100 protein-coding genes and 3 pseudogenes (1 of these 103 running past the window's edge) are annotated in these 115,343 nt (G+C 41.8%); 24 read left to right on the top strand and 79 right to left on the bottom strand.

Annotated features, from left to right (window positions below; translation table 11 throughout):
• Window positions 1–84: 84 nt before the first annotated feature.
• The 4 genes from IGJ42_RS02925 to IGJ42_RS02910 form a co-directional block, all read right to left on the bottom strand.
• Window positions 85–420 carry a hypothetical protein gene (locus IGJ42_RS02925; RefSeq protein WP_430615919.1) on the bottom strand — a complete coding sequence of 112 codons (336 nt, stop codon included), beginning with the start codon at window positions 418–420 and terminating at the stop codon, window positions 85–87.
• Between the two features lie 68 nt (window positions 421–488).
• A complete protein-coding gene (locus tag IGJ42_RS02920; protein WP_008378065.1) occupies window positions 489–1,856 on the bottom strand; it encodes an RsmB/NOP family class I SAM-dependent RNA methyltransferase in 1,368 nt (455 codons plus the stop codon).
• Between the two features lie 139 nt (window positions 1,857–1,995).
• Window positions 1,996–2,631, bottom strand: a complete 636-nt coding sequence (locus IGJ42_RS02915) for a YczE/YyaS/YitT family protein (RefSeq protein ID WP_008378064.1) — start codon at window positions 2,629–2,631, stop codon at window positions 1,996–1,998.
• 204 nt (window positions 2,632–2,835) lie between these two features.
• Window positions 2,836–3,639 carry a MerR family transcriptional regulator gene (locus tag IGJ42_RS02910; protein WP_016619937.1) on the bottom strand — a complete coding sequence of 268 codons (804 nt, stop codon included), beginning with the start codon at window positions 3,637–3,639 and terminating at the stop codon, window positions 2,836–2,838.
• A 106-nt stretch (window positions 3,640–3,745) separates the two neighbouring features.
• Here IGJ42_RS02910 and IGJ42_RS02905 point away from each other — a divergent pair, with 106 nt between their 5' ends.
• From IGJ42_RS02905 to IGJ42_RS02895, 3 genes are all read left to right on the top strand, one after another.
• A complete protein-coding gene (locus IGJ42_RS02905; protein WP_061053783.1) occupies window positions 3,746–5,479 on the top strand; it encodes an ABC transporter ATP-binding protein in 1,734 nt (577 codons plus the stop codon).
• Window positions 5,472–7,256: an ABC transporter ATP-binding protein gene (locus IGJ42_RS02900; protein ID WP_139960444.1), complete on the top strand. Its 1,785-nt coding sequence runs from the start codon at window positions 5,472–5,474 to the stop codon at window positions 7,254–7,256. Before IGJ42_RS02905 ends, IGJ42_RS02900 begins: the two co-directional genes overlap by 8 nt.
• A gap of 206 nt (window positions 7,257–7,462) precedes the next feature.
• Window positions 7,463–9,010 carry a helix-turn-helix domain-containing protein gene (locus IGJ42_RS02895; RefSeq protein WP_139960443.1) on the top strand — a complete coding sequence of 516 codons (1,548 nt, stop codon included), beginning with the start codon at window positions 7,463–7,465 and terminating at the stop codon, window positions 9,008–9,010.
• Here IGJ42_RS02895 and IGJ42_RS02890 read toward each other — a convergent pair.
• Entirely contained in the window at window positions 8,990–10,315 is a 1,326-nt protein-coding gene (locus IGJ42_RS02890) for a WxL domain-containing protein (protein WP_422705400.1), read from the bottom strand. The genes IGJ42_RS02895 and IGJ42_RS02890 overlap by 21 nt on opposite strands.
• A gap of 79 nt (window positions 10,316–10,394) precedes the next feature.
• Here IGJ42_RS02890 and IGJ42_RS02885 point away from each other — a divergent pair.
• Window positions 10,395–11,294, top strand: a pseudogene (locus IGJ42_RS02885) (helix-turn-helix domain-containing protein); the annotation flags it as partial.
• Between the two features lie 127 nt (window positions 11,295–11,421).
• Here the strand turns inward: IGJ42_RS02885 and IGJ42_RS02880 are convergent.
• From IGJ42_RS02880 to IGJ42_RS02820, 13 genes are all read right to left on the bottom strand, one after another.
• Window positions 11,422–11,784, bottom strand: a complete 363-nt coding sequence (locus tag IGJ42_RS02880; protein WP_008377996.1) for a DUF7006 family protein — start codon at window positions 11,782–11,784, stop codon at window positions 11,422–11,424.
• 53 nt (window positions 11,785–11,837) lie between these two features.
• Window positions 11,838–13,298: a helix-turn-helix domain-containing protein gene (locus IGJ42_RS02875; RefSeq protein WP_008377994.1), complete on the bottom strand. Its 1,461-nt coding sequence runs from the start codon at window positions 13,296–13,298 to the stop codon at window positions 11,838–11,840.
• A 14-nt stretch (window positions 13,299–13,312) separates the two neighbouring features.
• Complete coding sequence (wecB, locus tag IGJ42_RS02870; RefSeq protein WP_061053768.1) at window positions 13,313–14,410, bottom strand: non-hydrolyzing UDP-N-acetylglucosamine 2-epimerase; 1,098 nt, start codon at window positions 14,408–14,410, stop codon at window positions 13,313–13,315.
• Window positions 14,411–14,442: 32 nt separating this feature from the next.
• A complete protein-coding gene (locus IGJ42_RS02865; protein WP_008377990.1) occupies window positions 14,443–15,474 on the bottom strand; it encodes a glycosyltransferase family 4 protein in 1,032 nt (343 codons plus the stop codon).
• Window positions 15,471–16,886, bottom strand: a complete 1,416-nt coding sequence (locus IGJ42_RS02860; RefSeq protein WP_139960442.1) for a lipopolysaccharide biosynthesis protein — start codon at window positions 16,884–16,886, stop codon at window positions 15,471–15,473. The genes IGJ42_RS02865 and IGJ42_RS02860 overlap by 4 nt, the downstream gene beginning before the upstream one ends.
• An 8-nt stretch (window positions 16,887–16,894) precedes the next feature.
• Window positions 16,895–18,148 carry an O-antigen ligase family protein gene (locus IGJ42_RS02855; RefSeq protein WP_422705401.1) on the bottom strand — a complete coding sequence of 418 codons (1,254 nt, stop codon included), beginning with the start codon at window positions 18,146–18,148 and terminating at the stop codon, window positions 16,895–16,897.
• The gene (locus IGJ42_RS02850) at window positions 18,145–18,891 is read right to left on the bottom strand and encodes a WecB/TagA/CpsF family glycosyltransferase (protein WP_139960440.1); all 747 of its coding nucleotides are present in this window, start codon (window positions 18,889–18,891) and stop codon (window positions 18,145–18,147) included. Before IGJ42_RS02850 ends, IGJ42_RS02855 begins: the two co-directional genes overlap by 4 nt.
• Complete coding sequence (locus IGJ42_RS02845) at window positions 18,891–19,538, bottom strand: sugar transferase (protein WP_008377982.1); 648 nt, start codon at window positions 19,536–19,538, stop codon at window positions 18,891–18,893. Before IGJ42_RS02845 ends, IGJ42_RS02850 begins: the two co-directional genes overlap by 1 nt.
• 13 nt (window positions 19,539–19,551) lie before the next feature.
• Complete coding sequence (locus tag IGJ42_RS02840; protein ID WP_008377979.1) at window positions 19,552–20,193, bottom strand: CpsD/CapB family tyrosine-protein kinase; 642 nt, start codon at window positions 20,191–20,193, stop codon at window positions 19,552–19,554.
• Window positions 20,193–20,927 carry a YveK family protein gene (locus IGJ42_RS02835; protein ID WP_139960439.1) on the bottom strand — a complete coding sequence of 245 codons (735 nt, stop codon included), beginning with the start codon at window positions 20,925–20,927 and terminating at the stop codon, window positions 20,193–20,195. Before IGJ42_RS02835 ends, IGJ42_RS02840 begins: the two co-directional genes overlap by 1 nt.
• A 40-nt stretch (window positions 20,928–20,967) precedes the next feature.
• The gene (locus IGJ42_RS02830; RefSeq protein WP_139960438.1) at window positions 20,968–22,221 is read right to left on the bottom strand and encodes a nucleotide sugar dehydrogenase; all 1,254 of its coding nucleotides are present in this window, start codon (window positions 22,219–22,221) and stop codon (window positions 20,968–20,970) included.
• Window positions 22,218–22,712 carry a hypothetical protein gene (locus IGJ42_RS02825; RefSeq protein ID WP_008377972.1) on the bottom strand — a complete coding sequence of 165 codons (495 nt, stop codon included), beginning with the start codon at window positions 22,710–22,712 and terminating at the stop codon, window positions 22,218–22,220. Before IGJ42_RS02825 ends, IGJ42_RS02830 begins: the two co-directional genes overlap by 4 nt.
• A 76-nt stretch (window positions 22,713–22,788) precedes the next feature.
• Window positions 22,789–26,397 (bottom strand): immunoglobulin-like domain-containing protein, encoded by a 3,609-nt coding sequence (locus IGJ42_RS02820; protein ID WP_139960437.1) that lies wholly within the window; start codon window positions 26,395–26,397, stop codon window positions 22,789–22,791.
• Window positions 26,398–27,057: 660 nt separating this feature from the next.
• Between IGJ42_RS02820 and IGJ42_RS02815 the strand changes: the two genes are divergently transcribed.
• Complete coding sequence (locus IGJ42_RS02815; RefSeq protein WP_005232004.1) at window positions 27,058–27,261, top strand: hypothetical protein; 204 nt, start codon at window positions 27,058–27,060, stop codon at window positions 27,259–27,261.
• A gap of 196 nt (window positions 27,262–27,457) precedes the next feature.
• Here IGJ42_RS02815 and IGJ42_RS02810 read toward each other — a convergent pair whose 3' ends face one another.
• Window positions 27,458–28,948 (bottom strand): helix-turn-helix domain-containing protein, encoded by a 1,491-nt coding sequence (locus IGJ42_RS02810; protein WP_139960436.1) that lies wholly within the window; start codon window positions 28,946–28,948, stop codon window positions 27,458–27,460.
• Window positions 28,949–29,128: 180 nt separating this feature from the next.
• Here IGJ42_RS02810 and IGJ42_RS02805 point away from each other — a divergent pair, with 180 nt between their 5' ends.
• Window positions 29,129–29,704, top strand: a complete 576-nt coding sequence (locus IGJ42_RS02805; protein WP_139960435.1) for a recombinase family protein — start codon at window positions 29,129–29,131, stop codon at window positions 29,702–29,704.
• A gap of 209 nt (window positions 29,705–29,913) precedes the next feature.
• On the opposite strand, the gene IGJ42_RS02800 is transcribed toward IGJ42_RS02805, so the two are convergent.
• From IGJ42_RS02800 to IGJ42_RS02790, 3 genes are read right to left on the bottom strand one after another with little or no spacing between them, the layout of a single operon-like run.
• Complete coding sequence (locus tag IGJ42_RS02800) at window positions 29,914–30,978, bottom strand: PTS mannitol transporter subunit IIBC (RefSeq protein WP_430615915.1); 1,065 nt, start codon at window positions 30,976–30,978, stop codon at window positions 29,914–29,916.
• 3 nt (window positions 30,979–30,981) lie between these two features.
• On the bottom strand, window positions 30,982–31,329 hold the full coding sequence (locus tag IGJ42_RS02795) for a hypothetical protein (protein WP_430615913.1): 348 nt from the start codon (window positions 31,327–31,329) through the stop codon (window positions 30,982–30,984).
• Between the two features lie 17 nt (window positions 31,330–31,346).
• Window positions 31,347–32,972: a glycoside hydrolase family 43 protein gene (locus tag IGJ42_RS02790; protein WP_422705403.1), complete on the bottom strand. Its 1,626-nt coding sequence runs from the start codon at window positions 32,970–32,972 to the stop codon at window positions 31,347–31,349.
• A gap of 224 nt (window positions 32,973–33,196) precedes the next feature.
• On the opposite strand from IGJ42_RS02790, the pseudogene IGJ42_RS02785 reads away from it, so the two are divergent.
• A pseudogene (locus IGJ42_RS02785) lies at window positions 33,197–33,376 on the top strand (AraC family ligand binding domain-containing protein); the annotation flags it as partial.
• A gap of 36 nt (window positions 33,377–33,412) precedes the next feature.
• Window positions 33,413–33,931 (top strand): helix-turn-helix domain-containing protein, encoded by a 519-nt coding sequence (locus IGJ42_RS02780; protein WP_430616130.1) that lies wholly within the window; start codon window positions 33,413–33,415, stop codon window positions 33,929–33,931.
• A gap of 257 nt (window positions 33,932–34,188) precedes the next feature.
• Here IGJ42_RS02780 and IGJ42_RS02775 read toward each other — a convergent pair whose 3' ends face one another.
• A complete protein-coding gene (locus IGJ42_RS02775; RefSeq protein WP_258185873.1) occupies window positions 34,189–34,278 on the bottom strand; it encodes an LPXTG cell wall anchor domain-containing protein in 90 nt (29 codons plus the stop codon).
• Window positions 34,275–36,848, bottom strand: a complete 2,574-nt coding sequence (locus IGJ42_RS02770; protein WP_430615911.1) for a bacterial Ig-like domain-containing protein — start codon at window positions 36,846–36,848, stop codon at window positions 34,275–34,277. The genes IGJ42_RS02775 and IGJ42_RS02770 overlap by 4 nt, the downstream gene beginning before the upstream one ends.
• Before the next feature lie 297 nt (window positions 36,849–37,145).
• Between IGJ42_RS02770 and IGJ42_RS02765 the strand changes: the two genes are divergently transcribed.
• The 3 genes from IGJ42_RS02765 (at window position 37,146) to IGJ42_RS02755 (ending at window position 40,631) form a co-directional block, all read left to right on the top strand.
• Window positions 37,146–38,651, top strand: coding sequence for a helix-turn-helix domain-containing protein (locus IGJ42_RS02765; protein ID WP_016611300.1), 1,506 nt, complete (start codon window positions 37,146–37,148; stop codon window positions 38,649–38,651).
• Between the two features lie 458 nt (window positions 38,652–39,109).
• Window positions 39,110–39,976 (top strand): LysR family transcriptional regulator, encoded by an 867-nt coding sequence (locus IGJ42_RS02760; RefSeq protein WP_008377960.1) that lies wholly within the window; start codon window positions 39,110–39,112, stop codon window positions 39,974–39,976.
• A 502-nt stretch (window positions 39,977–40,478) separates the two neighbouring features.
• Complete coding sequence (locus IGJ42_RS02755; protein ID WP_008377957.1) at window positions 40,479–40,631, top strand: hypothetical protein; 153 nt, start codon at window positions 40,479–40,481, stop codon at window positions 40,629–40,631.
• A gap of 51 nt (window positions 40,632–40,682) precedes the next feature.
• Here IGJ42_RS02755 and IGJ42_RS02750 read toward each other — a convergent pair whose 3' ends face one another.
• The 4 genes from IGJ42_RS02750 to IGJ42_RS02735 form a co-directional block, all read right to left on the bottom strand.
• Window positions 40,683–41,216, bottom strand: a complete 534-nt coding sequence (locus tag IGJ42_RS02750; protein ID WP_034871891.1) for an IbrB-like domain-containing protein — start codon at window positions 41,214–41,216, stop codon at window positions 40,683–40,685.
• Window positions 41,143–41,634: a hypothetical protein gene (locus IGJ42_RS02745; protein ID WP_430615909.1), complete on the bottom strand. Its 492-nt coding sequence runs from the start codon at window positions 41,632–41,634 to the stop codon at window positions 41,143–41,145. Before IGJ42_RS02745 ends, IGJ42_RS02750 begins: the two co-directional genes overlap by 74 nt.
• 36 nt (window positions 41,635–41,670) lie before the next feature.
• On the bottom strand, window positions 41,671–42,978 hold the full coding sequence (locus IGJ42_RS02740) for a DUF3440 domain-containing protein (RefSeq protein ID WP_008377955.1): 1,308 nt from the start codon (window positions 42,976–42,978) through the stop codon (window positions 41,671–41,673).
• 231 nt (window positions 42,979–43,209) lie between these two features.
• Window positions 43,210–43,734, bottom strand: coding sequence for a hypothetical protein (locus IGJ42_RS02735; RefSeq protein ID WP_422705405.1), 525 nt, complete (start codon window positions 43,732–43,734; stop codon window positions 43,210–43,212).
• A gap of 954 nt (window positions 43,735–44,688) precedes the next feature.
• Between IGJ42_RS02735 and IGJ42_RS02730 the strand changes: the two genes are divergently transcribed.
• Window positions 44,689–44,877 (top strand): hypothetical protein, encoded by a 189-nt coding sequence (locus IGJ42_RS02730; protein WP_005227564.1) that lies wholly within the window; start codon window positions 44,689–44,691, stop codon window positions 44,875–44,877.
• Between the two features lie 413 nt (window positions 44,878–45,290).
• On the opposite strand, the gene IGJ42_RS02725 is transcribed toward IGJ42_RS02730, so the two are convergent.
• The 5 genes from IGJ42_RS02725 to IGJ42_RS02705 all read right to left on the bottom strand — a co-directional run bounded on the left by IGJ42_RS02725 (window position 45,291) and on the right by IGJ42_RS02705 (window position 51,140).
• On the bottom strand, window positions 45,291–46,217 hold the full coding sequence (locus IGJ42_RS02725) for a LacI family DNA-binding transcriptional regulator (RefSeq protein ID WP_008377949.1): 927 nt from the start codon (window positions 46,215–46,217) through the stop codon (window positions 45,291–45,293).
• Between the two features lie 231 nt (window positions 46,218–46,448).
• Window positions 46,449–48,812 carry an HAD-IC family P-type ATPase gene (locus IGJ42_RS02720; RefSeq protein ID WP_430615908.1) on the bottom strand — a complete coding sequence of 788 codons (2,364 nt, stop codon included), beginning with the start codon at window positions 48,810–48,812 and terminating at the stop codon, window positions 46,449–46,451.
• A 365-nt stretch (window positions 48,813–49,177) separates the two neighbouring features.
• Entirely contained in the window at window positions 49,178–49,909 is a 732-nt protein-coding gene (locus IGJ42_RS02715) for a class I SAM-dependent methyltransferase (protein ID WP_429961065.1), read from the bottom strand.
• A 274-nt stretch (window positions 49,910–50,183) separates the two neighbouring features.
• Complete coding sequence (locus tag IGJ42_RS02710) at window positions 50,184–50,696, bottom strand: ClbS/DfsB family four-helix bundle protein (RefSeq protein ID WP_061053753.1); 513 nt, start codon at window positions 50,694–50,696, stop codon at window positions 50,184–50,186.
• A gap of 27 nt (window positions 50,697–50,723) precedes the next feature.
• Entirely contained in the window at window positions 50,724–51,140 is a 417-nt protein-coding gene (locus tag IGJ42_RS02705; protein ID WP_061053752.1) for an effector binding domain-containing protein, read from the bottom strand.
• 93 nt (window positions 51,141–51,233) lie between these two features.
• Here IGJ42_RS02705 and IGJ42_RS02700 point away from each other — a divergent pair, with 93 nt between their 5' ends.
• The 3 genes from IGJ42_RS02700 to IGJ42_RS02690 all read left to right on the top strand — a co-directional run bounded on the left by IGJ42_RS02700 (window position 51,234) and on the right by IGJ42_RS02690 (window position 53,261).
• Complete coding sequence (locus tag IGJ42_RS02700) at window positions 51,234–52,130, top strand: helix-turn-helix transcriptional regulator (RefSeq protein WP_430615905.1); 897 nt, start codon at window positions 51,234–51,236, stop codon at window positions 52,128–52,130.
• 1 nt (window position 52,131) lies between these two features.
• Window positions 52,132–52,701, top strand: a complete 570-nt coding sequence (locus IGJ42_RS02695) for a helicase (protein WP_429961064.1) — start codon at window positions 52,132–52,134, stop codon at window positions 52,699–52,701.
• A gap of 98 nt (window positions 52,702–52,799) precedes the next feature.
• Complete coding sequence (locus tag IGJ42_RS02690) at window positions 52,800–53,261, top strand: GNAT family N-acetyltransferase (RefSeq protein ID WP_008377933.1); 462 nt, start codon at window positions 52,800–52,802, stop codon at window positions 53,259–53,261.
• Window positions 53,262–53,375: 114 nt separating this feature from the next.
• Here the strand turns inward: IGJ42_RS02690 and IGJ42_RS02685 are convergent, their stop codons facing one another.
• Both IGJ42_RS02685 and IGJ42_RS02680 read right to left on the bottom strand, forming a co-directional pair.
• Window positions 53,376–54,221, bottom strand: coding sequence for a class I SAM-dependent methyltransferase (locus tag IGJ42_RS02685; protein ID WP_139960426.1), 846 nt, complete (start codon window positions 54,219–54,221; stop codon window positions 53,376–53,378).
• Window positions 54,222–54,601: 380 nt separating this feature from the next.
• A complete protein-coding gene (locus IGJ42_RS02680) occupies window positions 54,602–54,877 on the bottom strand; it encodes a GyrI-like domain-containing protein (RefSeq protein WP_008377930.1) in 276 nt (91 codons plus the stop codon).
• Window positions 54,878–55,259: 382 nt separating this feature from the next.
• Between IGJ42_RS02680 and IGJ42_RS02675 the strand changes: the two genes are divergently transcribed.
• Complete coding sequence (locus IGJ42_RS02675) at window positions 55,260–55,751, top strand: PH domain-containing protein (protein WP_034878068.1); 492 nt, start codon at window positions 55,260–55,262, stop codon at window positions 55,749–55,751.
• Window positions 55,741–57,210, top strand: coding sequence for a PH domain-containing protein (locus IGJ42_RS02670; RefSeq protein ID WP_430615903.1), 1,470 nt, complete (start codon window positions 55,741–55,743; stop codon window positions 57,208–57,210). Before IGJ42_RS02675 ends, IGJ42_RS02670 begins: the two co-directional genes overlap by 11 nt.
• Window positions 57,211–57,322: 112 nt before the next feature.
• On the opposite strand, the gene IGJ42_RS02665 is transcribed toward IGJ42_RS02670, so the two are convergent.
• The 8 genes and pseudogenes from IGJ42_RS02665 to IGJ42_RS02630 all read right to left on the bottom strand — a co-directional run bounded on the left by IGJ42_RS02665 (window position 57,323) and on the right by IGJ42_RS02630 (window position 66,559).
• Window positions 57,323–58,285 (bottom strand): transketolase family protein, encoded by a 963-nt coding sequence (locus tag IGJ42_RS02665; protein WP_139960424.1) that lies wholly within the window; start codon window positions 58,283–58,285, stop codon window positions 57,323–57,325.
• 3 nt (window positions 58,286–58,288) lie between these two features.
• Complete coding sequence (locus IGJ42_RS02660) at window positions 58,289–59,146, bottom strand: transketolase (protein WP_008377922.1); 858 nt, start codon at window positions 59,144–59,146, stop codon at window positions 58,289–58,291.
• A 22-nt stretch (window positions 59,147–59,168) separates the two neighbouring features.
• Window positions 59,169–60,532 (bottom strand): annotated as a pseudogene (locus IGJ42_RS02655) (PTS ascorbate transporter subunit IIC).
• Window positions 60,533–60,548: 16 nt separating this feature from the next.
• On the bottom strand, window positions 60,549–60,830 hold the full coding sequence (locus tag IGJ42_RS02650) for a PTS sugar transporter subunit IIB (RefSeq protein ID WP_005227537.1): 282 nt from the start codon (window positions 60,828–60,830) through the stop codon (window positions 60,549–60,551).
• Complete coding sequence (locus IGJ42_RS02645) at window positions 60,827–62,866, bottom strand: BglG family transcription antiterminator (protein WP_429969042.1); 2,040 nt, start codon at window positions 62,864–62,866, stop codon at window positions 60,827–60,829. Before IGJ42_RS02645 ends, IGJ42_RS02650 begins: the two co-directional genes overlap by 4 nt.
• A 362-nt stretch (window positions 62,867–63,228) precedes the next feature.
• A complete protein-coding gene (locus tag IGJ42_RS02640; protein ID WP_016611331.1) occupies window positions 63,229–64,491 on the bottom strand; it encodes a PTS sugar transporter subunit IIC in 1,263 nt (420 codons plus the stop codon).
• A gap of 14 nt (window positions 64,492–64,505) precedes the next feature.
• Window positions 64,506–65,231 carry a glucosamine-6-phosphate deaminase gene (locus IGJ42_RS02635; protein WP_139960420.1) on the bottom strand — a complete coding sequence of 242 codons (726 nt, stop codon included), beginning with the start codon at window positions 65,229–65,231 and terminating at the stop codon, window positions 64,506–64,508.
• 2 nt (window positions 65,232–65,233) lie between these two features.
• A complete protein-coding gene (locus IGJ42_RS02630; RefSeq protein ID WP_139960419.1) occupies window positions 65,234–66,559 on the bottom strand; it encodes a 6-phospho-beta-glucosidase in 1,326 nt (441 codons plus the stop codon).
• A 145-nt stretch (window positions 66,560–66,704) separates the two neighbouring features.
• Here IGJ42_RS02630 and IGJ42_RS02625 point away from each other — a divergent pair, with 145 nt between their 5' ends.
• Window positions 66,705–67,457 (top strand): MurR/RpiR family transcriptional regulator, encoded by a 753-nt coding sequence (locus IGJ42_RS02625; protein WP_139960418.1) that lies wholly within the window; start codon window positions 66,705–66,707, stop codon window positions 67,455–67,457.
• A 191-nt stretch (window positions 67,458–67,648) separates the two neighbouring features.
• Here the strand turns inward: IGJ42_RS02625 and IGJ42_RS02620 are convergent, their stop codons facing one another.
• Together IGJ42_RS02620 and IGJ42_RS02615 are read right to left on the bottom strand one after the other, a co-directional pair.
• Window positions 67,649–68,977 carry a PTS sugar transporter subunit IIC gene (locus IGJ42_RS02620; RefSeq protein ID WP_005227522.1) on the bottom strand — a complete coding sequence of 443 codons (1,329 nt, stop codon included), beginning with the start codon at window positions 68,975–68,977 and terminating at the stop codon, window positions 67,649–67,651.
• A gap of 145 nt (window positions 68,978–69,122) precedes the next feature.
• Entirely contained in the window at window positions 69,123–69,836 is a 714-nt protein-coding gene (locus IGJ42_RS02615; RefSeq protein ID WP_008377910.1) for a GntR family transcriptional regulator, read from the bottom strand.
• A 167-nt stretch (window positions 69,837–70,003) separates the two neighbouring features.
• On the opposite strand from IGJ42_RS02615, the gene IGJ42_RS02610 reads away from it, so the two are divergent.
• The gene (locus IGJ42_RS02610) at window positions 70,004–71,428 is read left to right on the top strand and encodes a glycoside hydrolase family 1 protein (RefSeq protein ID WP_139960417.1); all 1,425 of its coding nucleotides are present in this window, start codon (window positions 70,004–70,006) and stop codon (window positions 71,426–71,428) included.
• A gap of 504 nt (window positions 71,429–71,932) precedes the next feature.
• On the opposite strand, the gene IGJ42_RS02605 is transcribed toward IGJ42_RS02610, so the two are convergent.
• Entirely contained in the window at window positions 71,933–72,049 is a 117-nt protein-coding gene (locus IGJ42_RS02605) for a putative holin-like toxin (protein WP_258185859.1), read from the bottom strand.
• A 367-nt stretch (window positions 72,050–72,416) separates the two neighbouring features.
• Between IGJ42_RS02605 and IGJ42_RS02600 the strand changes: the two genes are divergently transcribed.
• Window positions 72,417–73,250, top strand: a complete 834-nt coding sequence (locus tag IGJ42_RS02600) for a helix-turn-helix domain-containing protein (RefSeq protein ID WP_139960416.1) — start codon at window positions 72,417–72,419, stop codon at window positions 73,248–73,250.
• Entirely contained in the window at window positions 73,243–73,662 is a 420-nt protein-coding gene (locus tag IGJ42_RS02595; protein ID WP_139960415.1) for a DUF2000 domain-containing protein, read from the top strand. Before IGJ42_RS02600 ends, IGJ42_RS02595 begins: the two co-directional genes overlap by 8 nt.
• 194 nt (window positions 73,663–73,856) lie before the next feature.
• Here the strand turns inward: IGJ42_RS02595 and IGJ42_RS02590 are convergent, their stop codons facing one another.
• The 3 genes from IGJ42_RS02590 to IGJ42_RS02580 form a co-directional block, all read right to left on the bottom strand.
• Entirely contained in the window at window positions 73,857–74,399 is a 543-nt protein-coding gene (locus IGJ42_RS02590; RefSeq protein WP_429961061.1) for a DUF3267 domain-containing protein, read from the bottom strand.
• A 58-nt stretch (window positions 74,400–74,457) separates the two neighbouring features.
• Window positions 74,458–74,775: a hypothetical protein gene (locus IGJ42_RS02585; RefSeq protein WP_139960413.1), complete on the bottom strand. Its 318-nt coding sequence runs from the start codon at window positions 74,773–74,775 to the stop codon at window positions 74,458–74,460.
• A gap of 459 nt (window positions 74,776–75,234) precedes the next feature.
• Window positions 75,235–76,359: a GGDEF domain-containing protein gene (locus IGJ42_RS02580; RefSeq protein ID WP_430615898.1), complete on the bottom strand. Its 1,125-nt coding sequence runs from the start codon at window positions 76,357–76,359 to the stop codon at window positions 75,235–75,237.
• Between the two features lie 136 nt (window positions 76,360–76,495).
• Here IGJ42_RS02580 and IGJ42_RS02575 point away from each other — a divergent pair, with 136 nt between their 5' ends.
• Window positions 76,496–77,239 carry an EAL domain-containing protein gene (locus IGJ42_RS02575; protein ID WP_005232094.1) on the top strand — a complete coding sequence of 248 codons (744 nt, stop codon included), beginning with the start codon at window positions 76,496–76,498 and terminating at the stop codon, window positions 77,237–77,239.
• Window positions 77,240–77,611: 372 nt separating this feature from the next.
• Here the strand turns inward: IGJ42_RS02575 and IGJ42_RS02570 are convergent, their stop codons facing one another.
• From IGJ42_RS02570 to IGJ42_RS02495, 16 genes are all read right to left on the bottom strand, one after another.
• Entirely contained in the window at window positions 77,612–77,959 is a 348-nt protein-coding gene (locus tag IGJ42_RS02570; protein WP_016611346.1) for a DUF7006 family protein, read from the bottom strand.
• Between the two features lie 124 nt (window positions 77,960–78,083).
• Entirely contained in the window at window positions 78,084–78,479 is a 396-nt protein-coding gene (locus IGJ42_RS02565; RefSeq protein ID WP_429946594.1) for a hypothetical protein, read from the bottom strand.
• Window positions 78,480–78,652: 173 nt separating this feature from the next.
• Entirely contained in the window at window positions 78,653–78,982 is a 330-nt protein-coding gene (locus IGJ42_RS02560; protein WP_139960410.1) for an LPXTG cell wall anchor domain-containing protein, read from the bottom strand.
• 34 nt (window positions 78,983–79,016) lie between these two features.
• The gene (locus IGJ42_RS02555; RefSeq protein ID WP_086332078.1) at window positions 79,017–79,580 is read right to left on the bottom strand and encodes a hypothetical protein; all 564 of its coding nucleotides are present in this window, start codon (window positions 79,578–79,580) and stop codon (window positions 79,017–79,019) included.
• A gap of 25 nt (window positions 79,581–79,605) precedes the next feature.
• Window positions 79,606–80,124 carry a hypothetical protein gene (locus IGJ42_RS02550; protein ID WP_139960408.1) on the bottom strand — a complete coding sequence of 173 codons (519 nt, stop codon included), beginning with the start codon at window positions 80,122–80,124 and terminating at the stop codon, window positions 79,606–79,608.
• Between the two features lie 39 nt (window positions 80,125–80,163).
• Complete coding sequence (locus tag IGJ42_RS02545) at window positions 80,164–84,741, bottom strand: hypothetical protein (protein WP_429961060.1); 4,578 nt, start codon at window positions 84,739–84,741, stop codon at window positions 80,164–80,166.
• Window positions 84,742–85,114: 373 nt separating this feature from the next.
• A complete protein-coding gene (locus tag IGJ42_RS02540) occupies window positions 85,115–86,590 on the bottom strand; it encodes a helix-turn-helix domain-containing protein (protein ID WP_430615895.1) in 1,476 nt (491 codons plus the stop codon).
• 236 nt (window positions 86,591–86,826) lie between these two features.
• Window positions 86,827–89,064: an ATP-binding cassette domain-containing protein gene (locus IGJ42_RS02535; protein WP_429961059.1), complete on the bottom strand. Its 2,238-nt coding sequence runs from the start codon at window positions 89,062–89,064 to the stop codon at window positions 86,827–86,829.
• 361 nt (window positions 89,065–89,425) lie between these two features.
• On the bottom strand, window positions 89,426–90,007 hold the full coding sequence (locus tag IGJ42_RS02530) for a GNAT family N-acetyltransferase (RefSeq protein WP_429961058.1): 582 nt from the start codon (window positions 90,005–90,007) through the stop codon (window positions 89,426–89,428).
• 166 nt (window positions 90,008–90,173) lie between these two features.
• A complete protein-coding gene (locus IGJ42_RS02525; protein WP_430615892.1) occupies window positions 90,174–90,650 on the bottom strand; it encodes an SAM-dependent methyltransferase in 477 nt (158 codons plus the stop codon).
• Between the two features lie 86 nt (window positions 90,651–90,736).
• Window positions 90,737–91,555 (bottom strand): MerR family transcriptional regulator, encoded by an 819-nt coding sequence (locus IGJ42_RS02520; protein ID WP_429961056.1) that lies wholly within the window; start codon window positions 91,553–91,555, stop codon window positions 90,737–90,739.
• 178 nt (window positions 91,556–91,733) lie between these two features.
• Entirely contained in the window at window positions 91,734–92,633 is a 900-nt protein-coding gene (locus IGJ42_RS02515; RefSeq protein ID WP_429961055.1) for a haloacid dehalogenase-like hydrolase, read from the bottom strand.
• 1 nt (window position 92,634) lies between these two features.
• Window positions 92,635–93,915 carry a PTS cellobiose transporter subunit IIC gene (gene celB / locus IGJ42_RS02510; protein ID WP_429961054.1) on the bottom strand — a complete coding sequence of 427 codons (1,281 nt, stop codon included), beginning with the start codon at window positions 93,913–93,915 and terminating at the stop codon, window positions 92,635–92,637.
• Between the two features lie 707 nt (window positions 93,916–94,622).
• Window positions 94,623–95,366, bottom strand: coding sequence for a hypothetical protein (locus IGJ42_RS02505; protein ID WP_005227479.1), 744 nt, complete (start codon window positions 95,364–95,366; stop codon window positions 94,623–94,625).
• A 481-nt stretch (window positions 95,367–95,847) separates the two neighbouring features.
• Window positions 95,848–96,183 (bottom strand): nucleotide pyrophosphohydrolase, encoded by a 336-nt coding sequence (locus tag IGJ42_RS02500; protein ID WP_034857870.1) that lies wholly within the window; start codon window positions 96,181–96,183, stop codon window positions 95,848–95,850.
• Window positions 96,146–97,840 carry a DUF2075 domain-containing protein gene (locus IGJ42_RS02495; RefSeq protein WP_087664882.1) on the bottom strand — a complete coding sequence of 565 codons (1,695 nt, stop codon included), beginning with the start codon at window positions 97,838–97,840 and terminating at the stop codon, window positions 96,146–96,148. The genes IGJ42_RS02500 and IGJ42_RS02495 overlap by 38 nt, the downstream gene beginning before the upstream one ends.
• 888 nt (window positions 97,841–98,728) lie before the next feature.
• On the opposite strand from IGJ42_RS02495, the gene IGJ42_RS02490 reads away from it, so the two are divergent.
• Window positions 98,729–99,037 carry a hypothetical protein gene (locus IGJ42_RS02490; protein WP_429947032.1) on the top strand — a complete coding sequence of 103 codons (309 nt, stop codon included), beginning with the start codon at window positions 98,729–98,731 and terminating at the stop codon, window positions 99,035–99,037.
• Window positions 99,038–99,711: 674 nt separating this feature from the next.
• Here the strand turns inward: IGJ42_RS02490 and sufB are convergent.
• The 13 genes from sufB to IGJ42_RS02425 all read right to left on the bottom strand — a co-directional run bounded on the left by sufB (window position 99,712) and on the right by IGJ42_RS02425 (window position 112,989).
• Window positions 99,712–101,103 (bottom strand): Fe-S cluster assembly protein SufB, encoded by a 1,392-nt coding sequence (gene sufB / locus IGJ42_RS02485; protein ID WP_005232103.1) that lies wholly within the window; start codon window positions 101,101–101,103, stop codon window positions 99,712–99,714.
• Between the two features lie 29 nt (window positions 101,104–101,132).
• Window positions 101,133–101,627 carry a Fe-S cluster assembly sulfur transfer protein SufU gene (gene sufU, locus IGJ42_RS02480; protein WP_005232105.1) on the bottom strand — a complete coding sequence of 165 codons (495 nt, stop codon included), beginning with the start codon at window positions 101,625–101,627 and terminating at the stop codon, window positions 101,133–101,135.
• Window positions 101,605–102,849 (bottom strand): cysteine desulfurase, encoded by a 1,245-nt coding sequence (locus IGJ42_RS02475; protein ID WP_061053721.1) that lies wholly within the window; start codon window positions 102,847–102,849, stop codon window positions 101,605–101,607. Before IGJ42_RS02475 ends, sufU begins: the two co-directional genes overlap by 23 nt.
• Window positions 102,846–104,150: a Fe-S cluster assembly protein SufD gene (gene sufD, locus IGJ42_RS02470; protein ID WP_087664855.1), complete on the bottom strand. Its 1,305-nt coding sequence runs from the start codon at window positions 104,148–104,150 to the stop codon at window positions 102,846–102,848. Before sufD ends, IGJ42_RS02475 begins: the two co-directional genes overlap by 4 nt.
• Window positions 104,151–104,163: 13 nt before the next feature.
• The gene (gene sufC / locus IGJ42_RS02465) at window positions 104,164–104,937 is read right to left on the bottom strand and encodes a Fe-S cluster assembly ATPase SufC (RefSeq protein WP_005232112.1); all 774 of its coding nucleotides are present in this window, start codon (window positions 104,935–104,937) and stop codon (window positions 104,164–104,166) included.
• Window positions 104,938–105,164: 227 nt separating this feature from the next.
• Window positions 105,165–105,707 (bottom strand): GNAT family N-acetyltransferase, encoded by a 543-nt coding sequence (locus tag IGJ42_RS02460; protein WP_008376042.1) that lies wholly within the window; start codon window positions 105,705–105,707, stop codon window positions 105,165–105,167.
• Between the two features lie 60 nt (window positions 105,708–105,767).
• A complete protein-coding gene (locus tag IGJ42_RS02455; protein ID WP_429947027.1) occupies window positions 105,768–106,424 on the bottom strand; it encodes a DUF624 domain-containing protein in 657 nt (218 codons plus the stop codon).
• A gap of 11 nt (window positions 106,425–106,435) precedes the next feature.
• Window positions 106,436–107,308 (bottom strand): carbohydrate ABC transporter permease, encoded by an 873-nt coding sequence (locus tag IGJ42_RS02450; RefSeq protein WP_005232123.1) that lies wholly within the window; start codon window positions 107,306–107,308, stop codon window positions 106,436–106,438.
• 13 nt (window positions 107,309–107,321) lie between these two features.
• On the bottom strand, window positions 107,322–108,224 hold the full coding sequence (locus IGJ42_RS02445; RefSeq protein ID WP_005232126.1) for a carbohydrate ABC transporter permease: 903 nt from the start codon (window positions 108,222–108,224) through the stop codon (window positions 107,322–107,324).
• An 86-nt stretch (window positions 108,225–108,310) separates the two neighbouring features.
• On the bottom strand, window positions 108,311–109,582 hold the full coding sequence (locus IGJ42_RS02440) for an ABC transporter substrate-binding protein (RefSeq protein WP_429947026.1): 1,272 nt from the start codon (window positions 109,580–109,582) through the stop codon (window positions 108,311–108,313).
• A gap of 45 nt (window positions 109,583–109,627) precedes the next feature.
• Window positions 109,628–110,779, bottom strand: coding sequence for a glycoside hydrolase family 88 protein (locus tag IGJ42_RS02435; RefSeq protein ID WP_086316854.1), 1,152 nt, complete (start codon window positions 110,777–110,779; stop codon window positions 109,628–109,630).
• The gene (locus IGJ42_RS02430; protein ID WP_429947024.1) at window positions 110,763–112,604 is read right to left on the bottom strand and encodes a DUF2264 domain-containing protein; all 1,842 of its coding nucleotides are present in this window, start codon (window positions 112,602–112,604) and stop codon (window positions 110,763–110,765) included. Before IGJ42_RS02430 ends, IGJ42_RS02435 begins: the two co-directional genes overlap by 17 nt.
• Window positions 112,567–112,989 carry a hypothetical protein gene (locus tag IGJ42_RS02425; RefSeq protein WP_086332977.1) on the bottom strand — a complete coding sequence of 141 codons (423 nt, stop codon included), beginning with the start codon at window positions 112,987–112,989 and terminating at the stop codon, window positions 112,567–112,569. The genes IGJ42_RS02430 and IGJ42_RS02425 overlap by 38 nt, the downstream gene beginning before the upstream one ends.
• Before the next feature lie 178 nt (window positions 112,990–113,167).
• Between IGJ42_RS02425 and IGJ42_RS02420 the strand changes: the two genes are divergently transcribed.
• Window positions 113,168–114,211: a LacI family DNA-binding transcriptional regulator gene (locus tag IGJ42_RS02420; RefSeq protein WP_275626403.1), complete on the top strand. Its 1,044-nt coding sequence runs from the start codon at window positions 113,168–113,170 to the stop codon at window positions 114,209–114,211.
• Between the two features lie 59 nt (window positions 114,212–114,270).
• On the opposite strand, the gene IGJ42_RS02415 is transcribed toward IGJ42_RS02420, so the two are convergent.
• Window positions 114,271–115,343 carry the 3' portion of a heparinase II/III family protein gene (locus tag IGJ42_RS02415; RefSeq protein ID WP_275626404.1) on the bottom strand. The gene runs 595 nt beyond the window's last position, so the window shows 1,073 of its 1,668 coding nt (coding positions 596–1,668); the start codon falls outside the window, past its right edge; its stop codon occupies window positions 114,271–114,273.

Below are 115,343 nucleotides of genomic sequence, written 5' to 3'. Positions count from 1 at the left end.
GTTAGTATAACGAAAAACGCTTAGAAAGACGAGAAAAACTCGCAAAGACCGATGTCCCTGCGAGTTTCAAATGGAATGATTGGCTTAAAAGACGGAATTAACAAAGCTCGTCAACTTGTCTTTGACATGTTCTGTCGAATCTTTGATGTTGTCTCCGTAAACAGAGATTTTGTTGCGGCCCTCATTGACTTTTTTCATCACACCTAACAACGAATCCAATTCATTGTCAGACAAGCCGTCTACGACATCCAACAATTTTTCATTGCCGTTGAATTTGTCATCGACAAATTTCTTTACTTTGTGTCGGTTGCAAGCGAAGCGTACTTTATTGAATACTTTGTCTGATACAACGACGGCAGTAGTGATCCCAGCGATCGCTGCAATGCTTAATCCAATCGTTACTTTTGATGATGTTTTCATATCGATCAGCTCCCTTATTTTGCTACTTCCATCATAGCACGAGGACTGAAATAAAAACACTATTTCGTTTAAATCGCTTTGAATCTTAATCCTTTTGGAAAGAAGTTTTTCACAGTTCCTTGGACTTGTTTTCCAAAACCGACGGGGATCTCATCGACTGTCAAAATCACCCATCCAGCATTTCCTGGCACGCTCATGGTTTCACCTGCCACATACTGCTGCCATTGCGGCAAAGTGATCGGCACTGTCGGTGCCCCTTCTTCTGCATGGATCGCCAATGCCAACGCATAACTAGGTTCGATCCGATTCTTTTTAACGACGCCGACATGCAAACCTGGGCGCATAAACTTGATCCCTTTTAAAGAAGGCATTTCTTCAGGAACGAGCCAGAGGTTTTCTCCTAGCAGCTGAGGTGTCGCATTCAGTGCCTGTAAAAAAGGAAACTCCTTGCGAAAGGCTTGCCACAACTTTTGAGTCGTTGCATCCAATGGGCTCTTGGCTGTCGCTCCTTTGCCTTTTTTCTTCTTTTTCACTGGCGCTGCTTCTGCTTGGGAGGTCAATTTCGCAGCGAAATGACCTTCTCCTTGGTTTAAATGCGGCCATAAGCGGATGGTTTTCTCGATCCCAGATGCAGCTCCCCACTCGCTGCGCCCATGAGATACATTGGCCAAGTCGATCGCTTCGATTGTGAAGGGATACTCCTCCATTAACCAAGCCATCATCGCTTCGTTTTCTTCAGGGGCAAAGGTACAGGTGGAATAGATCAGCTGGCCCCCCGGTTTTAGCATCGCAACGGCTTGTGCCAAAATGTCTTTTTGCCTGATCGCACACTGATCAGGTGTTTCTGCCTGCCATTCTTCTAAGGCGACGGGATCTTTACGAAACATCCCTTCACCAGAACATGGGGCGTCCACCACGATCTTGTCAAAAAACTGAGGAAAATGGCGGCTCAATTCTTGTGGAGCCTGATTGGTGACGACTACATTCGGAAAGCCCCAACGCTCCACATTTTCTGATAGGATTTTGGCACGCTTCGGGAAAATCTCATTTGCTACAAGCAGCCCTTTTCCTTGTAATTGGCTTGCCAGCTGCGTTGTTTTGCCTCCCGGTGCCGCACATAAATCTAAGACCCGCTCCCCTGGTTGAGCGGCTGCGATCGTTGCCACGATCATCGCACTAGGTTCTTGGCTGTAGACATAGCCAGCTTGATGGAGCAACGAACGGCCTTTGACTTCGCCAATATAAGCCGCTTCTGCATAGGGGGCGGGTACAGCAGCTGGTCCATATTTTGCCAGCATCGCTTGTGCGTGCGGCTTAGCAACATTCAAGCGAAAGCCTTTGACTGGCTGATTATCGGTTAAAGCGGTAAAAAAAGCTGGTGCTTCTTCTCCTAGCAACCGTTGGTATTTTTCAATAAATGGTGTTGGTAATTGCATACTACCCCTCCTCGGCTTTTTTATTCTAGCGACTGAGAAGCAATTATGCAAGAATTCCTTGAGCAAATGGCAAAAAAACTGCAGCTGAGTGAAGTGGGCGATTAAATCGCTTCGACTTCTCTTTGCTGCAGACCTTTTTTTATTTAAAAATCGCTTTTTTGACACTGCTTTCGATGAATGGCTCAGAGACACGGTTGTCCCAGAATTTGATCAGTGGGCCCACTAAAAAGGCACTGATGAAGGTTCCGATCCCGATTGGCCCGCCTGTGAAGAGCCCAATCAAGGCAAAGGCAACGTCTTGAATCACCCGCACCACTCGATAGTTGGCTTTCGTCTGATCGACGATGGTTGGGGCGATCGCGTCGTAGGGGGCGCTACCCAAATTCGCTGACATATAAAACGAAGCACCGAAGGTAAAGAAGATGATCCCGATCAACAAGAACAAGCCTTGCTGCCACCAGTTATTTGGACCGACGGATAACCAATCAAAAACGTTGGTATAAAAGTCGATGAAAAATCCTGTCAGCACCATATTGATGACCGTCCCGATGCCGATATGACGACGGCCAAAGATAAAAATCAATACTAGGACAGCGATATTGATCATCAATTGATAGACCCCAAGGGATAACCCTAGCAGCTCGCCGACACCGATATTGGCTGCTGTGTATGGGTCTAGCCCTACTCCGCCGACCCGCAGCAATGCCGCCCCGAATCCTAAAATGGCGACACCAATCAACGCATAAAGCGAGCGTATTCCTGTTTCTTTTTTCATTAAAATTTCCCCTTTTTTCTCATCTGTTCTTTCAAGTATAACGAGAAAAAAGCAAAATGGGAATTTCAACGCTTCACAGGGCTTTTTGTATGGAAGGGATCTGGCTTAGTCATCTCCTTTGCTTCTATTGAAAAGCCAGCGGCAATAATCATTGCTATTGCGTATCTTAGTTTTCGTTTCTTACAGATACGCGTGCCTCGTCCATTACTCGGGCTTCACTGGAACCATCACTTCAAATATCTGCAATTCTTTTTGTGTGGTAAAGACTTCATCTTGCCATAACAATTCCCAAACATCGCCATCGATTTTCAACTGCTTCTCTTTTAGAAAGGCTTGGATGCGGTGGGTAAAAGCGGCAATTTGTTCTTCTCCCTCACTGACAAATCCAGAAACATACGTACCAGCGGGACGTGTGATGATCAGCTTTTCCGGATAGAGATGTAGCCGATCTTGGGGAATCAAGATCAATGCCCGATAAGGCGATGCGTGAAAAGTCTGATCCTCCAACGTCGTTCCTGCACTTAAAAAGCCGATGGGATAGCCACTGAAGGCATCTTTATAATCCACTAGCGGATAAAAACGGGCGTACACTTGATAAGCAGATTCTGGATCATCGCCAGCGATCTCTTCGGAAACGATAAACGCCTCTGCTTCGTGCTGCGCTATCGTAAAGGTCTCAAAATCGGCTTTCTGTACTTTTTCATAGCGCTGGATGTAGCGATCGAAGGTTCGTTCCAATTCTTGTAGCGCAGCGATTTTGTCACGGACTTCTCCTCGCCGTTCCACAAGTTCCTTTTGCGTGTATTCCGGGTTGCGGTTTTTCAAAAATTGGCGAATGTCTTGCAAGGGCATGTCTAAAGAACGCAACATCAAAATCACGTCTAACTCAAGGCATTGTTCAAAGCCGTAATAGCGATAGCTGTTTTCACCAATCGATTGCGGTTTGAACAAATCGATTTGATCATAATAAATCAATGTGCGCCGACTCACGCCAGCATAAGCGGACATCTCACTGATGGTCAATTGTTTTTTCAAAAAAATTTCACTCCTTGCTTGACTGTAACGTAACGTTACAGTTTATTCTACCATAGAACGACATTTTTGGAGGGAAATCATGAAACAATTACAGTTATTTTATAAAGAAGAACGACGCTTCTTTTTCAGTTTATTTCTTTTGATGCTAGTCCAATCCTTCGGCACACTCTTGTTGCCGTATTTTCTGGCAAAAATCATTGATGAAGGAATCTTAAAAGTCGACACGACGGCCATTTGGCACAATGGCTGGTGGATGTTTGCCATTGCCATCGGCACCGTGATTGTCTCGGTAGGCGGTAGTTATTTATCTGCCCACCTTTCAGGAAAATTCGGGCATTTTTTGCGGATGCGCTTTTTCAAAAAAACACAAGAACTCTCTGTATCCGCTGTTGATGGCTATGGTACACCCACTTTGCTGGCACGTACCACCAGCGACATCAACAACATCCAACAAATTTTGATGATGGCGCTGCAAATGATTTTGCCAGCCCCAATGATCGTCGCAGCTTCGATTTTTCTAACCGGCACCGTCTCTTTACGGATGATTTGGGTCCCAATCGTAGCGATCCTATGTTTTTCAATGATCGCTTATGGGGTGATTCGCAAAGCGATCCCATTATCACAAATCACGCAAAAACTAGTCGATAACATGATGCGGATCTTACGAGAAACCTTTACCGGCGCTCGGGTGATTCGGGCATTTGACAAAGCGGCTTACGAAAAAGAACGGACAGATCAAACCTTGACGGAATATGCGAAAACCATGATTAAAGTCAATCGCCTCTTTGCTGTCTTGAATCCGACCGTCAACTTAGTAATGGGACTCTCGATTTCGACCATCCTAGTCTACGGCGGCTATCAAAGTCTTCAGGGCCACCTAGCTATTGGTAGTATTACTGCCATTATCGAATACACGATTTTGAGCCTTTGGTTTTTGACCATGGCAGCGATGGTGATCGTGATGGTGCCTAAAGGCTTGACTTCCTTACAACGAATCGAAGAAGTCTTAGAAGAACCAATTGATTTGATTGACGGTGACCAAACCTTAAAAAAATCCGCCTTGTCAGAAACGATCGCCGCTTTCAATCACGTGCAATTTACGTATGAAGGCGCCGAAGAACCTGTCTTAGAAGATATCAGCTTCGAGATCCACCGAGGCAAAACGACAGCGATCGTTGGCGGAACCGGCTCTGGCAAAAGCACCATCGCCAAAGCGCTGTTGCGTTTCAAAGATGTGACTGCTGGTTCGATCACGCTTTTTGGCCGCAACATCAAAGAGATCTCACAAGCCGAATTACGGGACCAAATTAGTTATGTCCCGCAAAAAGCGCTCTTGCTTAGCGGCACGATTCAAGAAACCTTGCGTTTCGGCAATCGTCCAGCAACCCATGAGGCGATGGCAAAAGCCGCTGAAGTTGCTCAAGCCAAGTCATTTATTGAAGGCTTGCCTGAAGGTTATGAAAGTCCGGTTGCTCAAAAAGGCAGCAATTTCTCTGGCGGTCAAAAGCAACGATTGAGTATTGCCCGAGCGCTGACAAAGCCCGCAGAAATCTACTTCTTTGACGACAGCTTTTCTGCTTTGGATTATCAAACAGACGCCAACTTGCGGCGTGCATTGAAAGAATACACGAAAGATGCCGCCGTCATTATCGTGGCTCAACGGGTATCGACCGTCAAAAATGCCGATCAAATCATTGTCTTGGATAACGGCAAAATGGTCGGTAATGGAACCCACGAAGAATTATTACGCACTTGCCAAACTTATCAAGAGTTTGCCTCATCTCAAGGAATGGGAGGAATGAAGGATGAGTAAACAAACAATGGATACACCAAAAAACATGAAACATACAAGCCGGCGCCTACTTCGATTACTAATGGAACAAAAAGCCCGCTTTCTGCTGATCATCGTCTCTGCCTTGTTCTTTTCCTTACTAATGTCCATCGCCCCTTTGATCTTGGGACGTGGACTGGATAATCTGATCGCCTTGTTTCAACAAGAAGGCTGGCAAATCAATGATTTTTGGCAAAGTATTTTAGGCCCGGTCGTCCTATTAGCGGGAACATGGCTTTTGATCAGTCTCTTTTCCTTGCTACAAGAGTATACGATGGCCAGTGTCAGTGAAACCCTGACCTTGACTTTACGCAAACAAATCAGTGACAAATTCAATCGCCTGCCTATCAGTTTTTACGACAAACATCATACCGGCGATATTTTAAGCCGAGTGATTCTCGATTTAGATAAAGTGTCCGAAGTCTTACAAGTCGGTTTGATGCAGCTGATCACCGCAACCATCAGCATTACCTTCGGCTTGATCGCCATGCTTTATCTCAGCCCATTACTGACGATCGGTGTGGTCCTGATTTTGCTTTTGAGTGCTTTTGTGACCACCGTTCTCGCACGAAAAAACTTGAGCTACTTTACCAAAAACCAAGAAACATTAGGTGCAGTCAGCAGTCGTGCGGAAGAGTTTTATACCGCAAATCCGCTGATCAAATCCTATAACCAGCAAATTGCCGTTGAAGCGGAAATGGCGGAATTGAGCGAAGCTCAATTTAAAGCTTTTCGTAAAGCACAGTTCGTCAGTGCAGCGATCCATCCTTTCGTGCGCTTTATCAATCAAATCGGCTTTATCTTAAGCGCCGTCGTTGGTGGTCTGATGGTGTTGCAAGGGCAATTATCCATTGGTCTTGTACAAGCCTATCTGCAATACATCAACCAAGTGTCTGAACCGATCACGCAAGCTTCTTATATTATGAATACCTTGCAAAGTGCCTTAGCATCTCTCGAACGAATTTTTGAGATCCTTGATTATCCTGAAGAAGAAACAGCGACCCAGCAACTGCCGGTACCGCAAACCATCAAAGGAAAAATCGATTTCCAACACGTCTCCTTCGGCTACAACAAGGAAAAACTCCTGATGGAAAACGTCGAATTTTCCGTCAAACCAAAACAAACGGTTGCGATCGTCGGACCAACAGGCGCTGGAAAAACCACCATGATCAATCTTTTGATGCGCTTTTATCCTTTGAACGGTGGAAAGATTTTGCTGGACGATCAAGACATGATGTCCTTTTCGGCACCGGCAGTACGGAAAAAATTCGGTATGGTGCTGCAGGATACATGGCTGTTCCAAGGAACCATTGCTGAAAATATCGCATATGGCAATCCCGATGCCACTCGGGAAGACATCTTGGCTGCAGCCAAAGCCGCCCAATGCGACCACTTCGTGCGGACCCTGCCCAACGGTTACGATACCGTCATTAGCTCCGAAAGCGAACTGTCTCAAGGACAACAACAATTATTGACGATCGCCCGGGCGATTTTAGCGGACCCAACGATCCTGATCCTTGATGAAGCCACCTCCAGTGTCGACACTCGGACGGAACAAATGATCCAAACGGCAATGGATCGTTTGACCCAAGGAAGGACCAGTTTTATCATCGCCCATCGTCTTTCTACCATCAAAAATGCCGACTTGATTCTAGTGATGAAAGACGGCTCCGTCGTCGAAAAAGGCTCCCATACTCAATTGCTGGCACAAGATTCCCTTTACGCCCAACTATATAACAGCCAGTTTGCAACAGCTTGATGAAAAAGCCGAAAGGTCCAACGATGTCTATGACGAATCGTTGGACTTTTCGGTTATTTGCTTTTCATCCCTAAGTAGCACAAGTGTTCCTGTACAAGAAACACTTGTTACCTACCAAAAACCTTTCCCTTGCCTTGCCAGTATCCATATTCCATAATCAGACGTGAGAGACGATCCACCAAACAGACCATATGGGAGTGTTACGAATGAAAAATTTTCAGATGACGTTTATTACTTCTACTACCACCATTCGTTGGTTGAAACTATTGAATCTCTTGGAACGGCATAAGACCCTTTCGAATCGTGAATTATCAAAAGCTGTCCAGAGTTCGCGGCACACGATCATTTATGATATGGAGGGGCTACGGAGCTACTTTGGAAGTACGCTAATGATCGAATCCACGTCGAATGGCTATTCTCTTCACGAATTACTACCGAAGGAATATCTTGAACGAAAACGAGCGCTCCTTCAGAATGAACCGTTATTCGTTATTCTTGAGCATCTGTTTAAGGGAGAATATCGGACAGTTTCCGAATGGGCAGACTATTTTTATCTTTCTGAAAGTTCCCTTTTACGCTATTTAACGCTTTTTGAAAAAGCCCTGAGGCCCTTTCAGTTATCTGTTGATCATAAGAATTTCCGTCTGATCGGATCAGAAGCGGATATTCGCAAATTTTTTCATACCTTTTATTATGAGTCAGACGCTACGCCTCATACGGTACGTCCAACGATCGCTGTACAAAACATCGTCTTAGATTTTTTTCGAAATATACGCGGCAAAACCAATAATACGGCTTCATTTTGGTATATCAGTTATTGGTTGTATATTGTCCTTGAGCGTACTCAAGCAGGAGAAACTGTCATTGTCTCCGATCAATTAAAAAAGATCGTCTTGGCAGATGAGCTCTTCCAAGAAATCCAGCCCCTCAATCAACGACTCCAAACGGCTTTTTCCTTGTCTTTACCGTCAGAGGAGCTGGTCTACCTTTTCGCTCTACTAGCAAGTAACCGTGGGATAAACAACTATCTCAGGGAAATATCATTTGTTAACCGCTTTGACCATTGGCCTGAGCTAAAAGAACTGACTGCCAATTTTTGCCAGCTCCATCAGATTTCCGATCATGATCAGTCCCGAGAGTTTGTTTTTCTCCATTCTTTCTTTATAACAGAAAAAATAAAACAGCTGATTTCCCCTACCTATAATCTAAGTATGGAAGAAATTTCCAGTTATGCACAAACGCAATACCCTAAAGAGTATGAGGAAAATACAGAGTTTCTTTTTAGGCAGCCCCTCTTTGAAGCAACCGCTCTGTCAGCAATCAGTGCCCGCTTCACTTTATACTTTGAAGGATTAAAAGAAAAATACTGGGGCAACCCACGCCGAATCGCCTTTCTTTTAGAAGGGGATGCGCATATTTGTCTTCACATCAATGCTTTTGCCGTAAAATATTTTGGTCGATATCATATTTTGCAATTTCCTGATTCCAGTGAGTTTTCTTTGGATTATGTGGAACGAAACAAGATTGATCTAGTCGTGACGAATTACGCAGAGTATTTGGAAGAGTATATTTTAGATGTTGAATGCCTCCTGATAAAATCGATCCCAGATGCAGATGATTGGAACAATTTCTTGAAAATCATCAACCCAAAAATCATCCATAATTTTGCGTTGCGAAACATCGAAAAAAGCACCTTTTCCATTCGTTTCTTATTGCCGACTAGTATTCTTTCTTCACTCTGGCACACTACTTAACGACCATTCAATCGTTGCACGGTACCATCCCAACTTGGGATTTGCACCAGCAGGCACTTCCAAGGCGACACTGGTGGCTGCCGTCTCTTGATCACCAAAACGATAGACCCATGTTCCCGTACTCTGACTGTCGCCAGTTAGTAGAGGCTGCGCTTCACCTGGCGTCAAAGTTACACTATCATTCACCGTGGAAAGCTCTGGCATACTGGCATTGGAATTTGCTGAGGTCGTCATAAGCCGTTGATTGGCTAAGCTGATTTGAGCACCGATCAAGGGCTCATTGTCTTCATTTTGGAAGCCCTGCGAATCAAGAGTCGCCGATAAACGCCAACTCGTCTCTTCTGCATCGTTACGCTGATCCGTGATTTGCACATAATTCGGACGTTCCTTAGTTTCGGTTGCCCCTTCGGCAAGATTCATATGCTGAGGCAGTGCGTGATACGTTCCTTTGGCACTGCGGATCGGCACCTGACCAAATCGGAACTGGGAAACAAAATCAAGACTGAGCAACCCTTGGTTCTCAGGAATGACCGACGGATTTTCTGGATTCACTTCTACATCCGGTTCTAATGGATCAACCGGTGGCAGTGGTCCAGTCTGGGCGATTCGCAGGGTAGTTGCAGCGGGAAACACAGCGTCCCGAAAAACAACTTCTGAGGCTGGATTCTGATTGCCGTGTTCGCCATTCGTTGTCGGCGGATTGATCACTCCAGCTTCTTTTGCCGAACCAGCAGAATCTTTCAGAAAGACTTGGATCTCATCCCCCGCTTTTAACTGCCGATCACTTACATCAATCGTAAATGTTCCATCTTCATCGATAACCACCGCCTCTGTATCAAACCAGGCGCCATTATGTGCAGCACTTAGCTCAACCTCTTTGTCTTCCGTGTGGCCATGGATCTCAGTTGTTTCTTCAAGAAGTACGTAGGAAGCAAAAGCTGCGGGCGTTGGCGGCAAAATAGGGAAAACCTGCACAGACTCGGTCCGTATTTGATGTTGGGCACCTTCTGTCAGTTCGCCGCTGGTTAATTCGACAGCGATGACTCGGACGATGGTTCCTGCTTCCAAAGGAGCCTCAAGAGGAATCTCAAAAATCCCTCCTTGCGCCTCTTCTCCATAGATACTGATCCCCGGTGTTTCTTCTGTATGTCCGACGGTTTTTGCAGTGACTTCTTCCTTCTCACCATCTGCTGTTTCAATTTCAACGGTCACTTTCGCTTCATCATCCCAAGCAGGGCGAGTGCCATCAAAACCAACAGGCAAGCTGACTCGCCCATGAATTTTTTTGTCCGCATTCGTCGGCACCCGTAACTCATCGACGATCGCCAACGCGCATTGTTTGAACTTACGCGAGAGTACGCTGTCAGTCCCTGATTGCCAAATGTCTCCGTATTCAATCTTTTCCTATATTCTCTACATTACACTGGAACGCAGCAAGAAAGGGTTACAAGTCGAACTTTCACCTGAACTAAAGGACATCTTTTATGCTTATCATTCATTGATTGCTCCAGATACATTAAGAGAGATCCTTTATTCCTATTTTCATTACCATCTGCCAGAGGACGAAATCATTTATTTGTTACTTTGTCTCATCTGTCGCCGAAAAATCAATCATCCTTCGATCGAAGAATTTTGCCGAAAGTATAATCGCTGGCCTGAGATCCAACAAGTGACAAAAGATTTCTATGCCCTAAATCAAGGCAATTCCTATGATGAACAAAAAGATTTACACTGGTTAGAATCATTTTTTACGATTGTGAAAATACGCGATATGCTCTCGCCCATCATGAATGTCAATATTGACGATCTTACGCAATTCGTCAAAGAGAAGTTTTCCTACGAATATAAGAGAAACTATGCATTTTTGGCAAAACACAAGCTAGTCAAAAAGCTGTATTCATCCTCCTATCTTGACGATTTCTGTGCCAGCTTAACGATTCATATGGAAGCGATCAAAGAAGAAAATTGGGGATCACAACGGACGATCGCCGTGATTTTTGAAGGAAACGAATATGTTTGTGAATATGCCGAAAGTATCGTGCGAAAATATTTGGGTCGCTTCCATACATTGTATTATCCTAATGCCAGTGAACTCTCTCCAACCTATTTAAAAGAAAAGCAAATTGATCTATTAGTCACCAATTATTCGGAGTATACGACAGAATACTTACTGGAAGTAGAATGCGTTCTTCTAAAATCGTTTCCAGATGCGACAGATTGGAATCGATTACTTAATCAAATCAATCCACGGATCTTGCGTCTGGTTGTGTTGGACAATGCGTAAGTCAACTTGCTAGACACTATCTTGTGGAATCATTACGGTCACAAAGCATTTCGAAGTGTTATTTTATAAAAACCATTCTTACCCAACGAGTGGTTGACACTCTGATTTATCTCAGCGATCACAGTGTTCATTTCTCGCTGAGATAAATCAAGCCATGGGGCGCTTTCTGGTTTGTGCCGATCCCTGCCATTTGTCGGTAATAGACATTTTTGTCCTTTTTGATCATTTCGACGATCTCTTCTTCTGCTAATTCGATTTCTTTAAAAAAGTCGTGTCGGAAAAAATCTAAAAACATTTGCAGTTGGGCATCGATTTCTAGCAAATCCGCCATTTGTTGTAGCACATTATCGTACTCGGTATAGCAAATTTCTTTGAATCGTGTTTGCAACTCTGTACATACTTGTTTGATTAGGGGAAATTCCTGCAAGTAACAAAGTTCGCTGTAATTTTTTAAATAGGCTTCTGGTGTCATATGTCCTTTTTTCATCATGATTGCATCATTCCTATCTTTCATCTGAGAATTATTTTGCACCTGGACCATTGTTAAAGTTTAAAGTCGATCAATGACATGAGTCTGCGCCAATCGGTTGAGTTCGGGATTTTATTGAACAATAAATACACGCCAGAACAAGAAAAATTCGACATATGCTCATTATAATTTGTGACGACGATATCAAATTGGTTCGCCTCAAAATAGCCGGGATTGATATCTAATACATTCGGAAAAAAGAGTTTCTGATAACTGCCTAGATACTTACGAGCAGTGACCTGAATTCGTTGCGAGATAAATTGATTCCCTTCTAACAGGAACGCAATTTTTTTAGGCTTCCCCCAGTACAATTCTTTCACACAGTCCATGTGAATGGTAAACACTGCGCTGATATCTACGATCATGTCTAAAGACAGACACTTCAGTTGTTTGAATTGTTTTTGTAAGAACGCTGTGTTTTGTGCCATTTCCTCTGGAAAATGTTTTTTTACAAATGAGATCAAATCGGGAATCACTTTGTTCAAGACCGGTGAAAGTTTATTTTTTAGTAAGATCGTCGCAAAAAACGACTGGATCAAAACCGTACTATATTCCAGCGCATACGGCGGTACGCCTGCCTCCTTTAGATAACGTTGGGTTAGTTGCAGGATCTGCGAGTCTTTGCCTAACTTGTTGCAAAAGTCCCTTTCCATATCAATATCAAACACCGTCCGTTTTCCCATCGATAACGCATAAAAGTAGATGATTTCTTTTTCGGCGATCGTCGTTTGCAAATGGTTCGATAGCATCGTCTTTAATTTTTTCAGCTCAAGATAATACTCTTTACGAAACTGCTTGACGATGGCTGGATCGATCGTGACGTAATGGCCATGAGAGGTTCGCTCTAAAATGATATAAAGCATGTAACTGATTTCCTCAAAGGCAAGATTAGAGAAATTGCTATCGAATTCTTCTTTTTTCAAGTTTAAACCGATCTCATGAATGATCAACGGCGGAAATACGGTATGCGGCGTACTATCGGATTCATAATAAAAGTTCAGAAAAAAATGGCGAATATTGACTTCCTCACCAATAAGATCAACGGTGGTTTTATTTAATGTCAGTTGGTACTGTGCTAAAATTGGGTCGATCTTTCGAAAATACCGCATCAACGTGGCAGGGGAAATAAACAAAATGTCTGACCACTCATTGATGGTCAATATTTCCCCTAAGAAAATGCTCTCAAAGATGCGAAACAACGGCTCGTTACTGATCAAATTCCGTTTTTTTTCTAAGTAGCTTTCTGTGTCGATGACTTGTAGCTGATAGCCACTATTTGACGTTTCCATTTCGATAGCATCTTCGAAATACTCTTTAATGTTTTGTAAATCTTCAATGATGGTTCGGCTAGAGCTTTTGATCACTTTTGACAACCCACGGATCGGTGTATGAGAAGCGTGCTCCATATGTTCTAGCAAATGTAGCCACCTTAGCGTCGTTTTACTAATGACAAAAGATGATTGGAATTGTCTCATAGATTCGCCTTCCTCTACTCGAAATAACTTTTTAATTCAGCCACGATTCGCTCACTGGCTTGTCCATCTCCATAGGGATTTTTGGCTTGCGCCATCTGTTTGTATGCTGCCTCATCAGACAATAAATGAACGATTTCTGAATACACATGCTCCTCATGGGTACCAATAAGTTTCAAAGTCCCTGCTGCCACCCCTTCTGGGCGTTCCGTCGTTTCACGTACGATCAAGACAGGAATCCCCAAGGAGGGTGCTTCTTCTTGAATCCCTCCTGAATCGGTCAAAACAAGGTAGCTGCCTGCCAGTAACTGATAGAATGCAGGGGCATCCAATGGTTCGATCAGCTCAATATTTTGCTGCCCTTCTAAATAGCGCTTGGCTAGTGTACGGACACGAGGGTTTTTATGCATCGGAAAGACCATCGTCAGTGCGGGATAAGCAATAGCGATGCGTTTTAGTGCACGAAACACTTGTTCCATGGGTTGCCCAATATTTTCTCGCCGGTGCATCGTAACTAAAAGGATTTTTTTCTCACTGATTGGTTTTCGGTCTTTTTTTTGTGCCAAGGTGTGGTACAAAGCATCAATAGACGTATTGCCAGTAACGACGATGCGGTCTTGTGGATGATTTTCTTTTAGCAGATTTGCCTGGCTTTGATCTGTAGGGGCAAAGAGAAAATCTGCTAGTTGATCAATCAACCGGCGATTCATTTCTTCTGGAAACGGATCATTCTTGTTACCTGTTCGTAGCCCAGCCTCCACATGACCAATCAAGATCTGCTGATAAAAAGCGGCCAGCGCAGCTGCCACTGCCGTCGTCGTATCGCCATGGACCAACACTACGTCTGGTTCTTCTGATTGAAAAATACCTTCGAGTCCTTCTAAAATACGACTGGTGATACTAGACAAGGTTTGATTTTCTCGCATGATAGCCAAGTCGTAATCAGGGGTCAGCTCAAACGCCGCTAATGTTTGCTCAAGCATTTCTCGATGCTGCCCTGTCACGACGATCTTTGATAGAAAGCGTGGATCATTTGCTAGTTTTTTTATGACCGGTGCCATCTTGATGGCTTCTGGTCGTGTACCAAAAATAGATAATACCTTTATTTTTTGCATCGTACTTCTCCTTTTTTTCAGCAATTTGAGCATTAATCAAGTTGCTTTTTGTAAATCTTCTGCCAGCGCTTCATATACGACGTTAAGGCATACTGTTGCTCAATCGTTGCTCTGGCTTGTTGGCTGCTTTTGATTCGTTCTTCCTCGTTAGCTAACAGACCGCTCAACGTCTCGATCATTGCTTGAATATCACCGGCAGCTACTAGGTAGCCGTTTTCACCCGATTGGATCAACTCTGGGATTCCCCCAACCTTCGTCGTTACATTGGGGATACCTGCCGCCATGGTTTCTAAGATCGCCATCGGCAAGCCTTCGTGATAAGAAGGGAGAAAATGGATGGCTGCCTTACGAAAAACAGCTGGTAACGCATCGGTTGCTACCCACTCATTTAAGAACACATTGGTGAGAGCCTCTTCTTGGAGCTGTTGGGCAACCTGTTGATTTTCTTGATCGCCAAATAACATAAAGCGAATCTCGGGAAAGGAAACAGCCATTGCTTTTGCAACTGCCAACAGATCAAAACTGCCTTTTCTTTGCCCGATCCTGCCAAGAGTGATGATCCATTTTGCGGTGGGGTCATAAAAGGATTCCTCCGGCACCGCTACGGCATTTGGCAAGACCTCGATTGAGGTATCGGTAATCGTTTGGTAAAATGCTGACCAGCTACTACTTAGCACTACGAGCTGATCCACCCGAGCTAAGGTAAAACGGACCCACCACTTTGCCCATGAAGGACTGTTTTGATAAAACTGGTCAAATTGCGAAGCATGCATATGAAAAATCGTCTTGCAATGTTTTGGTGCTAGCAACAACAGCAAACTCTTGCGATAGAAACTGCCCTTTTGCGCAACGTGGAAATGAAGGATCTGGCACCTTTCTTTTTTGATGTGCCGACGAAACGTAAGAAACGCTTTGAGCTGCGTCCAATATTTTCCTTTTTCCGACCAAGTCTTATGGACGACGAAACGCACGTCCTCTGGCGCTTTTGCTTTTTGGAAATTATGAATGACCGTTGCGATCCCCCCTTTTGCTGCTGGATCTGGACCGATAAGTAAGATATTCATGCTTTGTTGATTTTCCTTTCTTGTACAAATCTAGTTACCTGCTTTAGTTCCTTGCGATAAAGAACAACGACGAAGAGCATCAGCAGCAAAACGAGGCTCTTTTCCAGCCAAAGAGTCCGATTGAATGCCGTAAACAGCGCAAAGCAATACAGCATGATCGAAAGGCTGATTTGGCGTTTGACTGAGAACCCCTGCCAATAGGTCATCGAAAAATATGTACGGGCAAAAAAGAAGACCAAGTACCCTAATGCCGTAGCACAAGCCGCTCCTGTGGCGCCAATTGTCGGTACGAGTAGGAGATGACCAAGGGATGCGGCTAAGACCGCCAGCAAAGAGGCAGCAATATTCAAATGACTTTTCTTATAAAAAACGATCCCGAGATTGGTCGTTTCACTGATCGTCATCATCAAGGGATAAAAACATAACAAGGGAAACAAGTACTGGGCCTCTAAGTATTCTTGCGACAATAAGATGACGATCGTTTCTTTGAAAAAGACCATCAGTAAAAAGAAAATCGACAAGACGAACATGATAAAGTGACTGACTCGTTCGTAATAAATCAATGGTTTGCCTTTTTTGAACCATTCATAGGAGGTGGGAATCCAAAAATTGGCAAAACTAACTTGTAGAATCATCAAGGCACTTGCCACTTTGAATGCAGCCGTGTAGATACCCAAAGCGGCAAAATCAGCAAAATAGCGCAGCATCATTTTGTCGATAATCATTAACAGGCTATAGAGGAACGTTCCCACCACCGTCGGCAAGCCAAAACGACTCAGCTTTTTGATCAGGTTGCGATCGATGTGGCGAATGAGCGGCACAAAAAGCACCAGGTTTGCCAGAATCAACAGACAATCACCGATAATCTGACCGAAGAGCATGCCATAGACCACCGTAATAAACGTCGGCGGACCAAAAAAGAGAAACAGCAACGTGATGAACAAGACCATGAATTTCACCAAAATACTGTAAACGGAGAACTGGATCGCTTTGTTTTGCATTCGAACCGTTAACAAAAGAAACCGTTCAAAAATCAGCAGTCCCGACGAAAGAGCAAATAAATAAATCGCACGGGTGTACTGTGGAGACTCAAATAAAAGCTGCGAGAAATCTGCCACAAAAACCACTAGGATCAGCTGAAAGAAAAATGAACCGAGCAACGGGACGAGCATCGCTTGTTGCAATAACTCGCGTTTGTTTTCGTGGTCATGGTATTCCCTCGTAAAGGCTTGGTCGAAGCCGAGATAGATCACGTATATCAAAAAGGTCTGTGCAAGGAAAAACATACTGGTCTTCCCATATTCTTCGGGTGTCAAAAAGCTGGTCGTTACGGGCAAAAGCACCAAGTTTAAGACCGCCGAACCTAACGAACCGAGGGAGAAAAAGCCCAGCCTCAAAAGTAATTTTTTCAATCAGTTGTTCACTCTTTCTCTGTTAAAATAATGCCTCCACAAATCAATCCTAAAAAGGTGGAAGACAATGCCGAATACAAAACATGCCCGGCAAAAAAACTATAAAAAAGCACCACGATCAAGGCAAAACTATAAACCGATCGTTTTCGTGGCTGAAAGGCCAAATAGACAAAATAGGCGAGCATTAGCAGCAATAACGCTATTCCCAGTAGGCCTTGCCCGAAAAGGGTGTCGAAGAAGTCCATTTCAATTAAGCCAAGACGACCAAAGTGTGCCAAACGGTATTCAAAGCCTTGGCCAAAGACCATGGTAAAGTGTCGGGCCTCATCATTTAAGAAGGCGTTCATCCCACCAATCAAAAAATCACTTCTTGAACTAGAAAATAGCCGGATCAAGTCCCCGTCGAAAAGATGATAAAAATACACCATGCGAAGATAGGTTCCTTCGACGGCTTGGATCAGCAATGGTAGTCCTTGAATAAGCAGCCAAGCAATCGTAATAAAACTCAGAAACCAGATAAACAATTGTTGCAGAAATGCTTTACGTTCAATGCCTAGCACCAATCGGATTAAAAGATAGAACAACACACCGACACCATAAAACACGCCGGTTTTCGTACCGACCAAGACCAAACAGACGAAATTTCCAGCGAATAAACTAGCCAAAAACAGTGAAAACTTATGGGTCTGTTCTTTGATCGAAACAATTAGTGCCTGGACTGTAAAGGTGATTGAAACAATAAAGGCAAAGCTCGTATCATTATTGGCAAAGAAATAGCCTTTATACCCAGCATCAGAATTGTCATAAGTTTGGTAGCCTAGCCCTAAAAAATAAGGAATCAGTAGCCCCAAGGTGAAGCAGACACTGATAACAATAAACAAGCTGTCGTAGTGCAGTTTGGAGAAGTCGTTTTTTCGTTGATAGACATAATAAGGAATCAGTACCCATAAGAGGTATTTGATATACACCGATAGATCCTCGATCACCCACTGCCAGCTGTACCCTAGAAAAAGTGCTTGTAACAGAAAAATCGTAAGCGTCACAGCGATAAACCCATACGTTAAATATGTATAGTAGCTATGGGGAATCTTTTCTGTCACGATCATAATCACTAAGAACAAAAAGAACAGCAAACGGTAGAACACGCCAATGGGAAAAGGAATGCCCAGACTTAGAAATAAGCCGTTTAAGACGTCGATTATCGGAAAAATGGCCACAATCCCCAGGAAGAAGCGGTGATGGCTTTGCTGTTTTGATTTCATGCGTTTCTTCTTTTTTCTCCCCACACATACTGTAAAAAGCGTAAATTTCCTATGATATAGCGATCAAACATCCTGACTGGCTCTTGCGCAAAGCGATAAAACCATTCCAAACCTGCCCGCTGCATCCACAAAGGCGCTCGTTTGGTTTTGCCTGCGACGATATCAAAGCTGCCGCCAACGCCCATCGCAAATGGCACTTGCAACACTTCGCTGAATGTATCGAGCCAAATCTCTTTTTGCGGGCTAGAAAAAGCGACAAACAGCAAGTCTGGTTGCGTCCGTGCAATCTCTTTTGCCACGTCCAATGATTCGACTTCGGAAAAATAGCCATGGTGAAAACCCGCTATGTTCAGGTCGGGATAGAGCTGTTGGTCATGTTTGACGACGGCTTCTACGACTTCGGCAGTTGCTCCTAAATAATAAGGACGCCAGCCTTTTTCTGCTGCCAATTTGACCAGCTCGCGAAAAAGATCGATGCCTGTTACCCTTTCTGGTACCGGGCACCCTAAATATTTCGCTGCCCAGACAATCGACTGCCCATCAGCCGTGATCAAAGTTGCCCGATTGACGATCGATCGCAACGAGGGATCTTTTCGCATCAAGTTTATTTTTCCCGCGTTAATTGAAACATGCTGTGCGGGCGTCCCCTGTTCGATCATTTTCTCGATCTTAGTAATGGTTTCCTGAAAGCTTAAGGAATCGAGATTGCTACCTAAAAGTGATACACGTACTTGTTGCTCCATTAGAATGCTCCTTTGGGTAAGAAAACAACGCCAATCGTTTTCATAATTATTTTCAAGTCCAATAACCAGCTCAGGTTATTGATGTAATAGAGATCCAATGCGACCATCTCTTGAAAACTCAATTCGTTTCGTCCACTGACTTGCCACAACCCTGTGCACCCGGGTGTGACACACAATCGTTGCTTGTCTTTTTCTGAATAACTGACGACTTCTCTTTCTAAAGGAGGACGGGGGCCGACCAGTGCCATCTCCCCTTTCAAGACATTGATCAATTGGGGCAGTTCATCAAGACTCGTTTTTCTTAAAAAACGGCCTAAGCGCGTCACTCGCGGATCTTTCTTCAGCTTGAACATGGCCCCTTCAATTTCGTTTTTATCAAGGTATCGCCCTAATAATTGATCGGCATCAGGCACCATCGTTCGAAATTTGTACATCACAAACGTGGCCTCATTTTTGCCAACACGAACTTGCTTAAAAATAATCGGTGCCTGCCAGTTAGAAAATTTGATCCCTATACAAATCAGCAGTAACAGCGGGCTAAGGACGACTAATAAGCCCAAGCTAAAGATAGTTTCTATCGTGCGTTTCCAACGTAAATAGCTAGTCGCTTGAACCCTTGACTGCTTGTCTAAAGCGGGTCTTTCCACAAAGTTCCCCTCCTTAATAATAGTAATTTTCACCCGTGTCCGTGCCATTCGCCACGACACCTAAGATGTTTGCGTTAACTAGGCGTAGCTTTTTGACGGCATTTTTTGCGGATTGTTTGTTCGTTTTATCCGCATGAACGACTAAAAGTACACCGTCGACTTTCTTGGCTAGGATCAAGGCATCCGAAACGACATTGACTGGTGGCGTATCAATAATGACCACATCGTATAGTTGTTTGACCTCTTGCAAGGCTGCGGTCATTTTCGAAGAAGCGAGCAGATCATTAGGGTTTGACATAATGGCTCCACTAGTGATGATTGAAAATTCGCAATCTTCTAAAATCACTTGTTGGACACAGCTTTCGATCGAGATGTCCCGTCGGATATAGTTGGACAAGCCCACGTGCATTTCTTGTGAAAACAAATAATGTTGGGTGGGTTTACGCAGATCCGCATCGATCAATAAGGTTCGGTTCCCTTTTTGGGCATAGGCGACCGCCAAATTTGCCGAGACCGTGGATTTTCCCGTACCGCTTTCTCCTGAAGTAATCAAAATCGTTTGAGCATCTTGTTGTTGGCATAAATAGTCGACATTTTCGCGAATCAACTTGACTTGTTCGCTGATGATGGAATAATTTTCTTTCATGCTACGCATCACACACGCTTCCTTCCTCTAAAGCTTCTCGACTGGATGGTTTTAAACGAAGCAACTCGTTTTTCTTTGCTTATCTCTCCGATGACCTTTACCCCTAAGACCTCTTCGATTTCCGTATTCGAAGCAAAACTGCCCTCAAAAACCAACAGGAGGAACACATACGTAAAAGCGAAAAGAAGACTTAAAAAAGTGGTCAAGCTGTACAACAAAAACTTGTTTGGACGAGCAGGCGTTTCTTGTGGCAAAACGGTTCCTTCTGCTAAGATCGTGACATTATCAATGTTCATGATCTTAGGGATCTCTTCACTAAAAACGCTGGCGGTCGTATTGGCGATTTCGGCTGCGATCTTCGGACTTTGATGGTAAGCGTTGATTTCGATGATCTGCGAGTTGGTGGCATTGGTAACACTCAAAATCTTCGACAATTCAGCCACATCGTAGCTTCCCTCTAGCGCCTCACTGACTTCATTTAAGATGCGAGGACTCATGATGATCGTGCTATAGGTACTGACGAGTTGAAGGTCTGCCTGAATCGTCTGGTTTTCCAGACGATTGCCAGCTATCGTTTCTGACTGACTAATCAGCAACTGTGCACTTTTTTGATAAATGGGTTCAGCAAACAGGGTTAGATAAAACAACATCGCTAGTAAGGGAATATTAATGATCATAAGGATCCAGCCTATTCGTTGCTGAAGGACTTGCTTCAATTTTTTCATATTTATTTCTTTATTCATTGGTTTTCCCTTTCAATAACAGAAATAGCAATCAAACCATTTACTGGGCGCTTGGTAATGACCCAAGAGAATAGGCAGCCTCGAACCTCGTTTTACCTGTCACAATATTTTTCGTGTCAAAAACGATTTTTTGTTTCATCGCTTGAATGGCTGCCGGCGCTATGTCTTTAAAGGCATCATGGTCACAGAGGATCAATGCCAGATCACTGTCTGTTAGTGCTGCTTCAATTTGTGCAACATCAGAAGTGGCGACATAAGGATCATAGGTAGTGACTTGCAGAGCTTTCTTTTGTTTCAATCTTTTGGCGATCTCAACAGCCGGACTTTCTCTGGCATCGTCAATGTTGCCCTTATACGCCAACCCTAGGACCGCGATTTTGTTTCCACCATGAATCGCTAAGATTTCTTCGACTTTTTTTATAATGAATTCAGGCATCTCTGTATTGATCATCCGCCCCAATTGAATTAACTTCGCGTCATCAGGTGCTGCCGCGACAACAAAATACGGATCGACTGCTAAGCAATGACCGCCGACACCAGGTCCCGGTTGATGGATATTGACCCGTGGATGCTGATTGGCTAACTCAATCACTTGGAGTGCATCAATGTTTAGGCGATCCCCAATTTGGACCAATTCATTGGCTAGTGCAATGTTCAAGTCGCGATAGGTGTTTTCCATCAATTTCGATAGCTCAGCGATACTTGCAGAAGTCTCCAGCACGTTTCCTTTGACGAAGGTCTGATAAATGCGTTTGCCTTGTTGGGTGCAAGCGCTCGTCATGCCACCAATGATTCGATTGTTCATCACCAGCTCTTCAAAGATTTTCCCTGGCAAAACTCGCTCTGGGCAATGCAACAAATAGAGATCTTCTCCAATGGTATAACCTGCTTTTTCAAAAAATGGTCCAACGATGTCTTCCATCGTGCGGGGTTGAATGGTCGATTCAACAATGACTGTGTTGCCTTTTTCAAGATAGGGTAAGATAGCAGCCATCGCCGCTTTCACGTAGGACAAGTCGCAACTACCAAATTGATCGGCGATATTTGGCGTTGGTACGGCAATAATAAAGACATCCGCTTTTTCTGGAACCAACTGTGCATTGAATGTCTTTTTCGCTAAAGCTTGTGCTAGATAGCGATCAATGTCGGGTTCTTCGATTGGTGCCTGACCTGCTTGAAGTGATTGAACGACTGTTTCTGACACATCAACCCCAACGACTTCAATCCCATGGTTTGCAAAAGTAAGTGCTGTGGGCAGCCCGATATACCCCAATCCAATAACGTTTACCTTCATTCGCTCTTAACATCCCATTCTGCTAATTGTTCTTCACCGGGTTTATAAATCAGTTTTTTCGCCACTTGTCCTTCTTCTAAAGCAAAGGAAACTTGTCCAGTAATGGTTTCACCTACAGCGATCTCATTGCCAAACATCGCCATGGTATGATCAAGTTCAAGAAATTCTCCCTCTTCAGTTTCTAAAAGAAAATCAATCGAACCTAATCCAGCGGCAACTGACCCCATATTTTCTGCTGTGATGGTAAATGTATGTAATACTTGTTCCCCATCTTCTGTTTTCTTTTGATTGATTTCTTGTTTGTCGATGATGATCTTTAATCCACCAATGATCGATTGCGGCTCGGCATTGCTTTGATCCGTGATTTGTTCGATTGGTTCGCTGCCTTGGGTAGTATCCGTCTTTGCTTGGTCATCCGTCGAGCAAGCCGCTAAAAAACTCCCCATGAGGGCAAGGCTAAAGAGGCTAACGATTTTTTTCTTCATGTTCATTTGCTTTCTCTCTTTCTATCAATGAAGAGCCCCTTGCAACAGGCAAGGTACAAGGGGCTCTCGTAGTTTCTGTTTCTTATTCTGTGATTGAAACGGTTGCTTGTGCAATCTCTCGTGTACTTAAGTCAGCAAAGCGATGCAATGCATAGATCGTCATCTGGCTGTCTTTTGTCACACTGTTGGCTTGTTCTTGGTTCAAGTAGGCGGTAAAGGTACCATCCGCAAAACCGCTCACCCACAGGATCATGCCATCAATTTCAAGTCGACCAAAGTTGATGTCATCTCCTGTATAGGTTCCCGTAACGATTCGATCACCTAATGTGTAAGGGTTTGGCGTAATTGTGCCAACAAATTCTTTGTCGATAGTGACTACACTGCGATCCAATTCGGTGTCTACCGGACGGCCACTAACAACCTCCCGATGGTAAGCAACCAATTCAACTGTTTCCGCATCGCGAATCAAGTCGCGGGTCGTTTGATTGACAAAGTAAGTAAACGTCTGGTTTGCGGTGTTAAAGGTGCCTCCCCATGAAATTGAACGTCCATCAACGATCAAGTTGGCGAAATTCACATCGCCTGTAAAGGTTCCAGTAATTTCACTCTCTGTCACTTTGAAGGCTGCTGGTTGAATCGTGCCTGCTGCTTTGACGATTTCTATCGGCTGCAACACCAGCTTATGATCAATCGTTTGTCCATCGACTGTTTCACGATGGTAGGTTTGCAATTCTACTTTCGTTGCCGTTCTGATCTGTTCTCTAAATTGTGCGTGAACAAAGAATTCAAAGCGGCCAGTTTCTTTATTGAATGTGCCACCCCAGTTCCCTACTGACTGTCCATCAATCACTAAGTTGGCAAAATTGATATCTCCCGTAAAGGTTCCCGTAATCATGGTATCGGTGTAACTGTATTGATCCGGTGTGATCGTCCCTTGAAGTTGATCAATCACTGTTACTTCTTTGGTTTCTAGCACTTCGATGGCTTCCGTGTTACCGTTAATTTGGCGGTTCAACGCTTGGATCTCAACTTTATCGCCCGCTTTGATTCCAAGATTCGCTACATAAAACGAGAAGGTGCCATCGGCATTGAAGGTACCACCCCATGCATTAGAAGGCGTGCCATTGATCACTAAACGTGCAAAATTGACATCACCCGTAAAGGTCCCTGTAATCATTGTTTCGCCAACACGGTATTGATCCGGTGTGATCGAACCAGCCAAATCTCTAGTTAATTCAACGGTTGTCCGATCAAGTACTTTGCCATATTGATCCAAGGCTTCGATTTCTACGACATCATCTACGGATTGGATGCGATTGCCGATAAAGAATTCAAACGAACCATCAGCAAAATTCCCACCACGAACGGATGATCCATTTACATACACACGGGCAGATACAACATCACCGGTATACGACCCTCTCAGGAACTGATCGGCCGAAGAAACATTGTAGCTTGCTGGTGTAATCGTGCCTTCAGTGTTTGCTGGATCAGTGACAACGATCGTTGAAGCAATATTTGATTGCAATCCATCGATGCTTGCTTGAGCAGTAATAATTGTTCCCGCTGCTTGTTGATCAATCTCTACTTCAAAATTGCCATCACTGTCAACAGTGGCATTTTTCGTTTCAGAATCGCCTATAGTAATTTCCACATGTGCATCTGGTTCAGCTGTTCCGCTAACGGTAGTGGATGTGGTTGTCACCTCATTCAATGTTGTTTCGGCGATCGTTGCTCGATCAACCATGGTTTCTGCAATATTTGATGAAATGCCATTTAAGGTTGCTTGGGCGGTAACTACCGTACCAGCTTGTTGTTTCTCAATCGTCAATGCATAGATGCCATCACTACCCACTCGTCCATTCGCAATGATCGTGTCACCGGCTTTGATCGTAATCTCAGCATTCGGCTCAGCCGTTCCCGTCACACTTGTGGAGTCAGTATTTAGCTCGGAAATCGTTGTTTCGGCAATCGTTTCTTTTTCACTATCCTCTACAACTGTTTCTGCAACCGATTGAATACCATTGGACGTTGCGGTAACAGTCACTTTTGTTCCAACTGCTAATGGTGCGTTCGGAATCGCAAATTGATAAGTTCCATCACTTGCAACGCGTCCCGTTAAACTTCCTTGTCCTTCAATAGTGACTGCTAAATCGGCATTTGGCTCAGCTCGCCCCGTAATGCGCGTTGAGCTTGTGGTTAAGTCGTCAATGGTCGTTTGTTGAATCGTTGCGGTATCCACAAAGTCACCAAAAGCGATTTTTCCGATTTGAGAACTATTGAATGTTGCGTTAAAGATTGAGTCATTAGATTCAATTCGCGAAGTAACTTGTTTGTTCGTATAAGTATTTAGTGAGAAAGAACCTTGTCTAAACTCTGGATAATTAAAGCTGGGCTCTCCTGAAAAATCAGCTGATCTTCTCCAAGTTTGCATTCCTGTCGATGAGTGGATCGTGTAGTTCGTTGTTCCTGGATAGGACCCAATTGCGGTTCCATTCGTATGATTGTTTTGGATTCGAACATTTGATCCTTCCTGGAAAGTGCTTGATTGTCCAACGTTTACCGTTGAATACGTGCTTCTTCCCACGACATCCAGTGTTCCCCCAGTTAATACGGTCAAAGCACCTCGCAACCCCAATGCTTCTTGTGTTTTTTGCGTATTTGGCGCACTTGTGATCTTAAACGTTGCGTTCGAATTAACTACTACGCTTGAGGCACTTCCTTCGATCAAGACTGCTTTTGCTGTATTTGAAGGATTGTTTTGAGTAACGTCTAATAAACTGCCTTCACCTAAATCAATTCGACCACCACTTGCAAGATAAATCGCACGAGCTGTTCCGTTGTTATTTGCAACTACAGAAGCACCACTGCCGATATTCATCCGGACATTCGAAGTAGCCCAAATCAAGGAACCTGCATTTAATCGGTTTTCGCCAAAGAAATTAGCTGAAGAATTGCTAGCGGCTAAATAGAGTAAGCGCCCCGTTGCATGACTATTTTCATGAGTAACGTTTGTGAAGGAAACACTGGACGTTCTATTTTGATAGATCGTATTTGTTGCATGAGCCACGATTCTCACATTTCTGATACTTAATCCTTGATTTACCGTATTTCCATACAACCGAACATTATTCCCGAAGGTTAACGTATGACCATTACCTTCAATCGTTTTGGTCGTCCCTGTCCATGTCACACTACTAGTCATCGTGATGTTATTGGCTAAGCTGATTTGTGTAACCGTCGCATTGGCTAACGCTGTCCGTAATTCAGCATCAGATGTTACTTGGACACTTGCCCTTGTTGAACGGGTTTCAGCAGCGTCTTCTGATGATTCGTTAGAATTACTTTCTGAGGTTTCTTCATTTGGTGCATCCGCTTGTTCATCATTTTCTGCGACTTCATTATTTTCTGAAGAGTTCTCAGTAGAAACTTCTGTTTGAGCTTCTTCACTTTCAGTAGGAGAACCCTCTGTTTCCTGAACTGCTTGCTCATTGGTTGCTGTATGGTCATTTTCTGTGCTTTGAGTTGCTTCACTATCTGATAATAAATTTGGAGCTTCTATTCTCTCTTGTGTCACTCCTGAAGAATTATCAGTTTTTTCTGTCGCCATTGCATTTATTGGCAACGCCGATAAAGTTAAATGACTAATCAACAATAAACCTGTGACTTTTTTACTAAATTTGTTATTCATAAGTAACTCCTTTTTCTCTATTCTTTCTCTTGTACTTTAAAGATTCATTTCACGTTTTTATCAGTCACCCTTTCTTACTCCCTCGAAAAAAATCAGTTATAGCTCTTATCGGAACAACCTATTCGATACAAACTCTCTAAAAACCTAAATTAGAGCTATAAAATAATGCTTTTTTGACGAAATTTTATCGTTTTTAACGAGATTAAATTTACCATGGTTGATCATCAATCGATAAATCAAGATTTGCAAACCTGTATGAATAAATTGATTTTCATTTTCTTTTTAAATAGGGCATTTTAAAAGTTTGTGCAAAAAAAAGTGTTATAAAAAAAGACGATTCCTTATCATTTAAAAAGGATCGTCCATTTTTGTTATTACCTGTAACCACTTGACTCAATACGATAGATACAAGGTTTCTGCCTACTAATTCTTAGTATTATCACAAACATTTTTAACAACAGTTCCTTTCAACAGAACGCTTCTTTTCTTCAAAAAAGGTCCCAAAAAAAGCAAAATAAAAGAAATTGTATGTAATTTTACACATCTTCTAAAAAAATTCATTTTTCTTTGGTATACTAAACATAGATCTGCATATCATTAGATTTACGTTGCCCGTTAGTGAAGTTTCAGGCAACGTTTCTTTATGGGGGATAGATAAAAATGGAAGAGAAAAAGATTTTTGAGAAGCGGTGGTTATTAGCTACCAGTGAACAACGAGAGAAATACCATGCCTTGATTGCCTCTTACCCTTCGATCGAATGGACATTCAAAGAAAAAAGCTACCTTTTATGGCTTTGTCAGTTAGATAGTGATACGTTCAAAACCTTTGAAGCAATTTTTGATAAACTAGTAAATGCCAACTAACTGTTTCAACGTAGGCTGTTCTTTCACCAAAATAACCCAATCTTTTGGTATTCAGGAACAGTGGGCCTATTTTCAGATAACTCCCTTTTTTATTAGATGAACGAATAAAAGCCGCAACCGTTGATCGCAACGGTTGCGGCTTTTCCTTTTAATTTATCCACACATGTCCTCGTCATGCTCTTTTTCAACACGTATATTAGGCTGTGGGAGCGTTTAACGCTTGCCCTAACTGAGGATCGATTTTTTCAATCACTCTTTGCCAATCTTGATGATCGGGGATTGCTTTGAGCAAAAGATAATCTGTCGATAAGATGAACTCTGATAAATATTCACTATAATTTGTAACCACAAGATCAATGGCATTTCCCTTCAAATAATCGGTCGTCAATTCATTGATTTTTGGAAAAAATACCAGATGATCATTGCCGACATAACGCAAAAAGCGCGCACGAATCGTGTGACAGGCATAGAGATCGCCTTCTATTATCAATGCGATCCGTCTGACTTTTTGAGCATAGAGCTCCCTGATTGCTTCACTGTAAAGGGTCAGTGCCGCACAAATATCTACCAGATACTCCTGCTTGATCCCAAGAATCGCTTGGTGCTGCTTCATAAATGCCAGATTCCTTTGATAAGCGGCAGAACGATGCTTCTGCGCTTCATTTTTTACTTCTGTTAGCAAGTGATTTAAAACGGGCGCCAGTTGCTCATTGATTTTCTTTGACAGGAAAAAGGCGTGGATCATCGTCTTGACCCGTTGGGGCTCTTGAAAGGAAATGCCCCATTCTTGAACGAAGCGCTGACTCAGTTCTTCGAGTTCAGGATACAGTCCAAACGATGCAACGAATTGCTGCTCTTTTTCAGGCTCGGTCAAAGTCCGTTTCATCACGGTCACTAAATAAAGCCACATAATTTCTTGTTGCGGCAGTCTTACTCGGTATAGCGCTTCGATTTTAGGTGCTAAGTCATTCATTACGGCAAATGCCTCATGGGTTTCGATGATTTTTGCCAACGATTGAGAAATCTGAACCGTCTTTCCCAATTGGTAACGCTTGATCGCAATATACAAGCTATAATAAAAATCACTCGGAGAAACGCCTGTATTCACCAGCTCTGCGGGAATTTCTGAGAAGACATCACTGACTAGTGCAATCAGTTCTTTGGGGGGCAAGAGCGTATGAGGGGTGACATCTGATTCATAATAAAAATCTTTAAAGAACTTGCGAATATTGGCTTCGGAGCCACTCAAATTAACCGGTTGCAAGATCCACTCCACATGATACTTTCGCAACGTCACAGAAGCAGTATTCAAATAACGACGCATCGTACTTTCTGATACATACAAGCGCTGCGCCCACTCTTCAACCGAACAGAATTCACCGTGGAAAATGGCTTCCAAGATTTGATACATTCCTTCTTCTGCAACAAGCTCCTTTTTTTGGGACAAGTATTTTTTCGGATTCGTTTCCCTAAAATGATAGCCATTGGCTACAAGCGAAAATTCGGCTGCCTCTTGTAGATAGGTTTTCAATTCTTTGATATCCGAGCTGATCGTCCGTTGGGTCACATCAAGTTTGTTTGCTAAACTTGCGATGGAACAAGTCCGTTCTCGCTCAAAAGTATTTAACATTTGAAGCCAGCGAACGGTCGTCTTATTTAGCATAAAATTTAACTGCAATTCTCTCATTTTCCCCTCCGTGTTTCTTCCTCACCGACTAGTGTCTTTACTATAGTACAATATTTAGGTGCATAAAAAAACCTTCCTATTTCCCAAATTCACATTAAGAAGCTTCTTGAATGTGTACTTAAGTGAACAAACAAGGTATTCTCTATGTAGACTTATTTTTGTGCAACTGGAGGAATTCGTATGACAAATATGGTTTATGGGTACGCACGTGTCTCCACAAGACAACAGGATCTCTCGCGTCAGTTAGATTTACTTGACCGGTATGAGTGCAATAAAATTTATACGGAAAAGATCAGTGGTGTTCGTGCGAATCGTCCTGAATTAAATAAATTAAAAAAACGAGTGAAAGAAAACGATAAAATCATCATTGAAAGTTTCTCGCGACTAGGAAGAAGTACCAAAGATCTCATTGATCTTGTCTACTTTTTTGAAAAAAAAGGAGTAAAGCTTATCAGTATCAAAGAAAATTTTGATACGCAAACCCCACAAGGGAAATTGATGATGACTGTTTTCCAAGCCTTTAGCCAATTCGAACGAGACATCATCGTCGAACGGACCAAAGAAGGCTTAGAATCCGCTCGTGCTAGAGGAAATATCGGTGGTCGCCCACGAATCGATCCTGGACTGATTCAACACGCATTGAACCTTTATCAAAAAGAAGGAAAAACCGTTGTGGATATCTGTGCCCAAACAGGGTTAAAACGATCAACTTTTTATCGTTATCTTAGTCTGGAAAAAGAAGAGATCGTTTCTTGAAGGAATAGGTTCTTCTAGATTTTTAGTTCAAAATCAGGGTAGATCAGAAAATTTATTTAAATATGGGTAGCAAAAAATCACAGGAAGAGAACTATCTCCTAACTCTTCCTGTGATTTTTTCGATTATTTATTGTTCTTTCCTTTATTTGGAATGAAAATTGTTAAATGATCGTACTCTTTATCGTTATGATCATAGGCTTTCACATTAGTTAGTCCAAAGATGATGATTGTCTTAAATCAGCGAGAATCTCATCGTATCGCTCGCTATTCAAAAACTCATCTACTGACTGAAAATGCGCAGACGGTGCAGCTTTTTTTGCTCTTTCTTGAAGCTCTTTTTGAGTAATCACTAATGACGTTTCATCTGCTGATAAATCACGAATAGCAACATTTGTAACCTCAATATCATAACCTAGTTCTTGAACTTTTTTTCTAACAATCGCTGCCCCCATTGCTGAAGAGCCCATTCCTGCATCACAAGCAAATATAATTTTTTTAATTGAAAAATCTTTGCTAATTTTCCCTTTTCGCTTCATTTCCTTGGTCTTTTCTTCTGCTAGGAGAAATTCTTCATTGTTCTTATCCGACGTTCGATTTGTTAATTTATGAACAAGGGAAGCACCAATAAATGTGACCGCAGTTGCAACAGTGATTGCCAATAAAATACCAAAGTGGCTCCCCCGAGGAGTCACAGCCATGAAGGCAAAGATAGAGCCGGGCGAAGCTGGGGAAATCATTCCTGCTCCAGTAATCATTAGTGTTGCAACGCCACTCATTCCTCCTAATATAGCTGGAATCAGCAATAACGGATTCATCAGTACATAAGGAAAGAAAATTTCTGCTATTCCTCCAAAAAAATGGATAACGATGGCCCCAGGAGCGGTTTTCTTAGCTGTTCCTTTTCCAAAAACCATATATGATAACAAAATACCTAGCCCAACACCTGGATTATCAATTGCAAACATCATGGAACGACCATTTTCAGCTACTTGCTCTAAACCGATTGGTGCAAAAACACCAAAGTTAATGGCATTGTTCAAAAACAAGACTTTTGCTGGCTCCATAAAGATGCTTACTAAGGGCAAAAGATGGTTTTCAACAAGTACATTGACTGCATCAGTCATCATATAGTTCAATGTATTGAATATTGGACCTACTAATACATAGCCAATAACTGTCAAAATAGCAGCATAAATGCCCCCACTAAAGTTTTTAACAAGCATTTCAAACCCAGTTTTTACCTTTTCTTCATAAATGGAATCGATTTTTTTCATCCCTCAGGCAGCACTCGGTCCTACTATCATTGCGCCTAAAAACATCGTAACATCAGCACCTACGATCAACCCCATAGTCACCATTGAAGCTACTACTGCCCCTCGAGTGCCATACACTTGTTTCCCACCTGTATACGCTACTAGCAATGGTAGCAAATAGTTTAGCGTAGGTGGCACGATTTCATTAAATTTTTCATTAGGAAGCCAACCTGTGGGAATAAACAATGCCGCTAATAGTCCCCAAGCTATAAAAGCTAGTATGTTCGGCATGATCATACCGCTTAAAAATGAGCCCATTTTTTGCAGTTTTACCCGGATCCCAGCACTTGACACCATATTTGTCCTATTCATCTTATTCTCCTCTATCCTTAATTTTTAGTGACTTCGTCTTCCGCTATATCTTGATAACTAAAATATTCAAAAGTAGCTTCTTGCCTCATCCCTGTTAAATCATTGCAGTGAACGCCTACAAAAGCACCCGTAAATGCACTTCCTGTAGGTCCCAAGAATGGTTTTGCAATGTAATCATCTGAAAGTTTGTAAGTATCAAACATGAAAGAAAGTTCTTTCCAATTCTTCCCATCCAATGAATAAAAAAACTGATAAAAACGAGCATTGACCTTAACTCTCAGATACACATTCCCTTCTTCAGTGAGAACGATTGGATCTCTCAAGGGCCAACTAAGTTTTGCTCCTTCACATTTTAAAATTGTCAAAACTTTCCCTAATTGCTCGTTAGCCGTAACCTGTAGCGAGGTCCAATTCTTACTGTTGTAGTAACAGACCAAACCAGCACTTTGTTGAAAATACGAAGGGGAAAAATCAACCGCTATTTCAGCTATAAAATTTACAGATTCAAATCTACGGGCAAGTAAGGATTGTTCGAAAACTGAATACAAGGATTCCTGTCCGTATAAAACCAATCCTTTCTTTGTTATCTGTCCCATTTTTTGGCTAAACGGAATTCTTAGGGTTTGAAACTCGGAAGGAATCCCCGAAGCGAAATAATTCTTTTTAGGTGTACTGGACCAAGGGTGCTCTAGTAGGTTTGGTGTGGGTACGTACTTTTGCGCAACTTTTCCACCAGTCACGATCGGCCAATCGTCTACTGTCCATTCAATTTTTGCTAATGCCGATTCACGCCCTAAGGTACAAAATCCTCTTTCTTCAAATAAGCCTTTTCCTTTTCGTTTAATTGGACGGCTTGCTAAGTATGCGATATACCATTCCTCACTATCCGTTTTAATTAATGACGCATGTCCCGTTTTTTGCAAATCATTTTCGGGAGAATACCAAGCGGTCAGGATAGGATTATCAGGGTGTACTTCATACGGTCCATACAATGATATCGAGCGGGCCACAGTAACTGAATGCCCCCACTGGGATCCTCCCTCCGCTGTGAAAAGATAATAATAACCATTGATAAAATAAATATGTGGCCCCTCTGTTTTCTCTAAATGGGTTCCTTTAAAAATAATTTCTGGTTTTCCTACCAATTGTTCTTTCCCCTCATCAAATTCCTGAATAGCGATTCCGTAATTCCAAGGATGATCATTTCTAAAATCATAGATCATATTCAATAGATACTTTTTCCCGTCATCATCGTGGAAAAGCGACGGATCAAAACCACTCGCATTTAGAAAGATTGGTTCACTCCATGGACCTTCTATATCATCAGCGGTTACTAAATAGTTGCGGACATCTTTAAAGGCACGGTGTTCACGCATAATTGAATACACCAACCAAAATTTTCCGTCTGCGTATGTCAAACAAGGAGCCCAGACGCCACCACTATCTGGAACACCAACCATATCCAGCTGACTTATTCTATTTAACGGACGAACAAGTAAACGCCAGTTCTTTAAATCTTTCGACTCGCATATCTGTACACCGGGAAACCACTCGAATGTCGATGTGGCAATATAATAAGTATCCCCCCTTTTACAAATTGATGGATCTGGGTTAAAGCCTTTTAATATTGGATTTTGAATCATAAAATCATCCCCTTTTTTTGAAAACGCTTTCATTCAGTTCCTATCTAAAGTATACTTTTATTAATAAATTTAGAAATGGTTTTTACCACGTTAAACTTACCAAAAACCACGGAGATCAAACTATGAAAAAGAGCTTATATAATCATCTAGCGTTTCTACCGAATTTAGATACTAGTGTCCGTTTCTTTTCGGCACATACATAAAAAGTTCCTTATGGCTGGACTAGCTACTTAGACTCTCATAATGCTTTTGAAATCCTACTTATTTTATCTGGGAAGCAGAAAACCACGATCAACCAAAAGGAGTATTTATTGGATGCAGGAGATATCTTGATTATCCCTCCGGGTATGCTCCACTTAAATGCCTGTTACTCAGAAAATGGCTTACGCTACTTTACCGCACATTTCGATATCGATGAACCCGTTTTACGCTATGTACTAATGAAGAATATTCCCTTGATCTTCGAAAAACACACAGCTGAGAACACTACACTCCAAGTAATCATCAATGAATGGATCGATCTCTATGATAAAGCACCTAGTTTTTCACTTTCTGATAAAATCTTAACCATTCAAATTTTAACAAAACTGATTTTTGAACTTATAAGATTCACTGAACTGGATCCTAAAAAAAATACCAACATTCAAACGCTTAGTATCGCTAGAAGTATTGCAGAAGTTATCAATCACAATTTTCATCACTTTTTTGAAAGAAAAAATACTGAAAAGATCGATATCTTGATTAAAAAAATTTACGGTATTTCACCAAAAAATTATTTGGACTCACTTAAATTAAAAGAAGCCAAACGACTGTTAACTATCCCTGATATTACGATAGAAAGTATCTCGGAAAGACTTGGCTATTCGCACCCCGCACACTTTAGTCGACAATTCAAAAATTGGGTAGGCGTTTCACCAAACAGCTATCGCAAAACGAATATTGCCAATTTTGTATCCTGAATCATTTGTTACTAACAAATAAGGAATAGCGTAACAGCACCTTTATCTGCTGTCACTCTATTCCTTTAATATGCTTTACTATCGAAGTTGTCATTCCTCTAAACTATTTACCCAAATGCGTGTTGAAAATACTTTTCAACAATCCCTTTATTAGAAAACTATCATAGCAGATAAATGAACAAGTTAAAATTCAGTAGCCATTTGGATTACACTTTTATCTAGTTCTAATTTAGCAAGTTGTTTTGTTGATCCAACTGCTATTTTTTCTGTGATTTTTTTCGATAAAAAAGGATCACCCCACCGATTAAGAATACAATCCCGGTAACGCTTAGGAAGACACTACTTATTTCTCCTGTTTTCGGCAGTTGCTTAGCTGTTGAGTACTTTCTTTCAGTGGTGGTTTGCGGCCGGTAGCTGAGAGTTCATTTGATTGTTCTGATGGACCATTTTCATTTTTTCCCACACCCGCTGTTTCTGATTCCCCGGTCTCAGGTCCCGACTGTATTGGCTCTTCAGTCGCTGAATTAGATTCTTCCGTCTCAGGTATTTCTGTCTCAGGACACTCCTCTTCTGGAAGATCCGTTTCTGGTGCTTCGGTTGGTGGTGTTTCGTTAGGCGCTTGGCTGACTTTTGCTTGTACAGTAATGACAGCACGGGCGGTCACTGCTCCGTATTGGTAGGAAACCATGTATTGACCAATTTTATCGGTGTTCACTTTGCCCTGAACTTCTACTTCTGAGTACGCTACTTCTTCGCCATCACGATCAGTGGCAGAATCAAAGTTTGTTTCTGGCTGCCATTCATCACCTTGATCCATCGTTGAATCGTGAACGTTCAGGGACGTTTGATCCGCCTTGACGGTAATAAGGGCTTTGCTTTCTATTCCGTGATAGCTGTAAGTGACCTCGTACTTGCCAGCTTTCGTTGTATCGACAGTTCCCGTGGCATTGATATCCTCAAAATCAACAGGTTTACCATCCCGATCTGTTGCGCTATCGAAGTTGTCTTTGCCTGTCCAGTTTCCCCCTGTGTACAACTCACTATCGTGGACTTTGACTGTAGTTTGATCGGCTTTGACGGTGATAAGGGCTTTACTTTCTACGCCTTGATAGCCGTAAATGACTTCATATTTGCCTGCTTTCGTTGTATCGACAATCCCTGTGACAGTGATATCCCCAAAATCAACAGATGAACCGTCTCTATCTGTTGCATTATCGAAATTATCCTTAGCTGTCCAGTTATCCCCTGTATACAACTCACTATCGTGGACTTTGACTGCCGTTTGGTTGGCTTTGACGGTGATAGTGGCTTTGCTTTCTACGCCGTGATAGCTGTAAGTGACCTCGTACTTGCCTGCTTGCGTTGTATCGACAGTTCCCGTGACAGTGATATCCCCAAAATCAACAGATGAACCGTCTCTATCTGTTGCATTATCGAAATTATCCTTAGCTGTCCAGTTATCCCCTGTGTACAACTCGCTGTCATGGGCAGTCACCTTGGTTTGGTCGGCTTTGACGGTGATCACAGCTTTTGATGCTACTCCATCATAACGATAAACTACCTCATAGGACCCCGATTTTTTAGTATCTACGCTTCCTTCAACGTTCACATCCGCAAACGAAACTGGGTTGTTATCCCGATCTACGGCTTGATCAAAGTTATCTTCTGCGGCCCAGTCATCGCCGACGTATATCGAAGAATCATGAACCTTAATCGCAGTGAATCGTGGTTTTACGAGTATCGTTGCTTCTTTACTCACATGATTCAATTGATAACTGATTTTATACGTAGCGGCTTTGTTAGTATCTACTTGTCCGGAAACACGACCACCCTCAGCAATAAATTCCTCATAAGTCAAAGTTTTGCCTTCTTTTGAAATAGCTTGCTCAAAATTATCCGCCGCTGTCCATGTATCTTGTTCATAAATCGTGGTATCTTTCACGGTCAGATCGGTATAGCCAGTCGGTGCTTTTTGATAGACGTACGTCACCGTTACTTCGCCACGAGGAAGAACACCTTTTGCATTCGTTGGCAGTTGACTGGTATCAAGGATGTACCCCGGAATTTGTGGAATAAACGCACTTGTAGAGACATCATAAGGCTCATTGGTACTATCATTGATCGTTTGGGAAGGATAGATTTCCATACCAGTCTCATCCACATATTTAATGGTCAGATGGCTATTTGTAAAGCGAATATTATATGTTGCTGTAAACAAAAGGTTACCGTTAGCGTCGGTATATTCTAAAACCGCTGTTAAACCGTAGTAGTTGATCGTAAAACCTGTGAAGCTTGTCCAAGATATATTTAATTGATTGGTACCAGTCACTTCACTTGTATGCCATAGTCCCACCAGCGTGTATACCTTATCCGTTTTGTAGACATAAAAATCTTCTGTCAGCTGCGGGTCTTGGTATAGTGTTTGGTGTGCGTATTTTTCCGGGATTGGCAAATCCAAAACCAGTGCTTTATACTTGATCGGATCATATTCTACAGTCAGATCGTAGTTGAAACTCTCGATACTCTTCGTTGATTCTGCAGCGAGAGGTTGACTATTCGTAGATTCTACATTGGTTTCAGCAGATGGGGCAGTAACTGAAATTTGAGTTTTTTCTGCAGCATCAGCTGCGTTAGATTGATTTGTTTCTGAGTTTGAAGTGGTGGTCACCACTTCACTTTCGGTTGTTTCAGAAGATATGACGTCAGCATTTCCTTCTTGGGTATCTGTCTTTTCTCCTGTGTTCATGCTTCCTGTTGAATCTGCCAGCAAGGGAACCGATGAGTCTATGAATGGTGTTTGCTGCTCTGTTTGTTGTCTTTCTGTTGCCTGAGCGATCGGCCATGTGCTTGGAAAGGTTGTCCCTAAAATCAGCATCCCTATTAAACCGCTCTTAATTATAACTACGCGTTTTTTCATTTTTACTTTTTCTCCTTTTTCTTTTTCCAAACTTTATTCACACTTACTTCCGTTCCAATCTGTCCAAATTTTGGTTGACTGCAACTGGCAGGGGTGTTTTCTATAAAATAACTCCCTTAAATGACTGTCCTTCGCAAAAATATGTGGGCGCCGCATCTTTAACATGAATTCCTTCAATTTTCAAGGGATAAGACTTCTTGAATGGCCCAGAGTATTATATAATTTGCTTAAAACGAATGGTTTTTATATTCGATCGCTGATCGCTCCCACAGGGTCTTGAAAGAGGTGGTGACATCAATGTTAGAAAATTTATCCATCAACTTACATCGAGATAAGGCATTTTCTCGTCAAGTAAAAATTCTGCAAGTGCTAAATGCAGCACCCGCAGGATATCACCCGCAAGAGTTGGCGACATTATTGGGACTTTCCTTGCCTACAGTCTCTAAAGAATTAAGTATTTTAAGCGACAGTTTGCCGAAAGATCTGGTCAAGATCAAACTTTCTGGATCCAACATCGTTTCGATTGAGTATGCACCAAATGCTTCAATCAATTCTGCCATTCAGCTTTTGGGCATGGAAACGTTGGAGTTTAAAATCATGTCTAGTATCATTGATAATAAAAAATACTCTATTCACCGAGCAACGATCGAATTTGGCTATTCCCGCAGTCATCTGTTGCGAACGATCAGTTATATGAACAAATCTTTACAAACCTATTCTGTGACCATCGCAACGAATCATCTTGATTTTATCGGTACCGAAGCCGATATTCGCTTTTGTCTGTTTGTCTTTTTCTCCGCTTATGGCGATAGCACGATCTTAGATAAAGACAGCCCTGCAGATGCGCGTCTTCTGGTCCAAAAAGCAAAAGAAGCCAACAAAAAAGATTTGCATTACAGTCATTATCGACTTGCCCTATGGCTAAGTATTGCCAAGCGTAGGTGGCGCTATTCTTACTTTTTGACATTGCCACCGTCTTTAGAACGCAATCTATTAGAGAAAGAACGCTTCGCTGTTTTCTCAAAAATATTAAACGAACATTATTTGAAAAAATACCGGATCATCCACTTGCCGCAACAAGAACTCCTTTGGATCTTCCTCAATGCTCTCCACTGCATTTCGTATAGTACGATGGATATTAATGGGGAAAGCGAAGCGGATTACATTTTTCATCATACAGAGAAACCAGAAATTCTCGCAGAAGTTGCTGCCTTTTTAAAGAAACCTGGAATAGCTATCCTTCCTGCAGCATCACACAAAATCATCGCATATCTCGTAAATCTCCGCTTGTTAACGATGATTTCTGCGAATTACGAATTTGCCGATCCCCAGATCAAAACCTTTGTTGAAGCGACATTCAAGACGGACTACCTTGCTTGGAATAAATGGTTGAAACAGTTTAATGAACAAAGTCGTTTCTTTTCGTTTACTCACTTAGAGCATGTCGCAGTTACGTTGACCTTGTTAAGCGAACTTTCTTCTAGCAATCAGTTGAAAAAACATCTCAAAGTGGCCTTTGCTTTTCAAGGTGGTGCTGGATTAGATGCCTTTTTAGCCGCATCAACAGAGCTATTCAAAAATGACCATACAGAAATCAGTTATTTTTTTGAAGTGGCTCCTGATGAACAAGAATTGATCCATCGAGAAATTGATTTGATCGTTAGCAATTTTGACTTGCATCTGAAAAGTAACCCCAAATTTCAGCAACTACGAATTTCCAATGTTCCTACCCTTTCGGACTGGACGATCATCCACAAAACGATTGAACAGCTGATTCAGCCAAGAATCACACCGATTCATTGACCTAAGGCAACTGTCGGCCTTCTTGAAGGAAGCGCCGTCAGTTTTTTCATTGCATGGTTTGCTATTTTAGTCCTTTCCTAAGTATCCATTTTTCTTTTCTCTTAGCGTGTCTATTTTTTTCACATCCGAAAAAAATCAGACCTTTTTTCAAGATTCCTCTCCTAACAAACGCTTTTCTTTTCAAGCGCAGCGTAAAAATTCATTGTCTTGTTTTCGTGTGCTGCTCGTAATACCTGAAAAGTTGGGATGTTTGGTGTATTTTTTATGATAGAAATTTTAGCAGCTACTCTTAGCCCCAAATGTGAAAAGCGTTATTTTAAAAGCAAAGAAACATACGATCAAAACAGACTGCATGTTTTAAATAACTTTTGTATCTATTTTTTTTATTTACTAGAAAAAAAAGAAATCTTCTCCCCGCTCCTTTTTTGTATAATAGGTAAAAAGAGAGGGGGACCAATGTGGATTTTATCAAAGAGCTGCACTCCTTTAAAACGATCGTTGAAGAAGGTACGTTTACGAAAGCTGCTGCTAAATTAAACTATGCCCAATCGACGGTTACGAACCATATCAAAAAGTTAGAAGAAGAGTTAGAAGTAGCGTTATTTTTGGAAGGAAAAAGCAATGTACTCACGTTGGAAGGTGAATTGTTGAAACAGGCGGTTCCTGGTCTGATCGCTCAGTGGGAGGAGGTCAAAGAACAGTTGCTCAATGCTTCGAACACAGTCGAATATTCTTTACGGATGGGCATCGTCCCCCCTTATGACATGTTGATTTTACCGGAGCTTCTCCATGTATTTTCCCACCAATACCCAAAAATAAAATTCGAGATCATGGTGGGATCCACGCTGGCATTAGCCGATGCATTAAAAGAAAATCGTATTGATTTTGCGTTATGCTCACTTCCTCACGAAGATTCCTTTGTCTATGAAGAACTTTTACAAGAAGAAATCTGCTGCATCACTTCGATCACGAACCCATTGATCATTAAGGAATTAGCCGACCTTACAGGAATCCATCTATACAGTTCCGGCGGTGACTGTCCTGCACTTAGAAATATCGAGGGCTACCTTGACCAGTGTGTACCTTCGCTCCAATGGGAATATGTCAGCAGCAGCACGACGATTCCTTATTTGATTGAACAAACAGGCTTCTGCGGTCTAGTCCCGCGTTCGATCATTGATCAAACATGCGCTCAAGTAAAAATTTTATCACTGCCTTTACCGAATCTCCGCATGACGATTGGCTTACTGTCAAAGCAACCATTGACACTTTTCCCGAATATTACAAAAAAGTTTGTCTTTGAGTTAAAAATGCGCTTACTGTAATTGTTATAAAATCAGTTTGATCACGATCGATTTTCATGCAGTTATTCTTCAAAAAAAAATGATAGTATTTATTCTAGCAGCAAAGAAGCAGCGTGAAAACAAATAGCCGCACAACCTCTTTCTGTTCTACAGACGTTGTGCAGCATAGCTTTTCATTTCGCTTATTATTATTCAATCAGATGATTACCTCTTGTTTCGCCACTCACTTTTTGTTATCATTTTACTTTTTTTATGCAAACTGGTACGATTATTCATGCTATCCGCAGGAGATAAAAAAGCCACTGTTGTTCTTTATATTTCAGAATTTTTTACCGATTATAAAAAATAGAAACGTTCTTTCATCCTTTCCAATGTATACTCTACTTTGGAAAAGAACAATCACCAAAAAAGGCTGGACTTGAAAACCGTTCGATCATGTTTTTAGTAGCAGGCAGTTATTGCTCAAGGAGCCTATTTTTGCAATTGTCAGAAAAAATAGACGATGAGAAAAGGAGGAAAAACTATGTTTATCATTGAAGCGATCTTCAGCTTTCTAAGAGACACATTAGGTGTGATCCTGGCCATTCTCTTAGGGACGCTTTGTTTGTCGATGGTGATCAATCTGATCGTTATCGTTGTAAAAAACACCTATTCAAAATTTAAAAAGAATTATTAACGAATCGCTGTCTTCTAATAGATAGCTTTTTTAGATAGTTTTTTCAACCTCTCAGGTCTCTTTTTTGCCTTTGTAATATCTTTTTTCAAACTCAATCCAAGATTTGCTGAATTCATGGTTGGAAAAGGCACTTTTTAAGCCTGAGCGCTGCTTAAAGCGAAAGACCTCTTCGCGGTCCATCCCCAATTCCTTGGCAATTCGTTCATCCGACCACTCGTTAGCGACCAACTGCTGCACGATGTTTCCCATCTTCTCGATGCCATGGGTACCACGTGCTCGATTGTGGCGAATCGTTGAAGCGATGCGATTCTCAAAAGGCTTATCGATCACTGTGACCGGAACGCTTGGCAACGCCAGGCGGTCTTTTGCTACGACATACCGATGAAACCCATCGATCAAAATATACTTGTCCTGCTCCTTATCGTGGTAACAAACCAGTGGCTGCGTAAAGCCATCTTCCCGAATCGACAGTTCCAGCAAATCCATCTCTGGAGCAGCCACGGTGTTGGGATTATACGTATTCGCGTGAATCTTGCTGACCGGGATCAGCTTCGCCGCTAACACTGGAAAATCGATATCGCTCATGAGGTACTACACTCCTTTTTAGAAATGAATAATTTTTTGTTTGTCGATAGACCGCAAACCCTTTTGACTCCAAAAGTGCAATTTCACTAGGCTGGTTACTAGAAGCGAGAATCTCTGCTTCTGGGTAGTTGCGGCTGATATCCACCAACATTTTCCGTAAAAGAAACTTTTTAAATTGAGCAGTTGGATCTTTTTCATAAAATTCCCCTAGCTCAACTTTATTGACGCCTTTTTCATAATAAGAAAAAGCGGTCACCCGTTTTTCGTCATCAAGAATCACATACCAGTAGCAGTTCTCATCATTGACTAAGTACGGAAATTGCTGCTGATACACCCGTTCCGCAAAAAAAGCCCCCATCAATTGATAGAATTGGCTTTTCTTATACGGTGGAAAAAATAAAACCAATCGTTCGTTCACAAAACCCTTCCTCTCTAGGGACACATTCGTCCATCGTCAGGTGATTTTTTTCGTTAAATACTCATATTTGGCATTCAATTTTTTTAACTGATACTTGGGTAAATGCTCGATTCCCAACGCCGCCCCAAAATCGACCGCCAACTCATACAATTCCGTCTCATCTTTTTTCGTCAGACTGTATTGTCGCGTGCTCAAAGAAAAATCATTTTTTTCTAACGCACGAGCGATCCCTTTCCAGTCATGCCAGAGCACTTCGTTTTTCAGCCACTCCTTACGTTTGGTCACATCGGGAATGTCTTCCACTTCGATTCCGTGCTTTTCTCGATAATGATCAATCAAGATCGTGATTTTGCGGTAATAATGGTCCTGTAATTTCTTTGAATAAAGTCCAATTGATTCCAGTAAAAAGACCGCATACTCTTGCCAAGTCATATGACTTGGCTTTCTCGTATTGTAATGCGCCAATAATCCCGTCTGGGCATACAATCGACCAAAATTGGCTCCTGACACGCGGTTGACGACCCGTTCCCACGTTTCCGGTTCCACCAGAGCATATTGATATAAGCCTTTTCGTTGCTGCATACCATAAGGCTGACAGATTCGCATTTGATGAATCGGAACGCCATGATCATATAATTTTTCATAAAAGCCATTGATCGGCCAGTCAAAATGGGCATAGGCGCCCCAGACATCTTCTGTCTTCCAATCATAGATGGGGTAAAAATTGACGACCATGGAATCTGCTACTTGCCGTTTGATCCAGCATTGCTTCCGAAAGTTATACTTTGGCGAAGTTATCGACCGATATCGGTATAGACTTTCCTGTGTTCGGATGCCAACGCCACAAGCAACGGGTTCACACTGATGATAGTTTGCGTACCAGTGAGCAAAGTTTCGTAAGAACTTATCTGGATTCATATTTGCACTCTGATAGATTTCCATCAATGATTCATCTAAATCAGCAAGTGAAATCGCATCTTTTGGCATCATCTGTACCCACTTCTCACGTTCTTGTTCATCCCACATCAGCCATTGTGGCTGAAATACGCTAGTGTTGTTGTCCTCATAAAAGGGCAAACAGAAGTGAAAGGTTTGATTGATAGTTGGTAACGCTTTGATTTTTTCCATGAACGTTCTCGTAGCATCATAATTTGCCTCGATATCTAAAATCAGCAGATCAAAAGTTTTCTTTTTTTGTCGGGCGACTTGGTCAGCCAACTGAATCATGGCACCGCTATCTTTTCCACCACTGAAAGAGAAATAAACATGGGGAAAGGTATCAAAAATATATTCCAGGCGCGTCATCGCCGCTTCCAGCACATTATCCTTACAATATTTCTTCATAAAAGCTCATGTCCTCATTTTATTTGTCCTTTTTTTGAATAAGTATTACATTCTAGTATAAAGTTTCACTTAGCTTCTTACAAGGACTTAAGGGAGATTTTGCATTCGATACATGCAAATAATTGTTAGCTATCATTGCAATGTGTTCCCCATTGCTCACTACTATTCCTAGTAATCAAGAAAAATAGTAGAAAAATTCCTTCTGAAACAAGTTTTATTGCTTTTCTTGATTCATTCAGCCAAAAGGGTTTGAAGGACTTTTTCAATACGCTTCACTTGTTTTTCATTGAAGTGGGACAGCCATTCTTGATCCGCAAGTAAACGCTGAATCTCTTGCTGAAGGTCTTTGTATCGACTGGCTTCCTGGATGTTTTCAGTCATCTTCAAGAAATTACTAATTTTTTCTCCTTTAGGCAGCAGTACATACTCTTGCTTGATCCCTTCAAACTTGTCTTCATGATCAATCACCAAAAGTTGACTGATCAAATCATGAGCGATCCACCGATGATAGGAGTTTTTATGGGTATGCAATGCCCAGATCCGTTCCCATTCATCATAAATCAGCTCAGGGTTTTTAACGGCTACTTCTTTAATGATCAAATAACTATTAAAATACTCATTGATATGATTTTGACCATCAACGACATTCTCCACTAGTCTATCTCTTACCTTTCGATCATCGATCGTCGTTTGCACAAACGGTTGGGGATCAAAGGATGTTGTCTGGAAATGACCTGCGATTTCTAGGTAGTCCATGCTTTCACCTTCTTTAAAAATTATAAGATTATTTTACAGGTTTGAACCTCTATGTTTATTTTAACAGAATCTATGTGCGAAAAAAGTGGCTTTTATATTCCCCTTCTTTTATCAATCATCCATTCTGATAACGTAGGTAGACTAACGCCACTTTGAATATCATACTTTTTGGAAAACCCAATTTAAAATTGAAAACAGCTGGAAAGAATCCTTTCGATCCTTTATCCACTAACACTGCTATCTATTGATTTCTTCCGTTCGTCTATTGAGCGCTAGGAAAAGTGCAAGCTTCCTTTTATATCTTTTTCTGAAAGGAGCCCTTCACAAGAGAACCTGCTGGCAACTACTTTCTCGTTAAATTCCCAATGTCACTGACACAAAAAAGGAAGTCCCGCGTTCGGGACTTCCTAACGTTCTTTTCTCTTCAAATACTATTTCACGCATAGCTGCGAGATGCTGGATCACGCGTCCTTTCTCCGAATACCTCGGTCGGTAGGCATTTTGATCCATTGTTCTGGTGGACGCTTTCTGATTTTTTTTGGTGCAAACATCAGTTGAATAGTTCTTTTGACAAAGTTATTTCGGTATACGTTTTCCATAACTTCCACGCCCTTTTCAATTGATTTAGGAAGCGGTGACGTCGATCCTTCTTCCTATTTTTATTATAAGCCCCAATCCGGTACAAAACAAACAATTCAGCTGCTGTTTTCTCCCATTCGTTTAGATGAAATCTGTGGTTGCTGCTAAAAAAAGAGGTACATATTCTTGAATAAAGTTCAATAAGCCACCGCATATTTATTGAAAAAAATAATGAAAAATTGCAGAAAAAGATCGAAACTACTCGAGACAAACGCCAAAGGGCTGTGTTTTTGAATGAAAAATCGTTTCACTTTACTTTTTCTTAAATTTTAATTATTATTCTTTTGAAATAAGAATAATGAAGGAGATAAAAACATGGAAAAATACCAAGTGTTCCCTGGTCAAAACTATCAGGCAAATGTTATTGGCTTTACCGGTTTACAAGAAGTTAGTGTGATTCATGTTTACGAAAATACTGCAACTGTTCTAATCAAAGAAACAGCTGAAACAGGTGTTGCTAAGCTATGTAATTTTCTAGTTGGTGCCACACAATTAGTTAGTTGATCCTCTTTTATTAACCAAAACATGAGGAGCCATTTGCCATCCAACATGTTGTAGGAAAACGATTTGAAAGTAGTCCTTTGTGAGCTTGCTCTTTTCCTATTCATCAATTACAGCAGTATTTTTATTTATCTACTCAATATCTCTCTACTTTATATATAAATAGTGTTAGAATGAACAAAAGGAAACGTATCAGGCTTCCCCCAAGAGAATCTTCCCCAAGTACTCTTGTCTGATACGTTTCCTATTTTTGTGGCGAAAAAGCCACAGACCAATGGTAGCCCTTTACTCTGTGAAAAGCAAGCATTCAAAATTGATTTTTTCTTTATTTTTTTATTTTATCTCCTCAAATTCCCTTTAAAAATCAGGCAAAAACACACCTCTCGTAATAAGGTGTGTTCTTTTTTTGACAATGATTATTCACGAATAATAAGTTCATAAGGCAGAATGATCTGTTCTTGTTTTCTTTCTTGAAACAAGCGAAAGGCTTCTTTGCCGCACTGATTCAGATGAAACTCAACGGAAGAAAAATGCAGCATTTGACTGATAAGCAGGTTTTCTTGTCCAATCACGATGGGTGCTGTCCCGTGGGAGTATTGATTCAAAATCATTGCTGCGATTTCGTCTCCATTTGTGATCACCCCATCGATTCCTCGTTCTTTAAAAAAGGCTGCTGCGGAAATCCCGTCTTGTGCTTTGATACAATCCCAATAAATATCGGCTTCCGAAAAAGCAGGAAACAGCTCCTTGGCTTTTGCGATGGTATTGACTGAATTGCAGCTAAGACGTTTGCTGCGCCCGAGCGTCAGTCCCAAACGTTTTACGCCTTGTTCTTTTAAATAATTGATACTAGCTGTCACAGAGCCGACCAAGTCGATCGCAACGAAAGGAACAGCAGTACCGGTCGAATTTTCACAAAAAACGATCGGTCCTTTTTCCATGTAGGGATAAAACGTCTCGATATGATTTGCACGGGTAATAACGATCAATCCGTCAAACCCTTTTGCAGCGAATTCTTCTAGATATTCTAGTTCCAATTTCCGATCAAAATTGGTCGGCAATAACGTCACTTTGTATTTTTTAGCAAAGGCTTCTTCCATAATGCCATTTAGAATCCCATCAAAAAAGGCGTGATTGACAAACGGCACGATGACCCCAATATTATAGGTTTTCCCCGAGCTGAGCTTTTGGGCGATCTTATTCGGTTTGTAATCCAGTTCTTCCATCACCGCCAAAATCGCTGCTCGCTTTTGCTCATCGACATAAGGATGGCCATTGATCACACGAGAGACTGTCGTGATCGAAAAACCAGTGATTTTTGCTATATCGCGTATCGTTGCCATTTCCTTCATTCCTATCTGTTTGTTTTACGATTGACCTAAGTCTACCATAGAAAATTTACTGATTCACTTTCGACAAATTTTCTGAAAAGGTCCCTTGGTTGATTGTACGGTATGAAACGAGTTTCATAGCAAGACTTAGACTCCTTGAAAATAAAAGAAATTTATTTATAAACAAAAACTGATTGCTTAGCAAGCTACAAGCGCTACTTAAGCAATCAGTTTTTCTACTGTTTACTGAATCATTTCTTTTGATAAGCTTTTACGTTTCTTCGTATACCTTCGCATCAGTAACTCGATTCCCTTATCCGCAAAGCGTTGCATATAGGCGGAAAAATTCAACAAGGCAATCAAGAGAATGAGGTTGAGATAGCTGGTATTGCCTAGGTTAAAGAGGTCACGACCGACGATCAAGGCAGCAAAGTACAAGATCTGGGTGCTGAAAAAAATCATCGTTCGATAGCTGTTGATAGCTGGATAGACTTTTTTCTGGATCAAGCGATAGTTCCAAGCGGTAAAAATAATGCTCATGATCGATAGAGCTTTGCTGCTACTGTTGAACCAATAGCCAAAGTTGATGATCAGCAGAGTTCCTACCGTAATCGTCAATGCTGTTGGAAAAGCATTTTTGAAAATCGTTGTCATAAAGTCCCCTTTGATCCGATTGAAGTCTGGTTCAAAGTTTAAAAAGAAGGTCGGAATGCCGACAAAGCAGGCATTGATGATCGTTAATTGGATCGGCTCAAAAGGATATGTCGTTCCTGATAACAACGTCCCCATAGTGATCATGATGGAGAATAAGACTTGCACTAACACCAATGAACCTGAGCGAGTAATGTTATTGATTACTCGGCGGCCTTCATCCATGACCGATGGCAAAGCATCGAATTGATTTTCCAAAAGCACCAAATTTGATACTTGGCGCGCAGCATCGACACCGGAAGCCATCGCGATGGAACAGTCTGCTTCTTTCAGCGCCAAAACATCGTTGACGCCATCGCCAGTCATCGCGACAGTATGCCCTTGTTCTTTCAAGTAGAGTACCATTTCTTTCTTTTGTTGCGGCGTCACTCGACCAAAAATCTGATAGTTGCTGACAGCTTCTTTTAATCCGGCTGCAGTTAATTTTGATACATCGATAAAATCAGCAGCCCCTGGTAGATTGACTTTTTTCGCGATTTGACTGACTGTCACTGGATCATCGCCAGAGATGATCTTGCATTGGATTGCTTGTGAACGAAAATACTCCAAGGTCTCTTTGGCATCTTCACGGATCGTGTCTGACAGTAAATAAAATCCTAACGGTTCAATATCCGTCGGCAGTCCTGCCTCCTCATAGCCTTGCGCACTGTGCGCCAAAACGATCACCCGGTAGCCTTCTTCTGCCAGCTGTCTTTCCTGTTTTAAGACAGCTTCATGGTTGGTTCCCAGTAAAATCGACGCAGCTCCGATGAAATAAGTGCCTTGCCCTTCAAACGTGACGCAACTGAATTTGCGGTCAGATGAAAAGGGGACGACTTGCTGCATCTGGTACGTCGTTTTTTCTGAAAAAAAGGTTCGTAGCGCCATTGCCGTTGGGTTCTGATCGGGTAGCTGAGCCATTAAGTTGCCGGTGATTTCTGCCAACGGTGTTTCCGATTGAAAGGAAATCGTCTTTTCCACCGTCATCTTGCCTTCGGTGATCGTGCCGGTTTTGTCTAAGCAAAGAACATCGACCCGTGCCAAAGCATCAATGCAGTTCAATTCCTGCACCATCACTTTTTTGCGCGCCAGGTAGACGGCACTGATGGTCAATGTGACACTGGTCAATAAAAACAAACCTTCGGGGAACATCCCTACAGCTGCCGCCACCGTCCGTAAGATGGCGGTGTTGAAAGCCGCATGAGAGAAATAGAACTGTTTGATAAACAAGAGGGTACATAACGGTACCAAAATCAAGCTGATCCAACGAATGATTTTATTCAAACTGCCTTGGATCAAGTATTTTTGTCGTTTGATGGTCTTGGCTTCTTTGTTGATTTTTGCGATATAGTTATCAGCGCCTACGTGGATCACTTGGCACAACGCTTCACCAGCAGTGATAAAACTGCCAGAAAACAACTCGTCTGCCGGCTGTTTGTGGATCGTATCCATTTCACCAGTCAGCAAGGATTCATTGACTTCTAAAGATCCTTGAATGACTTTGGCATCCGTCGGCACTTGATCCCCGCTTTTCAGTCGTAACACATCATCCATTACGAGTTTGTGGATCGGCAAATTCTCCAGCTTACCATCCCGATAAACATCGGCTTTGGCAACTTTTAGCAGTGCCAGCTTATCTAGCGTTCGTTTGGAACGAACTTCTTGAAAGAGATTGATGATCACATTGCTGAAGACAACAAAGACGAACAAACCGTTTTGATAAGAACCCGTCAAACAGACGAGAAAGAATAGGACACAGTTGATTAAATTGAAAAAGGTAAAGATATTGGTAAACAGGATTTTCGGGTACGTATTCGTCGTATCCTTTTTTGTCTTATTGACTTGACCGCGCTGCACCCGCGCCTTGACTTCCCCTGACGTTAAGCCAATGGTTTGGTTGTTTTCGATGATCCTCACCCTTTCTATTCATAGTCATTTACTTTTCGTTTGCTGAATATTCAGCAAACGTGCATCGGACTTGGGAATGGTTTTGCGTTTTTTTATAAAACAGATTGGCGGCGATTGCGTAAGATACGCCATCGACTGCCGGCTTTTTTTCGTAAAAAAACAAGTACTGTCTAAAATATAGCATACCCTTTTACGAATTGGCGTTTCATTTTTGTCACCTTCGCGTCACTTTAGCACTTAAAATAACAGTTTATTTTATTAACTCCACTAACTAGACATTAAGCGGTCACAGGCTTCTCCAGTTATTTCTTACGATGACACAAAACAAAAAAACAGCTGATCTTAACGGATCAACTGTTTAACAATTCTTTAAGTCAGCTTTTTCTAGCAGCTATTAGCAGCATCATTGGTCGGCGCATTTCGTCTTTCATTCCCGGTACTTTCAGTAATTCTTCTGGCGGCTGCGGCTCAATCACTTTTTCTAAAATAAAGCCGTTTTGCAATAAGGTCATTAAATAGGTTGTCAGGGTACGATGGTATTTCGTCACCGTTTCACCTAAAAATTGCGCTTGCCGCTTGCCTTCATAATAGTAATGATCGACTGGGAAATGCTGGATTCCCCCCTGCATATCATACTGCCAATCTTGCGATCCTTCCGCAGTATAAACAGGATGCTCCACCGAAAATACGAGTACACCACCAGGTTTCAGCCAGACCGATATGCTTTTGATCAATGTTTCGAACGTTGCCACATAGTGAAACGCCAATGAACTTAAAACAACGTCTATTGTGGCTGGAGGAAGTGTCACTTCTTCCATTGCGACACATTGATACGTTATTTTCGGATCAGGGTACCTTTTCTTAGCCTCCTCAAGCATCCGTTGAGAAATGTCAGTTCTTAGTACTGCTGCCGCTCCATGGTCTACAGCATATTGGCAATGCCATCCATACCCACAACCTAGATCAAGTACCTGCTTTTTTTCGAAATCAGGCAACATTTTTTCTAGCGTCTGCCATTCCCCAGCTCCTTGCAGGCCTTTTTGTGAACGAGTCATTTCACTGTATTTAGTAAAAAACGTTTGGTCATCATATTTGTTTTCTTTCATCATTTGTTCCTCCCATGTAAATCGTTTTTTGCTGGTCTTGATCTACATGGGCTTAGGCAATTTTTTGGGAAATAATGCCACCACACATCAGCTTTTTCCTCCTTGCTCTGATTAACGCCATCATAGCACGATTTTCAGTCTCTCACAATTGATAGCAAGCCATGTATGCTTCTTTGCCATTGTTTCTCAATAAACCGTTTTTTTATGTACAGCAAAAAATCACACTATGAAAAGGGTGTGATTTTCCTGTTCGATTCATTCATTTCTCTATTGATCAATGCAGTGCTTCCTTTTTCCATTTTCGGATTTTCGTTCGGAAATTGGTAAAGGGTGCTACTGTATTGATATGGATCCATTTATAGACTGGCCACTGTGCTTTGGTGGTTGCCCAATCCCGTTGCCCTGCTTCAAACAATTCCTGATCGGATAAGCCTTCGATCCACTGGCAAAGTGCCGTCACCTTTTGGTCTAAGAGCTCTTGCTGCTGTGCTAAGGTCAAACTGCCATATGTCTGATAAAAGGATTGATACAATCCACCAAGGTTGTTCCATTTATACCCTTCAGCAGGTGTGTGAACGCTCATCCCTTGTTGTTCCTGTGTTTCCCATGACAATAACAAACTGACCCAGCCGATTTGGTAAGACAAATTTTCTGAAGGGGTCTTGTCGACACTTGCTATCCGTTGATTTCGTAACGCTTCGGGAATTTCAACAAATTCTTGGCGAAATTTTTGGTAACGTTCTGTGATCTCTTGGATCAAGTCTGCTTTGCTTTCGTACTGTCTCATTGACTGTCCTCCTATTCAGGAAAATGGTTACTCTTTGTCGCTTTCTTCAATGGCGATAAAAATCGTTACTTCGCCGTCTGGCGCATACTGTTCGAAATCAAAGGAATACCTGCGCTGCAACTGCTGGTTTTCTTCCTCTGACCAGACTTGACGCCAAGTAGTCAGAATGCCCTGCGCATCGCGCCGATCGACCGGATACTTTTTCCAAGTATATTTTTCTGTATCAAAGTCTGCTTGCTCCGTTTCTTCGAAACAAAGCGAAACGGCATAGTCTCCTTGATAGTTTGACTCATACTCGTGGTAAACGCAAGCGATGACCGTTCCTTTTTCTGCGGCTTTCTTGACCGCCTCGCTGTTTTTCTCCCATAAGCCAGTGATTTTTGCTTGAATCGCTGGATCAGTAAAATTATTGGTTCTTTCCGTTTCTATTATCGAAAATTTCATTAGTGTTCCTCCTTCTTTGCCTTTATGATACGATAGAAACCTAGACACCTTCTGTCAGTGTTTTATCATCTTTTTATAAAAGGAGTAAACCAAGTGAGCACGACACGCCTGTTCGGCCTTATCTACCACCTGTTGAATCATGAAAAAGCAACCACTTCTGAATTAGCCAAACAATTTGAAGTCTCGACTCGCACCATCACCAGAGATATCAATACCCTAAGCAGTATTGGCGTACCCATCTATACCGAAACGGGTCGAAATGGCGGCGTCTATTTGTTAAGCAGTTTTGTGTTGGATAAAATGTTATTATCAGAGGAAGAACGGAAAAACCTGCTGTTGGCGTTGAAAGGGATTCGCCAGCTGACGCCACAGATCAGCGGAGAATCATTGGCAAAACTGCAATCCTTATTCCAGCAAAACGATGCAGACTGGCTAGAAGTTGATTTTTCCACTTGGCATCGGCGAGAAAACGGCAACGACACGTTTGATTTATTAAAAAAGAGTATTTTAACGAACCACGTGATCACCTTTGACTATATCAGTAAACAGGGACCGCAAAAACGCGTCTGTCAGCCTTACAAACTGCTTTTTCGTTCGCAAGCATGGTATCTGCAAGCCTTCGACCAGCAAAAGAATGCCTTTCGGACATTTAAAATCAGCCGCATGAGTCAGGTCCACGTCACTGAACAGCATTTTTTTCCGGTCACTGCGCCTGATTCTGCCATTGAACTGACTATTGACACCTATCCCGCTCGTCTATTCTTTCAAGCCGACGTTCTTTATCGGGTATATGATGAGTTTGATCATCAGGATATTACTTTGACGGAGGAAGGCACTGCTGTAGTTACCGTTGATTTACCCGAGGAAAGCTGGGTGGTGCCCTATTTGTTCTCTTTTGGAAAAAGCCTACACATTTTAAGTCCCCCTCGACTAAAGAATCGTTACCAAGAAGAAGTTGCTGCGATTTATGCCAATTTGACTGAGAGCTAGGGTGCGAACTGATTTTTCAAGAAATGGATCCCTATTGAAAGGAGTGTTTGATTTGAAAGAAGTGATCGTAGACTATGGCGGGGTTTCGCTAGCCCGCCTTTGCCAGCAGTTGGAAGAACAGCAGATTCACTTAAACGCGTATGCCAACCAGCTCTTGCGCCATCCCCACCTCTCCCTCAGTGCCGATAAACAGCGTACTACTTGTGTGATTGTTTCCCTTAAAGAACTGGGACTCACACAAGGTGGCTCGTTGACGGAGATTTTTGCAGCTGCACCTTCTTATGGACTGACCGATTGTACATTGGAAATGGCCTTACACTTTCGCCTCAGTTATCATCAACTGGCAAATAGCACCGGACTGCAATCCCAAGGAAAAGCGCCAGCTGCCGCAATCACGATCGCTTCTATGCCTTTGGAGAAAACCGATGATTTCCCCAAAGGATTCTACGTTCGCCGCATCGATGGTTGTGACTGGTTGCGAGGCTATACTTGCGATGCACGCCACCAGTTTGCACCGGATGACCTGTTTTTGTTTCAACGACGAGACCCGCTGTCAGAGACCTTCAACTGAAGGGGGAACAAATAGTTACCAATCAAGCGTCCCCATTTCCCCTTACTGCAATCATTCTGCAAGATAGGGAGAATCCAAAAGGACGAAAGGAGAAATAGATGAACTTAATACCAATGAAAGACAGCGACTACGCTGCCTACTTAGCCAATGCTGTTTTCGAATACGCCAATGACAAAATCCAAGCAGGCACATGGGCCAAAGACGAGGCCCTCTCCCTCGCCAAAGAAAGCTTTGCTTCTTTACTTCCTCAAGGGACTGCCACTGAAAACAATCACTTGTTTTCTTTATTTGCAGCTGATTTTAGTGAACCGATCGGGGTGATTTGGATCAACACAGCTGCCCAGAAAGCCTTCATCTATGACTTTATCATCGAGGAAGACCAGCGAGGAAAAGGCTATGGAACCAAAGCGTTACAAGCTTTGGAAAAGTGGGCGATCCAGCAAGGCATCACTGAGATCGGCTTGCACGTTTTTGCCCATAATCAATCTGCGTATCAGCTATACAAAAAAATGGGCTATTTGGAAACAGATATTACGATGGTTCGACGTTTCGCTGAATGAGTAGTGTTGAATAGGCCCGATCATTAGTACGAAAAAATTGATCGATCAGTTCCGAGCCAAACAAAAAGAAACGACGAAAAATCATCGTTTCTTTTTGTTTCTATTTACAGAAAACTACTCTTTCAGTTGTGGCTTCTTCAAAAGTATCGCCATTGTTGAATCTTCTTCGCTATAAGGACTGCCTTTAGCATCGCCAAATACCTCACAGATATCAAAGCCTGCAGCCTGAACTTCCCTCAGCAATGCATCTTTTGTAAAATAGGTCGTCCATAAGTAATAATTTGTGGTCTCACCTTCTGCTAAAATCGTTGTTTGCTCCAGCAAGACGTAATCAGGATATTTCCATCGTTGATATAGCACAAGATGGGGCTCCCCCCGCCAAAACCCTTCTGATTCGTGACTTTCCCAGGTCTGCTCTTCATTAAGCGTTAAAAACTGTGCAATCGTAAATACATCGAACAAAAATTTGCCACCCGGTTTTAGATGCGCCAGCACATTTTTTAGCAGTAGTTTGCGTTCCTCTGGATTTAAGGCACCATAGTCGCAATAAATCAAGGTAATAAAATCAAATTGCTGAGGCAATGCCATCTCCAAATAGTTATCAAATAGATAGGTAATATTTAGTTCCCGCTTATTCGCAGAATCTCTCGCATAGGTAAGGGATCTTCTGGAGTAATCAACGCCTGTCACTTCATAGCCCAGCGCTGCAAATTTTTCCGCGTAGATCCCTGGTCCGCAGCCGATATCAAGAAGTTGCGTCTGTTTTTCTGGCGGAACAAGGCGACTGATCCATCGAACGGATTCGTTGATAAAGTCAACCTTTCTACTAGCTCCCTCAAAATCAGGATCCAAATGAGCCTTTAACATTTGCTTGGAAATATACGCATCGTCCCAAAACGCCTCTGCCATTTTTTTATAGAGCGGTGGCCGCTCGATTGCCTTTCTCAATTCTTGGTACATCTTATTTTCCCCTTTCAAAATAATTGAAAAACAAAAAAGACCGCAGATTTCACTCTGCGGTCAACCTTCAAACGATGAAGATCAAAAAGTGAAGAGTAAAATAAAATCAATGATAGGCACTTCAAATAAAACTGCATGCAGTCAATTTTTTGCCTATGAAATTGATTTTATTTACTCTTTTCCAGTCCTACCCCTGTTAACGAAGGAATAACAGCAGATAGGCCGGAGCCATCACCTTTTTCTCTTGTTTTTCTGCCTTTAGTTTAGAAGGCGCTAGTCGATTTGTCAATGGGAATCGCCTGCTTTCCTTCGATAAAAGAAGTTCTTACTGCAATTCACACCTTGCCTAACAAAAAAACTGCATCAAACTACGTCTCTGCTTACTGTCGCCTGCTGATTTTTTCAACAGGAAGCTGGATCTCAGTCAGCCCTTCCTCTTCACTTTCTTTATTCCAAATGCCATCAATATAGCTTTCACGAAAAGGCCCTGTGATTCGATAGCCGTTGTTTTCAACAAACTGGATAACTGCAGCATAGGCTTTCGGAAATTCTGCATAGGCTCCTCTATGGACCGTACAAACTGCTTGTGGTACTTCTTCTATCTGCCTGAAGGTCAAATCACTATCTTGTGATGTATAAGAAACAGCCCCCCTCACTTTATCTCCACCAATCCTATTGGTCAAAAATAGTACGACCAGCGGTATTCCAATACCAAAAAGGTCAGTTGATCAATTGTTTTGCGTCCATTGATTTCTTTTGACAGCCCAGCAACCTCAATCATTTTCTACAGAAATCGCCCTATTCTACTAAAGCATACTGGCTCCTCTTGAGGGAGAGTCAATAGCAGATTCGCTTTTTTCATGACGAACAAACTCATGCTCATTGGTTAGCTAAACGTGGCTTTTTCTTTTTTTACCTATTCGCAACAATATTTAAATCACAATTAACTATTTTTAATTCCTGACCTTGTTTTTTTCTTCTATCTCCACTATATTTGTGGGTAACCCTATTTATTTCTATGTAGAGAGGATGTTTCCCTTGAATTATCCCTTATTAAATGAACAAATGCCTCAAACCATCATTCGTGTTTGGCGGTTGCGAAGGATTACGTCACTGATTATTTTCAGCCTGATTTTCGCTGCTTCTTTTTGGTTTCTAGCCACGCAAAACTGGCTGCATTTCTGGGTGATCACCCTTTGGTCAAGCTTATTGGCGCTGACTTTGATCAGCCATCTGCTTTCTTTTGTGCTAATGAGCTACCGTTACAAATTTCATCGCTACGAGATCCAAGAAAATGATATCGCCATTCAACACGGCTATCTATTCCGCAGCACCACGTATATTCCGATCCGCCGAATCCAGCATATCGAAACAGACCAAGGGATCTTTTTGCGAAAATACTCCTTAGTCTCCTTACAGATCCATACGGCTGCCACCAACCACACCATTGAAGGCTTGCCAGTGGCGCAAGCCGAACGCTTGCGAGAAACCATTATGACTTTAGTCGAGGTGGTCAAAGATGATCTATGAAAAACAACGACTGCCGTTGCTGTGTATCGGTCTTTATTGGTTCAAAAATTGCAAAAATTTTCTGGTACTAGCGTTTCTGCTTGTATTCAAATTATTCAACGACGCCCCTTCTTTGCCAATGATTCTGGGCGGCATTCTGCTATTTTTACTGGTGTGTCTGATTTTTGCGGTACTGTCTTACGCCCGCTTTACCTTTCAAATCGATCAAACGAGTGTACTAGTCAACAAAGGACTCTTTATCCAAAAACAAACGATTTTGCCATTTGAACGCATCCAAACCATTCAAGAGAATCATTACTTTTATTTACGTCCATTTAAATTAGCTGAAGTGAAATTGGAAAGCGCCGCAAGTTCGAGTGGCGAAGCCGAAATTCTTTTCCCAGCGTTGCCGCTGGCTCTCATTGCCTCCATCGAAGCGTCAAAAAAAGCAGCTGCGACACCACAAGAGCCGACTGCCCAAGCAGCTAGTGGAGAAGAACCAACCAATAATTACGCTACTGTTTTTTCGGGTGAGGAAACAGCAAATCCGCCGTTAGAAACATTCACTTTGAAATTCAAGGAGATTTTCTTGTTTTCTATCACTGATTTTTCTGTTTTCACCTTGGTTCTAGTCATCGGCTACAACGTGATCGACAACATTCCCAATCTCTTTACCTATGCATCGGAATTGCAACAACTCGGCCTTTTATTAGGTGCTGCGCTTTTGCTAGGACTGCTGATTTTGTTTTTCTTCCTTGCGATCGCTAGAAATCTTTTCCGCTATTATGGCTTTACGGTGGAAACGAACCAACAACAGCTGCTGATCACGCAAGGCTTGTTTTCTAAACGACACCAAACGATTCCCCTCGCTAGGATCCAAGGGCTAAGTGTCGAACAAAATCTTTATCGCCGAATCTTTCATCTAAGCTCCGTCAAGTTACTGCTGGCTGCTGGCAGTTCTTCAGAAAGCGATGATACGGTCTATCTGTTCCCCATTTTGAAAGAGGCGCAGCTGACCGAAACATTGGCCCGCTTTTTACCTGAATGGTCGTTTCAACAAACCACTCTAGTGAAAAATCCGCGACCCAACTTTTGGTACTTTTGCCGTTGGCCACTGCTTATCGGGCTGCTTGTTGTAGGAATCTCCGCCTTCTTTTTCTGGTGGTTAGCGCTGATTTTCTTCGTGTTCTTTGGCTCCTTCGTGTTATCAAGCATCTGGCGGGGCAAAATACAAGGGTATCATTTTTTAGATAACCATGTATTGTTGTGTCAAACGATTCGCGGCTTAACAAAGGTGACCGCTTATCTGAAGAAAAATAAAATCCAAGATTTCACCGTCACCACGACGTATTGGCAGCACAAAAAAGGTCTGGGCAAGTTACAGTTGACCATCAAAACCGAAGATACCTTCACCGAAAGTAAGCTGTTCTACTTCCCATTAACCGAAGCAGAAAAGTTACGGCGCTGGTTTTTGTCGTAGTTCAAAAAAAAATGTCAAACAGTAGGACTGACGCGTTGTTTGACGTTTTTTGCAAGTCCTGAAATAAATGAGAAGGAAGCACCAACCATTGATTCGTTGATGCTTCCTTTTTCTATCCCCTGACCTTCCCCTCAACTATTTGCTGCTTGATTGAAGCAGCATCTAAGCCATATTCTTTTTGCAGGAAATCGGGTATGCCGACTTGGCCAAATCGTTCGTTGACACCAATACGTTTTAAGGGGACAGCACTGCCAGTTTCAGCAAGCACTTCGGCGACGGCACTCCCTAGTCCACCGGTGATAGAATGATTTTCGATGGTGATGACTTGCCGTTTTCCCTGAACTTCGCGGATGATCAATTCTTTATCGATCGGTTTGATGGTGAACATGTCGATCACTTCGCAGCTGATTCCTATTTCTGCTAATTCTTCTGCCACTTGCAGTGTTTCAGAAACCAGTTGGCCACTGGCAATCAACAACAGTTCATCGCCTGGTCTTAAAACATTGCCTTTTCCTAGTTCAAAGGTCGAGCCTTTTTCATAAATCGTTGGAACAGCTTTCCGATTGCCTCGTACGTAATGAATGCCGGATAATTGGCTAAAGGTTTTTATGATCCACGCCATTTGGACTTCATCCGCTGCATCGCAGACGATCGATTGGGGAATCATTCTCATCAAAGCCACATCTTCCCATGTCGTATGGGTGCCGCCGTTGTGTCCGACTGCAAACCCCGGATCAGAACCGTAAATGTTGATCGTATTGCCGCCATAGCCGCCAGAAATAAACAGCTGATCGAATACCCGGCGCGTTGCAAATGGCCCAAAAGTGTGGATAAAAGGTGTATAGCCAGTTAAACTCAAGCCAGCAGCGACGCCAACCATATTGGCTTCCGCGATCCCCATGTTGATAAAGCGTTGGGGATGTTTGTTGGCAATCGCTGTCCAGCCGCTGGCAGAACCAAGGTCGGCATCTAACGCAACTAGCTGGTTATTTTCATCCATGAGTTCCACCAATGTGTCAACGACACAAGTTCGCAGCTCTTTACCAGCAGCAGTGGTTTTGCTTAATGTAAACATGCCTTAGCGTCCTCCTTCGATTTTTATCGTCAATTCTTTGATTGCCGCTTCTGCCGCTTGATTGATCTCATCCGTGGTAAACTTCACGGAGTGATTGGCATCTAGTTCTTCAAAGAAAGGAACGCCTTGTCCTTTCACGCTGTCCAAGACAATGCAAACCGCTTGGTCTTCGATTGCTTTGCAGCGCTCGATTGCCTCATCAATGGCTTGCATGTCTGCCCCTGGAACTTTTTCTGTATAAAAGCCAAAAGCAGTCATCTTCTGCTGGATGTCAAAGGGATCAAGAATGTCTTTGGTTGGCCCATCTAGCTGTTTTTTATTGTCATCAATAATGACGATACAGTGATTCAGTTTAAAGTGGGCAATGTATTGGAAGGCTTCCCAGCACTGTCCTTCATTTAGTTCACCATCTCCAACGATCAAATAAACAAAATTGTCCTTGCCTGCCAAGCGCAGGCCTGTCGCGATCCCGGCAGCCATGGAAGTTCCCTGCCCCAGTGAACCTGTGGTGGCATCAACCCCCGGCGTTTTCCAGCGATCCGGATGGGAAGGCAGTCTCGTGCCGCCCTCATTGATCGTCCATAACCACGACCGATCAAAATAGCCCGTATTTGCTAATGCACTGTACAGTGCGGCGCCAGCATGTCCTTTTGATAAAACGAGTCGGTCACGATCCGCCCACTGTGGATCTTGTGGATTGACCCGCAGCTGTTTGCCGTACAAAACGGCCAATAATTCAACAATTGAAAAGGAACCGCCCAGATGGCCTTGCCCCATTTTCTTGATGCTGCAAAGGGTATCTAAACGAATCTTTGCCGCTAATCTTTCGAGTTCGTGGTATTCTTGTTCACTGATTGCCACTATTTATCCCTCCATCCTCTATTTATTCAGAAACAGATTTTGCCCGGCTGTTTTTCTTGAAAATCGTCAATCCGATCAAGACCGCGACTACCGCAATTATCCCTGAGAAGATGGCGATTTGACCGCCCATATTGGCTAAGTTTCCCAGGAAGATCCCTGCAACTCCATAGTCGGTATCAGAGAAAGTTGATCCTTGGAACCCAAGATCCCCCATGACTGGCATCAACAAGATCGGCATGAAGCTGATAATGATCCCATGAATAAAGGAACCAATCACGGCGCCTCGCACACCACCCGTTGCATTGCCGTAAACACCTGCCGTTGCGCCACAGAAGAAATGGGGCACGACACCTGGAATAATAACGGTTGTTCCTGTGAAGACCATGATGATCAAACTAACGATTCCACCGACAAAGCTGGTTAGAAAACCAATCAGAACAGCATTTGGCGCATAAGGAAAGACGATAGGGCAATCCAATGCAGGAATCGCATTAGGAACAAGCTTTTCGGAAATCCCTTTAAAGGCTGGTACGATTTCTGCCAAAATCAGACGGACACAGCTAAAATCACAAAGACACCAGCGGCAAACGAACCGGCTTGCTGCAACGAATAAATGATCGAGTTCGTGCCATTGCTAAGATTTTCTGTAATAAATTCACTCCCAGCAAAAACTGCTACGATCACGTATACAATAGCCATCGTAATCGTGATACTAACAGTAGAGTCCCGCAAGAAAGACAGGCCTTTCGGAAAATTGATGTCTTCGGTAGATTTTTCCTTATTGCCGACGTATTTCCCAATCAACCCGCTCAATGCGTAGCCGAAGTTCCCCGTATGCCCCAATGCGACGGAATCATTTTTAGTAATTTCTCGAGTAAACGGTTGTGCGATCGCTGGGAAAATCGTGTTACAGATCCCTAACGCTAAGCCGCCAAATAAAACTAGATTAAAAGTATTCATTCCAGTAACGCTCAAAATCACCGCAATCATGCAAGCCATATACAACGTGGCATGCCCAGTCAAATAAATGTATTTAAAGCGAGTGATACGGGCAATCAAAATATTGAAGGCCATTCCGGCTAACATAATAAGTGCGGTATAGGTGCCGTAAGTCGTCAAAGCCAGCGCAACGATCGCTTCGTTATTAGGTACGACCCCTTGCATGTTAAAGGCTGCTTGGAACATCTCCCCAAATGGCGCCAGAGAGCTTTCGATCACCCCAGCCCCGGCAGTGACCACGAGAAACCCAACAAAGGTTTTGATGCCCCCTTTGACGATCGTGGCAATGTCTTTTTTCTGCAGTACATTCCCCAAAACAGCGATCAGCGCAACTAAGATCGCTGGGGTACTCGCGATATCAACAAGAATATCTAAAAATTCGTTCATGACTGTCTACTCCTTTTTATAGTAATCCTTTTTCCTGACAAACGGCTTGAACCTTTTGCTTCAATTCATCGAGATCGATAATACTGTCTAACACCACGATCTCACCTAGATGCTGCGCACTATCGGCTAAATCGCCACCAACGAAGAAAACATCCGCCATATCGGGTGCGGCACTTCCTAAATCATAATGGGACACTTCCACACCTGAGACACCCAATTCATTTAATACAGAATTGATATTCATCTCCACCATAAAACTTGATCCTAATCCTGATCCACACACTGCTGCAAATTTCATTTTTCATCTTCTCCTTCTCTGATCACTTCAATTATTTGATCCGCATTGGTTGCGGAAAGTAACGCAGTTAGTTTTTCATTATTCGACAAAATTTTTGTTAAACTCGCTAACGCTTTTAGATGGAGCTCATTGTCAACTGCTGCCAAACATATAAACACTTGAATGGGGTGTTGCGGATCATCATTTAAAAGCACTGGCTCTTTGACTTTTAATAACGACATCCCGATCGCATTGACCCCATCTTCTGGACGCGCATGAGGCAAAGCGATGCCTTTTCCAATATGGATAAAGGGACCGTGATCCACCACTTTATTGATCATGGCGGTTATATACTGTTCCTCAATCTTATTAGTCTTTTTTAATGGTGCAGCAGCTTCTCGAATGGCTTCTTGCCAAGTCAGCGGCACCTCGGTAAATTGGATGGTTTCTGCTGTTAATAAATCTGATAACATCGGACGTTGGTCTTCCCTTCTATTCAATTCTCGATTGATTTTTCTTTGCAAAATTTTTCTCAGCTTTTGCTTACTGATGCCTGCTTTTAAATCAACATAGGGCAAAATCACTTCTAACACATCGTCAATGGAATGCAAACCAGTTTTTGAAGGAAAGAATGCCGCTTGTACGTTTCTAAGCAGTTCATCCTTCTCAATGGGCGTCATAATCGGATTGATCACATAACATGGTCGTTTGGTTTTGATCGGGGCACTGGAAAAAATCAGATCAATCTCTTCATTGAAACGAACATTTTCATACTCTTCGATCGAACGAGCCGGCAAAAAATGGATCTGGGGAAACAGTTCCTTTAATTCTGATTCCAAAATCAAGGATGAACTGATGCCGCTTGGGCAGACAACTAATGCATTCAATTGGAAGTAATCACGTTTGGCCTTTTGTTTACTGATTTCTCCACCAAACAAAATCGTAAAATAACCGATTTCTTCATCAGGGATCGTACCGACTAGGTCTTCTAAAGAACCCAGTGCTCGTCTCGTCAGTTCAAACAACTCATTGTATTGCAGCTTGATTTCTTCAATCAGTACATTCTCCAGTGGAAAACCGTAGCGGATTCGAAAATACGCCGGGACAAGATGATAGAATGTGTTCATCAAAAGGGTGCGATAGTCCACAAACTCGATAGCTGCCAGCCGTTCCATTTCATGAATGATCTTACTGGCACATTCCAATAAAAACTCTAATGAAGTATCTTCGATATCTCCTTGCAGAATCGTTTTCAACAGGATCGTTACATAAAGTTCTTCTGTTTTCCGATCTTTGATGGCAGGAAATTCTGCTAAAAACTGCTGACTAACTTGATGGACATGCAGCGACTGTAGCAGCGATGTTTCTGTCTCCGCTAAAGAAACAGCCGTTTCTGCCATCCGAAAGGATAAATAATTAAGAAAATAAAGCATTTCTTCGAAGCGGCTCGGTACGATCACCAGATTGAAGGCAGTCAATGTTGCGGACAAACGATCTCTTATTTGAATATATATCGTTTTATTCTGCTCATAGATTCCCTCAAATAAAAGCAAATTCCCATTTTTCGTATTGGATAACGCACTGACTTTTCGAAAAGCAAGAGCGCGAATCTGATATTCCTCTCCCTCTAGATAAAAGCCATATTTTCGAGAGTACAATAGTTGAATCTTTAAAGCTGCAAGTTCCTCTCTGATCCCCTTTAAGTCCTTCAAAATCGTATTTTTACTGACATAGAACAGATCTTGAAACTGGTAGACGGATAAGTCTTTCACTGCTGAAAAAGTCAGAAGATAAATCATGGACCGCCGCTCTTCTTCCGAAAAAAACAACGTGTTCTTCTGGACATCGAAAAGAATTTCCGGCCATTTTCGTTGAATCAGCGAAGGAATCAAAACTTCTCCCTCATGCATCGTGATTCGTTGATTCAACCGCTGTTCAGTGATTTGATTGATCTTGGCAATCTCCGCCAGAAATTCCTCATCCCTCCACTTCGTCAACTGAAGAAACGCCTCAATATTTGGTTCTGAAAACAGATACGTCAATTTGAAATGAATCATATTTGCTACCCCCACCTAAACTATAGCTTGCACAAAATGAAATCGCCATCATTTATCGGTACAACTGAAGCTCCGTTTTTTTTAAACGATAGACCGAAGAGGAGATTTCAAGGATTACCATAACATCCAATAAAGTATTCGAGAAGGTTTTATTGATAGAAGCAAATGATAAAAAATACAACATTAAAAAAGCGAATCATTTACTGATTCGCTTAGATAATGATGCTATTTGTTGTTTTATTATTGAAACTATCAGAATCATGAAGGACAATCGTCTTTTTTCCAATATACTTTTTTAAAGTTATTTTCTGATACCTAAAAATACTTATCTTAATGAATGATGGAAAATAGGCTTCTTCTATCTACTCACTTATACTCACAGGAATCGTTGTTTCCGTTTCTTGCGCCTCTGCGGTTTCATTTTTCACTTGCTGCTTTTCCAATATTTTGAAAAATGGCATATAAATAAAATATGAAATGAAAATCGATACAAAAGACCAAACGGCTGCTCCAATACTACCATTAGTAGCTAAATAAGGACCAATAATAGGAGGAATAGTCCATGGAACTTGAATAACAATCGGTCCTACTATACCAATATTCATTAAGATATACGTACCGATACATAGGACCATAGGCGTTGCTATAAACGGAATAAGCATTACAGGATTCATCACAATAGGCAAACCAAAAATAACCGGTTCATTGATACAAAAAATAGCTGACGGCAAAGATAATCGTCCAATCGACTTATACATCTTACTTCTGGAATGGAGCATATTTAACACTAGACCGAGTGTTGCTCCAGTTCCGCCTAAACACATAAAGACAATCCAAAATCCATCGGCAAAAACATGAGGTACTTCTGCACCACTTTGAAAAGCTGCCGTATTATCAGCAAGATAACTTAGGAAAACAGGGGTCGCAATTCCAGACAAAACATTGTCTCCGTGGATTCCACATATCCATAGCAAACAAACGAGAAGTGTGTATAACAGCATGCCTGGGAGTGTTCCCATCCCTTGCATTAAAGGTTGGAAAACAATAGTAATGATTTCATTGATATCAACCCCTAATAAAGTTCTGACGATCCATATAACGGTCAGAATAAATGCCCCTGGGATTAACGTTGCAAAAGAGGTTGCTACAGTGGGCGGCACACCCTCTGGCATTTTTATTACAATATTGTGAGTGACAAACCATTTAAAAGCATGAGTAACAAAGACCCCAACAATGATCGCGGTAAACATACCACTAGCACCAAAATTAGCCAAATTTATCGTCCAGTCATCGTTTAATGTTGCTAGAAGAAAGCCGATAGTTGTGAGCATCGAATTAGAAATAGCATCAACACCAAACTCTTTTCCTAAATGATAGCCTATACCAATGGCAGATATCAGTCCAAGGATTCCGAACGTAACATTGACTGGTGCATTCAACTGCGGCCCCCAATTTGACACAAAATCCATCCATGACTGTATTGGAAAGTTACCAATGATTAGGAAGATACTTCCAACAATAGTAAAAGGAATCGTCATGGAAATCCCATTTCTTATAGCAACTAAGTGTTTACTATTGCCTATTTTCAGCAATATAGGCAATACCTTGTTCTCAATGACCTGCATCTTTTTTCCTCCTTTTAGTTCACGACTTCCTTATCAACCACCAATACAGGATCTTTGTGCAACCATAGAGAAGTAACTGGACACTCTTTTGTAATCGTACCGCATAGAAATTGTTGTATCGCAGATTTCTTTTTTGCTCCACTAGCTTGTACGATCATTGTTCCAGATTGTAATAATTGTCCTATACCTAACGTAATTCCTTTCGTACGATCAACTTTCTCATCTGAAAAATATTTTTTCCCAACACTTTGGGTTGATTCGTCTAAGTTCACTATATGAGCTTTATCTTCGAAGGACGAACCAGGCTCATTAAAACCTAAGTGCCCATTTACTCCAACCCCAAGCAAACTCAGTGTTAATCCTCCATTCTCCTCGATAAATTTATCAGCTTTTTTGCATTCCTCATTTAAATCATCGGCTAAAGGATCAAATGTGTGAAGTTGCTTTAGGTCAATAGGAACCCGATTGAATAAGTTTCTTTTTAAATAGGATAGACAACTGCCTTCATTTTTCGGATCGATTCCAACCCATTCATCTAGTTCAATAAACTTTGCCTGGGATAAATCTATTTCTTTGTTGATTGCTGCTTCTGCAATGATGTTAAGCGTTCCTACGGGTGTATCACCACCTGCAAAGCAATATAACCCATTTGGCTTTTCTTTTAAGACATCTAAAATGAGTTTTGCACAGATCTTACTGACTTCTTGGTAATTTGCCTCAACATAGTATTTTACTTTCATTGTCATTCTCCTTTAAAAAAATTCGGCAGATATTCTTTGTGTGCTAAAAGCATTTCATCAAGTAGTTGCTTTGCTGTCCTATCACTTGGAACTAAGGGATTGATCGTCATCGCTAATAAAGCAGTGTTATAGTCTCCCGTAACAGCTGCTTGGGCCGCTATACGTTCAAAAGACTTAATTTGTTGAACTAGTCCTTTGATAGGAATAGGTAATTCACCTGTAGTCAAAGGGATCGGTCCTTGTTTTGTAATCAAACAATTTACTTCAACCGCTGAATCACAATCGATATCACTAATGGCACCATTATTTCTTGTATTGACCGTTTGAATATCACGTTTGTCATTATAGATGGAATTAATTAAATTACATGCTGCTTCACTATAATAAGCGCCCCCACGTTCTGACAATTGAGGTGGTTTGATTGCTAGATGTTCATCTTTATAAAGTTCAAACAACTCATGTTCGATTTTCTGCACAACTTCTGCACGAGTTCCTTCTTTCTCTGCTGATCGTTTTTGCTCAGACAACATAGTAGCTGTTTGATAGTAATACCTTAAATAGCCGATGGGAATCATGCCAAGTGTTCGGAAAAAATTTGGTTCCCATTCTAAATCAGCAATGTTTTTCAGACCAACTGCATCGCCAGTATCTTGCGTCATCAATGTAAGTACTTTTTGGGTCACATCAATCCCTTTATGATAAATCTTTTTCGCAAAAACCATATGATTTAGCCCAGTAAATTCAACATATAATTCTTCTTTGGGTACTTTTAATGTTTCTGCAATGCCACGTTCTATTCCAATTGGTCCATTACACAAACCTACTACTCTACGCATATTGCTATGGCGTAAGACAGCTTCTGTCACCATGCCAGCTGGATTAGTGAAGTTGATCAGCCATGCTTCTGGGCATAGGCGCTCCATGTCTTTCACTATTTCTAAGATAACAGGAATCGTGCGTAATCCTTTAAAAAGCCCTCCTGGACCATTCGTTTCTTGTCCAATCGTGTCATATGTTAAAGGAATTCTCTCGTCTTTCGCTCGCGCTTCCAAAAGACCTACACGAAATTGCGTCGTAACGAAGTCCGCATCCTTTAATGCCGCTTCACGATCAAGAGTCATATAAATTTTCATTGGAAGGTTCGCTTTTTTTACCATACGTTTAGTAAGTTCCCCAACTATTTCTAATTTCTCTCTTCCTTGTTCAATATCCACAAGCCATAATTCTGAAATCGGTAATTCAGCATATCGTTTAATAAATCCTTCTATCAATTCTGGTGTATAACTTGATCCACCGCCAATTGTTGCAATTTTTATTCCTTTATCCATCCTGAAACACTCCTTTAACTTAACTACATGGTCAGTATAGATTATTTTTATCCCCTTAAATACCGCCTTTAAGTAAACGGTTACAAAAACAGACGATTGACACCGGTTACAATCCTGTTACAATTTGTAACAGGAGGGGATTACTATGTTGTTTCTTGACTATCAACCAGACTTAAATGAAACGGATATTGAAGTATATAAAGCAATAATTTCAGACGTAAATGCAGTTGCTTCCATGAGTATTCGTGAATTAGCTGAGAAAAGTCATACGAGTACTGCCAGCGTACTACGCTTTTGTAAAAAATTTCGCTGTACCGGTTTTTCTGAATTTAAAATTTACCTCAGTGCGTATCTCGAATCTCTTAAAGAAGAAAAAGAGGTAAAAACACTTGATTTTGAGAGTGAACTCTTGAATTTTTTAGCACGGACACAAGACAAATTCTTTGAAGATAAATTTGATGAGGCAGTTCACTTATTGATGGAAAAAGAGCTGATCATTTTTATTGGCGTAGGCTCCTCAAATGTTGTTGCTGAATATGGTTCTCTTTATTTCTCGTCACTATTTAACATGGCGATTCGCATTGAAGATCCTAGTAATTATCCTATTAATTACCTATCCACTGAGTTAGCAAAAAAAATGTGTATCGTCGCTTTATCCGTTTCCGGCGAGACCACAGAAATCATTCAATATTTAAATCATTTGAATCTATCAGAAAGCTCAGTAATAGGAATTACCAGCAGCTCTAATTCAACACTTTCTAAATTAGCTGATATTTCAATAACCTATAATATTTCGCTAGAAAAAATTAATGAAGCTGATATTACAACCCAGATACCGGCAATGTATATTATTGAAAAGTTAGCCAAAACCGTGAGAAATAGAATGGAAACTCAATAGATTTGTAAAAAAAATTCTTCAGGTAATTCTTTCCCTCTATTCACAAGTTCACTGATTGATATTTCCACAAAAAAAAGAGACTCACATGTATCTATGTGGTCTCTTTTTGATATACAAATTTGTTCAATTTATTTGTTTCTCGTCCCTTTGGTTTGAGACGACTTCAAAAAATCTTGTGAAGTTTCCTCTTCTCAATCATTTGCCTCTTCATTTCCTATTGTTGAGGTAACTTTTTCATCGATACGTAAAAATGGTAAGTAGATAAAAACACTCACAGCAATGATCGCAATTTGTAAGACTGATGCTCGCCAATCGCCACCAGTTGCTAAAAATCCAGATATGACGGGAGGAGTGGTCCAAGGTATCTGCACGACTACATGATTGATCAAACCAACAGCTGTCGCAAAATATGCAACTGTTAGGGAAAAAATCGGCGCCAATACAAATGGAATAATCAAACTAATATTGAAAACAATTGGTAAACCAAAAATGATTGGTTCACTGATATTAAAAAGTGCTGGAGTTACGGATAATTTTGCAAAGTCTTTGTAATCTTTACGACGACTAAAGATAAAAATAGCAATTAGCAAAGCAATAGTATTTCCTGACCCTCCCATAACAGCAAACGTATCTTTAAATGCCATGTTTATGATATGTGGAATATCTTCCCTATTCGCATAAGCAGCCATATTCTCTTGCATATTTTGAATCAAGAACGGATCGAGAAGTGAACCTGATATCACTGCTTGATGAATTCCAAACCCAAAAAAGAGATTTGCAATTGAGGTAATTAAGAGGAACCCTGGTAAACCTGTCGTTACCCTACTTAAAGGCCCAGTGATTAGAGTAGTAATCAACGAATTAACATCCATATTGAATAATTGATTGACAGCAAATGAACCAATTGCGAAGGTAGTCACGGTAATCATGATTGGAATAAGGACGTTAAAAGACTTCAACACAGCTGGAGGGATATTTCCTGACAATTGAATTTGTAACTTTTTATTATTAGATAACTTAATAAAGAGTTCCGTAGCAGCTAAGCCCACAAAAATTCCAACGAACATTCCTGACGCACCAGTATGAGTGACAGGAATAACCCCACCTACTTCCAGCGCTTCTTGACTTCCTTCTGGTGTAAACATCGTCATCATAGGGGTGAGAACAATAAACGTTGAAATAGCGACTAGAACAGCAGCAATATGATTTGTATAATTTCTGCTAACACACATATGATAAGAAACTGCCGCAACAACTAATAGTGTCGTTATACTTAGCGTTCCATTACTGATGGAAGTCCCGATCTCTTGAATCGTCGTTAATGTTGCTGGATCAATAATATTTCCCATAAATCCTGTTGGCTCTAAAATAACATAGTTGATCAATGTAACAAATCCCGCCAACATCATAAAAGGCATAAAAGTGGCGAAAGCATCCCTTAGTGTTCGAAGATGAATCTGGTTCCCTAACCTTGTGGCTATTATTCCGAACTTTTCAAAAATAGCATCTTTTTTACTCATAATTCCAATCAGTCTCCTTTTTTAGTTGTAAGCGATTGCTTATGGGATGATCATACACCAGCTCTTCCAAAAAGTAAATATCTTTATTTAAAATTATATATCTTTTTTCGAAAGTCAAAAAAAGACCAACGAAATTCGTTAGTCTTCACTTCTCAACAAAAACTGCTTCAAAAATAAAATCTTTGTATAAATGTCTCGAAAGAGAATATTCAAACGGTATACCAGAAGACAATGACACCACTTTGTCTACCTCTATCATAAACTCGCCTGGTTTTACAGAAAGAATTTCCGCATCGAAATCATTTGCCACATCCCCTTTGATCCAAATATGGGAAGATTTAATCTCTAGACTAAGCTCATTTGTAATGTAGCCATATACAGAACGTTTCAAATGCTTTGGTTCTAACCCCGGTATAACAGAAAGTGGCATAAACGTTTGCTCAATAGAATAAGGCTGTTCATCAATAAAACGACTTCTAATAATATTATAGACATACTCTTTTTGATTTATTTCTAAAATTTCTGCAACTTCATTCGATGGCAACTCAATTGAGAACGTATGGATTTCAGAAGTCACATGTTCTTCCCCTACTAAATCAAAAAGACCTTCATTTGGTCCAAACACTTTCGAATTATCAATTGGTCTGCGTAGAACTTCCGTTCCAAATCCACTACGTGTTCGTAAAACTCCCTCTGATACTAGCATATCAATACCTTTCTTCACAGTGAGCTTACTTGTTTGATACTCATGCGCAAGTTCATCGCCCGTAGGTAATTTTTCACCGATTTGATAGGTTCCATTGGCAATTTTTTTCTTTACCTCCGTATAAACCTCCATATATTTTGGCTGTTTCTTCATAACTTACTCCCTCATACTCATCTCTATTACTTATACTTTAACATAAAAATTGTCTTTTTACAGCTAAAACCATACCCACCATAAAAAGATATATATTTTTAATAAAAAGTATTTATTTATATCAAAAGCAATGTTACACTGTTAAAAACGAACAGGAGGAAACGATAATGTCAATACATACTCAGTTAACATTTCCAGCTGACTTTTGGTGGGGATCCGCTTGGTCAGCAGAACAATCTGAAGGGCGTGGAGAAACAGGAAAAGCGGAGACCGTATGGGATCGGTGGTTTCACGAAGAACCTCATCGTTTTTATAAACGAATTGGACCTAGTATTACGACAGACCATATCCATCGTTACCACGAAGATATTCAATTGATGAAACAAACCGGGCACAATTCATTTCGGGTGTCTATCTCATGGGCACGAATGTTTCCAAATGATGGGGTTGGTAAAGCGAACGAGAAAGCGATAGCCTATTATCGAGATCTTTTTACCGAAATGAAAAATAATAATATCAAAGTTTTTGTGAATCTCTATCATTTTGACATGCCAGCAAAATTACAAGATAAAGGGGGATGGGAATCACGTGAAGTTGTTGAAGCTTATGTAAATTTTGCTGATACCTGTTTTCTAGCGTTTGGCGACTTAGTTTATCATTGGTTCACCTTTAACGAACCTTTGGGGCCAATCTTGGGCTCTTATTTAGAAGATTTTCACTATCCAAATCTCATTGATTTTAAACGTGGTGCTCAAGCAGCGTTCTTTACCATATTAGCCCATGCAAAAGCCATTCAAACTTTTAAAAAATACCAGCTATCTAGCAAAATCGGAGTAATTCTCAATTTGAGTCCGACTTTCCCAAGAAGCCAAAATTCAGCAGATAAAAAAGCAGCAGAAATTGCGGATCTTTTTTATACACGTAGTTTCTTAGATCCCATGGTCAAAGGAGTATTTCCAGAAAAACTAATCTCTTTGCTGGAGGAATATGACCAATTACCCGTTGATTTCAATGACACAGACCTAAAAATTATTGAAGAGAATACCGCGCAGATACTTGGTCTAAACTACTATGAACCACGCCGTGTCAAAGCAAGAACTTCTGCCGTTAATTTAGAAAGTCCATTCTTACCAGAATGGTTCTTTGAACCGCATATTATGCCTGGTCGTCGAATGAATGAATATCGTGGATGGGAAATCTATGAAAAAGGAATTTATGATTTATGTATGGACATCAAAAATAACTATGGAAATATTGAATCCTTTATCTCAGAAAACGGCATGGGTGTTGCTAATGAAGAACGGTTCATGGATGAAAATGGACAGGTGATTGATGACTATCGCATTGAATTTATCCAAGATCATCTCGCCTATTTATGGAAAGCAATTCAAGATGGCTGTAATATAAAAGGGTATCATCTATGGACATTCATTGATTGTTGGTCATGGATCAATGCATATAAAAACCGCTACGGCTTAGTTTCTTTAGATTTAGCCACACAGAAACGTACAATAAAGAAAAGTGGCTTGTTTTACAAGGAACTAAGTAAGCAAAACGGTTTTTCCTACGATCTCGAGCGATTGGTAGATTAGCATTCACGAATATGATCGATAGTGATCTGTATAGAAGAAACCTGTTGCCACAACTCCTCTCTAGCACCTTTTAAGAAGGCGACAGGGTTTTATTAGTAAAAAAATAACCGTTTCCTTGCTAAAGTCGACGGTTATTTTTTTGTTATTTTTCACTGTGGCTAGGATACGAAAGAGCAGCACGGCAATAAATGTACCAGAATTTATCTGGTACTTATTAGCCGCTAGTTTCGATAATAATGCTTCCCTTTTCTTTAAACATTGCATTCGTTTTTAGATGTTCGAACACTTTTCAAAAATGACTACATCGAACACTTATTCCAATTGAGAATAAGGTTTTGACTATGTCGCTTATCGATTTTGTTTGAAAATATCCTTGTTAAAGTTGAAAAATCACTCTCTTCTTGCTATACTAACTATGTAAAGAGGAGTTGTTGCCACAACCCCTCTGCAGCGCCATTTAAGACGGCGACAGTTTTTTTAACTTAAAAGATAACCTTTTCCCTGTTAAAGTCGACGGTTATTTTTTTTGTCATTTTTCACTGCGGCTAGGATACCAAAGATCAGCATGGCGGTAAATGTACCAAAACTGATCGTTAGCCCGATTGCTTCCGCTGTGGACAAAAAGGCTTCTCCTTTCTGAAGAGTTAGTACTTACATTCATAAGCACCACCACCTTTCAAAGATAGCCACCGTCACAAACTTTACTGCAGTCAAATGGTACCATACTTCCATCAATAAAACTTTCAAATGCCAAGGATTTATCGTTATTTTTTTCACGGTGCATGGTCTATTTGCTTTGATTCATTCCATAGAATCGTCAAAATATACTGCTGTTCTTTCTTCAAGGCTGATCCGCTCTTTCCCGACATTCTCCAGTCCCTTTTCTCAGTCCCAATCAAGGGCCTCCATCAAGAAAAATAGTCAAAAGTCAATATCATTCTATTCACCAAAAACCACTTTTGTTATAGTAACAAAAAGGAGAATGCAGATGAGAAATGAACGAAAAATCATTCAAGATAGCACCCTTGGTGTAGAGGCTTTATTATTTAACGGCATCCAGCAGGAGTTTCCTAACCATTGGCACGAATATTATGTGATTGGCTTGATGGAAGCTGGGACGCGTCAATTCACCTGTCAAAATACCTGCTATATCGTTGAAGCAGGCGACTTGATTTTGATTCCGCCAAAGGCTGCCCACCGCTGCCAGCAACTCACGGAGGAAAAGCTGGTTTACCGCAATATCCACTTAACCCCGGAGAACATGGCGGTACAAGTACAAAAAATTTTTAACACTCAATTGACGCCGCACTTTCCTGAACCGGTCATTCGCCAAGTGAAAGAAAAAGAGGAATTTCATGCAGTGCACCAGCTGTTGCTGTCGGATCGCGGCGATGAGTTTGAAAAGCAAGAACGCTTTACTTGTCTCCTTCACGACCTGCTTGTTCAGTATGCGGATTTCACCCACGAACAAACAGATCCGGTTTCAAATAAAGCCGCAGCAGCAAAAGCCTATATCGATCAACATTATGCTGAAAAATTGTCCTTGAGTGAATTAAGTGACGTTTTTGGAATGAATCAGTACGTCTTGATTCGGCAGTTTACCAAAGCGTATGGGCTGTCGCCGTTTCAATATTTAAGTACGGTGCGCATCAGTGCTGCCAAGAAAAGACTAGAAGCACAAGAAGCAATTGCAGAAGTCGCTTTTCTGACAGGTTTTAGTGACCAAAGTCATTTTACCCGTATCTTTAAAAGCTTGATTGGGGTCACCCCGAAAGCTTACCAAACAATATACCAAGAAGATGGAGTGAGAACGTATGAATAACCAAGAAAAATGTGTCATGATTATCGATGAACAATTACCGATTGGCTTAGTTGCAAATACTGCTGCAATTTTAGGTGCAACCTTAGGCAAATTGTTTCCTGAAGGAATCGGAGAAGATATTTACGATTCGACAGGAAGAAAACACCTTGGCATTGTCAACTTTCCCATTCCTATCTTAAAAACGAACAAGGAACAGTTGCAGACCATTCGTGAATCGATCAGTCAGCAAGCTGATCCAGAAGTAACCATCATTGATTTTTCCGATGTTGCTCAGATCACCAATTCTTACGAGAAATACCGTCAGACGCTTGAGACGATTCCCACAGAAACACTGGCTTATTTTGGTCTTTGTTTAAAAGGCAAGAAAAAGAGTATCAATAAAGTCGCTGGTAGTTTGCCGTTGTATCGGTAAAGCGCTAGTAAGAAAACGGTCGTTTAAAACAAATTTTCTTTTTGTCGGCCGAACAGTCTTCTTGCTATATACGTTATTTATAAACAGTCTTACAAAAAAACAAACACTTTTGAGGTGTTTGTTTTTTTGTAAGAGATTTTCTAACATACATTTTCTTGCTCTTTGATTTTGCCAAGATCAATTGAAAAAATAAACTACTCTCCTTGATAAATATTCAACCCCACTTCAGTATCTTCTACACAACTGTTCGCTGGTGCTTTAACAATCAGAAAAAGAAAGTAAAAGTCTCCCACACAAGAAGCGGCATGTGCGGTAGCAATCAAGGTAAAAAGAGATGCCGTCAACCAGCCAAATAAATATATTAGAAAGAGGCCCACAGAAATGCCAATGAATGGCGCCAATAAAATGATGGCAAATTTCCCTTTTGAATAAAAGGAATGGGGACTCGTGGCATATGCTACCCCATTTTTGAACCCAAACTTTACCTTCCCTTTAGGGTCAAAAAGCTTGAAGAAGGCACCATGGATCAATTCATGAATAATGATGAGAATAAAATACGCAACCATTAAGAGCAAAAGATCGAAAATAAACGAAGTTTCAGCATTTGACCCATGACCACCTAAGACAAAGAGTGTAAAGAACACATAGAAAAAAATAAAACTAGGGATCGCCGCGAGATTCAATCTCTTTATTGTTTTTTTATCATCCATTAAATTGATTTGTTTGAGTAATTTCATCGCTGTTCTCCTTTTCTTTTCGACATTCTTCTTAGTACATGATTTCTATGAATTCCCTTTACCCAACCAACAAGAGTAGCAAACATAAAACCAGTGCCGTTAAAACGAAGAGGAAATTGATCGTTTCTGGCGCACCTTCGATCCTTCTCTTTAATGGCGGAGGACGAAAACTTGGATTCATGCTTTTCGCTTGGTAGTCCACGCTGCTTGATAAAAAGCTGTCGGAAGGGATCATAAACACCAAAAGAACGCCATAAATAATGGATGCAGGAATCAGGAGTGAGCATTTGGCTAAGTAGCCAATCAGTAGACTCACGATCAAAGGAATAGCTACGTATAAAGCACTTTGGTACAGTGTTCGCCGAATTGGTTTCATAGGGAAGTCTCCTTAGTCAGTCTTCGTTACACACAGGAAAAAAATAATTTTATTTACTTATCAAATAAATATACCATTGCTTTCTAAGGGTGTAAACACGCAGAAAACCAATTCGATGCTGCCAAGTGCGGCTACCCAATGCTTGGTGCAAAAAAAGAAGTGGTTTCTTCCCATTTCTTAAAAAGCACTCTACTTGCCTTTCTATCCTCGCTTAACCTCTAAAGTTAATCGCCAAACCGTTTGGTAAACCGTTATACTTGCCAAATTGCTTCCCCTCTTCCTTTTGAAAAACCTACGACGCTGGACAAAGAAGCCTGCGAACATTGTCTCTTTATTAAAACTTCTTCTGAAAAGCATTCGTCTAAAAAAATCATACGGCCTTGTCTCTCCTTTTGGCTTCCTACAACACCTATCCACTTGAGAAAAGACTGCTGAACCTTCTTTAGAAACGAAAACGTCTCAAGAAAATATAATCGTGCGGTTTCTGCCCTTCCTTTTGGCTTCGTACAATGCTTGATCCGCTTGATAAAAGATTTCTGAAATGTCTAACGTAGGACCTGCTTCTGAAATCCCTGCTGAAAAGTAAAGGGTCAGTTGTGTTCCCTCTAGTTTCAACTGTTCATTGCTTAAGAACAAATGAAATTCTTCAATAATTTTTTTCACTGACACGGAAGTATTCTCTTTAAATAGGACTAAAAATTCTTCGCCACCATACCGATAGACTTCGACTAAATGGGAAGGACTTTTTTGATAGAGAAATGTCGTCAGTTTATCCGAAAAGAAGGTTAAGGCTTGATTGCCGATTTGATGTCCATGGTAATCATTGATCTGCTTAAAATGATCTAAATCCATCATCACCACGACCAGCTGATCCTTCTCGTTTATCACCAATTTTGAAATATCTTCGTTCAAACTACGGAAATTTTTTACCTTCGTCAACTCATCATAATTGCGCTCAATGATCTTCGTATTGATTTTTTCGAGAAAGTTTTTTTGATTCTGCAGATAATACTTCCATAAATAAACGATTGCCACTGATCCAATCCCTAAAGTGACAGCATCCCAAAGACCAACTTCACGGCGGTGAAAAAGCAATGCATTGACCATCGGCGAGACAACCGTAACCACAATCGAAAATAGATAAAAGACAGTATGATTTGTCTGTCCGTAAAATCTTTTCTTTAATAAGCAAGTAATGATTAAAATGATGTAATTTAATCCGATAATAAAGAGCATGGCTCCCCATTCGAATTTATTGATCAATGCAAAAAAAGTTAGCAAGATGACGGGGACCAGCCCAATCAGATATATTTTTTCTTTGAGGATACCAAAATAATAAATAAAGATTGGAATCGTATATTCATACGCAACATAACCGATACTGTTCAAAGAAAATGATATAATAAAGTAGACTTGCGAAATGAACAGAACGACACCGATAAGAATTTTAAATGACAAGCGTAAATTCAATTCTTTGAAGTTCTTGATAAACAGATCATACGAAATGAGCAAGCTTACAACTAAAACAGAATAGATCGCAGCATAAATCAGATGGACAAACACACTATTCCTTCTTTCTTTCATAGATTTTTCTTTAAAATCCTTCGCCCATGATTTTGAAAGGCTCGATTCTTTAACAATGCAGGTAAAGAACTCGATCTTCCTTTCCTGCACTTCATGAAACCAAAAATAAAACTACCCCAGAAAGGAGCAGAAACCAATGTCTGAGAAAATAGAACAAGAACTCTTATCGATATTTCCTCAATTATATTTTGATGCCCAGCCTATCTTTCAAATGAAAGCAGATAGTCAGAAAGTGATTGGCTACGAATTATTATTGAGAAGTACCGAAAGAAATAGGTTTCCCCTTTCCTTCTTCCAGCAAGTGATCAAATACAAAAAGCTACACACTCGCTTACTGCAATGGTACCGAAATGAAATTTTCAGCTTACTTCACCCGAATGAAGAAACAAAAATCAGTCTTAATATCCACCCGCAACAACTCAGCTACCCAGAAACCTTTCTGATGTTAGCTGACTTAGCACCCTACCATGATCGTATTTTGATTGAGATCACCGAAGACGATACGGAACCTTCTATCGCCTGTGATCCCAAGTCTTTTCTTATGAACAAAATCAACCAAATAAAAAAGATGCGCTTTTCTGTCGCATTGGATGATGTAGGGACAGGCATTCATTCACTGACAAATATTGCACCGATGCTGGATAAAATCGATGTGATCAAATTTTCGCCTATCTCGTTGCGAGTGCTGTCCCAAAAGGAGATTTTCTTTTTGATCGACTTCTGGCGAAATATCGCCAGCAATCGTAAAATCCAATTTATTGTCGAAGGGGTCGAAACCTCGGATATCCATGAGTACTTGCTTGAAGAAGAGATTTTTCTTCAACAAGGGTTTTATTTGGACAAACCTTCCCCAGCTAATCAATTAAAGCGAAAAAAATAGCCATCGCGTCGTTTATTTTTCTCACTATACGCGATTAAAAATAAACGAATATTAAAAAAATGAACAGATGCCCTTCAAATATAACACAAATAATTTTATTTGCAGAATTTTTGCTGATTCGGCATCGTTTTAACGGTGATTTTACATGAGAGGGAGTAGAAACCAAAGCAAAGACCTTTTTTAGATAAATGAATAGACAAAAAGCATTCAAGAAACCAATTCCTGAATGCTTTTGTCTATTCATCCTTTTTTTCGATACAAACCTTCTATTTCAATCGCTCACCTTTACTAATTGCAGAAACATTAAAAATACTCATCACTTCTTACCAAATCGTTTTGCTAGAAGTGATTCCGACTATTCCCCTCCTTGATTTATCTCACGTTGAAAACCAGAGAATGCTTCGTTTCCATTCCTAGATTGTAACCGCACAATTCTTTCAGATAAAAGCGATAATCTTTTTCGACGATTCGAATGATCTCGTCATCGGAAAAATCGTCAAATCGCATCATTTCTGTGACTAAAACCAGTTTGGCATCGATTCCCAGAATATCTGGGGTGATCGCCCAAAATGTTTCTGGAGAAATCCCTGCTACCAATTGATCAAGTAACGTTAATTGCTTTTCTACATAAGAGGCTAAGGCACCATTTTCACGATTGGAATCCGTAAATTTCTTTTGAAATCCATCAAGATATTCTATCTTTGAAGTAAATACAGTCAAGCTTCTTTGCTCCTTTCTTTGAGGGGAACAAGCCCCGTTATTTTCTTCCTAAAGCTCAGCTTGTTCTTCTAGTTATTCATTCACTAATTTTTCTAGTTGCTGAAAAAGCACCCAGGCAAAGGTGTCAATGCAAAATATCCAGCAATTCTCTAACCAGTTGCTTGTAATGCTCTTTTTGATCCTTTACTCCATTTTCTGCCTTGATTGAAAGACTTTGCTCAATGGCTTCTTGAGGAATCAGCAGATGGGTGTTTAAGCTTGAGATAAAGGAGACACTTTCTTCCAATAATTGATACTCTTTTTGCAGGTTGCTGGGTAACTTATATTTACGTAAAAGAAATAAATAGCGAGTACTGGCTTTTATTTCTTCTATACGATCGTTTTCTAGCAAGTAACGCATGGTATCGAGTTGTTTTCCTTGGTGATACGGGCAAGTATCTGCACTCAGCAGATGATAGTAGTAACCAATATATTCACTATTTATGATGGTTCTTTCAAACGCTTCTTTCTTGATTTTCATCTTCTGTATCCTTTCAAAGCTATCACTGACCTCACTTATACAGCGTTTGTGGTATCACTAAGGACTGCTTACCTTCTTGATTCATTTTTTATCCGCTCTACTCTTTCATTAAAAAAGAGAAACTGTAAGTTTTCCTCACAGTTTCTCCTTTACGCTTCTAGCGATGACGATAGTTAAGGAGCGACGCTTTCACCGTGCTTCTTTTTTCTTGTTGCTGCAATGACAAACAGTACTAAGAGTGCATACCCCAGAATGATCAAACTGCTTGTGTTTGAAGAACCTGTTTGTGGTAATTTCCCTTGTCCGATTTGAGAAGCATCTGCGACAATCGTTTTTTTATTGTCATCGTCTGCTTCTTCCTCTTTCTTCGCTGTTTCACCGATTCGACCAGTCACAGAGACTTGCCCTGTTGTCGCCTCTGCGACAATGGTTTCCGATAGATCCCAGACATTCAGAGTCAGTAACACAGCGACGAAAAAAATGATTCGTTTTCTTTTTTTCATACGATAGATCCCTTCTTTACTGGGATTTCAGTTTTTAGTCTTCTTCTACATCCGGCGCAAAACTCAAGACCAATTTGAAGCTTGGGTTTGATTCTTTGGATGCATCGGTCGGTGTTGCTTCACCAGTGAACGCAAATGTTCCTTCATTCGTTCCTTGGTTGCCTTCAAGGGTAAACAATTCTGTTTCTGCTACGGTTGGTGTGCCGTTTTCAAACAACTTAATCCCGTTTACGTTTAACAAGTCTACTTCAGACATATTCAATGGTGTTTCAACACCTGCAACAGAAGCGATCACACCAACTGCTGAGTTATTTGTCACTGTGTAGGCAGGTGAAACGATTTCTTTGTGGCTTGACGCTTCAGTCGTATAGAACAAAGCAGTCGTTGGAATCGTCACATTGATCCATTGGTTCAAATCATCGGGATTTGGTCCAGGTGTTGTATTATCGAATTCACCGATGATCCCGTTTACCTGGACATCTCCTGACGTATCGCCTTCACGTCCATCAATAGTTTGTGTCGCAAAAGCGGTGGTGCCGCTTGCAATTACTCCTGCGATCGTTGCTGTACTTAGAATAGCTGCTACAAATTTTTTCATTTTTATTTCCTCACTTTTCCTTTTTTTAATTCTTAACGATAATCGTTAATTCAGCTTCAGTGACCCCTTGTTTTTCTTTGCTTTCAGGGTCGTAAATATTGATGGTGGCTTTGGCAGGATACTCGCCTTTTGCCAATGGTGTCGCCAAGGCGACATTTTCAACAAATTGATTTGGATAGATCGCACCGGAAGAATAGATGACTTCCCCGCTCGACAGTAAAGAGATATCCACGGCGATTGGGTACACATTGGTGCCCGGATTGACGATCTCGATGGATCCCGTGCTTTGACCATCTTCAAAAATGGCTTCTGGATTGATTTGCAGGGTGAAATAATTCGCATCTGCAATTTCCTGCGCCCGTTCAGATAATCGCTGATCGGTGGCATCGCCAGATTCTGGCAACAGGTCTGCACTGATCAACGGAACCGCTTCTTTTGATTGATAGAAATAGTACCCGAGTCCACCGGCAAGTACGGCCAATAGCAACAACCACCAGAGCCATTTCCGTCGATCCTTTGTTTCGGTTTGATTTGCTTGCTCCAATGGATTCACCTCCTTCACATTTGGTACGATCTTTTTTCCTTAGTCTCGTGGGACAAATCGCAAGACGATGCGATAATTCGGTACAAGCAAGTCTTCATAATATCCGCCTTGATCGGCTTCTGAATCAACGACCCACTGGGGATAGTCCCCATAGAAATCCCCTGTTAAGGAAATCGGCACGCGGCTTCTTTCTGCTAAGCGAACCAAGTGTTGTTCTTCCATCGCTTCATAGAGTTGGATCTGGGTTTCTTCCGTTTTTAGGTTCAGTCGCAACAGCGGGGTTGAGATGTCGTCATAGGTCAGGGTTGGGTCGTCCTCTTCGCTTTCACTTTCGGCATAGTCGAGAGGATCTTCTCCCTCTTCTAACAAGACGATTCCGGCGCTATCATCGATCGCCAATTGATTGATATAGGTATCCACAGCAAGTGGCGATTGATTGCGGATCTCATACCCTTGGCTTTCAAAATTACGATTCGATTCCGCCGTATTGTACAAGGATTCAAAGACCATTTTGGTCGGGATTGTCACCCGCATATGCTCAAGTTTCGATGTCACATCGATACCGACGGTCAGCTGGTACGCTTTATTCCCCACCTCAAGAACAGCGAAGTAGCTGCCGTCTTCGTCCACTTCTCGTGTAAGATCCGTTTCTACGATGCGAAAGTCATCCGTCATATCCGCTTCCGTCAAGACGTTTGCGGCTTGTGCTCGGCTTTCTTGAAGGATCAAAGCATCTAATTCTTCTTGCGTGCTTAATTCATTAATTTTATAGCGATCTAAGGTGATATTGTATGCTTCAAAATTCACACCTTTAATCACGGTTTGACGAGCGGTCACATCGACATAGGTCTCAATCGAAGGTTTCGATAAGAAAATCGACACTTCTGTCTCTGTTTCCAATCGCTCATTTTCTCTTAAGGGAATGCGGAAATAGCGATACAGCTGATTTTCATCCCGATAGTCGCCCCATTCGATTCGTTCAGAGTTTTTGTCTAATTCAACGAGTTCTCCGTCAGTATTGGTATAGGAGATCACTGTGATATCGGTATCCTCATACATGGAACCAGTGATTTCAGTCGACTGATCACTCAATGCGTCGATTCGGGCAACCAGACCTTCTGGTTCTGAAAAACGAATTTTATTGTAATTATTTTTCGCAATCACTTGATAAATATCTGTTTGTCTTTCCAGACTTTCCAAAGAACCATCTAATTGTTCGCCACTCAGTAATCTTGAACGAGCTTCTGCACTACCGGTCCCCCCATAGGGAAAGGGATTTCCCCCGTTACGATTAATACGCATCGTTCCATAAATATTGATAAACTCTTCGGTTGGCGTTTCCAAAGCAGCATTCTCCCATACTGAGAATTTTTGGTTATTTACATTGATTTTAAGACCATTTGCAACCGTATTTCGTTCCGATCGTATCAATCGCTGTAATTGTGCATTTGCTTGACCTGTTCTTGTCGTAGGATGACTAATTTCAAATAGCGCAACATTTTTTACATTTAATTGTGCATTTGCCGTTCTGAAGTAAAGAACTTGTAATTTATTTCGAATGGTTTCTAACGTAACGGTTGAGTCCTCATCGGCAATAAAGGTATTTCGTACATTAACAAGCGGACGATTGGTAAACTCTGCTGTTGTCCCCATCCCATTCCGATTATCTGTAAGGAAAAATTCCGCTCGTTTACCGACCGTAATGTTTGCGAAAGAATTTGAATGATTGCTTGAGCCGTTCCCACCGCCTTGCGTATTCAATCCTCTGGCAACCCCATTAAATACTGCTTCGTCTTCAAGAATTAAATTCGATGTCGTGGTTACCCTAAATATTCCTCCCGATTGGTTGACATCCATTTGCGCACCTTTTCCTATTCGGACAAAGGAATTCGCATTTCCAAGTTGGATAAAGCGTGAATCATATGTTGTGCGATCCCTTTTAGAAGTCATTTTAGCGTTATCAAGTAACTCAACCCGTTGAGCTACTCTTATTCGTGCGTAATTATGTCCGACTGCTGAATTTTGAATATTACTAGTCGTTGGCTCCGTCATATGAACTTCAGCTTTTTGCGCAAGAATAACAGAGCGAACAGAGGTGTTTCCTGTCATTCCCCTAGCTGCATTTATTCTAGTATATGAATTTTCTCCAAATACTAAGTCACTCGTACTAACACCTTGAATAAATCGACCACCAGTATCAACTTCAACTTTACTTGCTTCTTCCATCGTAAATTTCGAATTCGCCAAGGTTAAACGAAAAACGGCTCGTGCAGCTTGTCGCGTAGTATGATTGACCGTTACTTCCGCTTCACGACCTAGTTTGATTTCTTCTCTAAACCGGAAAAAATCAACATTTGCATTGCTTCGTCCAGAAACGGTGATTTCAGAGTGATCGCCCACATGCAACCGGCGAATGGTTGAAGAAGCAGCAGATGAGGTACCGCCAGTAAACCCTTGTGCGGTTTGTAAGTTGATCGTATTTGCTTCACCAATATAGATATCTGTTGTGCTGCGACCAGTCACCAATGGTCCTACTTGATTGAGGCTGATAGTTGCATTTGCTTCTGACAAAAATTGTGAAGCCGTCGACGTTGAACCCAGTGCAATGAAAGGATCGGCTGCTGATGATGTGCGAGAATAATTGATTGCTGCTTTTTCTCCTAGGAAGAAACGCCGTTGCACGGAAAAAGCATTGGCTGCTGCACTCGTTGAATGCTCAGCAACATTGATTTCAGCCCCTTCAAGCAGCTCGAATTGATCGACCAGCGTTCCAGCGGTAAAGCCATTCCCTAATACGCCCGTTAGTTTTGAGTATTTTCCTAGAGTTACCTGAGCCAAGCTTGCGTTGACGAACGCCCCACGCTGATTCACAGCTATTTCTGAATAGTCACCAATGGTGATTTTTCCGTTGCTCGATGCTAAACCGATGACGACATTCGATGTACTTGCTGAAGAGGTCGTTCGCGTTCTCGGTACGTCAATTGTTGTATGACTTCCGATTTGAACCGAAGACGTTGCGAAAAAGGTTCGATACGCTTGACCAACAGTGGCATTACTAGGTTCACTGATGGTTATATCCACCTGATCACCAATCGCAATACTGTTGACTGCTACGTTGCCATTAAACCCGTTGCTATGCTGATTGTTCATTTTCACGTGGTCTTGAATCACTATCGTGGTACTAGCCACACCCGTAAACATCGGTCCATGCTGCGATATTCGCGTTTGTGTATTCTCCCCAAAATCGATGGAGGAATTTGCACTTTGGAGCTGGATAAAAGCTCCGGTCGTTGTGCCCGTCCGCGTTCCTTCAATAATGGTAGGTTGGTCTGCGGTACTATTTTCAACGATGAATCGGTGTCCGACATTGATGGCGGGCGTCTCGCTGACCGTCCCGTACTCAGATAGTTTTAACTGACTACCTGCTTGTAATCGTACCTCCCCTAACGTACTGGTAGAGTCCCCAGAAAGCCCCTGTCCCGTGCCAACATCTAGTGTTGCCCCGGTTGCTAGCGTCAACCGACTATCTTGATTGGCATTTGGCAGGGAAACCATTGCGCCAGATTGGCGAATCGTGGTCATACTTCCTTGACCAAAATCAAGGCTTGCTGCGGTACCTGTCATGTGAAAGACAGTGCCAGTATTGCTGTTGGTACTTCGGGTGACAGAAATTTCAGCTTGGCTAGCGACTGCTACTTGATTCATTTCAAAGATTGGTGTGGCATTTGATGAGCGATGATTGACCGTCAATTGCCCTTCGACAAAGAGTCCTTCAGCCGTGAATAACGTTGGAATGGAAGACGTCGCTGTCGTCACCACATTGGTTCCTTTGAAATGAAGATGTGCTTGGTTGTTATTCACCACGCGTCCTGCGGTAGTGGTCAGCTCCAGTTGGGTATCTTCAAAAGTAATCGTTGATGCCCCAGTTGTTTGAGCCAGCCCTTGCGCTGACTGGATGCCTTGTTGCTGCACCCCTTGCCAAGTCAGTTGAACAGGTGCCGCAAACTGCATCAGGTTCTCTGCCGCCGTATGCGAAACGATCACAGGTGTTTCTTGACTACGAAAGGTAACGTTCATCCGTTGGATACCACTGATTGGCCCAGTTAATGCCAAGTTGCTGGCAAAAGTAAGCACTAGAGATTGCTCATTGGCGATTTCTTCGTAACGATACTCCGTGCCCTCTTCATCGGTGAAGGGTTCCCCAAGTAAAATTGCCCGCAATTGCGCCTCACTTGCTACAGTCAATGTGACCTCTGAAGCTTCAGCATCGAACCCTTCGACTTGCTCATTCTCAGCTTCTGTTTCCGCTTCGTCTTCTGAGCTATCTGGCGTTTCTGCTTCGGGCAGTGCTTCATTTTCCTCTGCTTCTTCTTGGCTAGCTGTCGTGGAATCATCCGTGGCTTCCGAAGAAGATTGTTCTTCACTGCTTTCTTCGGTTGTTTCTTGGTCTTCCGATAGATCAGCAGAATTAGTGGTTTCCTCAGTTGAGGAGTGTTGCGTCTCTTCAGAAAGTGACTCTGTTTCTGCATAAGCAACTTGCTGGAACGCCAGCGTCGTGTTGACCGCCGTGCTGCTTAGTAGGAATACTGCAGAAAACAATGTAAGTAGTTTCATCATATCCTCCTTTCTTCAAGTCTTTGGTGCGTCAAGAAGGTTGAAGCTAAGAAACAGCCTCCTCCTTTTCACACAAAGTTGTCTCAATATTCTTCGTTTTTGGGGGAACGACAAAAAAAGACATTTGGACGAATCAAATGTCTGAAGAAAGTTGTTAGATTGGGTTTTTGTAAAATAATATCTACATACGAGTTCCGATTTCTTAAAAACGAAGGTTATTGAGACGAAAAAAACTGTAAGTGTATCACGCGTGGTCCTTACTAAACTAAGAATAGCGTGGTCCTTTAGCAAAAGAAAATCATTATTTTCATAAACACCTGAAATAGATGAATAAATAACCTACCTCTTTCACTGTGTGAAAGGTACGGGAATGGGTTTAAAAAAGCGGTTTTTGATACGGGTTTATTTTCCGTTCAAGATGTTCCCAATCTCGATCATCTGGAAGAGATTTTAATAATAAATAATCTGTTTTGACTTTGTAATCGACGAGATAGCGATTGTAATTGGTCACGATCAAATCAATATGTGATCCATTTAGCGTCTTCTTTGTTAAATATTGCAGCTGCACAAAGGTCAACTCGTGCTTGCTGCCAAACCGCTGGATTGCTCGAGTTTGAATGTGCTGGCACACAAAATGATCTCCTTCTAGGAGAAAATAAATGGTTTTTGCTGGTGCGTAATAATCGAAAATCAACTCGCTATAAATTGTTAAACTGACACAGATGTCTTCTAAGTAAGCACTAGACAAAGAGAGTTTTTTGCTCTGCTCCTTAAGAAATTGTAAGTTCTTTTGATAATTCTCGCTGTTGGAACGCATGATCACTTCTTTGATATCATCCATTTCCTTGTTCAAAACCGGCGCAATCGCATGGTTTATTTTCCTCGATAAAAAGAAAGAACGTAAAAACGTCGCCACCGTAATGGCTTGCTCTTTGGGCACATCATGGTTCTGCAGAAACAATTCGGCCACGTTTGCAATCGCTGTACCTTGATGAAACTGACGGTAAAATTTTTGCTCTCGTTCTTCTTGATCCAAGGTTCGCTTACACAGGGTGACCAAGTAAATCCAAGCAAATTCTTCTTTAGGCAACTGGGTCTGATAGATTTCTTCAATACCTTTTTTCAAGAAATAAAGTTTGGCGAAACTATTCCCTTTATACGCTTGCCTGACCAGTTCTTTGGGCACAGTGATATGATAGCCAAGGCTCGCGCGTTTGATGGCAATATAAAACGTATAGTAAAACGCTGCGGGGGTCGCCCCAGATCCGATTTCATAATAGCCGAACTTGTCATCCAATTGCCCTAAAATCAGGTCATGCAATGCTTGGTCTGGGACCAATGTATAGATCGTTTCGACCCCTTCATAATAAAAATCTTTGAAAAACTTACGTAAGTTGGCTTCGCTTCCTTCAATCGTTAAAGGATTGGAGGTCCATTGTAAGCCATAGCTTTTCAAAATAGGGTTGCGCTGATTGAGTAAGCGCCGAAATGTACTCTCTGAAAAATGGTAATGATGTGCTAGCTCATCCACCTTAGCTAACTTGCCATGAAAGATATTCCCGATAATTTCAAATAAGCATTCATTTTTTAACAAACTTTGTTTTCTTTTTTGATATTCTGTAGGCTTTTTCTCTTCGAAAACAAACCCGCTATTGCCGGAAACAAGAACTATACTGTCCCCAAAATATTCTTTCATGTATTTGATATCATTGGCAATCGTCCGCTGAGTTACTTGATTGCGCTCAGCTAAGTCGCCAATCGTAAACACCCGATCTCGCTCAATCGTACTCAACAGCCGAAACAACCGCGCGGTTGTGCGGTTGCTGATGAAGGCCAATTGCAGCTCTCTCATCCACTCCACTCCTTTTTTCAAGAGATTCTTTTCTATACTATTACATAAATAGACCACTATTTGGTAATTATATACTCAAATTTACAGTATTTTTGTCAAAAAACCTACTAATAATGAAAAAAATAGCGTTCTGAATTTTATTTTCTAACTTGTAATCGCTTCTTCGATGGAATGAAAAAAAGCCGCAAGCAACACTCGATGAAAAGAGCTGCTTACGGCCAGTCTTGGTTTTTTCGTTAAAATAAATACTGCGCAGTAATCGACGATTGACAATTGATCAGTTGTTCTGGGGTTCCTTCGTACAAGATTTCACCACCGCGAATCCCACCATCAACACCGACATCGATCAGCCAATCCGCTGCTTTCATGACCTCAAGGTTGTGTTCGATCACGATCACCGTGTTGCCTTTTTCTACTAATCGTTCGATGATCGCCAAGATGCTTTTGATGTCTGCCATGTGCAATCCGGTCGTTGGTTCATCCATAATGTAGATATTGCCTTTTTTGCTTAATTCTTTTGCTAACTTCAGTCGTTGGCATTCACCGCCAGACAAGGTATTTAATGGCTGTCCGAGGGTCATGTATCCTAGACCTACAGCCAAAATCTGTTTTAGTTTTCTTTGAATCGCTTTTTCCTCAAAAAACTCCACCGCTTCCGTGATACTCATGGCAAGGACTTCATCGATCGACTTGCCTTTCAAGCGATACTGGTAGACTTCTTCTTTAAACCGTTTGCCGCCGCATGCCTGACACAAAACCTCGACGGAATCCATAAAGGACAGCTCCATCTTGATGGTCCCGTGGCCCTTACACGTTTCACAAGCACCTTCGGAATTGTAGGAAAAAAGACCTGCTGAAACCTTATTTTCTTGCGAAAACAACTTGCGAATGTCATTCATGATTCCTGAATAGGTTGCAGGATTGGAGCGAATATTTCCCGCCACCGCTGATTGATCGATCGTAATGGCTTCAGGGTATTCTTTGGCAAAAACACCATTTACCAAACTGCTCTTTCCAGAACCAGCGACACCGGTCACCACCGTAAATACCCCTAATGGCACCCGCAGTGCTGTATTTTTCAAGTTATGCAGCGTCGATTTTTTCGTTTCGATAAACTGTTGGCTTCTGCGAGGGGCTTCTTTGAAATCCACCATCTGTCCAAAGGCTTTTCCAGTCAGTGTATCTGAGCGCAGCAATCCTTCAAAGGTTCCTTCGTAAGTAATATAGCCGCCATTTTTTCCAGTTTTAGGACCAACATCGATAATGTGATCGGCTGCTTTAATGACATCTGGGTCATGCTCCACTACGATGACGGTGTTCCCTTTGTCCCGTAGTTTGACTAACAATTCATTCAATCGATGGACATCCCTTGGATGCAGCCCAATACTCGGTTCATCAAAAATGTAGATCACATCGTTCAAGCTAGAAGACAAGTGTTTGACCATTTTTACCCGCTGACTTTCCCCACCAGAAAGCGTCGTTGTTTCACGGTCTAAGGAAACATAATCCAACCCGATATTGATCAGATCAGTGATTCTCGCTTGGATGTTTTGAAGCAGGGGTTGGACACTCTCCTCCGAGATTTCTTGAAGAACCGTCAATAGTTCATCCACTTGCATCGCCAAAACGTCCGCAATCGAATAGCCCGCGATTTTACACGCGAGTACTTGTGGATTGAATCGTTTTCCCTGACAGTCAGGACACTTCTGCTCATTCATGAAAGAAGCGATTTTCTTCTGCGTAGCAGCGGAGCTTTCATTGCCACCTTTGATATTGGAGCGATTAAAACGAGCGACTAAGCCTTCATAGGTGGAACTCATGCCTTCCATATACAAGGAATCGATTTTTTCTCCTTGGGCATACAAAAAGCGGTTCATTTCCTCTTCGCTATATTCTTCCAACGGCTTGTCATTGTCAAAAAAGCCCGTATTGGTGAAGGACTTCAGTAGCCAAGAGCCGACTTTGTAGCCAGGAAGCAGGATCGCCCCTTCATTCAAGGACTTTTCAAGATCCAGTGCCTTTTCTAAATCTAACCCGACGATCCGCCCAATCCCTTCGCAAGTGGGACACATCCCATGAGGGTCATTGAAGGAAAAATTCCATGCAGGACCTAAATACGGTTGACCAAGACGAGAAAAAAGCAAGCGGATCAAGGGGTTGATATCCGTGATCGTCCCTAATGTAGAGCGGGAATTGCCGCCTAAACGGCTTTGATCAACTACTACCGCCATCGAAAGATTGTCGATGGCATCCGCATCGGGCTGGCTGTATTTTGGCAAAAAGTTGCGGACAAATTTCGAAAAGTTCTCATTCAGCTGTCGACCAGCTTCTTGTGCGATCGTGTCAAAGACGATCGATGACTTGCCAGAACCAGAGACACCCGTGAAAATCGTGATTTTTCTTTTGGGAATCTTCAAGTCAAAGCCCTTCAAATTGTTCTGCCTGGCGTTGTGGATCGTAATGTATTCCTGCATGCTATACCCTCCCAGATTCTATTGAATTTTTTCAGTGAGCGACCATTATAGCACAAACATTCTCGCTGTTTCTCGGAATTTTGCAAAAAAACTATGTTTATTTTATGTTTTGTTCTCAATGTTGGAATAGCAAGGATAGAGGGCTTATGCAATTTTTCAATAACTGTTGCATAGGAAGGAATTTAGAGTGCGAACGAAGTTAGAAGATAGAGCGAAGAAGGAGTATTTTGAATGACCTTAAATTGCTAAAAGGTAAAAAACAGTCCATTTCCCCTTGCTTGCAAAGTGAAATGGACTGTTTTCATGAAATAACCTTTAATCGTTTGAAGCCGAATGTTAGAGATCGGCCAGATCAGCCAGATCAGCTCAATACAGTTGACGGAAACATTTTGATCAATGTCACCGTTTCTTCTGCCCCATAATCCCCTTCGGCATATAAAGCAAGATACTCTTCCAACAAATAGTCAGCAAGGTCTTGGGTAGATTGCGTAAAACCAGCCTTTTCGTAAGATCTGACTGCAGGGATATTTTTTCTCGACGGCCGCATCATCAATTTTTGAATGCCGAATGTTTCATGTAAATGATCACCGAGGGTGACGATCGCATCGGTACCAAATCCTTTGCCGCAATGAGCTTCTCGATTCAACCAGATATCCAATTCTGCTATGCCGTCTTTTAGATGAAACGACGAGTAACTAATAAAGCCAATCGGTTCACCTGCATGTAGAATCAAAAAGCCTCTGCCATCTTGCGGTTGGGCACCAGTAAAGTAATACTCTTGATAGTCCTCAAAAAACTCTGCTTCAGTGGCGATCGGTGCATTAGGATAAGAAGGTGGTCCGGAATGATATTTTGTGGTTTCAGAGTGAAAACACCATTGATAGACCGCTTCTTTATCTTTGATTTCCGCAGGGGTTAAAGTGACTTTGTTGCCTGTTAGCATGTGGTGTACTCCTTTCGCTCTTCCTAATGTTCCCCCCAATTATAGCGGAGGATGTCCCTTAAAAACAAACCGCGTTTTTTCTTTACTTGAATCGAACATCGACATTGCTTAAATTTTCATTGTTGCGCCAACAATCTTCCGATTGATTCCTCTATTTTTTCATCCTCTAAAAATTAAATTCATTTTCCAAATTAAAATCAGCAGATTCTTCTAAACTGTTCGGCCAATGATGGCACCAGGAAGGAACTCTGGGCACTTCTACTCGATCCAAACTTGGTGTGTACGGTTTGATATCTATTAGTGGCGTTTGGTCGTTTGCATCAACATAAGGAATAGAAACAATTCCTTTCTTAACATCGACTGATAACACTTGAACAACACTTAATGCAATTGGATTTGGTCGAATGGGTGATCTCGTAGCAAATATCCCCATTTTTTCAGGCGCATGTTTATAGGGTTGCTCAGCATCCAAAATCATTCGATACTTTGCATCCGCAAAATCACTGAACCACCATACTAATTGAAGGTGACTAAATCCTTCAATCCCTGCCAAAGCTGGAACATATTCTTTCTTTAGCTTGAGCAAGCATCCGTCCTCATTGTTTTGAATGATTCCGATCGGTTGTAGTTTATATTCTGTCATTTTCTTTCCTCCATTTCCTCTTTGTGCTCTTAGAATAGTGCCTGACACAATGTGAGAGTCAAGAGAAAATAGAAAAAATCTGCTACTCATCGTTTTATGAGTGGTATTTGTATTTCAGTCAAATAATTGCTTTCCTCCTGCTCATTCCAAGGATCGCGATGCACGATTTGCCTGTCTGGTCCGTCCATTTGGTAATAAGGATGTTCTTGTAGCCACTCAGCCAAGGACAAATAGACGTTGGCTATGTTGGAGAATGCACCGTACACCATCGTGCACGCCATAATTGGCACTGCCTCCGTTTCGTAGATAGAAAATACTTTGGAATCTACTTGCAGGCCTGCTTTCACTTGCACACACAATTCAACATCGACATTTTTTTCTTTAAACTCTTGGTCGTGATAAATCGAAAATGATTGTCCGAAATTCTTTATTTTATGAAGCTCCATAAAAGTGGCTAGTTCTCTCCACAGTTCCTCTTCAGCAAAATAATTTGGTATGACTTTGCGAAGGGAGAGCACATGATAACTCGGGACTGCTTTCATTGTGACCTGATAATGGCGCTCTGTTCGTTCCTTCGTCAATTCTAATTTAGCTACTTCTAGTTTGATTAATTTTTGTTTTTCCGCCTCTATAGTTGCCTCAATTTCATCTTTTTTTCTTTCTAATTGTTCTGCAAGGAAGTCCTGCTCTGGGTTTTTCAGCAACACCGCAATTTCTGCTACACTAAATCCGCTATCACGTAAATAGAGTATTTTATTGAGTTCAGGCAATTGAACAGCCGAATACAGTCGATAACCAGTAAACATATCAATCCTATCGGGCTTTAATAGACCCATCTCATCATAGTAACGCAACATTCTGATACTCACTTGAGAGAGCTTTGAAAATTCACCTATCTTAAACATACGCACCTCCAATAGATTTATTATAAAAACACTTTATCCACACTTCAATGCTACTCACTATAAAAAACCGAAACAAAGAGTTCACTCTCTGTTTCGGTCTTGCTTCATTATTCAACATTCTACGAAAAATTCTTCTAACAATTCTTGCATTTCATAGGCATGTGCCGATTTGTTCCACCTATCGGTTCACTGAGACGGCCATTCGGTGATAGGTATGGCGCTTGCCTCTGATGGCGATGGATAGTTGCAAGATGTTCTCGGGATCAGCGGTCCCAGAAAAACCTGCATCTCCGATATGATGAAGGTCGCAGCCGGCACGTTTGCTAGTCAATGCCAAGGCACGGATCGTGCCTATATCTGCACCTTCTTGTGTAGTACCGATGGTGCCCATGACCAACTTCCCTTTTTGGTGGATAAAGGCTACAAGATCACTCATGCGGTGTTCACTCAGACCAGGAATCGTGCCTGCAATGGGTACAAGAATAACATCGGCTCCCGCTTGAATGAATGCAGACGCAATTTCTTCATCCAACACAGGTTCATTGACACCAGCTCCGTGCATTTTTCCAGCAATAATGATCCCAGAGAAAACGGCTCTTGCTTGTTGGATTGCCGCTGTGATTTCCTTATTTGAAACGCCAGTGGAAGGATTTCCTGTCAGACAGATAAAATCAAATCCAAGTGCTTCTGCACGAGCCATGTTTTTCTTTGTTGCCAAACGCCCCGTAGCGATAGTTGTCAACTGTTCCATCTGCTCCGCACAATCGTCGACAGGCTCAAGATTGACCCCAACAGGCCGCCCCGTTAAGCACTGCAAAAAGCGAATGGGGTCATCCGTTGTCGGTAATCCTTTGATAGCGCCGTTTTCGCAATCAAATAGATTCAGCAAAATCAAATCCGCCCCAAATGCAGCGACGAATTCAGCATTAGTGATTCCTCTAGACATCGGATCGATTTGGACATCATTTTCTGCTACGATCGTCCGACCGGCACTTCCTCGGATACTTTCCAATAGTTGGTCTTTATCAAATGATTTAAAATCAGCTGCCGTGCAATTCAATAATCGTTTTGTCTTCATTTTATGCCCCACTTTCTGAACCGAGTTCACTGGCTAATGTCCGATTATCTAGCATTTTGAAGAATGGATAATAGATGGCGATAGAAACCGTCAGATTCACCAGCTGTAAGATTGCCCCCGAAATATGTCCGCCTGTGGCTAGATAACCGCCGATGATTGGCGGCATTGACCAGGGAACCAAAACGACGGCAGGTTGGACGATCCCCATGGCAACTGTCGTATAAGAGATGACATAGCACACGACCGGCGTCAGAATATATGGGAACAAAATCAATGGATTCATGACAACAGGCAACCCAAACATGATGGGTTCATTGACATTAAAAACCGTTGATGGAAATCCGAGTTTCCCCAACTCTTTTAAATACTTACTTTTACTTCTGACTAATAGCAAGATCGCCAAGCCCAAAATCACCCCACTACCGCCAATCCAGACAAAGGTATTCATAAAGGTATAATTGATGATATGCGGAATCGTTTCACCGTTTTGAAAAGCGATCCGATTCTCATCGATCATTTGAATCCATGTCGGCTGCAGGACGCTCAAGACCAAGTCCCAACCGTGGATGCCCACTGACCAAAACAATGACGTAAACATAATGGCAAATAGACCACCTATAAAGCCTCCGCCAATGATCGATAAAGGTTGTCCCACAAGGCTGTACAGCAGATCATGAATATTCGTGTTGCCGAATGATTCCACTAATAAACGAATCACCCAGAAAAGCGAGAGGCAAAAGAATGAGGGGATCAATGCAATAAAGGAGCGACTGACCGCCGGGGGAACGTTTTCTGGCATGCGAATCACGATATTCTTTTGTACGAATAATCGGAAAATCTCCGCCGTGATCAAACTGGTGATGATTGCTACGATCAGCCCGCGGCTACCAAGATAAGACATTTGAATGCCGCCGTCTTCAATCGGAGTGACTAAAAGAAAAACCGACGCTGCCAATACACCGGCAGATAAACCGCTGACGCGGTATGTGGTTGCTAAACTATACGCAATAGCAAAGGAATTGAACAGCGCCATCACACCAAAGGTCACTTGGACGACAAAGTCTAATTTGCTGCGCCATTCCCCGCCAAAAATACTCGTAACAAATAGGTTAAAGCCTTCCCATGGAACGTTAGATAAAATAACAAAAATAGAACCGATAATAATCAAAGGCATCGTGGTGACAAGTCCATCACGGATAGCAACTAGATGCTTTTCACCGCCAATTTTCATTCCCCATGGTAGCATCTTTTCTTCCATAAATTTCTTTAACGAATCCTTCATAAGCTTCCTCCTTAAACTTAAAAGATCGCTGAAAGAGTGCGTTCAGGTATCTTTTCGAAGTGTGAATAGAAACCAAGGCTTGCCACCTTCAAGAACCTAGGATTGAAGTCCTGATCGCCAAAACGCTATTGCTATGAACACAGTAAGAACGCAAGGCATTGGATTTCTCAACTATGACTGCCTATTTTCCATGCAACTGTTCTCAACTGATCTTCACACCTTTTATTTGCCGCAAACGATCCTGCGCATGAACCGTTTCAAACGACAAAAAAGGCATTGGACAAGATTGTCCAATGCCTTTGGCATAGCAAAATAAGCGTCCAGCATCCCCCGGTTTTTGCCCAAAAACCTGCCTGAATCTACTAGAAATCGACAAGGAAATCGGGTACAATAAACACGTTGATGCCTTTGGCGATCAACTATGGCAACTTGATTGGTCAACTGTCTATAGTGAGTGACTGATCAGGGCCTCGTAAATCTGTTGGCGCAGAGATACGAGGTGCCTATTTTTTTGGTTTCTATTCGCTTACATTCTATAGAATGTCTTTGGGAAAAGCAAGCGAACATTGCAACAAAATTGCAAATAATGGTCAAAAAAATAAAAAACTATTGTGATTTGTTCGATTGAAATAGAAAATAGTGATTGCTTTGCGTATTTATAAAAAAAGGAGGACCGAATCATCCATGATTCAGCCCTCCTTTTCGCGCTAGACAAATACAAACAAAATTCCAGAACAGATCGTGCCTACCAATAGCCCACGAATACTGCCTTCCCCTTCATTGGGTAACTCAAATTTGATGATATTCACCAGCAAAGCGCCGGTGATCAAGGCTTCAATGATGACTACTAAATAGTAGGGCAATGATACAAAGAGGGAGAACGCCGCTCCCGCGAAAATACTGAAGGAAAGCACAAAACGACCATATTTGTTATAAAGGGCACCATGATGGTGATAGAGCAGCCAATCGTTCATGAGAAAGTGCAAACCAAAAGCAATAAAGTAGGTCAAAATGTAAAAACGCTCTGATAGCGTATTGGCAATCACGATATAGCCGATCATGATATTGTAGATCACATGAAAAGCGATATCCGACCAAAAAAAGGCGTTTTTGGCACTGGTGATGTCTTTCTTTTCTAACACCATAAACGTCCGCTCATCGATTTTGTAGATCACGTAACTGAAGACTAAGCCAAACAAAACGATGCCATAGACCCCATGACTATAAAAAATCCCCGAATCCCAGCCAAATTCATCGATCAACACCGTTTGAAAATACGCCAAATGGGGCAATAGATGAACGATCGCATAGGAGATCCCTACACCAGCGGCAAAGGAGCTCATGTATTGCACGTTTAGTTTTCTGGATGAGATAACATTTGAAGATAGATGGATGAAGATAAACCCTAAAGTGATCATGCAATTCACAAGATTGTTTGTTAGATACGTCATTGTTTTCTCCTTCTTACATTCCGTTTACAGCATCGTTTAATCGCAATTTTCAATAACAAAGTCTTTTTAATTAGTTATTTTTGGTTATTTTCATGAAATATTCTTGTTTACTATACAGTAAGAGGGCTTGGGGGGCAATAGGTTTTTTAGGTTTTTGGGGGAGAAATATTTTTGATAGAAAACGGCCTTCATTGTTGCCGATTTTTTACCGATGATCTTGTCTTCATTTTCGGATAGGATAATCTTGTTTTGCTCTAGCAGATACTAGGTCTAACTTCATTCTTTATCAAAAATTGCGCTTATTTGAAGTTAACTTCAAATTTCCGAAAAATTGTAACCAATTTGAAGTTATCTTCAACTTTCTCAATTATGACAGATTTTTGACGTTCGTAACCAATCGCAGATGAATTCAGAAAGCCGTTGCTGCTCCTATTCCATCAAAAAAAGAAGCAAGAACCTGCAGCGTCCTTGCTTCTTTTTGTTACAATTCATTATACTTCTTTTTCGAATCTTTACTTTCTTTCACCGGATACTTCATGTTGTTTTTTTCCAGCTTTTCTTTGATGATCTCATCAATATCAAGACCCAAATTGTCTGCCAGCATATAGGAATAAATCAGAACATCGGCAATTTCTTCTTTTAAATGTTCGAAATCTTGAGTGGCTTCTTTAGGTGTTTTCCATTGAAAAATCTCCAACAATTCGGCGGCTTCGATGGAGATAGAAATAGCTAGATCTTTTTCATTATGAAATTGTCGCCAATTGCGATCATCTCGGAATTTATTGATCCGTTCCATTGAAGAGGGTTGGTTTTGCATGGTAGGCCTGGCTCCTTTCGTTTTGTAGGGTTAAGAGTTTTTGGCGCAGATTGGGATTGATTGCATAGATGTAAAGCCCTTTGATTGCTCGTTTCATTAATACATTCAATGAATTAAGGATGATCGTTTCTTTGGCTTTCTTCGTCAATTCTTGGTTCATATCGTCACGTCCCGTAAACGCCCCTTTGTCCTCATATTTATCGATATCGATGACAAGCTGGTCGGTCTCTGGATCGTAATCAACGGAAGGGCCAATGACGACTCCTACATTGTTTAAATCAAACCCTTGGACGGTGTAGATTGAACCGACTTCACTGATTGTATCTGGTCGCTCCGCCCATGTTCGCTTCGTATCGGTCGTATTCCATGGCAGGTTGATCCCACCAGGATCTACAAGATATGAAGCTCCGTCTTTCTTATGAACATAATCGAATGTTGAGATGATCCGTGACAGACCTTCCTTTTTATCGAGAGAAAAGATTTTGTTCTTCAACGCATCATGGGTTTCCATAATCTGAAGCTCAAAAGATGCTGTCGATTCTGGAATCGGTGTTACACGTTTTTCTACGATATCATCGATCCATTGAATAATTTGTGGACTACTTTTCATTCTTAATTGATCTTTTAGCTTAAAGCGAGAAGCATTGTACCTTTTCTGAAACTGATCCAATTTGTCCTGATCCCAATAACTTTTGATTTTCAATACTTGCTTCGGATCAAAGATACAAATCGTGATTTTTGCTCGCTTGATAATCTCTTCTAGTTGGTTTTCATAGTGAAAACTGTTATAGCTGTCTTTCTTCGTTAAAAGCAAATGGGCCTCATCCACAATAACGATGTCTGGGTGCAACTTCTGATTATCTGTTTTATTAATAAAGGAAGTTGGCTTTAGCATATGATTCTTTTTTAAATTTGGCAAACTTTCTGCCATTGTATGATAGGTTTTTAACATTTCTGAATGGTTGACCAACAAATAGTTATCGGTGCCTTTTAATACAGGCTCTGACTTTGTATAGTCTTGAAGGGTGTTATAGAGAGATGCCAAAAGGACGCTCTTTCCCGTTCCAGCTTCTCCTTCGATCATCAAGACTTTTTGTGTCTCATCCTGCTGAATCGCTTGTTTACAGTACTCAATGATTTCAAGTTTTATATCTAACTGTTCTGGCGTCAGTTCTTTAAAAGGGGATAATTTATATACATCTTTGTTGCGAATCGTATCGATTGAGTGCTTCGCCAATTGACGCCTTTGCAATTCTTCCCATAACTCTTGGAAGACCACTTCATCATAATACTCTTTTTCATAATACTGATGCATCTGCACCTGTCTTGTTTGACTGACATTTTGTAACTGAAACTGCTCATCCCCAATGAAGTGATTGATCAAATTGGTTTCGATATTGTAGGTCGCTGATTGATTGAATTTTTCATGTCCAATCAGCAAGACTTCTTTAATTTCTCTGCGCTTAGAGTTATTCAAGTGCTGCTTCAATCGTTTGTTCACTTGAACCGTTTGACCAATGTACGCAACAGGCCTTTTCTTTTCATTTCGGTTGTAGAGTATGTAAACGACTGGGTACTGATCGATATAAGCCGTCGTTATGCTAGATAGCTCACCTTTCTTGAAATGATGATCTTCTATGATTAGTTGGTTGGTCATATTTTAGAGTCTCCGTTTAGTGTCTATTCCATTAAGTTTATTTATTTTAGTATATCATTGCATATTTTGCTCTTAAAGCATTAAAGACAAAATTGGTAATTTTTTGTTTTAGCAAAATAACCATTATCTAAAAAAATCGCTGTTGATTAATCTACTAATTTCGTCCAACGTGCATACTTTGCTAATGATTTAATAGACTAACTTATTATCCTGAAACTCTTTTCAAACGAATCCTCTCTAAGACGTTCTAAAATAAATAGCTGAAAATCCCATTTGACAATTCATTAAACATCCTCTGTTTAGGATATTTATAAATTGTTTAGTAAATTAAAAGAATTTATTTTTCAATATTAATATAAATAAATATTTTATAATTTTAATTTAACCAAATCATTCAATATGAGATAATCATTTACGAAAGGATGATTTGATGAACTATACAGTTACCAGCCTAAGACATCTGCGGATCGCTCAAATTTCTTTGTTAACATACTATATTTATTTAGCCTTCCATGACAATATTTTCAAAGCAATTCCATTACTGTTTATCAGTGGTATTTTAGATTCCGTATATCCGCCAGACTACGCAAACCAGTCATTTTGGTTCCCCTATAAAAAGAAAACGATATTTTTAAAAGACAACAATTTATTTCTGGAAGGAGCATTAGAAATCTTAATCATAATTGTTCTTGGTATTTTCCTATCTCTTGTTTTTTAAAGGAACAACTTGTGATTGCTGGTTCCCTTTTACCCAACGACTGAATCATTTTTCTATTGCTCACTACTATTTTATCCATTTGTCTATTAAAATGGATTTACCAAATGAATAACGAATCCTTGACTGTTGAGATAACGCTAGTATTTAATCGAAAGGAAAGGTGATTTTTTATGAAAAGAATTTGTTTTGTCTTAGTGTTGAGCAACGGATTATCTTACACACCATTAACTCCTTGTGTTCTTTATCAAAGAGACACAAGCCTCAAAGACTATTTTTCACCGTTTTACGATGTTTCAATCAATTATCTGAGAGATAAAGATACTGTTGATTACTTGGTTCTTCCTGAGCCATTCGCTCCTTTTGATAATGAAAATAACCTCCCCATCATAAAAGTTCCTTCTAAATTTTTTCTGACTAAAGATTTTGAAAAAATTAAGGCGTACATTGATGACTATTTTAAAGAAAACGTGGATAAGTAATACTAATCTTCGATCGTTTTAAGCTCTTACTGATTGATACCGTTATCAATCAGTTTTTTCGTCGGATTGTCAACTTATTTTGGGACGAGAAAACAGTCCGAATATTCTAAATTTATTCTTTTGCGATAAAATTATTCCAATATAGATAATAAGGTAATATTTATTTGGTAGCTCTCAATTATTCTTATACTTAGCTGAGGGCATCACTTGCTTGACCAAAAAATTCAATGATCGAATACGGGCTAACGGTTTTAATTTAACTTAAAGGGGTTTTAGTTTTGACAGACGAAAGATGGTTCCAAATAAGAAAAAGACGAAAGATAGAATTATATGTTTGTCTTTTAGTCGTTTTCCCAATGGTCTATGGGCTATGGTTCAACATAGTTTTTCTTGTACAATATACTGCACTACTTTTTTGTATCGCAGTTTTAACAGCAATTTATGAACTCGGAAAACTATTAATTGATAAAACTCTAAGAAAAAGGTAGTAATGTTCAATCTATATTTTGTAGGTTGGACATTACTACCTTTTTCTTGAAGGAATTTAATAACAATAAGCCTAAAGAAGATACAAAAAGGAGCACTCCTTAGAGTACTCCTTTTTCATTATTTTATGGAAAACAGTAACATACTAATCAAGTCAATGAAGCTTTGAATGTAATAGTGTACCCCTATTACCCCACAGACCCTTCCATCTCATAACTAATCAACCGGTTCAATTCGACTGCGTATTCCATCGGTAATTCTTTGGTGAATGGTTCGACGAATCCCATAACGATCATTTCGGTTGCTTCGCTTTCGGAGAGGCCGCGGCTCATTAGGTAGTATAGTTGTTCTTCTGAGATTTTGGAGACTTTGGCTTCGTGTTCTAGGGACACTTGGCTGTTGTGGATCTCATTGAATGGGATGGTATCAGATTTCGATAGGTCATCCATGATGATGGTGTCACACTCGATATGGGAGATAGAGCCTGCGCTCTTCTTGCCGAAGGTGACTTGTCCACGGTAGTTTACTGCACCGCCGTCTTTAGAAATTGATTTTGAGACGATGGAGCTGGAGGTGTTTGGTGCATTGTGGATCATTTTTGCACCGGTATCTTGGATTTGGTTGGCACCTGCAAAGGCAATGGAAAGCATCGTGCCTCGTGCGCCTTTGCCATCAAGATACACACTTGGGTATTTCATGGTTGTTTTGGCACCTAGGTTGCCATCGATCCATTCAACGGTAGCACCTTCTAAGGCTTTGGCCCGTTTGGTTACTAGGTTGTAGACGTTGTCTGACCAGTTTTGAATGGTGGTGTAGCGGCAGTAAGCGTCTTTTAGGGTGAAAATTTCAACGATAGCTGCATGCAAACTATTGCTTGAGTAGGTTGGGGCGGTACAGCCTTCAACGTAATGGACGCTGGCGCCTTCGTCAACGATGATCAATGTTCGTTCAAACTGACCGGTATTTTCGGCATTGATCCGGAAATAGGTTTGTAATGGCACATCGACACGAACGCCTTTTGGTACATAGATAAAGGTACCACCTGACCAAACGGCTGAGTTTAAAGCAGCAAGCTTGTTATCGGTTGGTGGGACTAATTTTGAAAAGTATTGTTTGAACAGCTCAGGGTATTCCTTCAAGGCTGAATCGGTATCGGTAAAGACGATGCCAAGTTTTTCAAACTCTTCTTTCATGTTGTGGTAAACGACTTCTGATTCGTATTGGGCAGAAGCGCCAGCCAGGTATGCCCGCTCGGCTTCTGGAATACCAATGCGCTCAAAGGTCTCTTTGATTTTTTCTGGTACGTCATCCCAATCACGGGCAGGACGATCACTTGGTTTTTGGTAATATTTGATGGCATCAAAATCGATGTCAGACAGGTCTGGGCCCCAGTTTTGCATGGGCATCTTGTTGAAGGCTTCAAGAGACTTCAAGCGGAACTCAAGCATCCATTCTGGCTCTTGCTTGACCCGTGAGATTTCACGGACGATGTCTTCGGTCAATCCTTCGCCGGTACTAAAAACAGGCTGCACGTCATCGTGGAAGCCAAATTTATATTCTTCTAATTCGGGTACACCCATGGTTCTCACTCCTTTTGTAGTGTGGTTGTCTATTCGCTGGTTTCTTCAGTGTCAGATTCATTGGCGTGGCTGTGACTGACAGATGCTTGTGTACTGTCGGCAGCAATGGCTTTTTCTAATGCTTTCCAAGCTAAGGTCGCACACTTGATGCGTGCAGGAAACTTCGCCACACCCCCAAGCATGGAAGCATCGCCTAAACGATCGCTTTGGGGAATGTCATTTCCTTGGACGAGCTCAGAAAACAAGCCTGAAAGTTCACCAGCTTCTGCTAGTGTCTTACCGATAATCGCATCCCCCATCATGGATGCACTGGCGGTACTGATGGAACAGCCTTCGCCAGTAAACGCGATGTCTTTGATGGTGTCTCCTTCGACAGCGAGCTCCAAGTGGATCACGTCGCCACAGGTAGGGTTATTCAATTCGACTTTGTACGTTGAATCATCCAAGGTGCCCCGATGATGTGGGTGGCTGGAATGATCCAGAATGACTTGTCGATACAAATTATCTAATTTCGTTAGTGCCATGTTGGAAAAACTCCTTCGTCAGCTTGATGGCGTCAACCAGTCGATCGGCGTCCTCTCTTGTATTATACAGGTAAAAGCTGGCCCGTGCAGTCGCTGGGACTTGCAAATAGGTCAAGAGGGGTTGGGCACAATGATGACCTGCCCGTACCGCGATGCCTTCCATGTCTAAAGCGGTGGCAACATCATGAGGATGGATGCCTGCTAGATTAAAGGCGATCACTCCCGTGCGTTTTGCTGCTTCTTGGGGACCATAGATGGTCAAACCTTCAATGGCTTGCAGTTTGGGCAAAACGTAGGCAGCTAAGTCTGCTTCATGGGCGTGGATGTTTTCTAAGCCGATTTCTGTTAAGTAATCGACCGCTGCACCTAAGCCGATCGCGCCGGCAATATTTGGTGTGCCCGCTTCAAATTTCCACGGCAGTTCTTTCCACGTGCTTTCTTGCAGATGGACAAAATCGATCATTTCACCGCCAAATTCGACGGGCTCCATTTGATCCAGCCATTGCCGTTTGCCGTATAAGACACCGATGCCAGTTGGTCCGCACATTTTATGGCCAGAAAAGGCATAGAAATCACAATCCAGTGCTTGGACATCAACTGCCATATGTGGAACAGCCTGAGCACCATCCACCACCATGACGGCTTGGTGCTGATGCGCCAATTTGGTTAGCTCTGCAATCGGATTGATCACGCCTAAAACATTGGAAACGTGCGCGATCGAAACGATGGCGGTTTTGTCTGTGATCTGTTTCTTGGCATCTTCCATGTCCAAGGTGCCTTCTGGTGTCAACTGGATATATTTCAAGGTAGCTTTTTTCCGAGCAGCTAATTGCTGCCAAGGGATGATATTGGAGTGATGTTCCATATAAGAAATCACGATTTCATCGCCTTCATTGACAAAACGGTCGCCGTAGCTGCGGGAGACCCAATTTAAACCAGTGGTCGTCCCTCGAGTAAACAGCACTTCCGCCGTCTCACTCGCATGGATAAAACGGCGAACCTTTTCTCGTGCGCCTTCATAGGAATGGGTCGCCCGTTCTGCGAGGGTATGAACCCCACGATGAACGTTGGCATTGTCTTGATGGTAATAATCGGTGATTGCCTGTAGCACCGCCTCTGGTTTTTGCGTAGTGGCGGCATTGTCGAGGTAGATCAATGGTTCGTCATTTACGAGCTGATCCAAGATGGGAAACGCTTGTTTCACTTTTTGGGCATCGATCATGCGAGCAACTTCCCTTCGATAACGGCAACCAATTCTTGTTGCACTTCTTTGACTGGGATCGCGGTCAAGACGGATCCTAAGAAACCACGAATCACCAAACGTTCCGCTTCTTCTTTGCGCAACCCACGACTCATCAAGTAGTACATTTCTTCTGGATCGACCCGTCCCACACTGGCTGCGTGTCCGGCTGTTACTTCGTGCTCATCGATCAAAAGGATTGGGTTAGCATCGCCACGGGCTTGGTCTGAAAGCATTAGGACACGGCTTTCTTGTTGCGCGTCCGCCCCTTTGGCTCCTTTTAAAATGTGTCCGATACCGTTAAAGGTTAAGACGCCGCGTTCTCTGATAACGCCGTGTTGCAGGATATGACCAATGGAATGCGGTGCTTTGTTGGTTACGCGGGTATCGATTCCTTGTGTTTGGCGTCCAGCACTGATTGCGACCGCTTTGACTTCCGAATGCGCGCCTTCGCCTACAAGATCAGAATCAAAGTCTGCCACGACGTCGCCGTCATTCATGACTCCGATCGCCCAATCTACCATCGCATCTCGTAATACGTAGCCGCGACGATTCATGTACGTAGTAATGTTGACACCTAACTGATCAATCGCAGAGAATTTGACCTTCGCGCCTGCTTTGGCAATTACTTCCACTACGATATTGCCTGACAGTTTTTTCGCTTGGTCGCCTTTGGTTTGGAAACGTTCCAAGTAGCTGAACTCACTGTGTTCATCGGCAACGATCAAAATGTGTTTGAAGAAATGCGCTTGGCTATTGCCATTGTGGTAGAAAATCGCTTCAAGGGGTTCTTCGATCACCACGTTTTTTGGTACATACAAGAACATGCCGCTATTCATAAACGCCGCATGTGCTGCGGTCATTTTGTCTTCGTCCATTGGCACTGCTTTGGTCATATAGTATTGATTAACCAACTCTGGTACTTCTTTCATTGCTGTAAACAAGTCGGTAAAGATCACGCCTTTGTCGATCAACTCTTGCGGTAATTGCTCAAAGATCGTGGTGCCATCGAACTGAACGAGGGTCGGATGGTTATCCATCGCGTCAAAGGCAGGAACTGCGCCTGCCACTTCTTCTTCTGACAAAGCGTACTCACCAGCAAGTGCTTGTTCGTCGATATTGAACAATGGCCAACGCTCGTAACGCACCCGCTCGATTTTTGGAAACGCAAGTTCATCCACTTTCGCAAGGGCTGCTTGGCGTAATTCCAACATCCATTCAGGCTCTTCTTTTAACGCTGAAAAAACGTTGACTTGTTCAAGATAATCCTGTAATTTTGCCATTTACCTTGCCTCCTTACGCTTCTTCTTCTTTGTAGTCGATCCCTAACTCTTTACTGATCCCAGCATAGCCTTCTGCTTCTAGGCGTTTGGCTAAGTCTGCCGAACCGGTCATCACGACACGGCCTTCCATCATGATATGAACCACGTCTGGTGTGATGTAGTTTAACAGACGTTGGTAATGGGTGATGATCAAAGCGCCAAAGCCTTCGCCGCGCATTTCATTGACGCCTTTTGCTACGACTTTCAAGGCATCGATATCTAGACCAGAGTCGATCTCATCCAAAATCGCAAAGGTTGGATCTAGCATCAACAATTGCAAGATTTCATTTCGTTTCTTTTCTCCACCAGAGAAGCCTTCATTCAGATAGCGTTCCGCCATTTCTTCGGGCATATTCAATAAATCCATTTTTTCATCTAATTTTTTCAAGAAATCCATGACAGAGATTTTGTCGTCTTCGTCACGTTTGGCATTGATCGCTGCCCGCATGAATTCTGCATTGGTGATGCCTGGAATTTCACTTGGGTATTGCATCGCCAAGAACAAACCTAAGCGAGCTCGCTCATCCACTTCCATTTCCAAGACGTTTTCGCCGTCGAACAAAATTTCTCCTTCTGTCACTTCATAATTCGGGTTGCCCATGATGGCAGCGGACAAGGTTGATTTCCCTGTACCGTTTGGTCCCATGATGGCATGGATCTCTCCAGTTTTTAACACTAAGTCAACACCTTTTAAGATCTTTTTATCTTCGATTTGGACGTGTAGATTTTTGATTTCTAAAACTGACATTTCTTTCCCTCCAGTATCTTTTCTTTCTCACTATTTTAGACTAATTGAGAATGAACTTCAAACGCTATTCCCGACTTTTTTAAAATATTTCTAATCTGTACATTGGAATTATTATAAAGTATTACATAGAGATAGTACATGGTTATTGTCTGTAATGCTAGAAATTTTTTTGATTTGTTGTAAAAAAAGAAAAAGGAATACGACATTGGCTGCCGTATCCCCTACCTTCACTTCTGCTGTGCCCATTCTTCTCGCAAGATGCCATACTTGATGGAATCATAATAGGTGCCTTCCCAGAAACGGACTTTGCGGATCTGGGCTTCTTTGGTCATCCCTAGCTTTTCTCCTAGTTTCATCATGCGGTGATTGCCCGACCACGTGGTGTACCCGACACGCTGGATATGAGGCTGTGATTCAAACAACTCATTGATCCACTGGCGAATTGCTTGGCTGCCAATGCCTTGATTCCAAAGGGAAGCATCATAGATGGCTATCCCGAATTCCAACCACTGCTGCAAGGTATTGTCTTCCCAATAAGCGGTCGCGATCCCCACGATTCTACCTTGATAGCTGATCGCTTTACGTAACGGGTTGTCGATACAGCTAGCGCCAAACCCCGTTCGAAATTCTTCCCACGTCAATACGGGGTCTTGGAAATACGGTCCGTCCCATTTTTTCCATTCTAAATCTGCCTTTGGTCCATAGCTGATCGACCAAAGTTCAGCAAGCATTTCTTCGGTAATCGGTTGAAGTGTGACTGTTTCTGCCATTTTCAAGCCCCCCTTTCTCCTAAAAAAAGTCGTCTCCTTTATTCGTAGACGACTTTCTTTCTATTTTATCTGAAATTTCCGTAAGTTTAAATAAAGGAGTCCGAAAAAAAGGACTGGAAAAAGAGTAAAGCCAAATTGCGGCTTCAAAATCAAGGCGACAAAAACGGCAACAAACAAACAGGTTGCTAACAAACTAACAGGCCATTTTTTCAAAGTGAAGAAAAGTGCGGTACGCAGGACATCTTTCTTAGCTGCTTTTGGATTACGCACTTGGAAGTACCACGCGTTGATACTAAGAGCTATGGAAAGCATCCCTAACAAAAGAAAGAAAGGAACGAGCCATTTGCCACTTTCAAATTGAATCGCAAACAGAATATCCACGATCGCAATGACACTCCCCAGCCAGCCGATGAGCCAATAGAGAAACCCGCGCACGGCAAAGGTTCGTAAAAAGTAGCAGAAATCTTTTACTGGATCGATGTCTTTGTGTTCTGCAAAGCGATCGATCGCAGCCAGGAGGCTGATCATGCTTGGACCAATCAGCAAGAGTGCCAATGCAAACCAAAGGAGGTTTCTAGGATCGACTGCCAAGAACATTGCCGTGAGGGTGTAGGGTGTGTTCACGACCCAAAAACTGATATTCAGGGCAAAGCCAATATATAGCCAGCGGAAGATCCGCATGTAAAGATTGTTTTCAAAGGTAGGTTTGGTAAACATGATTGATCACCTCAATTTTTCATTCCCGAAGTAGCGATTCCTTCTACGAAGTATTTTTGCATTGCTAAAAAGACGATCGCCACTGGCAAAATGGAGACCACAGATGCTGCCATGATCAGGGCGTACTCGGCATCATATAAGCCGACAAACATTTTCAACCCTAACTGAATGGTTTTGTTTTCGGTTGAGGAGAGGTAGATAAATGGTCCCATATAATCATTCCATGTATTGACGAAGGTGATGATGGTCAGACTCGCTAAAGCGGGCTTCGTCAGTGGTAGAATGATTTTTCGATAGATCCCCCACTCACTCAAACCATCGATCCGCGCACTTTCACACAGTGAATCAGGAATACTACTATAGTATTGTTTCAACAAAAAGACGCCAAAGGCACTGAAGGCTTGTAAGAGGACCAAAGACCAAAGCGTGTCTGTCAGCCCGAACTGGCGCATCATGATGAACTGAGGAATCATATAGGATTGCCAAGGAATCGCAATCGTACCGATGTATGTCAGAAACAACAGGTCGCGTCCTTTGAAATGCATCTTCGAAAACCCATAAGCCGCAAAGCTAGAGGTAAACAGTTGGATCAAGGTAATGATGACGCTCAAAAATGCTGTGTTCTTGAAAAAAGTCAGCAAAGGAATGCGATCCCAGATCACCGTATAGTTTTCTGGGTGCCAACTTTTTGGAATCCATTGGATCGGTACGCTAAAAACATCGTTATTGGTCTTAAAAGAAGCAGAGATCATCCAGAGAAACGGGATCAGTGTCACTAACGCGAGAAATGTTAATAAAAGAATCAAGGAGACACTGCCGACCGACAGCTTGGCTTTTTGTTTTGGTTTGGCTTGAACATTCTTTTTACTCAGTGTATTTTCCATCTGTACTCCCTCCTTACACCCGTTCTTGTCTTTGGTTCCACTTAAACTGGATCACCGTGATGCCCAAAACGATCACAAACAAGACCATGGCGATCGCAGATGCGTAACCAAAATTAAATTTCACAAACGCTTCGTTGTAAATTTGATACACCAAGACATTGGTGGCTCGACCGGGTCCGCCGGCAGTCATGACTTGGACCAAATCGAAGATCTTGAAACAGTTTATGACCAGCATGATCGAAACAAAGAAGGTCGTTGGTCGTAAGGACGGCAACGTCACGTTGCGAAACTGCTGCCACTTGTTGGCCCCATCGATCGAAGCCGCTTCATACAATTCCTTTGGCACACTTTGTAGCCCTGCCAAGTATAAGATCATGTAATACCCCATGCCACGCCAGACGCTGACTATGATGATCGCCGTCAAAGCCCAATCAGAGCTGGAGGTCCAACCAGGAGGATTTTCAATAAAAAATTTCAAGAACTGATTGATTGGTCCCATCGTTGGGTGAAACAACATGTTCCACACGACAGCGATCGCAACTAACGAGGTGACATAAGGAAAGAAGAAGGCAGTACGGAAAAACTTCATTCCACGTACTTTTTTATTCAATAAAATCGCTAAGCCTAAGGAACATACTAACGTTAATGGAACGACGCCAATCGTATAGAGAAAGGTGTTCTTTAACGAGATCCAAAAGGTGTCGTCCCCTAGCATTTTGCTGAAATTTTTCATTCCCACAAATTCAGGCGAACTAAAGGAATCCCATTCCATGAAAGCCAGAATCAATGAGAACACAACTGGCACTAAGGTAAATAAGAAAAAGCCGATAAAGTTCGGTGCAATAAAAGACAGCGCGGTTAGCGTATTTTTGCGTTTCAACTTATTGGCTGCTTTTGATTTTGAGGTTATTTCCATATTTGTCTCCTGCTGCTTGCCAGCAGGCCCCCTTTCATTAATAAAGAGAAGGAACTTTTTTGCCCAAGTCCCTTCTCTCGTTAGGACTATTCGGTTTCAGATTTCACCCTTTTTTCCATATTCGCAATGCCTTCTTTTGGTGTTTCATCCCCTAAAAGGATCAAGTCATGTTCTTCTTGCAAGATTTTGTCGATCGCTGGTCCATTTTCATCGACAGGAAACTCGATCGCGACGGTTTCTGGATTGAAGGCTTTTTTCGATACTTCATCGGCGGGCATGCCTTCACGGGAGAAGTAAAGTTCATCAATGGCATCAGTCTTATACGAAGGAACGACACCGACTTCTGCTAATACTTTGGCGCCTTCTTCACCGGAACAAAAGTCTAAGAATTTTTGCGCAGCTTCTTGATGTTTTGAATTTTTATTGATGGCAAAAGCAGTCGGAGAACCAAATGTCGTTACTTCCCCTTTTTCATTTTGCGGCATTTCCGCAATGCCCCACTCGACATCTGTCTTGCCATCGTCGATATTGGTCATCAATGCACCCATATACCAAGTTCCCATGTACATCATGGCTGCTTTTTCATTTTCAAATTGTGATTGATACGTAACTTTCGTTGATTTTGCTGTCCCAAAGTCCATTTGTGCTTTATCGTCTTGCATCCGCAATGCACGATCATAATATTCTTCTAAGTAGTCGTATTGAGGATCGATCAAGTTGGCACCATTTTGAGCAGCTGCAATCGCTTGAGTAGTAGAACGCCATGTGTGTTGATACGCACCATAAATTTGTTCGTCTGGTTTTGTTAGCTGCTTGGCAAGCTCCTCATATTCGTCCCAGGTGATGTTTGATGGGTAGTCTAAGCCTGCTTCATCGAACATTTTTTTGTTATAATACAAGACCCAAAAATCCGTCCGATACGGTTGTGCATAAGTTTTGCCTTCTACGTCATACATGTCATAGCTTTCTTGCGCTGGGGCAATATCCAATGATCCGATATGGTCGGTGAGATCCACCAATTGGTCCCGCAACGCATAATTAGAGTAAGAAAGTAAATTTTTCATGGTCAAAATATCTGTCGTATCTCCGGAAGAGAGCATGGTCGTCAGTTTGGTATCATAATCATCTGAAGCAATATCGACAGGCTCAACGGTAATGCCCGGATTCGCTTCTTCAAAGGCACGGAATAGTTTTTCGAATTCAGGTGTCGTATCGTAATTCCAAGTGGTTACGGTCAATTTGATGTCGCCATCTTCAGAAGCAGCGGAATCATCTGTCGCTCCGCCTCCACAGGCTGCCAAAGCTGCGATCGTCCCAAACATCGTTGCTGCTAATAAACCTTTTTTCAAAAAGTGCATTTTTATTCCTCCATTAAACATTTTTTTAAAGGGTCGCCCCTAAAACTACCAATAGGAATACCAACTTTGTGACACCCGCATCAGCGCTTCCATGTAATAATAATCGCCCCAGATCATGCATTCATCGACCCCTTTGAGGGAATTCTTGTCATAAACCCCATGCATCAAAAGTCCGTTTGATTCGGGATGGTCGATCGTTGTATAGTTTTGGGCTAACGATGCCAAGATCGCCAAGGCGTTTTTCTGGTAGGCGGCTTGGTTTGGCTGCGTGATCGGTAAATGTTTCGCCAGTTCTAACAAGCCACAGACTGCGATGGCGGCGGCCGAACTATCCCTTTCTTCCTGACTACCATCGCTAAACACTAAATCCCAATAACTGACCTTGTCCGCCGGTAATTCAGCAATAAAGTAATCCGCAAGGTCTTGAGCAGTCTTCAAGAAACTGGTATCACCGGTGTAAAGGTAACTAAGCGTAAATCCGTAGATTCCCCACGCTTGCCCTCTTGCCCAGCAGGAATCATCAGCATAGCCTTGTTGGGTATTGCCGCCGATCGCCGCTCCAGTTTCAACGTCGAAGTAATAGGTGTGGTACGTCGTGGCGTTGTCTCGCACGATGTATTTCTGGGTCTGCTTGGCATGAGCATAGGCTGCTTTTTTGTAGGATTCATCCCCGGTCATTTGGGAAGCAAAATACAATAGCGGCAAATTCATCAAGCAATCAATAATGATGCGCCCCCGTTGTTGCGGATCATCGAGATTGCCCCACGCTTGAATGATCTGGGCTTTGGGTGAGTAACGGGCCATTAATAGATCGGCGGCGGCAATCGCGAGTTTTTTCGAAGATTCCCGTCCGTTCACTCGATAGTCGGCAATCGCAGTCAAACTATACAAAAACCCGATATCATGGGTTTCTAGTCCAATTCTTTGGTTCAATCGTTCTTGGAAAGAGTGCAGCTGTTTTTCGATGGTTTCATCAAATTCTGTTGATCCCGTCAGTTCTTTACTCAAAAACAACATGCCAGTCCAAAAACTCGCCGTCCAATCATGGTTGGCTTCTGGTCGATAGACAAGCTGTTCACTTGCTGCAGGTGGGACCAACGTGTCAAAGGTCTTAGTATTCTTTCTTACTTGATTAACGGTGAAGTCGATTTGCTCGGCTACCCATTGTGATAGCTGTACGTCATAGCTGGTTTCCATTTTTTCCTCCTATTCGCTCAACCTGGATCATATGTCCGGATTGATTGATCGTAATGTTGTTTGTTGTCACTTCGACGGTCACTGCTTGTTCTTGTTCTTGTGGAAGCAAGCCGGTGACGAGGGAAACGAACAGGTGCTTTCCCGCTTGTCGTTGAGCAGTTAAATACGGCAGCCAAGTTGCAGGATACAAGAGGTTCGTATTGGGCTCCGTTCGTAAGACATCGCTCGTTTCATAGCCAGCGATCACCTCGATTTTCGAATAGCCGATCGATGTTCGTACCGCAGCGCTGCTTGCGGTTTTTTCAGTGATGGCAGTTGCCTCTTTCGGTGATGAAAACCCACCCTCATAGAAAGAAAGGGCGCGCTGAGAATTGATCTCATGAATGCGAAGGTGACTGCCTATCAGTGGAATGATCGTTGTTTTTATCTTCACGTCTTCCCACGGATCCCATTCATGAATGATCCGATCAGGTAAAAGCTGATACTGGCGATCCAATCCTTTGGTGCGAAAGTAATGGTCATCTTCTGACAAAGCCAATGTGTTGTCATAATTTCCTTCATAAAACCAATAATTGCTCTTGGGCACGCTATTGCCAAACGTCGTTGAGTAGACAAATTTGCTATATTTGCTGCTGGCATGACTTTGATAGTTGATAAATTGTCCTGCAGGAAACATCAAGGCATGCGTCAAGTCTTGATTGTGTTGATAAAAGTTCTTACTGATGGGATGAGCCAGTGTTCTTTCAGCGATCGCTAATGGCGTGGGAGTGGCTTGCCAATAGGGATGCTCCTTTGGTACCGCTAACAAAAGAAAGGTTTTTAACGCCCAATAAGGCGAACCTGGTGCATTGTAACCTTCGGCAAAGATCAGATTCTGGTACGAATAGCCGACCGTCAGTATCCCTTCGGAAGTAAAAATGTCTTGCTGCATCCACTGATGCAGGTGACGACTGATCAACCCCTTGATCTCTCCCCATGGCAATGCTTCAACATCCGCAAAAACCAATGCGCTGAAGAAAGAAACTTGCGCAAAGCGATACGTCAAACTTCGACCAAAAGGAACGGCGGCACCACCTGCTGCAAACCAATGCTTGAAGGTTTGAGCAAAATCGGTGGCTCGTTGTTTGAACTTCGTTGCCCTTTCAAGATCTTCAGGGACAAATCGACAGTACAGAAGACTATAGTAGTGGATCGCAAAAGATACATAATAATCGATTTGAGTGGCTACTCCGTCACAGTACCATCCTTCCCCTAAATAAAAGGTCTCGATCAATGCCAAGTCAGCATCGATTTTTTCTTGAGAAAAGCTGCTGCCACAACGCTTCATGGCTACATTGACGAGAACCCGAAAGAAATGCCAATTGTTTGCAGGAATTTCTCGTTGATTGACTTGGATCAGCCACGCATGGAGATCATCTTTTTGGCGTTGGGATAAAACATCCCACGTTTTTTCTTTGTTTAATAGTAAAAAAGTACTTAGCGAAGCCATTTCCACGATTCGTTGGTCGAAGTCTTCCACAACACCCCAATAATCGGGACTCTCTGGATCTGTACCCGCAATAATTCCTGAGAGATAGGTTTCCATGAATGAATCTTCTTGCTGGGTTAGATAAGGCGCGAGTCCCCAAAGTGGTCGCAAGAACGCTTCAAGTTCCTGTACCTCTTTCTCATAGACAGTCCCATGGCTGCCTAAAGCCAAGTATCCGGGACGACTGCTTGCAAAAGCGGGTTTGAGTTGATCCATGATCGTTTTGAAGCCGGCTGCTACATCTTCATAACTTTCAAATTTATTCTTTTTCAATTGCTGCAGCTTCTGTGATTGCATCCGCATCCTTCCTTTCAATCAATGTCGCTTTAATAAACCCATAATATTCTCCGTAGATCGTCACCACTTCTTGTAGTTTCAATTGCTGACTTTGTTCATTGAATACTTGGTACTGTCCAGCCGCTGTTTCTAAAATAAATCGATCCCCTTTCTCAATGTCTGCTGTTTTCGCATCACTCTTCACGATGGTGCCAGATAGCTTCACGAATTCATGCAACTGGACGACACCTTGCGAAAAATCTTCGTCAGAATAACAAAGCGCTCGTTCTTTTAATTGCTTTTCGCTGCTTTGGGAAAATGCTTGCGTCTGCGTTGCTTCATTTGGAGAACAAGCAGTCAACCCCATAAGTAGACCCAGGATAAATAACGAATTAATCCACTTCATTCATGCCACCCTCATTTTTTAAAACGCTTTCTTCATTTCAAATCATACTTTTTTTTAGGAAAATAATCAATAGTTTTTCCTAAAAAAAGTAAAATTTTTACTTGAGGGCAATTTCTCTCTTGGTTTTTTTACTAAAAAGAAATATACTGAAGAGGAGAAGCATTGGAGGAGGGATTCTATGGCTACGATTACCGACATAGCGACCATAGCTGAGGTATCAATATCAACCGTATCACGGGTTCTGAACTACGATCCTAGTCTTTCAGTGACCGAAGAAACCAAACGAAAGATTTTCGAGGCAGCTGAAAAACTAAATTATACGAAATACAAAAACAAGCAAAAGCAGCGTGAACTACCAGTGGATGTACCAAAAAAACACAACAAATCGATCGGGATCGTTCAGTGGCGGATGGATGATGAAGAATTGGAAGACATTTACTATATGTCGATTCGTTTAGGTGTGGAAAAACGCGCCGCCGAACTGGGTTGTGATCTGTTAAAAATCTCCAACCTTGATGAGTCAGTGATCCAGTCCGTCGACGGCTTACTGGCGATCGGCAAGTTTACAGAAGAGCGGGTCAAGAAGCTCCATGAGCTACACCCCAACCTCTGTGTGATCGGCAGTAACTTTCCGCTGGATGACTACGATTCTGTCAATACCGATTTTACGCAAGCAACCGAGTTGGCTCTTTCTCACTTGATGGGACTTGGTCATCAAAAAATCGCCTTTATCGGCGCCGAGGAAAGTCAAAATATGTATGGGTATCGGCGGTACAAAACGCCAACGGTCAACACCTATGTCGATATGATGCAGCATTATCAGCTGTTTGATGAGGATTATTTCATCGTGAAAGAAAATAGTCGTTTGGATGTCCAAACGGGGGAAGAATTAACGGAGCAGGCATTGGCTTTGTGGCAGGATCACTTGCCGACTGCGATTTTGGCAGCCAATGATGCCTTTGCGATCGGGGTCATTCATACGCTAACGGCTCATGGAATCAAGATTCCTGAAGACATCAGTGTTATGGGCATCAACGATATTTCGGTGTCACGTTATGTCTCTCCACCCCTTTCTTCGGTCCAAGCATTTACTGAAGAGATGGGTGAAACGGGGTTAGAGCTACTCTATAACCGCATCGAAAATCCTGGGATCGCCAGACGAATCTTTTTAAGTACCCAGCTGGTGATTCGTCAATCTACCGCAAAACCAAAAGAAGGGTGAGAAGCTGCGGTGTCTTCTTGCATTGATCAACGTCATTGCAAGGAAGCACCGCATCCTTCTCACCCTTTTTTTATTTTAATGGTCGTTTTGATTTCCCCTGTCTGCTCAAGCGCGTATTCGGCTTGGATCAAATACACTTGTGCCTGTACACCATGGTGGTCTTGATAAGTGACTGGCTGTATTTGGATCTTATCACTGGTAAAACGAAGAACACAGCGTGCTTTTTTTGTCATTAGTTGAACGGTCTTATTTTGCACCATTGGTGGTATGTTCGTGATGAAGTTTTCTACCACTAGATTCTTTGGTTGGTGCTCGGCAAAGACAAAATGGTCTTCGATCGTTACTTGTTGTTGCGAGACAATGAAGCGCCGCTGGCATTCAGTGACCGCTGCTTTCGGATAGAACGCACTGAGGTCTAAGTCAAATTGCTGGTCATTGACCTGCAGCACCGTTGCTTCCTCGGCTGTTGCGCGTTGGGTATGCTGATTGATGATCGGCAGCGAATGACTGATTGCGGCTGCGGGAAAGTAGTGATAGCGCGTGTTGTCATCAAAATACTCTTTCGTGTATTCCCCTGCACCAAGGTCCGTCAGAAACAACTCCTCCGTCGTTCCTAAGACAAAATGACCGACATCGAGATGATTGTGGCTTTCTTGATTGCTCCCCCCTTTGGCAGCAAAAAAGAGATCCTGCTGCACATCTTTTGCCATGAACCACTGCGCTTGTTCAAAATAGTGATGAAACGAGGCATTCGTTTCTCGTGTGATCGCTTCGTTATGCCAATACAAATTTCGATAGCTATGGGCAAACCGGTAGCAAGGATCAAAATCTAACGGACTGACCCCCGATAATTGGGGAACCGCCACGCCCAAATGCTCGTAGCAATAACTGACCAAACCACTAGGCAGTTCGATCGCCGAATAATCAGAAAAAGGAATGTAATGCCCTGGAGAAATCATCGTGTAATAAGGAAAAGCGGCAATTTTTCTGATTTTAGGCTGCTTTAGGTAGGTGTCTTCTTGCAATACTTCTGCTAACAATTGCGCATAATACAGAAAATAACCAAACCCATACGCCCAGTATCCAACACCTTCTACACAAGCACCATCTTCGCCAAAGCTGTTAAGATAGC

It is taken from the genome of Enterococcus sp. DIV1067f, assembly GCF_050543505.1.
Classification (GTDB): Bacteria; Bacillota; Bacilli; order Lactobacillales; family Enterococcaceae; genus Enterococcus_D; species Enterococcus_D entomosocium.
This window is presented reverse-complemented; position numbering and strand designations above follow the sequence as displayed.

Coding starts and splice junctions, on each gene's coding strand:
- IGJ42_RS02910 (WP_016619937.1), bottom strand. CDS start 3,639: ATGTCCGCTTATGCTGGCGTGAGTCGGCGCACATTGATTTATTATGAT.
- IGJ42_RS02625 (WP_139960418.1), top strand. CDS start 66,705: ATGTTGTTTCTTGACTATCAACCAGACTTAAATGAAACGGATATTGAA.
- IGJ42_RS02710 (WP_061053753.1), bottom strand. CDS start 50,696: ATGAGACAGTACGAAAGCAAAGCAGACTTGATCCAAGAGATCACAGAA.
- IGJ42_RS02490 (WP_429947032.1), top strand. CDS start 98,729: ATGAAAAGAATTTGTTTTGTCTTAGTGTTGAGCAACGGATTATCTTAC.
- IGJ42_RS02735 (WP_422705405.1), bottom strand. CDS start 43,734: ATGGACTACCTAGAAATCGCAGGTCATTTCCAGACAACATCCTTTGAT.
- IGJ42_RS02725 (WP_008377949.1), bottom strand. CDS start 46,217: ATGGCAACGATACGCGATATAGCAAAAATCACTGGTTTTTCGATCACG.
- IGJ42_RS02585 (WP_139960413.1), bottom strand. CDS start 74,775: ATGAAACCAATTCGGCGAACACTGTACCAAAGTGCTTTATACGTAGCT.
- IGJ42_RS02505 (WP_005227479.1), bottom strand. CDS start 95,366: ATGACGTATCTAACAAACAATCTTGTGAATTGCATGATCACTTTAGGG.
- IGJ42_RS02750 (WP_034871891.1), bottom strand. CDS start 41,216: ATGAGCGATATCGATTTTCCAGTGTTAGCGGCGAAGCTGATCCCGGTC.
- IGJ42_RS02815 (WP_005232004.1), top strand. CDS start 27,058: ATGGAAGAGAAAAAGATTTTTGAGAAGCGGTGGTTATTAGCTACCAGT.
- IGJ42_RS02610 (WP_139960417.1), top strand. CDS start 70,004: ATGTCAATACATACTCAGTTAACATTTCCAGCTGACTTTTGGTGGGGA.
- IGJ42_RS02685 (WP_139960426.1), bottom strand. CDS start 54,221: ATGTACCAAGAATTGAGAAAGGCAATCGAGCGGCCACCGCTCTATAAA.
- IGJ42_RS02590 (WP_429961061.1), bottom strand. CDS start 74,399: ATGAAATTACTCAAACAAATCAATTTAATGGATGATAAAAAAACAATA.
- IGJ42_RS02780 (WP_430616130.1), top strand. CDS start 33,413: ATGAAGAATATTCCCTTGATCTTCGAAAAACACACAGCTGAGAACACT.
- IGJ42_RS02600 (WP_139960416.1), top strand. CDS start 72,417: ATGAGAAATGAACGAAAAATCATTCAAGATAGCACCCTTGGTGTAGAG.
- sufD (WP_087664855.1), bottom strand. CDS start 104,150: ATGGCAAAATTACAGGATTATCTTGAACAAGTCAACGTTTTTTCAGCG.
- IGJ42_RS02445 (WP_005232126.1), bottom strand. CDS start 108,224: ATGGAAATAACCTCAAAATCAAAAGCAGCCAATAAGTTGAAACGCAAA.
- IGJ42_RS02460 (WP_008376042.1), bottom strand. CDS start 105,707: ATGGCAGAAACAGTCACACTTCAACCGATTACCGAAGAAATGCTTGCT.
- IGJ42_RS02640 (WP_016611331.1), bottom strand. CDS start 64,491: ATGCAGGTCATTGAGAACAAGGTATTGCCTATATTGCTGAAAATAGGC.
- IGJ42_RS02595 (WP_139960415.1), top strand. CDS start 73,243: ATGAATAACCAAGAAAAATGTGTCATGATTATCGATGAACAATTACCG.
- IGJ42_RS02450 (WP_005232123.1), bottom strand. CDS start 107,308: ATGGAAAATACACTGAGTAAAAAGAATGTTCAAGCCAAACCAAAACAA.
- sufC (WP_005232112.1), bottom strand. CDS start 104,937: ATGTCAGTTTTAGAAATCAAAAATCTACACGTCCAAATCGAAGATAAA.
- IGJ42_RS02840 (WP_008377979.1), bottom strand. CDS start 20,193: ATGCGTAGCATGAAAGAAAATTATTCCATCATCAGCGAACAAGTCAAG.
- IGJ42_RS02545 (WP_429961060.1), bottom strand. CDS start 84,741: ATGATGAAACTACTTACATTGTTTTCTGCAGTATTCCTACTAAGCAGC.
- IGJ42_RS02880 (WP_008377996.1), bottom strand. CDS start 11,784: ATGATGAAAAAAGGACATATGACACCAGAAGCCTATTTAAAAAATTAC.
- IGJ42_RS02525 (WP_430615892.1), bottom strand. CDS start 90,650: ATGACAGAATATAAACTACAACCGATCGGAATCATTCAAAACAATGAG.
- IGJ42_RS02530 (WP_429961058.1), bottom strand. CDS start 90,007: ATGCTAACAGGCAACAAAGTCACTTTAACCCCTGCGGAAATCAAAGAT.
- IGJ42_RS02520 (WP_429961056.1), bottom strand. CDS start 91,555: ATGTTTAAGATAGGTGAATTTTCAAAGCTCTCTCAAGTGAGTATCAGA.
- IGJ42_RS02740 (WP_008377955.1), bottom strand. CDS start 42,978: ATGAAGAAATATTGTAAGGATAATGTGCTGGAAGCGGCGATGACGCGC.
- IGJ42_RS02730 (WP_005227564.1), top strand. CDS start 44,689: ATGGAAAAATACCAAGTGTTCCCTGGTCAAAACTATCAGGCAAATGTT.
- IGJ42_RS02865 (WP_008377990.1), bottom strand. CDS start 15,474: ATGAATATCTTACTTATCGGTCCAGATCCAGCAGCAAAAGGGGGGATC.
- IGJ42_RS02770 (WP_430615911.1), bottom strand. CDS start 36,848: ATGAAAAAACGCGTAGTTATAATTAAGAGCGGTTTAATAGGGATGCTG.
- IGJ42_RS02895 (WP_139960443.1), top strand. CDS start 7,463: ATGAAAAATTTTCAGATGACGTTTATTACTTCTACTACCACCATTCGT.
- sufB (WP_005232103.1), bottom strand. CDS start 101,103: ATGGGTGTACCCGAATTAGAAGAATATAAATTTGGCTTCCACGATGAC.
- IGJ42_RS02790 (WP_422705403.1), bottom strand. CDS start 32,972: ATGATTCAAAATCCAATATTAAAAGGCTTTAACCCAGATCCATCAATT.
- IGJ42_RS02455 (WP_429947027.1), bottom strand. CDS start 106,424: ATGTTTACCAAACCTACCTTTGAAAACAATCTTTACATGCGGATCTTC.
- IGJ42_RS02690 (WP_008377933.1), top strand. CDS start 52,800: ATGAACTTAATACCAATGAAAGACAGCGACTACGCTGCCTACTTAGCC.
- sufU (WP_005232105.1), bottom strand. CDS start 101,627: ATGGCACTAACGAAATTAGATAATTTGTATCGACAAGTCATTCTGGAT.
- IGJ42_RS02430 (WP_429947024.1), bottom strand. CDS start 112,604: ATGCAATCACAGAAGCTGCAGCAATTGAAAAAGAATAAATTTGAAAGT.
- IGJ42_RS02635 (WP_139960420.1), bottom strand. CDS start 65,231: ATGAAAGTAAAATACTATGTTGAGGCAAATTACCAAGAAGTCAGTAAG.
- IGJ42_RS02925 (WP_430615919.1), bottom strand. CDS start 420: ATGAAAACATCATCAAAAGTAACGATTGGATTAAGCATTGCAGCGATC.
- IGJ42_RS02420 (WP_275626403.1), top strand. CDS start 113,168: ATGGCTACGATTACCGACATAGCGACCATAGCTGAGGTATCAATATCA.
- IGJ42_RS02670 (WP_430615903.1), top strand. CDS start 55,741: ATGATCTATGAAAAACAACGACTGCCGTTGCTGTGTATCGGTCTTTAT.
- IGJ42_RS02705 (WP_061053752.1), bottom strand. CDS start 51,140: ATGAAATTTTCGATAATAGAAACGGAAAGAACCAATAATTTTACTGAT.
- IGJ42_RS02900 (WP_139960444.1), top strand. CDS start 5,472: ATGAGTAAACAAACAATGGATACACCAAAAAACATGAAACATACAAGC.
- IGJ42_RS02835 (WP_139960439.1), bottom strand. CDS start 20,927: ATGAATAAAGAAATAAATATGAAAAAATTGAAGCAAGTCCTTCAGCAA.
- IGJ42_RS02580 (WP_430615898.1), bottom strand. CDS start 76,359: ATGAAAGAAAGAAGGAATAGTGTGTTTGTCCATCTGATTTATGCTGCG.
- IGJ42_RS02800 (WP_430615915.1), bottom strand. CDS start 30,978: ATGAAAAAAATCGATTCCATTTATGAAGAAAAGGTAAAAACTGGGTTT.
- IGJ42_RS02475 (WP_061053721.1), bottom strand. CDS start 102,849: ATGATCGATGCCCAAAAAGTGAAACAAGCGTTTCCCATCTTGGATCAG.
- IGJ42_RS02515 (WP_429961055.1), bottom strand. CDS start 92,633: ATGAAGACAAAACGATTATTGAATTGCACGGCAGCTGATTTTAAATCA.
- IGJ42_RS02905 (WP_061053783.1), top strand. CDS start 3,746: ATGAAACAATTACAGTTATTTTATAAAGAAGAACGACGCTTCTTTTTC.
- IGJ42_RS02565 (WP_429946594.1), bottom strand. CDS start 78,479: ATGAAAATCAAGAAAGAAGCGTTTGAAAGAACCATCATAAATAGTGAA.
- IGJ42_RS02540 (WP_430615895.1), bottom strand. CDS start 86,590: ATGAGAGAGCTGCAATTGGCCTTCATCAGCAACCGCACAACCGCGCGG.
- IGJ42_RS02630 (WP_139960419.1), bottom strand. CDS start 66,559: ATGGATAAAGGAATAAAAATTGCAACAATTGGCGGTGGATCAAGTTAT.
- IGJ42_RS02440 (WP_429947026.1), bottom strand. CDS start 109,582: ATGCACTTTTTGAAAAAAGGTTTATTAGCAGCAACGATGTTTGGGACG.
- IGJ42_RS02575 (WP_005232094.1), top strand. CDS start 76,496: ATGTCTGAGAAAATAGAACAAGAACTCTTATCGATATTTCCTCAATTA.
- IGJ42_RS02535 (WP_429961059.1), bottom strand. CDS start 89,064: ATGCAGGAATACATTACGATCCACAACGCCAGGCAGAACAATTTGAAG.
- IGJ42_RS02620 (WP_005227522.1), bottom strand. CDS start 68,977: ATGAGTAAAAAAGATGCTATTTTTGAAAAGTTCGGAATAATAGCCACA.
- IGJ42_RS02765 (WP_016611300.1), top strand. CDS start 37,146: ATGTTAGAAAATTTATCCATCAACTTACATCGAGATAAGGCATTTTCT.
- IGJ42_RS02825 (WP_008377972.1), bottom strand. CDS start 22,712: ATGAACATGAAGAAAAAAATCGTTAGCCTCTTTAGCCTTGCCCTCATG.
- IGJ42_RS02560 (WP_139960410.1), bottom strand. CDS start 78,982: ATGAAAAAAAGAAAACGAATCATTTTTTTCGTCGCTGTGTTACTGACT.
- IGJ42_RS02645 (WP_429969042.1), bottom strand. CDS start 62,866: ATGATTCATTTCAAATTGACGTATCTGTTTTCAGAACCAAATATTGAG.
- IGJ42_RS02500 (WP_034857870.1), bottom strand. CDS start 96,183: ATGCAAAACCAACCCTCTTCAATGGAACGGATCAATAAATTCCGAGAT.
- IGJ42_RS02755 (WP_008377957.1), top strand. CDS start 40,479: ATGTTTATCATTGAAGCGATCTTCAGCTTTCTAAGAGACACATTAGGT.
- IGJ42_RS02425 (WP_086332977.1), bottom strand. CDS start 112,989: ATGAAGTGGATTAATTCGTTATTTATCCTGGGTCTACTTATGGGGTTG.
- IGJ42_RS02805 (WP_139960435.1), top strand. CDS start 29,129: ATGACAAATATGGTTTATGGGTACGCACGTGTCTCCACAAGACAACAG.
- IGJ42_RS02920 (WP_008378065.1), bottom strand. CDS start 1,856: ATGCAATTACCAACACCATTTATTGAAAAATACCAACGGTTGCTAGGA.
- IGJ42_RS02715 (WP_429961065.1), bottom strand. CDS start 49,909: ATGAAAGAAAACAAATATGATGACCAAACGTTTTTTACTAAATACAGT.
- IGJ42_RS02830 (WP_139960438.1), bottom strand. CDS start 22,221: ATGAAGGTAAACGTTATTGGATTGGGGTATATCGGGCTGCCCACAGCA.
- IGJ42_RS02810 (WP_139960436.1), bottom strand. CDS start 28,948: ATGAGAGAATTGCAGTTAAATTTTATGCTAAATAAGACGACCGTTCGC.
- IGJ42_RS02650 (WP_005227537.1), bottom strand. CDS start 60,830: ATGAAATTTGCAGCAGTGTGTGGATCAGGATTAGGATCAAGTTTTATG.
- wecB (WP_061053768.1), bottom strand. CDS start 14,410: ATGCAAAAAATAAAGGTATTATCTATTTTTGGTACACGACCAGAAGCC.
- IGJ42_RS02875 (WP_008377994.1), bottom strand. CDS start 13,298: ATGAGACAATTCCAATCATCTTTTGTCATTAGTAAAACGACGCTAAGG.
- IGJ42_RS02850 (WP_139960440.1), bottom strand. CDS start 18,891: ATGGAGCAACAAGTACGTGTATCACTTTTAGGTAGCAATCTCGATTCC.
- celB (WP_429961054.1), bottom strand. CDS start 93,915: ATGAAGGATTCGTTAAAGAAATTTATGGAAGAAAAGATGCTACCATGG.
- IGJ42_RS02615 (WP_008377910.1), bottom strand. CDS start 69,836: ATGAAGAAACAGCCAAAATATATGGAGGTTTATACGGAGGTAAAGAAA.
- IGJ42_RS02915 (WP_008378064.1), bottom strand. CDS start 2,631: ATGAAAAAAGAAACAGGAATACGCTCGCTTTATGCGTTGATTGGTGTC.
- IGJ42_RS02855 (WP_422705401.1), bottom strand. CDS start 18,148: ATGAAATCAAAACAGCAAAGCCATCACCGCTTCTTCCTGGGGATTGTG.
- IGJ42_RS02495 (WP_087664882.1), bottom strand. CDS start 97,840: ATGACCAACCAACTAATCATAGAAGATCATCATTTCAAGAAAGGTGAG.
- IGJ42_RS02820 (WP_139960437.1), bottom strand. CDS start 26,397: ATGAATAACAAATTTAGTAAAAAAGTCACAGGTTTATTGTTGATTAGT.
- IGJ42_RS02555 (WP_086332078.1), bottom strand. CDS start 79,580: ATGAAAAAATTTGTAGCAGCTATTCTAAGTACAGCAACGATCGCAGGA.
- IGJ42_RS02665 (WP_139960424.1), bottom strand. CDS start 58,285: ATGTTTACATTAAGCAAAACCACTGCTGCTGGTAAAGAGCTGCGAACT.
- IGJ42_RS02435 (WP_086316854.1), bottom strand. CDS start 110,779: ATGGAAACCAGCTATGACGTACAGCTATCACAATGGGTAGCCGAGCAA.
- IGJ42_RS02795 (WP_430615913.1), bottom strand. CDS start 31,329: ATGAATAGGACAAATATGGTGTCAAGTGCTGGGATCCGGGTAAAACTG.